Here is a 115,343-nt window from a genome sequence, read left to right as displayed (position 1 = left end):
GGCTTTTAATATAAGGCACAAAAATGATAGAAGCATCCAGGTGATCAACCGGAACATCAAAAAATCCCTGGATCTGCGCTGCGTGCAAATCCATGGTCATGATACGGTTAATGCCGGCTGCAACTAACAGGTTGGCTACCAGTTTTGCACCAATGGCAACACGTGGTTTATCTTTCCTGTCTTGCCGGGCCAAACCAAAATAAGGTATAACGGCGTTTACATAATGTGCTGAAGCGCGGCGGGCGGCATCAATCATCATGAGTAACTCCATTAAATTATCGGTAGGCTGGTGGGTTGACTGGATCAGGAAAACATCGCATCCCCTTACAGATTCATTAAAATGCGGCTGGTATTCGCCATCGCTGAAACGCGATATCACAACTTCACCTAACTCACGACCATAAGCATCAGCTATAAGATGCGCAAGTTCCTGCGAACCTGATCCTGAAAATAATTTAACCGGGTTAAATTGTAAGGGCATTTTGATTTTGAATTTGGGATGTTCGATTTCGGATTTTACCTGTCCTTCACCGTTGATCTTTTACAAATACAACCGTTATAAAACACAATTCGGATTTCAAGTTTTCCAATCAGAATAAATCCGAAATTGAAAATCCGAAATCCGAATTTTATTGTTGCCCGACCAGGATTCGAACCTAGACAAACGGTACCAAAAACCGTCGTACTACCATTATACTATCAGGCAATCTCCTTTGGTTTGTTTTACTCCCCGAAAAGGAATGCAAATATAGCGCGAATATTTGATTCTCAAAATAGAATTTTAAAAAAAGTCATTATTAACTCAAACACAGCAAAATAAAATACAAATACGCTTCAAAAGCCCGTTTTTGATGGCAACATCCCAATAGTTTTATTATTTTCGGCTGCATTAATCCTGTTTTTTTACATAGTGTTCGATCATGAATTATAAAAAACTCAACAATATATTTGGCTGGGTAGCCTTTATTATTGCCACAGTAACCTACATTTTAACCCTTGAGCCATCATCAAGCTTTTGGGATTGCGGCGAATTTATAGCCTGTATTTACCGCTTACAGGTAGCCCACCAGCCCGGCGCGCCCCTGTTTACCATCATTGGCAAGGTATTTACCCTGCTATCCATGGGCGATAACACTAAAGTAGCTTATTGGGCCAATATGGCATCGGCACTGGCCAGCGGTGCCACCATCATGTTCCTGTTTTGGACCATTACCGCCCTCGCCAAAAAACTATTGGTTAAAACAGAGGAGCAACTCAATTCAACAAACTTAATCCTGATCATTGGCTCTGGCCTTGTTGGCGCTTTAGCCTATGCATGGTCGGATACCTTCTGGTTTTCGGCTGTTGAATCAGAGGTTTACGCACAATCATCACTTTGTACTGCCGTAGTATTTTGGGCGATATTAAAATGGGATGCCCATGCCGAGGAGCCCCATGCCGACAGGTGGATAGTTTTTATTGCCTATGTGATGGGCCTTTCTATAGGGATCCACTTGTTAAACCTGCTGGTGATCCCGGCTATCGGTTTGGTGATCTACTTCCGCAGGGTAAAAAATGTTACTACTAAAGGCACACTGCTTACCTTTTTGGCAAGCGTTGTGGCTTTGGCATTTGTACTGTGGGGCGTTATACAATATACTGTAAAAGGCGCGGCTTTTTCCGACCTGCTTTTTGTAAACACCCTGGGCATGGGTTTTGGCAGCGGGGCAGTAGTGTTTTTTGTACTGCTCATTATTACCATTGTTGCAGGCATTTACTATACTATAAATCCTGTTAAACCTGCCATTATTTTAGCGGCCGTATGCTTTGTACTGATATTAGGCATAAGCGGCGGCATTATTGGCCTGATAGTAAGCGGAGCAGTTTTAGCCTTGTTAGAGTATGTGGTAAAGATCCGCGAAAAACGCTTCGCGCTCAACAGCTTTTTGATTTGCCTGCTGTTTATCCTGTTTGGCTACAGCTCGTTTGTGATGATTGTTGTAAGGGCAAAAGCTAACCCTAACCTGAATAACAGCGATCCCGAAAATGCCTTCGCCCTGAATAGCTACCTTAACCGCGATCAGTACGGCGATACCCCTTTATTATACGGCCAGTTTTTTGATTCGGAAGCCACGGCTCAAACCGAAGGCGCTAATATTTACCGCCGCGGCGCAACCAAATATGAAGTTGCCGGTAAAAAACTTAATACCGTTTATGACCGTAATACCATATTCCCGCGGATGTTTAGCGATAAACCTGGTCACCCGGAGTTTTACCGCGAGTGGACTGGTCTTGGCGAAAGCGAACACCCAACCTTTGGCTCAAACATTAGCTTTTTTGCCAAATGGCAGATCAACCAAATGTATACCCGCTATTTCCTGTGGAACTTTGCAGGCCGGTCTAACGATCTTGACGGCCAAAGTTTAAATTCGGGAGTCGATGGCGAATGGATCAGCGGATGGAATTTCAGTAAACCCCTGCCCTATTCGGTTACCCAAAGCAAAAGCTATAACCGCCTGTTCTTTTTACCGCTTATCATTGGCTTGTTTGGTGCTGTATTTCATTTTGCGCGCAACCAGCGCGAAGCCGGTGTTGTAGCGATCCTGTTTGTTTGTACCGGTTTAGCCATTGTGCTTTACCTAAACCAGGATCCGCTGCAACCCCGTGAGCGTGATTATGCTTATGCAGGCTCCTTTTATGCCTTTGCCATATGGATAGGTTTGGGCGTGATAGGCATTGCCGATGTTTTAAGCAAAAAGCTGAATGCAAAGGTTAGCGCCATTATCTCTACAGTGGTTTGCTTGTTAGCCGCTCCTTTATTAATGGCCAACCAGGAATGGGACGATCATGACCGCTCAACCAAGCTTACCCCGCATGATATGGCTTATAACTACCTGAACTCATGCGCACCAAATGCCATTTTGTTTACTTATGGCGATAATGATACCTACCCGCTCTGGTACATCCAGGAGGTGGAAAATGTACGCCCGGATGTGCGTATCGTGAACCTGAGCCTGCTGGGCACCGACTGGTACATCCGCGGAATGAAAAACAAGATGAACGAATCGGAACCGTTGCCGATCAGTATGCCGAATGATAAATTTAAACCGGGCGTACGTGATGTGATCTACTTTAGCGATCAGAAAATTGCGGGGGCTACCGAGCTGAAAGATGTTTTCGATTTCATTACCTCTGATAAAAAAGAAGCCATGGTTGAGTATAACAACGGAGACGTTGCCAATTACCTGCCAACCAATAAATTCAAATTGACAGTTAACCCCGACGAGGTAATTAAAACCGGCACTGTACCAACTGCCGATAAAGATAAAATAGCCCCGGAAATGGACTGGACATTTAACGGTCGTTACGTTACCAAGGATGTACTGGCGATGATGGATATCCTGAGCCATAACAACTGGAAGCGACCAATTTATTTTTCGGTTACTGTACCTAACAGTAATATGATCGGTTTGGACAAATACATGTACAACGAGGGCTTCGCTTACCGTTTACTGCCATTAAAACCGGATACAGCTGTCGGACCACTTGAAGCCAGCAACACCGGTAAGATGTACGAAAACATGATGACCAAATACAAATGGGGCAACATGAAAAACGCCAGCTATCTTGATCACGAATCAATGACCATGTTTTACCCGCTTATCACCAGGCTGTACTCAACCCTGGCCGATGACCTGGCCAAAGCAGGTAAACCTGATTCGGCCCGTAAGGTGCTTAAAAAATATGATGAGGTAATGCCGACAACTATTAACTCGTTAGAAATAGCGGTACGTAAATATTATATGATCGAGAACGCCTACCGCTTAAACGACATTCAATTAGGGAATAAACTGGCTAACCTGGTTGACGATTATGTAAATAATCAACTTGATTACAGCTACGCCCTATTCCAAAAAGGTGAAACCAACCTCGAAAATCGTGACCTGCAATATTCAATGCAGATTTTAGGAGGGCTGGTTGAGTTTAGCAAGCAATACAAGCAGCCGCAATTGTTTAATAAGTTCAGCGCACAGTTGAGCGGCTTTGAAAAGAAATTTGGGGTGACAGGGAAGAAGTAAATTAACCCTTAATATTTGCAAATGCCCGCCGTTGAGCGGGCATTTTTTGTTTTCAGTGGTCTTTACACAGGATCACTTATGCTTAGGTGTTCAGGAGGTTCGTTTTGATAATTCTTTATGTTATTCAAATAATGAAGTATATATATCTTCTTCTTTTTATTGAGCAACATCTTTTTTAATCTTTGATGATGGGTATTTATAAATAAAAGCTCATTATCTAACAGATAGTACGATAAAATTTGAGGTCGGCTTATTTTAGATGAGCTAAATTGAGCTTCCAGCTTTTTCGTTTTCGCATTCCACGTATATTTTACCAATGTTGAATCATTAACTATCATAGGCCCCCGTTTAGGATCGGCTTCGTAATGATCAAATTCGGCAGTATCCTGAAATTGCTGATGATAAACCACTTTCATAATTAAAGGGTTTGTACTTTGAATGGTCGATTCCAGCCATATCTCGCGTATCCCCCAGGGAGATGGCTGCAACAGGTTCGAGTTTTTTAATTCATTTAATACCGGTATTATCTTATCCCCGTCATATTTATAAAAGAAAGAATTAAACCACCAAATGCCCGAACCCTTGTTAAATTCCATTCGCCGGTAAACTATACTCTCACCGTCACTGTTTTTGAAATATTGTACATTATCAGTGTACCGGCTATAGCCGTCTTGTTTTGCTATTATTTTATTCCCCTTAAAAAAATAAAGCTCCGAGCTGTCGCAATGTCCGGCGTCGCCTATTAAAATCCCAAATTCGTCGAACTTGCTTTTATTACCACCGAAAGGATAATATCCTAAATAAACGTTGCCTTTTTTAACCGAATCCAACAACCCTTTCGCTGTACATGTACTATCAGTTTTTATTTCTCCAAATATGCGCCTCACATCTGCCGTTTTTATCATTCCTTTCCGTATGCAGCTTTTCAATACCGAAAAATCAGCGGCAGATAACTCTCGGCTCATTGGCACTGTAAAATTTTCAAAAACAGAATCAGCCCAAAAAGCAGCTTTATCGGCAAGCGGCTGTACCGGTAACCTCCCAACGCTATCAAAAAAGGCTAAAAGCTGAGGCTCCGTGTATATGATCTCCTTATATTCTTTCGGCTTTACTTTCTGCGTCTTTTTTACAACTTTTTTATCAGGTTCCTTGGTTACATGATGGCAGCCCAATACGCCTAAAAGTAGCATAAGGCAAGCTGCGTTACTGACTATTTTGAAAGGATTAGGCATAATCTGGCTTACTATTATTATTGCTTTAATTTACCAATATTCCGGATGAGTTTAACTAAAACATCGCCGTTATTTATTGTTTATACTAAGCGTAATATATATTTGCCATAATGAAGATCCTGCTCATAGAAGATGAACCCAAACTGGTATCCATCATCCAGCGCGACCTTACTGCCGAAGGTCACGAAATAAGTGTTGCCCTTGATGGTACAACCGGACTGGACATGGCCATGAAGATGGATTTTCAACTCATTATACTGGATATCATGTTGCCCGGCATTAACGGCATTGAAGTTTGCCGTCGTTTACGGCAGGCCAACCAAAACGCAGCCATATTAATGCTTACCGCACTCGGTACTACCGAAAACGTGGTAGTAGGGCTCGATAGCGGTGCCGACGACTACATGGTTAAACCTTTCAGTTTGGCCGAGCTTAACGCCCGCATCCGCACGCTGGCCCGTCGTAATTCAAATCTTACACAACCGGCAAACGTGATACAAATTGCCGATCTGGTAATTAACGGCGACGAAAAATCGGTTAAACGCGGTGGTAAAACCATCGACCTGACAGCTACGGAATATCGCCTGCTGGAGTTTCTGGCTAAAAATAAAAACCACATGCTCAGTCGCATTGAGATATTGGAGCACGTTTGGAACATTGATTTTAATATGGGCACCAACGTGGTTGATGTATACATTAACTACCTGCGCAAAAAGGTGGATAAAGATTTTGAGCCCAAGCTCATCCATACAGTTATTGGCATGGGCTATATTTTAAAAAACAACGCGGCATGAGCATCCAGAAAAAAGTAGCGCTGTTGTTCGTGGTGCTAACAGTGTCGGTAATATTGATATTCAGCAGCGCTATTTTTTATTTTGTACACCAGTTTACCTTCGATGATTTTTATAAACGGCTTGAGACCCGTGTAAACATCTCCTCCCAAATCCATCACCTTAATGATCGCGATAGCCTCGGCGTGTACCGGGAAATACGCCAGCGCTATCTGGAACGCCTCATAGCCGAAAAGCAATACATCATTAAACCTGATATTTACACAAAAGGCAAAACGGTGAAAGGCGTTCCGCGCCAGCTAATTAATAACATCATCGCCAACGGTAAATCGAGGTTTAAAGCCGATAATGTATTTTACGCCGGCAATATCTTCCACTTTCCGGAGGGGGATGCCATTATTGTAGTTTCGGCAACCAATCCATCGGGCCTTAGTGAACTTAATGATCTTGAGCAGGTGCTGATAATCAGTTTCCTGATCTCGATATTGATCGTGTATATTATTGGTCGCCGGTTTTCATACCATACCTTTAAGCCGGTACGCAGCATCATTAAAAAGGTAAATACCATTACCGCCAGCAACCTGCATTTGCGTTTGGAGGATTACAACGGGAAAGACGAAATAGCCGAACTTACCCAAACTTTCAACAACATGCTGGACAGGCTGGAAACAGCCTTTGAAACGCAGAACAACTTTATCAGTAACGCGTCGCACGAGTTACGCACCCCCCTGGCCATCATTAAAGGCGAAGCCGAACTTTCCCTCAAAAATCTGGATCAACCGGGGGCCGATCTGCATAAAAACCTTAAAGAGATCCTAACCGGTACACAAAGCCTGCAGGATATTATTACCAGCTTATTGGGACTGGCACAAAGCGGGTTCGACGGTAAAAAACAAAACTGGGAACAAATTAGGGCCGATGAGCTGGCGTTTATGGTTAAAGAAGCTGTTGATCATATTATCCCGACAAATAACCTCAGCATTGATTTTTCATCACTACCCGATGATGTGGATAGCCTGGTTACACAGGGCAACATCAACCTGCTCAAACTGGCCATAAGTAATATTGGCCTTAACGCCTGTAAATATTCCGAAAACAAGCCGGTAATTCTTAAAGTATATGCCGAAAATCACAGCGTCATTTTTAGTGTAAAGGACCAGGGGATAGGTATTCCGGAAAGTGATGTCCAACACATATTTGAGCCATTCTTCCGCGCTTCAAATACCGGCAAATATGAGGGGCACGGCGTAGGCCTCCCTCTTGCACTAAACATTGTAAGGCTGCATAAGGGCAATATCGGTATCGTTTCTAAAGAGGGCGAAGGTACCGAGATCAGGGTAATGCTGCCGGTTTATAAAACCCAATAACACGTTTTGCCACGAACGTACCCGTGAGGGTATTGTGTGTTTTATAGGCTTTGCAAAGCGAATTAAGCATGGCGTAGGAGATTTCTTTTTCCCGCCAGCTCTCAACCGTTTGTTTATCATTTATTTCAACATTGTATTTTATTAGCATTAATCCATCACTGGCACAGCTATTGTTTTAATCAACCTGCATCAAAACTAAACACCATGAAAGCATTTAAAATAAAACTGGCCATCATGTTACTGGGATTAACATTGGGCGCTACCGAGCCCTTGCTGGCACAATCATCTAAAGATACTTCATCATCAACTACCAAGGCTAATGGGGCGGGCGCCGGGAACGGGTCGAGCCAGGGTGCTCCGGGCACAGCTACCGTATCAGGTACCGGAACAGGTACTTTGCAGGACAGTGACAAAGCCAGCGTGCCCAGTGGCGATGCCGGTGTAAAGCAAAGCACCGATCAGAAAGCAGTAAACCCATCGCAGATAAACGGGTATTGGATCCTTGGGGTATTCAGCTTTATCGGTCTTATAGCGCTCATCCTTCTACGAAGAACCAGGAAGACCAATCATAATTAATTAACCTCAATAATCTTAACGGCCCATGGCTCCAGTTTTAAATCGCTGTTTTTACTGACATTATCGCCTGATAACAACTCTTTGCCGTTATTATAAGGATAAGTCAGGTTGGTTTCTTTTGCCGAATAATTAAAATAATAATGAACCGTTTTGCCGCCCTGATTTACACCTTGTTTGGTGATAACAGGCCAGGCTATCTGCTGATCGGTACCCCAGAGGCCAACTTTTTTTACGGCATCGGCCAATAATTTGTCGGTAACGGCGCTGGTGGTTAAGCTGCCTATGTATGTTGCCAGGCCCTTGCCGTAAGTGTTTTCGGTAATGGCGGCATACTTGCCCCAAACCGGGTGATCATAGTAAGCTAATACTTTAGCGGTAGTAGGAGTAATGAGCTCCATCCAGGTATTCAGCTTTTTATCTTCGGGTTTCAGGTTCCAGTCATCAGCTTTTAATGATACATTGCTGGGTTCGGTGAACTGGCTGTAGTAAATTCCGCAGGCTTGTTCAATAATTCCCGGCTGATGGGTAGTGCGTACTTTCACATTTTCGTCGGCGAAACCGCTTTTGAAAGTATAAATGATATGACCGCCGTTTTTAACATAAGTGTTTAAGCGCTTTAACAAACTATCCGGTGCCGCGTATAGCAGGGGAACTATCAGCAGTTTATAATCTTCAATATTCTTACTTGTCGGGTCAACAAAATCACAGCCTACGTTCATATGGTACAGCCCATCGTAAAACTGGCGCAATACATCATTATAGCCGGTACGCACACCCCAGCCAAAGCCAAAAGCTTTAAAGCCGGTAAGGGCTTCGTTACTGAATAGGATGGCTACGTCGTTTTTCTTTTTCAGGTTTATGAGCTTGCTGCTTAGCCTGTCGAAATCTTTGCCGATGGTTTTAGCCTCGTCATAAACCGGGTTGGGCTCAAAATCATGGCTTAACAAACCTTTCCAGTATGTTTCGGCCGAGTTATGGATGGAATGCCATGGCCAGTAGCTCACCATATTGGCACCCGATGCCAGGTGACTAAAAGCCTGCAACCTCAGCTGACCGGGATACGGTACCCATTGCGGAAAGCCCTGTGCTTCGGTTTCGATAGTAAGGTAGTTTTTGCCGCCTTTCATTGATCGGGCTACATCGCCCCCAAAGGAGATCTCCACGCCGGTAAGCTTGTCCTGGCTGGGGTGATAAATATCTATACCTGCAATGTCTAAAGCTTTGGCTGCTGCAAAATGATCAACATCAGGTTGGATACCGAATGAATAGCCGTGCCATTCCAGGTCGAAGTTTTGGGTAATGAACTGATCGGGACGTTTATATTCGCGCACTATGGCGGCCTGCCATGCTAAATAATCAGTAACCAGCTGCCGCTGAAATTTGGCAAAATCCGACGAAAGACTACCATTAATGGTATTCACCATCGACGGAAAATCGTCCCAGTTATTGATGCGGTTGCTCCAGTAATCGAGCCCGAAAATATGGTTGATGTTATCAAGTGTTTTATACTTAGCCTTCATGTAATTAACAAACAGCGCCTGCACGTTTGGCCCCGCCGTACCGTACGATTTGGTTTCGTTATCTACCTGGTAACCTATCACCGCCTTGTTATCTTTCACATGCTCCATTATTTTGCGGATCACACGCTCGGCATAAAAACGGTAATCTTTATTGGTGATATCCATGTTTTGTCGCGGCCCGTACTGGTTTTGGCCCGATGGGGTGATAGCTAAGATCTCGGGATGTTTTTTTACCATCCAGGTAGGCACAGCATAGGTTGGCGTGCCTATAATAACATGGATCCCCGCTTTTTGCATAGCGTTCAATACCCTGTCGATATGCGTAAAATCGAAAACGCCATCCTGTGGCTCTTCCGTACTCCAGGTTGATTCGGCAATGCGCACCACGTTAATGCCGCAGGCTTTCATCATTTGCACGTCCTTATCCAGCCTTTCATAAGGCATGTACTCGTCATAATAAGCTACGCCGTAAAGCAGTTTATCCATTTTAGGATATTGCGCGAAAGCAGATGCAATAAAAAGTAATTGCATGACGAAGAACAGCAGGAATTTCTTGTTCATAAAAGCGATATTTAGGACAACTGGCTTGTGCTGATGAAAGTACGAATTAATTGTGTTTTCAACACACAATAACAAAATATTTTATGATGTGAAACAGATGTAGTAGTACACAAAACTTTTATTGCCATTTAAAAACTGATATTAGCCCCCCGTTGTAATACCATTATAACCTGTTAGTATTTCCTTATGAAAACAGTTACCCGTTATCTGCTCATCCTGATATGTTGCTGCTCAATGAGCGCCCATGCGCAACAAAGACGCCTTACCTACTGTAACCCGCTTAACCTCGATTATGGTTACACCCCCTTCGAAACATTCGCGAGCTGGGGTAAACACCGCGCCACAGCCGACCCAACCATGACGTTGTTTAAAGGTAAGTATTATTTGTTCTCCACCAATCAGTTTGGCTACTGGTGGAGCGACGACATGCTGAACTGGAATTTTGTGTACCGCAAATTTGTCCGTCCGTACAATGAAGTTAAAGGCGATGAACTTTGTGCACCCGCTACATTGGTTTTGGGTGATACCCTGCTGGTGATCGGATCGACCTATAATAAGGATTTTACCCTGTGGATGAGCACCAACCCAACGCACGACGACTGGAAAGCCGCCAAAGACTATTTTAAAGTTGGCGCCTGGGACCCGGGTATGTTTGCTGACGATGACGGCCGGGTTTATATTTACCATGGCTCCAGCAATACACTGCCGCTTTACGGGCAGGAGATTGACAGGCATACCTTCGAACCCATCGGCCCAAAAAAAGAAATGGTTAAGCTTAACCCCGAAGAGCATGGCTGGGAACGTTTTGGCGAGCATAACGATAATGTGTTTCTGCTGCCATTTATAGAAGGTTCGTGGATGAACAAGTATAAAGGCAAATACTATTTGCAGTTCGGTGCGCCGGGTACCGAGCAAAGTGGCTATGGCGATGGTGTTTTTGTAGGCGATCACCCGCTGGGGCCTTTCACCTATCAAAAGCATAACCCTTTTTCATACAAGCCGGGAGGCTTTGCCAAAGGTGCAGGGCATGGCGCTACCTGGGCCGATAAATATGGCAATTACTGGCATATCAGCACGATGGGCATCTCGGTGAAAAACAACTTTGAACGCCGCATTGGCTTCTGGCCTGCCGGGTTTGATCAAGACGGGGTTCTGTACAGTAATACCGCTTATGGCGACTATCCGCATTATTTATCCAATGGCCCCGAAGACCATCTGAAAAGTAATTTTACCGGCTGGATGATCCTTAACTATAATAAGCCCGTCGAAGTTTCATCAACCCTCGGTGCTTATGCAGCCAACAACGCGGTTGATGAGGATATTAAAACTTACTGGAGCGCCAAAACAGCCAATAAAAGCGAATGGCTTAAAACTGATCTCGGCGGGGTCAGCACTGTAAATGCCATCCAAATTAACTATGCTGATCAGGATGCCACGTTTATGGGCAAATCATTAGGTGTGTATCATCAGTATATCGTTTATTCGTCGGTTAACGGCAAAACATGGCAGCCGCTTATCGACAAAAGCAAAAACCGTAAAGATGTGCCGCACGATTATATCGAGCTTAAAAACCCTGTCAAAGCGCGTTACATAAAAATGGTTAATCTGCACATGCCTACAGGCAAATTTGCAATATCTGGCTTAAGGGTATTTGGTAAAGGTGCAGGTGCAAAACCCGATACCGTGCAAAACCTGATTATACTGCGTGGCGACAGCGAACGCCGCAATGCCTGGCTTAAATGGAAGCCAAACGATAATGCCACCGGCTACACCATTTACTTCGGCATAGCGCCCGATAAATTGTACAACAACATGATGGTTTACGGCCGTAACGAATACTATTTTAATGGGATGGATAAAAGCCTGCCATACTATTTTCAAATAGAAGCGTTTAATGAAAATGGAATTTCGGCAAAAACCAAGGTTGTAAAGGTGGAATAATTATTGTATCTTTAATCAAATGAAAAATAAAGCAGATAAAAGCCCCAAGCAAAATAATGCATTGCGACAGGAAATTTTAAAATCGATGATAGCATCATTTAAAATTGAAGGGATAGATATATCTGCCGAAAAAGCTTCAACTACTTTAAAAAAAGTAGAGCTTAACCTGGAAAAATAAACCGGATAAGCTGCTCCATCTTTTGGTAATCTTTATTTGCCGCTGCTTGAACAGCCAAAACATATAATTCAAATTCCTTTTCGCCTATTTTGTCAAACATCAATGGCCCATAGCCTTGTTTTCTCGCCATTAAGTTTGCAAGAATACGGGCTGTGCGACCGTTGCCCTCTCTAAAAGGATGAATAAATAAAAGCTCGCCGTGTACAGTTGCGATATCCTTTATCAATTCATCCGTATTAGCATAATTATGAGGCAACTTTAAAAGTATCTCATTTTCAAATAAGGCCATAGTCGACGGCAGAAACCGGGCGGCAGCAAAAGGAAACCCACCCTTTGATAGATTAACATCCCTGTACTTTCCGGCAAATGAGTATAGATGGCTTAAAGCCAACTTGTGTATTTTGAGTATGTATTTTGCATTAAACTTAGTTCGTTTAGTTAAAGCTTCGGTTAATAAAATTTCGGTTTTTAGAAAGCCCTCGAATTCCGATATTGCAATATCTTCGAGGAATTTTAATTCTTGAATGTTAGGTAATACCTCATTTTGATTACCGGGTGTATTATATTTCATTTTGTGGTATGAATATGCAATTTAATTAACTAACGTTATAAACAGCAACGCGATATCATAATTCAAAAGCTTACCATAATTTATCTATGCTAAAAACCATCCTCCCCCTCCTTATAACCTTAATGCTCAGCATTGCTGCCAAAGCCCAGCAAACCGACAGTACGCTGAAAAAATCGCCCATAAAAACCCTGAGCGACAAAAAGTTCACCCAACTGATTACCGGTGAGTATTTGTTTGACGATATTGAGCAGGTCGCCCGGCTTAACCATTATCCCATGCCCGATGCAGCGCTGAAGTTTAAAAAAGAACTAAGCCTGAGCCCGGTTCAGCTGACCAAAATTACGGCCATTGCTGCCGAACTGCACCGCAAACGGGTGGAGATGGGCAATTTTATAGTTACCAACGAAACCACACTTGATAAACTGATGAGAAAAGGGACGGATAATGGCAGCATTATCTTTTACGCCAACCGCTCGGGTTTGTATTACGGAGAGCTCAGGAATGCCATTTTGCAGGCCTGTTTAAGCACCGGCAATGCATTGGCCCCTCAGCAAATCACGAAGTTGGAAACACTCACTGCTCATAATTGAAAATATCCCGTTTGATTTGCTTAATTTAGCGCCTCCAAATAAAGTGTATGAAGATTACGTTTGATTTTGAAAAACCACTGGCTGAGTTACAGCAGCAAATAGAGAAGGTAAAGCAGGTTGAGGAAAAAAACAAACTCGACATGTCGGCAACTGTTGCCGAGCTGGAAGGAAAGCTGGAAGAAGCCAAAAAAGATATATACAGCAACCTCACAGGCTGGCAAAAAGTACAAATTTCGCGTCATCCCGAAAGGCCTTACACCTTGCAGTACATTGAGCTGATGTGTGATGATTTTATTGAACTGCATGGCGACCGTACCGTAGGTGATGATAAAGCAATAATTGGTGGTTTTGGTACGCTGAATGGCCAAACAGTAATGTTTATCGGCCATCAAAAGGGCCGTAACACTAAAGAGCGCCAATACCGTAACTTCGGCATGGCTAATCCGGAAGGTTATCGTAAAGCCTTAAGGCTGATGAAAATGGCCGAAAAATTCAACAAGCCCGTTGTTACTTTAATTGATACTCCGGGAGCTTATCCGGGTTTAGAGGCCGAAGAGCGCGGACAAGGTGAAGCCATTGCCCGTAACCTGCTCGAAATGGCAGTGCTGAAAGTGCCGGTGATCTGTGTTATTATTGGCGAAGGCGCATCGGGCGGCGCATTGGGTATTGGTATTGGCGATAGGGTATTGATGCTGGATAACTCATGGTATTCAGTGATCTCTCCCGAAAACTGCTCAACCATTCTTTGGAAAACCTGGGAAAATAAAGAGCGTGCCGCTGAAGTACTTAAACTAACCTCGACAGAAATGTTTAAGAACAAGCTGATTGACGGGGTGATTAAAGAACCACTTGGTGGTGCCCATCAAGATCCGGTTGCTATGGCCGGTATTCTGAAAAAACAATTATTAAAAGACCTGAAAACTCTTAAAGAGCGCAATATTGATGAGCTTGTGGCCGAGCGTATTGATAAATTCTGCTCAATGGGTGTGGTTAATGAATAATATTCAATCCATTTGTTGATAGCAAGAGCTGCCCGAAAAGGCGGCTCTTGTTGTTTTACATCACCTCCATGTCATTGCGAGTAACCATCAGGGGAGCCCTGAAAAAAAATGAAATGACATGCATTGCGATGAGAAGTAAGATATTTGTCTTGAACATCGGGCAAACTACACACCCCGTATAACCCTTGGGGCCTTTAAGAGCCCGCTTGCGAGTTTGGGACTGTCGCTTTTTGCAAAAAACATTATAGGGAACCACCAGTTCTGACCAACTGGTGGTTTACCGCGCTTTTAAGCTTAGACTTTTTAAAGCGACAGAGTTTGCCCTGTTTTTTAAAAATATGGGCAAAGCTAAACAAAACAAAAAGAAGAAGGGGGCAGGAACTCCTGCAGGTTCAAAAAAGATGGAACGATTTGGGATTCTTTACCCCAGATCAGCCGGGATCGATGTAGGGAGTATGCTCATGGTCGTATCTTACACTGATTCCAGGGATCAGATCCACCTGAAACAGTTTGACAGTTTTACCTCCAGTCTTAATAAACTGGCCGACTTGCTACAGGGGGAAAAGGTGGAGATCGTAACGATGGAATCAACCGCCAACTATTGGATGCCCCTGCATAGTATCCTTGAGTCCCGGGGCATAAAGGTGGTGATGATCAACCCAAGCCATTATCGGAATGTATCGGCACGAAAAACGGATATTAATGATGCGCAGTGGTTGCATAAGCTGCTTACCCATGGCCTTTTACGCGAATCACATATTGCGCCGGCCTTTTACCAGGACCTGCGGCAATATATCCATGAAAGGCAGATCTGCCAGGACCAGAAAAGCGATACACTCAACCGTATCCAAAACACCCTGACCAAAATGAATATCAAGTTCCAGCACCTGATCAGCGATATTGAAGGTGTATGCGGTATGAAGCTTTTGCGGATGATCTGCTCAGGGATCTCAGATCCCGAAAAACTGCTTTGTAGCATCGATCATAAACGGCTAAAAGCAAGTCAGCAGGAATTGCTCCATTCTCTTGAAGGAGACTACCGGGACAGCCGGATCAATACACTCAGGGGCAGCCTAAAGGCATACGACTTTTTTAAAGAGCAGATGCTTTATTATGAGCAGCACATCGAACAAACGCTTAAACTATTGGCACCGGAGATAAAAAGCTCAAAGAAGCAGAGCATGGTCCGCAAGAATCAATATCATATCAACTTAAAAGATTACCTAATAGCCATATTAGGCGTAGACCTGACAGCAGTGGAAGGCCTGGATGAGATCGGCCTGCTAACGATACTGGCAGTAACAGGGCCCGATATGAGCAAATGGCCTACCGCAGGCCATTTTACAAGCTGGTTAAACCTGTCGCCCCGTCCTAAAATAACAGGAGGCAAGCTGGTAGGCTATGAAAAACGGATCACACACAACCCGGCTACCCAGGCTTTCAGGCTTGCGGCAAACTGCCTATGGCAAAGCAAGGGCCCGTTAGGACAGCAATACCGAAAATTAGCTGCAACCAAAGGAAAGGCTAAAGCTATTAAAGCAGTGGCCAGGAAAATAGCCGTGATATTCTATAATATGATACTCAAACAACAGGCTTACGATAGCAGTAAAGTTCAACAGGATATCGAATTACAAAAGGCAAGAAAGATCAGCCGTCTGCAAAAAGAAGCTCAAAAACTTGGTCTTACTCTCCAAAATGCAGCTTGATTATGAATGTCTTACAGGCACGTCATTATAAGGAGGAACGACGAAGCAATCGCATGCTATACAGGGCCGCTATGCTTCCGTGCGATTGCCGCGCTGCGCTCGCAATGACATGTTTTTCTCTGTTTTATAAAGTTGCAAACGAGCGCAAGGAATAAGCTTAAGAATCCCCCCTCAATAGTCGCAAATGCCCCGCACGCAAAAGGTAGTTTGATGTTAAATTTGATCATCAATTAAAGCATTCATTATGAAGACTGAAGAATCAAATAGTCCTTTTGGTAAACTGGGTAATCCTGCACGGCGAGCGCTGGCTAATGCCGGTATCACGTCATTGCTTGAATTATCAAAACTTACCGAGAAAGAGTTTTTGCATTTGCACGGTGTCGGCAAAAGTTCGGTGCCGATAGTGAAGGAGAAAATGAAAGAAGAAGGTTTAGGCTTTAGGGAATAAAATAAGTGAACCCCTGTGCCTTCCCGCACAGGGGTGTAAAGCTTACAGTATATAATATACGTTTGCTTTAGCGGCGGCAGTTTGCACCGGCGCCTTTTCACTCTCATGTTTATCGTTAAGCATCTGCTTTAAGTCGCGTTCAATGGTTTGCGATATAGCAGTTGTTGGGGTGTCTGTCGGTTTGTTCTCAAATGGGTCCTGCAGGTGGATGGCCATTTTCTCTACCAGTAAAAATGCTGCCGCTATAGCTATGATCAGCGGTACTTCAAACATACCGAAGAATTCGATGAGGCCAAATGGCAGCAATATGATAAACAGGTACAGGCAAAAATGGATGTATAAGCTGTATGTAACCGGAAATACCGTGTTCTTGATCCGCTCGCATTTGCCCATAGCATCGCAAAGGCGGTTAAGCGTGCCATCTATCTGCACTTGTTGGTAATCATTAAGCCACCCATTTTTATAAGCCAGTTTTAGGTCAAGCCCGTGCAGTTTTAACAAGCTGTTGGGCATGTTTGTAAAACGATGAGTAAATTTCACCTCTTCGTCAACCAGCAGGTGGGCGTTTTTAGCATAGGGATCTTGCTTACGTAATGATTGGCTTAAGCCATGGCACCATGCTATCTGCCTGTAAACAAACCGTTTTTTGAAACCTTCTATTTCTTCACATACAGCGTTATCGCCATCTAAAAACGTGATCAACTCGCGCACCAGCGATCTTGAATCGTTCACTATAGCTCCCCAAATGCTCCGGGCTTCCCACCAGCGGTCGTAGGCCTGGTTTGAGCGAAATGCCAGTAACAAGGATATGATGGTAGCCAATATTGCCGGCACAGCAATTGGGATTGAAATGCGGTACTCAGGCAAAAAACGATGGAATAAGGCTATAGCTACAGCATACACGGCAACCAGTAACAATTCATTCTTTATTTTGCCTACCACATATTTTACCGGGATATTTTCTTTTAGTAACATAGATAGTTGTTTTAAATGATTTTAGTAAATATTAAACCTCCAGCAGTTCATGTTCTGCTTCGGCATTAACTATGGTCAAAGGCTGTTTAACTTTAGCTTTAAGGGTAATTATTTTATACCCGCTCCGTTGCATCAATATGGTAGGGTCAAAACTGTTGGGTGTTAACCTTGCATAGCTGTGGTTTTCGGGCATGGCAATCAGGCCTGTCTCTTTTTCTTCGAGATAGTTTTTAAATACAGCCACCGTGTTGCCATAAAAAAAATCGGGGGTGATGTTTTCTATCCGGTCTGCATAGTCATTCTTCAGCATAGTACAACCGGCGTAAAATTCATCGCTGATGAGCTGGTATTCCCTGCTTCTGCGGGATAATAATAGCAGATCGGATATAGAGTCGGACAATTGGAGGAAATGAACGAGCGATATGTTGAGCTTTTGATCCGGATAGCGCTCTGCCAAAACAGGTATAATGTTTAATGATGATAAGGTGAAATCAGATGGGATGATAATGTTTAATGTTTTCATGATGATACCTCTTTGTGTTTACTACTGTTTGTTGATACAATAGTCGGTACCAGGCATTAAAACGGTTTAAGAAAGAAATTAGAATGTGATTAGAATTTTCAGGATATCATCGAAGGTGCACAGAATGATTGTGCGTTGGGGCCACAGAGAAGTCCTATACCCTGCCAAGGGCTATACGGGGCAGATAAGATTTCCTCCCCTTCATCGCCCGTTTCCGCCTTTCGAAGTATTTCGGATTTGACATCTTTATTTTAGGTAATAAAAAAGCCCTGGCCTTGCGTTGCAAAACCAGGGTTGGGATTTCTAAAAGTATCCCTTTAAGGGGTGGAGGGGTTTAAACCACCATATTCACAATCCTGCCTTTTACTACAATCAGTTTTTTAGGGGTTTTACCATCCAGGTATTTTTGTACATCGGCATTAGCCAAAACAAAGGCTTCTATTTCTTTAACATCAAGGCTTAACGAGATGCTTAGGTTCATTTTCATTTTACCGTTGATTGAGATTGGGTAAGCAAACTCATCTTCAACCAAATATTCCGCGTTAAATTTAGGGAATGGTGCGTATGATAAAGTACCATCAGCATTACCCAATAACGACCATAGCTCCTCGCAAATGTGCGGCGCATAAGGCGACAGGATGATCACCATATCCTGCAATATCGCACGGTTGTTGCATTTCAAATCGGTTAATTCATTAACAGCGATCATGAAGCTGGATACCGAAGTATTGAATGAGAAACGTTCGATATCTTCCTCAACCTTTTTAATGATCTTATGCAATGATTTCAACTCAGCTTTTGACGGAGCGGCATTGTTTACGCCAAACTCCCAGGCATCATTATGGAATAACCTCCAGAATTTACGCAGGAATTTGAAAACACCCTCAATACCATTGGTATTCCACGGTTTGCTTTGCTCCAGCGGACCTAAGAACATCTCATACATGCGCAAGGTATCGGCACCGAAGCGGCTGATGATATCATCCGGGTTCACCACATTGAACTTAGATTTCGACATCTTTTCAACTTCAACACCGCAGATATATTTGCCGCCTTCAAGTATAAATTCGGCATCAGCAAATTCCGGTCGCCATTGTTTGAATTTTTCGATGTTCAAAATGTCGTTTTCCACTATGTTTACATCAACATGTGTAGACTGATATTGGATAGTTGTACGAACTCCGCTTTCAGTTGGGACGCTATTTTCATCCCAAAGATTAATAATATCAAGGTCATATTCCAATCCAAGAGCTTGGAATGCTTTAATATTAAGTTCTTCCGATAGATCTGGATTGGGCTTTAAAATACCACCATATTTTTTCAGTTGTTGCAGTTTATTGTAAGAAATAAGTTTCCCAGACTTTATCAGCCTGTAAACAAAATTACTGCGGCCCTGGATCATGCCCTGGTTGATCAATTTCTTGAAGGGTTCTTCCTCAACAACCAGGTCAAGGTCTTTCAAAAACTTGTTCCAGAAACGGCTGTACAACAGGTGACCAGTCGCATGCTCACTGCCGCCGATGTACAAATCAACGTCTTTCCAGTATTCAATAGCCTCGCGCGATGCAAACTCCTTATCGTTTTGGGCATCCATATAACGGTACCAGTACCAGCTGGAACCGGCCCAGCCCGGCATGGTGCTTAGCTCGTAAGGCAAACCGCCTTCATATTTCCAATCCTCTGCACGACCTAACGGCGGTTCGCCGGTTTCGGTAGGGAGATATTTATCAATTTCGGGCAATAGTAATGGCAAGTGGCTTTCATTAATTAAATGAGGTAAACCCTCTTTAAAGTAAACCGGCACCGGCTCGCCCCAGTAACGTTGACGGCCGAAAATGGCGTCACGCATCCTGAAGTTAACTTTGGCTTTACCGGCATTGATCTCTTCCAGTTTGGCAACCACCGCGGCAGTTGCTTCTTTGTAAGCTAAGCCGTTGATAAAATCAGAGTTGATGTAGGTGCCTTCTTTAGTTGGGTCGGCTTCAGTTTCGATATTTTGAATATCGATGATCGGCACTATCGGCAAATTAAAATGCTTCGCGAAAAGGTAATCTCGCTGATCGCCTGATGGTACGGCCATAACCGCGCCGGTTCCGTATCCTGCCAAAACATAATCGGCAATCCAGATTGGGATCGGCTGCCCATTTAACGGGTTAAGCACATAGCTGCCGGTAAATGCACCTGATACAGTCTTGGCATCAGCCATCCTGTCAAGCTCCGATTTCTTTTTGGTTTGAGTAATGTAAGCTTCGATTTCTGCCTTTTGCTCAGGAGTAGTTAATGCAGAAACTAATTCATGCTCAGGAGCAATTACCAAGAAGGTAACACCGAAAATAGTATCAACCCTTGTGGTAAACACTTCGATAAAATCGGTACCCAAAGCTGCGTTATGACCTGATTTATCTATCGGGAATTTAACCGAAGCACCAGTACTTTTACCGATCCAGTTCCTTTGCATTTCTTTCAAAGGCTCTGGCCAGTCGATAGTATCAAGGCCTTGTAATAACCTTTCTGCGTATGCGGTAATGCGCATGCTCCATTGGGTCATTTTCTTTTGTTCAACGGGGTAGCCGCCGCGCTCGCTAAAGCCGTCTTTTACCTCATCATTGGCCAATACGGTACCAAGAGCGGGGCACCAGTTTACGGTACTTTCGCGCAGGTAGGTAAGGCGGTATTTTAACAGTTCGTCCTGCTGTTGCTGGTTGCTGAACGCTTTCCACTCATCGGCAGTAAAACTTAAAATTTCATCATCACAAACGGCATTAATACCGGCAGAACCTTTTGTTTCAAAATGTGCAACCAGCTGATCAATTGACTGGGCCTTGTCGGCATCTTTATTATACCAGCTGTTAAACAACTGCATGAAGATCCATTGGGTCCATTTATAATAATCGGGAGAGCTTGTACGCACCTCGCGGCTCCAGTCGAACGAAAAGCCGATCTGGTCCAACTGGCGACGATAGGTTGCAATATTATCTTCGGTAGTTATAGCGGGGTGCTGACCGGTTTGTATGGCGTATTGCTCGGCGGGTAAGCCAAAGCTATCATAGCCCATAGGGTGCAATACGTTAAAGCCTTTTAAGCGTTTGTAGCGTGCAAAAATATCAGAAGCGATATAGCCCAGCGGGTGCCCAACGTGCAGGCCGGCCCCAGACGGGTAAGGGAACATATCCAGCACATAATATTTGGGCTTACTGCTTTTGTCTTCGGCTTTGAAGGTTTGGTTTTGTGCCCAAAACTGCTGCCATTTTTGCTCTATCTCTTTAAATTGGTAGTCCATTTGATGTTTTACGCGTATGAGGTTGCGAAATTAAGCATTTCCCTATTAGTTTAGTAGTTATTAATGGATTAGTTGACGGTTAATGGTGTCTTTTTAAACAATTTGCTATGGAGTTTAACCTATCAGGAGCTTTTTGCAGATTTAGGTTAAGGCACAAATTAATCAATCTAAAATTTTAACAGGATGAATCTCCGGAGTTAAAACCGCTCTTTATGTCTCGTCCTAAAAAAGTTTACAGCTTTTAGTGTAGTGCTCTTAGATATTTACGGGGCTATAAATACGTAGTGCAGCTGGGGCTTACGTTGCTTTATATTATGATCAGTTATAGCTCCGCAGGTCCCTCCTACTCTGCAACCAGGCAATATCTCCCCACAAAAAAAGCCCGGTCGGGAATTAACCAAACCGGGCTTAAATATTATCGAAACAAAATTAATTATTTCACTTCTTCAAAATCAACATCTGTTACAGTGTCAGAGTTGTCTTGCGCGCCTGCGCCGTTATCACCGGCACCTGGTGCGCCTTGAGCACCTTCGGCAGAAGCTTTGTACATATCTTCAGATGCAGCAGTCCAGGCAGTGTTAAGCTCTGTTTGTGCAGCTTCGATAGCATCAAAGTTTTTAGCTGAATAAGCCTCTTTCAATTTAGCTAAACCAGCTTCGATAGGTGCTTTTTTATCAGCAGGGATCTTATCGCCGTACTCTTTCAGTTGTTTTTCTGTCGAGAAGATCAGGGCATCAGCAGCGTTCAGCTTTTCAACTTCCTCTTTTGCCTTTTTGTCAGCATCAGCATTAGCTTCAGCTTCATCCTTCATCTTTTTGATCTCGGCATCGGTTAAACCTGAAGAAGCTTCGATACGGATTTTTTGCTCTTTACCTGTAGCTTTATCTTTTGCAGATACGTGCAGGATACCGTTAGCATCAATATCGAAAGTAACTTCGATCTGTGGTACGCCACGAGGTGCTGGCGGAATGCCATCCAGGTGGAAACGACCGATAGTACGGTTACCCGCAGCCATTGGGCGCTCACCTTGTAATATGTGGATCTCAACTGAAGGCTGGCTGTCGCTGGCGGTTGAGAATGTTTCAGATTTTTTAGTAGGGATAGTAGTGTTCGACTCAATTAATTTGGTCATTACACCACCCATAGTTTCGATACCTAATGAAAGCGGGGTAACGTCAAGCAATAACACATCCTTAACCTCACCGGTTAATACACCACCCTGAATAGCAGCACCGATAGCAACAACTTCATCAGGGTTAACACCTTTTGAAGGAGCTTTACCAAAGAATTTTTGTACAGCTTCCTGGATAGCAGGGATACGAGTTGAACCACCTACCAAAATCACTTCGTCGATATCAGAAGTGCTTAAACCGGCATTTTTCAAAGCCGATTTACAAGGCTCAATAGTACGTTTGATCAGGCTATCAGCTAATTGCTCAAATTTAGCACGGGTTAATGTTTTAACTAAGTGCTTAGGCATACCGTCAACTGCAGTAATGTATGGCAGGTTAACTTCAGTTTGAGCAGAGCTTGATAACTCAATTTTAGCTTTCTCAGCCGATTCTTTTAAACGTTGTAAAGCCATTGGGTCTTTACGCAGGTCTAAACCTTCGTCGTTTTTAAACTCGTCAGCTAACCAGTCAATAATTACCTGATCAAAGTCGTCACCACCTAAGTGAGTATCACCATCGGTAGCTTTTACTTCAAATACACCGTCGCCCAATTCCAATACAGATACGTCATGAGTACCGCCACCGCAGTCAAACACAACAATCTTCATATCTTTATGAGCTTTATCAAAACCGTAAGCTAATGCAGCAGCAGTAGGTTCGTTAATGATACGGCGTACTTTTAAACCGGCAATTTCACCGGCTTCTTTAGTTGCCTGGCGTTGAGCGTCGTTAAAGTAAGCAGGAACGGTAATAACCGCTTCGGTTACTTCGGTACCTAAGAAATCTTCAGCAGTTTTCTTCATTTTCTGAAGAATCATTGCAGAAATTTCTTGCGGGGTATATTTACGGTCGCCAATTTCAACACGAGGAGTGTTATTGTCGCCTTTAACTACTTTATAAGGTACACGTGCCGCTTCACTTGTAACTTCGCTAAACTGGTTACCCATAAAGCGTTTAATTGACGAAATGGTTTTTGTAGGGTTTGTGATAGCCTGACGTTTTGCAGGATCACCAACTTTACGTTCGCCATTATCAATAAAAGCTACTACAGACGGCGTAGTACGTTTACCCTCGCTGTTAGCTATAACAACAGGCTCGTTACCTTCCATTACAGCAACGCAGGAGTTTGTTGTTCCTAAGTCGATTCCAATTATTTTAGACATATATGATTGTTTTTTCTTTTTGATTTATTGTTTACTTACCATTGCTGTTTATCAATGCCTGTGCCAATATGCCAATGGCAGTAAAAATTGCCTGTAATTGTCAGTTCATGAACAAGGCGGCAGAATAGCTTACTTTGTGATGACAGGTTGGCAGGACCGTTTGAGGTTAAAGGCGAAAGGTTAAAGGCAAAAGATTATTGTGTGGTTTGCTAATTGGCAGGAGATCGACTAACTTGAAACTTTAATTCACAGGTATCAATCATGAAATACATCAGGGAGGGCAATAATAAATTCGGTACCGTACTATACACTATCGATGGCAGCTATGTGCGAAAAGGTCAGGGCCGGTTTGGCGACATATTATATACCATAGATGGCAAAATTGTAAAAAAGGGGCAGGGAATGTTTGGCGATGTGGTTTGTAACCTTGACGATAACCTGATCAGGAAAGGCCGTAGCCTCTTTGGCGATGTGCTGTATAATATCGACGGAAATTTTGTGCGGGAAGGCCGCAGCCGGTTTGGTGATATCAAGTTTTATATTGATGAGTGATGGGAAAATTATTTGTCTGAATCAGAATTTATAGAATTAAAGAATTATCAGAATGACAGGCAAATTCTTAAAATTCGTTTAATTCGGGTTCAGACAAAATCACCTGCAAACTGCCTACTCAAAACTGCCAACTGATATGGGCGTTGCCTTCGGCCCTGGCTATATGCTCATACGCCTGCAGGCCTTACGCTCATGGCCGGTATCCGCTCCTATCCCTAACGCACTTTCGGTTTTTATAAAATGTCGTGGATTTCCAATTAAAATCCCTTATATTTATCCTAATCAAACAATCGCCTCTGTTACTTAACAAACCAAACAGGCTCACCACATTGCCTGGAATTGCATAACAAACAGCCTTATTTAACGGCTGTACCTTTACTTTAAAAAAGCGAACTGGTTTTTTATTGTTATTTAATTCCAACATTAAATGTTTTTTATCAAATCACAACGGTTAAAAATGATACCGTTAACACACGCGCAATTATTATTGCTTAAACAAAACCGTAAGCTGCTGGAGCTATCATTAGGCTTAACTCCTTCAGCTATGCTGATCGATCCGTTATATATCAAAGAAATTGATGATGCCTTCGATAGTTTCTGGCTGCCAAATACGCTCGCCTTCCCCGATAAATACCTATGGTATACCGGCTGGGAGATCGTTCTTAAAAGCACCAATACCGTCATCGGCGGCATGGGCTTTGCCGGTTATCCTAATGATGCCGGCGAAGCGGAGATTGGCTATATGATCGACGCCAACCAGCATAACAAAGGTTATGCTACAGAAGCTTTACAATTACTTTCGCAATGGGCATTTACACATGAATTTGTGAAAGCTATCATAGTGCATACTTATGCAGATAACCTGCCATCGCGAAGGATATTGGAAAAGTGCGGTTTCACTTTGATGAATGAAGTTGAATGCCTATTGACTTACAGCCTGAACCGCGAGTAAACAGATCAGGGAATCACCATGATTTTACCGAAAACCGGCAGTCAATTACATAAAAAACGGCCCACTCAAATGAGCGGGCCGTTTTTAGTATCTGTTAAACCGAATAATTAATTATTCGCCTTTTTCAGCGTTTTCTTCGTTTTCAGAAGGTGCAGGTGCTTCAGCAGCCGGCTCTTCTTTAACGTCTTCAACTACTACAGCTTCTTCTGCAGCTACAGGAACAGCAGTTTTAGCTTTTGCACCAGAACCACCACGACGACGGGTTGATTTCTTAGCAGGAGCAGCAGCGTCAGCACCGTAAACAGTGTTGTAATCAACAAGCTCGATGATTGCCATTTCAGCATTATCGCCTAAACGGTTTTCTAACTTGATGATACGGGTGTAACCACCCGGACGGTTAGCAATTTTTTCAGCGATTTCGCGGAAAACGATTGATGTAGCGTCTTTATCCTGCAGGTAGCTGAATACTGTACGACGTGAGTGCGTAGTATCGTTTTTTGATTTTGTTAAAAGTGGCTCAACATAACCGCGTAAAACTTTTGCTTTTGCTAATGTTGTAGTGATACGCTTGTGTAAAATAAGCGAAGATGCCATGTTAGCCAGCATCGCTTTGCGGTGGCTGGTAGTACGGCCTAAGTGATTGTTTTTGTTTCCGTGTCTCATTGTTTTATATATTTCACGTGCATACCGTTGGGCGATAGGCTCAAGCCCTCGGAATTATGCTTTCGCTTAATTAATATTCGTGCAAAAAAAGAGAGGTTTGAGCTAAGACTAATCTCTTATCTCAAACCTCTAATCTCTTATTATTCTTCGTCTAACTTAAATTTAGACAGGTTCATACCAAAAGACAAACCTTTTGATTTAACCAGGTCCTGGATTTCAGTTAACGATTTTTTACCAAAGTTCCTGAATTTCAACATGTCAGCAACATCGTACGATACCAGGTCGGCCAGGCTGCGGATATCAGCAGCTTTAAGGCAGTTAAGGGCACGTACAGAAAGGTCAAGATCAACCAGTTCGGTTTTAAGGATCTTGCGCATATGCAGGATCTCTTCATCCACTTCTTTGGTTTCTTCTTTAGCCTGTGCTTCAAGCATCATGTTTTCATCACTGAACAGCATAAAGTGCTGGATCAGGATTTTAGCTGCTTCTTTCAAAGCATCTTCAGGATGGATCGAACCATCGGTAGCAATATCCAATACTAATTTCTCATAGTCGGTTTTTTGCTCAACACGATAGTTTTCGATAGTATATTTTACGTTTTTGATCGGCGTATAGATCGAGTCGATAGCGATCACACCTACGTTAGCGTCAGGATTTTTATTTTCCTCGCTTGGTACATAACCACGGCCCTTGCCTACAGTAAGCTCAACTTCAAGCGTTACAGCCGGGTCCATATTGCAAAGTACCAAATCAGGATTTAATACAGTAAAGTTGTTAGAGAATTTGGTGATATCTCCTGCTTTAAATGCATCCTGGCCATTTACAATAACAAATATTTTCTCGCTGTCGCCAGATTCACCTGTTTTCTTAAAACGAACTTGTTTAAGGTTCAGGATGATCTCGGTTACGTCCTCAACAACACCTTTGATGGTTGAAAATTCATGAGTTACTCCCGAAAAACGAACAGAAGTAATTGCATAACCTTCAAGTGATGAAAGTAAGATACGACGCAGAGCATTACCAATGGTTACACCAAAACCTGGTTCTAACGGACGAAATTCAAACGTACCATCAAAATCATTTGCTTTTTGCATGATAACCTTGTCTGGTTTTTGAAATGCTAAAATTGCCATTTATATCCTTTATTTATTGTTTACTTGATAATTGATTTGAGATATGGGATTTGAGATGTGAGATTTACTCTGCTGTTCAAACGCTTATTCAAATCTTTTGTTTGTGATTTGCATATATACGAAAACCAGAAATGAGATTTGAAAAAACTCTCAAATCTCACATCTGATATCTCATATCTTATTTAGAGTACAACTCGACGATCAGGTTTTCCTTGATGTTTTCAGGGATCTCATCGCGGTTAGGATAGTTAAGGAATTTACCTGTAAGGTTGTTCGCATCCCACTCTAACCAGCTGTATTTGTTGATTCTTCTACCGGCTACTGAAGTAGTGATAGCCTCTAATGATTTAGATTTTTCACGTACTGCAACCACATCACCAGCTTTCAATGCATATGAAGCGATGTTTACAACAGCACCGTTAACTGTGATGTGTTTGTGGTTAACCAACTGACGTGCTGCCGAACGTGTAGGAGCAATACCTAAACGGAAAACAGCGTTATCTAAACGAGCTTCCAGGAATTTCAACAGGTTTTCGCCTGTGATACCTTCTTTAGCTGAAGCGCGGTGAAACAAGTTCTCGAACTGACGCTCTAATACACCATAAGTGTATTTAACTTTTTGTTTCTCTTGCAACTGAGTAGAGTACTCTGATTGCTTTCCACGGCGTTTTGAAGCACCGTGCATTCCCGGCGGGTAGTTTTTACGTTCTAACGCTTTGTCCGGACCGAAGATCGGCTCACGGAAACGACGGGCAATTTTGGATTTTGGTCCTGTATATCTGGCCATTTTTGTGTGTTCTTAAAGTATCATGCAGCCTGCAGCTGCCGAATCTTAGCTTTAAAAAATATGTTAATTAAACTCTTCTTCTTTTTGAAGGACGGCAACCGTTGTGTGGAAGCGGTGTAATATCTTTAATCGTAGTTACTTCGATACCTGCAGTTTGCAAAGTACGGATAGCTGACTCACGACCGGCACCTGGGCCTTTTACAAATACTTCAACTTTACGTAAACCTAAGTCATAAGCAACTTTACCGCAATCGGCAGCAGCTTGTGAGGCAGCGTAAGGAGTATTCTTTTTTGAACCTTTGAAACCCATTTTACCAGCTGATGACCAAGAAACTGCCTGGCCGGTTTTGTTGGTAAGGGTGATGATGATGTTGTTGAAAGTAGCATTGATGTGTGCTTCGCCAACCGGCTCAACAATCACAATGCGTTTCTTGGTTACTTTTTTAGCTTTAGCCATTTTTTTTAATTTTTGAATTAATGAATTACTGAATTAACGAATAATCCGGACCCATTAATTATACTGTCAAAATGAGGTATTCCTGATGATCTAAAGGTTATCAAGCGGCCACTGACCAATCTCTAACCTCTAAGCACCAATCACTATTTAGTAGCTTTTTTCTTGTTAGCAACTGTTTTACGTTTTCCTTTACGGGTACGTGAGTTGTTTTTAGTACGCTGACCACGTAATGGTAAACCTTTACGGTGACGTGTACCGCGGTAGCAACCGATATCCATCAAGCGTTTAATGTTAAGCTGCACTTCTGAACGTAATGCGCCTTCAACTTTAATTTGCTCGTTAATGATTCCACGTATAGCGGCTAATTGCTCATCGGTCCAGTCTTGTACTTTGATATTAAAATCAATACCAGCCTCAGTCAAAATTCTTTGAGCTGTTGAGCGGCCAATACCGAAAATGTAAGTAAGTCCGATTTCTCCTCTTTTATTCTTTGGTAAATCAATACCTGATATCCTTGCCATATTTCTTGTAATTTATTGAGTTATCGAATTATTGAATTATCGAATCGCTATCATCAGTAATTCAATCATTCTCCAATTCAGTAATTTTTTCTTAGCCCTGGCGTTGTTTAAACTTCGGGTTCTTTTTGTTAATAACGTAAAGTTTCCCGTTACGGCGAATGATCTTGCAATCAGCGCTGCGCTTTTTGATGGATGCTCTAACTTTCATCTTTTTATTTATATCTATAGGTTATTCTACCCTTTGTTAAATCATATGGACTCATTTCCAGTTTCACCCTGTCGCCAGGAAGAATTTTGATGTAGTGCATACGCATTTTGCCCGATATGTGCGCTATAATCTCATGACCATTTTCAAGTTCAACTCTGAACATTGCATTTGACAATGCCTCTCTAATTGTACCGTCTTGCTCAATCGAAGATTGTTTAGCCATATTTTGTTGATTATTACTTAATTATCCGCCCTAAAACCGGGATGCAAAATTAATAAAAAATTATTTAATTATTATTTTTTTCTTTTAAAACATTTTCTACGTAATCAAACGTCGATAAAATGTCTGGAGTACCTTTGCGTACCGCTACAGTATGCTCATAATGTGCCGAAGGTTTCTTGTCAGATGTTGAAACTGTCCAGCCATCATCCCAAAACTTAACACCGGCACGGCCGGCATTGATCATGGGCTCAATGGCTATCACCATGCCTTCTTCCAGTTTGATACCGGCACCGCGTTTGCCATAGTTAGGTACTTCGGGTTTTTCGTGCAGTTTTAATCCCACACCATGGCCAACAAGTTCCTTTACTACACCAAAGCCGTTCTTTTCGGCATGCTCCTGTACCGCGTATCCTATATCACCTATACGCATCCCTACAACCGCTTTTTCAACACCCAGCTTTAAGCATTCCTGCGTTACACGCATCAGCTTTTTAACCTGGTCGTTAACCTCACCAATGGCAAAGGTATAAGCCGAGTCGCCGTAGTATTTATTTAAAACAACGCCGCAATCAACTGATACCAGGTCGCCTTCAGTTAAAACATGCGATCCGGGGAAGCCGTGTACAACCTGGTCATTCAGGGAGATACACAGTGAATAAGGAAATCCGTGATAGTTTAAAAAGGCAGGAACACCGCCGTTGTCCCGTATAAAGGTTTCGGCAAGCTTATCCAGTTCAATTGTTTTAACACCCGGAGCAATAACCTTAGCTATTTCTCCGAGTGTTTTTGAAACAAGTAAAGAACTTTCTCTTATGAGTTCTATCTCTTCGACAGACTTATAATTGATTTTTGACATTGCTTATTAAATCGCTGTCGGACTGGTACCGGCAGCGGCAGGCATAGCTGTACGTCCCTTAATCCGTCCGGTTTTCATTAAACCATCATAATGGCGCATCAACAGGTGACTTTCTATTTGCTGCAATGTATCCAGCACAACACCCACCAGGATGATCAGCGATGTACCGCCGAAGAACCTTGCGAATATTGGAGATACACCAACCAAACTGGCCAATGCCGGGATGATTGCTATAATAGCCAGGAATACTGATCCTGGTAAAGTGATCTTTGAGATAACGCCATCAATAAACTCGGCAGTAGTACGGCCTGGTTTGATGCCCGGGATAAAGCCACCGTTCTTCTTCATATCATCGGCCATTTGGTTAGGGTTAACCGTAATGGCGGTATAGAAGTAAGTAAACAGGATGATCAGGATCCCAAACAACAGGTTATGCTCCCATGAGTTATAGTTAGCTAAAGCTATCAATATACCGTTTGATGATACGTTAGGGAAAAACTGCGATACAGTTTGCGGGATAAACATCAATGCCTGCGCAAATATGATTGGCATTACACCGGCAGCATTTACCTTTAAAGGTATATACTGGCGTACACCGCCATATTGTTTGTTCCCCACAATACGTTTAGCGTATTGTACCGAAATTTTACGTGTTCCCTGTACTATCAGTATAGTAAACATTACCACACCAATAAGACCTACAATCTCCACAATGAAAGCGATCAAACCACCGGCACCGCCATTACGCGAAATAAACTCGGTTGCAAAAGCGCCTGGTAATTGGGCTATGATACCCACCATGATGATGAGTGAGATACCATTACCGATACCTTTATCGGTGATCTTTTCGCCTAACCACATTACAAATAACGTACCTGCCGTTAATACAAAAGTATTAAGGAAGATGAAGGTAAAAGGATCGGCAATAGTCCTTGCATCGGCAGCAACCTGCGATTTAAGGTAACCTATAGCCTGTAAAAAGGTAATACCTATTGTCAGGTAACGGGTCCATTGGTTAAGCTTGTTGCGACCGCTTTCACCTTCTTTTTGCAATTTGGTAAAATACGGAACGGCAATACCCAGCAGTTGCACCACAATTGAAGCCGAAATGTAAGGCATAACACCTAACGCAAAAATAGAGGAACGTGAAAACGATCCTCCTGCAAACATATTCAGCAATCCTACTAATCCTTCTGCTTTTTGGGTTGATGCTACCGCGGCGTTAACGCCAGGTAAAACCACGAATGAGCCTACACGATATATTAAAAGAAATAAGAGTGTGTTAGTAATACGCACTCTCAAATCTTCGATTTTCCAGATATTGGATAATGTGGTGAAAAATTTCTTCATCGAAATTATAACTTAACTATGGTACCACCTGCAGCTTCAATAGCTTTTTGAGCTGTAGCAGTAAATGCATGTGCTTTAACTTCTAATTTGGCAGTAAGCTCACCACGGCCCAGGATCTTAACCAGGTCGTTACGTGATACCAAACCGTGCTCTTTCAAAGTATCAAAATCAACAGCAGTAAGCGAAAACTTTGTTACTAATTCCTGAAGTACGTCAAGGTTTACACCTGTGTACTCAACACGGTTAGGGTTTTTAAAGCCCACTTTAGGCACACGGCGCTGTAAAGGCATCTGACCGCCTTCAAAGCCTACCTTGGTGCTGGTACCTGAACGTGAACCGGCGCCTTTGTGGCCACGGGTTGACGTACCGCCACGGCCAGAACCTGTACCACGGCCAATTCTTTTTCTATTTTTGGTTGAACCTTCTGCAGGTTTTAAATTACTTAAATTCATGATATTAAATATTTTCAACCGCTACCAGGTGGTTCACTTTCCTAACCATCCCAACTATAGCAGGTGTAGCCTCAACTTCCACACTGTGGTTAATTTTACGCAAGCCTAAAGCCTCGATTGTTTTTTTCTGGCGTTCCGTTCTGTCGATCACGCTCTTAATCTGTGTTATTTTGATCTTAGCCATGACTGATTATCCGTTAAATACTTTACCTAAACTAATTCCGCGCTGTTGTGCTACTGTATTTGCATCACGTAATTGGGCTAATGCCGATACGGTTGCTTTTACCACGTTGTGCGGGTTTGATGAACCTTTTGATTTTGCCAATACGTTGTGTACACCTGCCGACTCTAATACGGCACGCATAGCACCACCTGCAATTACACCGGTACCGTTAGCAGCTGGTTTAATGAAAACAAAACCACCGCTAAATTTACCAATTTGCTCATGAGGTACAGTTCCGTTAATGATTGGAACTTTTACCAGGTTCTTTTTAGCATCATCAATGCCTTTAGCAATAGCCTCAGTTACCTCTTTAGCTTTACCTAAACCGTAACCTACAACACCGTTTTCATCACCTACTACTACAATAGCAGAGAAGCTGAAAGTACGGCCGCCTTTGGTTACTTTGGCAACACGCTGTATGCTTACCAAGCGGTCTTTTAATTCGATCTCGCTTGTTTTTACTCTTTTTATGTTGATTGTTGACATTTCTCTTTTCGATTAAAAGTTTAAACCACCTTCACGTGCACCTTCGGCCAATGACTTAACACGGCCATGGTACAGGTAACCGTTCCTGTCGAAAACCACATCTTTAATACCTGCAGCGATAGCTTTTGAAGCTACTAATTTACCAACAGCTACTGATTGATCTGATTTTGTACCTTCAGCGGCAAAATCTTTTGATAAAGATGATGCTGAAACTAAAGTTTTACCGGTTACATCGTCAATGATCTGCGCATAAATACCTTTATTACTTCTAAATACTGACAGGCGGGGACGTTCTGTTGACCCTGAAAGGCGTTTCCTGATGCCTTTTTTAATCCTGTCTCTTCTTGATAGTTTAGCTCCCATGACGATTATTTTTTAGATGCTGATTTACCTGCTTTTCTTCTCAAAATCTCGCCCTGGAACTTGATACCTTTACCTTTGTAAGGCTCTGGTGCACGTAATGAACGGATTTTAGCTGCTACCTGGCCAATTAACTGTTTGTCAATTGATTCAAGGATGATGGTTGGGTTTTTACCCTTATCAGCAGTGGTTGTAACTTTAATTTCTTGAGGTAATTCAAATACATAGTGGTGAGAGAAACCCAACACTAAATCTAATGTATTACCGGTATTGGTGGCACGGTAACCTACACCCACTAATTCCTGGGTTACTTTGTAACCTTCGGTTACACCAATTACCATGTTATTTAAAAGCGCGCGGTATAAACCATGTAACGCTTTATGACGTTTCTGATCAGACGGGCGTTGAACCAGTAACTGACCGTCTTCCTGTGCAATAGTGATATCGCTATCAATTGCCTGTTGCAACTGGCCTTTAGGACCTTTTACGGTAACAACATTATCTGCTGAAACTGTAACGGTTACTCCCTGTGGCAGTGCTATCGGTGCTTTTCCTACTCTTGACATTGCTTAAATTTCTTCTGTTAATAAACGTAGCATAAAACCTCACCACCAACATTTTGCTGACGAGCTTCTTTATCAGACATAACGCCTTTAGAAGTTGACAGGATGGCGATACCTAAACCATTTAATACACGTGGCATGTTTTCCATACCTGCGTATTTCCTCAAACCTGGTTTGCTGATGCGCGAAATGCTGCGGATAGCAGAAATTTTAGTTATCGGGTGGTATTTCAAAGCAACTTTGATAGTGCCCTGAGGACCATTATCCTCAAACTTATAATTTGCAATGTAACCTTTGTCGAAAAGCACCTTAGTGATTTCCTTCTTCAGATTTGATGCAGGAATTTCAACAACCCGGTGGTTGGCTTTAATAGCATTCCTTACTCTTGTAAGATAATCTGCGATTGGATCTGTATTCATTTTATTGTGTTATGACGGTGGTTTCCTTCCGGTAACATCCCGGGCGACCTTCCATCGGTTAATTCATTTATTTTAAGCTCAATGCATAAAGCAAAAAGCCTAAAGCTTTTATGCCTTACGCTTTTCGCCTTTTGCTTTCAGCTTTTGCTTACCAGCTTGCTTTTTTTACTCCCGGAATCTTGCCTTCAAGAGCCATTTCACGGAATGTAACACGTGAGATGCCAAACTGACGCATATAACCACGAGGGCGGCCGGTTAATTTGCAACGGTTGTGCAGTTTTACCGGTGATGATGCTTTTGGTAATTTATCTAAAGCAGCGTAATCGCCAGCTTCTTTTAAAGCAGCTCTTTTTTCAGCGTATTTAGCTACTAATTTTGCGCGCTTTACTTCACGTGCTTTTACACCTTCTTTAGCCATTGCTATTTTGATTTTTAAATGGTAAACCAAATTGTTTCAACAACTCCAATGCTTCAACATCGTTTGTTGCGGAGGTTACAAAGGTAATATCCATACCTTGGATTTTATTGATTTTGTCAATATTTATCTCAGGGAAGATAATTTGCTCAGTAATACCTAATGTATAGTTGCCGCGGCCATCAAAACCTTTATCGTTGATGCCTTTGAAGTCACGGATACGTGGCAGGGCTACAGCGATTAAACGATCCAAAAACTCGTACATTGTGTTGTCACGCAGGGTAACACGTACGCCAACCGGCATATTTTTACGCAATTTAAAGTTTGAGATATCTTTTTTAGATTTTGAAGATACTGCCTGCTGACCAGTGATGGTAGTTAACTCGGTGATGGTGTTTTCGATCAATTTCTTGTCGGTAGTTGCACCACCTACACCCTGGTTAATGGCAATTTTCTCCAATTTAGGAACCTGCATTACGCTTTTGTACTGAAATTTATCTTTCAGTGCGGTGCGGATTTCGTCCTTGTATTTTGATTTTAATCTTGGTACGTAAGTCATTACTTAATTTCCTCCCCTGATTTTTTTGCTACCCTTACTAATTTGCCGGCGTCATTTTTTTGACGGCCAACACGGGTTGTATTACCTGTTTTAGGATCAACCAGCATTAGGTTTGAAATATGTATAGCAGCTTCTTGTTTAACAATTCCGCCGTTAGGGTTAGCAGCATTAGGTTTAGTATGTTTTGATACCATATTGGCACCTTCAACAATAGCCCTGTTCTTATCTACCAAAACCTCAACGATTTTGCCTTGTGATCCTTTTGAATCGCCGGCGATAACTTTAACCAGGTCGCCTTTACGGATCTTTAATTTTACTTTCTTTTCCATGTTACAATACCTCCGGTGCTAATGATACAATTTTCATAAATTGTTTCTCGCGCAGTTCCCTTGCAACAGGGCCGAAGATACGTGTACCTCTCGGCTCATCCTGGTTGTTTAACAACACAGCTGCGTTATCGTCGAAACGGATATATGAACCGTCTTTTCTGCGGATCTCTTTTTTAGTACGCACAACTACGGCTTTTGATACGGTACCTTTTTTCACGTTACCTGATGGTAAAGCGCTTTTTACGGTAACCACAATTTTATCGCCGATTGATGCATACCTTTTACCGGTACCACCCAATACACGGATCACTAAAACTTCTTTAGCGCCGCTATTGTCGGCTACTGTTAATCTTGATTCCTGTTGTACCATCTTATTTAGCCCTTTCTAAAATTTCAACTAATCGCCAGTTTTTGGTTTTGCTCAGCGGGCGGGTTTCCATGATCAATACTGTATCGCCTACGCCACAGGTATTGTTTTCATCATGAGCCTTGAATTTGGTAGTTTTCTTTACGAATTTACCATAGATAGGGTGTTTCACCTTACGCTCAACGGCCACAACAATAGATTTTTCCATCTTATTGCTTACTACAAGGCCGGTACGTGTTTTTCTTAAATTTCTTTCCATTTTTACTAATGTTTAAAAAATTAATTCTTTTCAGAAGCGGCCGCCGCTTTACGTTTTGTTAATTCAGTATTTAACTGAGCAATTCCTTTGCGTACTTTGGTTATACGGGACGGGTTCTCAATAGCTGAAACTGCATGAGCGAATTTCAATTTGGTTAGGGTAGCCCTTTCCTCGCTGATCTTAGCAACAATCTCTTCAGTTGATAGGCCCAAAATTTCTGAGTTCTTCATTTTTCTTTGTTATTTGTTGTCTGTTGGTAAGTTTAAACGTTGTATTGTTTTTATTTGAATGGTGAAATTCGGCATCTAACTTCACAACATTAAAACTTTACAACTCTTCAACTAACTCCTCAATTTATGCTTCTACGTAATCCCTACGTACAATAAATTTAGTTTGCACCGGTAATTTCTGTGCTGCAAGGCGTAAAGCCTCTTTAGCAACTTCCAAAGGCACGCCTTCGGCTTCAAAAATGATCCTTCCGGGGCGTACTACCGCAACCCAGTATTCAGGAGCACCTTTACCTTTACCCATACGTACCTCTGCAGGTTTCTTGGTTACAGGTTTGTCAGGAAATATCCTGATCCAAACCTGTCCTTCACGTTTCATAAAACGTGTTACAGCGATACGTGCAGCCTCGATCTGACGGCTGGTGATCCATGCCGCTTCGAGTGATTTAACACCAAAAGATCCGAATGAAAGTTCAGCACCACGGGTGGCTAAACCTTTCATCCTGCCTTTTTGCATCTTTCTGAACTTCGTTCTTTTTGGCTGTAGCATTTTCTTAAGCTTTTATATCGTTATTCGATATTTGTCTTGTACTTTAATTATTATCTCTTACCTGGGCCACCCGGACGGTTTCCACCTTGTCCACCCGGACGGTTTCCACCTTGTCCGCCCGGACGGTTACCACCGCCACGACGATCGCCACCTGGTTTCCTGTCGCCACGACGCTCACCGCCGCGCTCGCCGCCTCTTTCGTTACCACGGCCACCAAAGCCTGGTGCACCGCCCTCTGGCCTGCCACCTTTGCCGCTTGCGCTGCTGGTACCGCCAATGTTTGGAGAAAGATCGCGTTTGCCATAAACCTCGCCTTTACAGATCCAAACTTTAACACCTATTTTACCATAGGTAGTTAATGCTTCTGCCAATGCGTAGTCAATGTCAGCACGGAAAGTGTGCAAAGGAATCCTGCCTTCTTTATATTGCTCGCTACGTGCCATCTCAGCGCCACCTAAACGGCCTGAAGTCATTACCTTGATACCTTCGGCACCCATACGCATGGTTGCAGCGATTGTGGTTTTCATGGCACGACGGAAAGAGATACGTGCTTCTAATTGTTTTGCAATGCCTTCTGCTACTAATTGTGCATCAAGCTCAGGACGTTTGATCTCGAAAATATTGATCTGAACTTCTTTTTTAGTAAGTTTTTTCAACTCTTCTTTGATCTTGTCAACTTCCTGACCGCCTTTACCGATCACAATACCCGGACGGGCAGTGTGGATAGTTACGGTAATGCGTTTTAAAGTACGCTCGATAACTACTTTAGATACACCACCTTTAGCAATACGAGCTGAAAGGTATTTGCGGATTTTTTCGTCTTCAACTAATTTATCGGAGTAGTTGTTGCCACCGAACCAGTTAGAATCCCAACCTCTGATGATTCCTAACCTGTTACCTATTGGATGTGCTTTCTGTCCCATTTCAAATTAATTGTTTTCGTTTTTACTATCCACAACAAGTGTTACGTGGTTTGAGCGTTTGCGGATACGGTATCCCCTTCCTTGCGGAGCAGGACGTAACCTTTTTAACTGACGGCCACCGCCTACAGATACTTCCTTAACAAAAAGGTTGCTGTCTTCAACACGTTTGCCTTCGTTTTTTGCTTCCCAGTTTTTGATAGCTGATAACAAAAGTTTCTCTACACGAATAGCAGCTTCTTTGTTAGTAAATTTCAATATGTATAACGCTTTCTCAACGTTTTCACCGCGGATCAAGTCAACCACCAAACGCATTTTGCGTGGTGAAGTTGGGCAGTCCTGTAACTTAGCAACAGAAGCGCCGCCTACAAGAGCTTTCGCAGCTTCTTTTTGTTGCCTGATCAGTACAGACTTTTTAATTTTTGTTGTTGCTTCCATTGCCTGTTATTTTTTCTTTTCTGCGTGTCCGCGGAATGTACGGGTTGGGGCAAACTCTCCCAGCTTGTGTCCAACCATGTTTTCTGTTACGTACACAGGGATAAACTTGTTACCGTTGTGTACTGCGAATGTATGACCAACGAAATCAGGAGAGATCATGGAACGACGTGACCATGTTTTTACAACTGATTTTTTATTTGCATCATTCAGTACCATAACTTTCTTATCTAAGTTATGATCGATGTAAGGTCCTTTTTTTATTGAACGAGCCATTATTTCTTCCTTCTTTCAATGATGTAACGATCCGATGTTTTCTTCTTGTCACGGGTTTTGTAGCCTTTAGCCAATAAACCTTTACGTGAACGTGGGTGACCACCTGAGGCACGGCCTTCACCACCACCCATAGGGTGATCTACCGGGTTCATAGCTACACCACGTACCCTTGGCCTGCGGCCTAACCAGCGTTTGCGGCCGGCTTTACCCAACACAGCGTTTGCTCTTTCGCCATTTGAAACGGTACCGATAGTTGCCAAACAAGTTGACAGGATCATGCGGGTTTCGCCTGAAGGCAATTTGATGATAGCATATTTGCCATCACGTGCTGATAATTGAGCGTAAGTACCGGCGCTGCGGGCAATTACACCACCCTGGCCAGGGTTTAACTCAATGTTGTGAATGATCGAACCAAGAGGGATATTCTTTAATGGTAAGGTATTACCTACTTCGGGAGCTGCTGTTTCGCCTGCTGTTACAATTGTACCAACTGTTAAGCCTTCCGGAGCAATCATGTACCTTTTCTCGCCATCAGCAAAGTGTAGCAGGGCTATACGTGCCGAACGGTTAGGATCGTACTCGATAGTTGCAACTTTTGCCGGGATATCAAACTTATTACGTTTAAAATCAATTAACCTGTATGCTTGTTTATGACCACCACCTAAGTAGCGCATAGTCATTTTACCGCTGTTGTTACGACCGCCCGATCTTTTGTTTGATGCTACAACCAACGATTTTTCAGGAACGTTTGTTGTGATATCTGAATTAGATACATCAACTCTGAAGCGGGTACCCGGGGTAACCGGTTTAAATCTCTTTACTGCCATTTCTATAATTATATATTGCTGTAAAAATCAATTACTTCTCCGTCCTTCAACGTAATGATCGCTTTTTTGTAAGTAGCTGAACGGCCCTGAACGGCGCCTGCCTTAGTATTGCGAGTTTTAAGTTTGCCGACGTATTTCATGGTGTTTACCGCCGTAACGTTTACACCGTACATTGCCTCAATGGCACTCTTGATCTGAATTTTGTTAGCCCTGTGATCAACTTTGAAAGCATAACGGTTAAGCTTGTCAGTTAACTGAGTAACTTTTTCAGTAAGTAGGGGTTGTTTTAAAATTTCCATAATTACTTAGCTAATGCTTCCTCCAAAGTTTTAACAGCACCTGTAGTTAACAACAGCTTGCCTGCGTTTAACACATCATAAGTGTTAAGCTGCTCAACTGAAATTACTTTGCTTTTCTTCAGGTTCCTGCTTGATAAATACACATTGTTATTTTCGGCAGATGCTACTACTAATAATGTTTTTTCATTAGTAACATTCAGATCGGCCTCAAGCTTAATGTAGTTTTTAGTTTTGATGCTATCAAAGCTAAAATCCTCTAACACTAAAATATTGTTATCTTTTGCTTTGTATGATAAAGCTGATTTACGGGCCAGTGATTTAAGCTTTTTGTTTAATTTGAAGCTATAATCGCGTGGCTGCGGGCCGAATACACGGCCACCACCGTTAAATAATGGTGATTTAATACCACCGGCACGGGCACCGCCTGTACCTTTTTGTTTGTATAATTTGCGGGTTGAACCTGCAATTTCATTACGCTGTTTTGATTTGTGTGTACCCTGACGCTGGTTAGCAAGAAATTGCTTAACATCAAGATAGATAGCGTGATCATTTGGCTCAATACCGAAAACCGACTCAGGAAGCTGCACCTTGGCACCTGTTTCTTTACCTGATACGTTTAATACGTTAACTTCCATCTTATTTATCCACTATTACGAATGAACCCTTAGCTCCGGGGATGGAACCTTTAACTACTAACAGATTCTGCTCCGCGAAAACCTTAACTACTTCAAGGTTTTGTATTTTAACACGGGCGTTTCCGGTTTGACCTGCCATGCGCATACCTTTAAATACACGTGATGGCCATGATGACGCACCCAAAGAACCTGGCGCACGTAAACGGTTGTGCTGACCGTGAGTTTGCATACCCACGCCGCCAAAACCATGACGTTTTACCACACCCTGAAAACCCTTACCTTTTGAGGTACCTACCACGTCAACAAAATCTCCCGCAGCAAAAATGTCGACAGTAACGGTGTCGCCTAATGCTTTTTGATCTTCGAAAGTTTTGAATTCAACCAGTTTACGCTTTGGAGCGCTACCGGCTTTCTGGAAGTGTCCTTTTAGAGGGGCAGAAGTGTTTTTTTCCTTTTTGTCGCCATACGCTAACTGAACAGCAGCGTATCCGTCTGTATCCACAGACTTAACTTGTGTTACCACGCAAGGGCCAGCTTCGATTACTGTGCAGGGAATGTTTTTCCCTGTTTCGTCGAAAATGCTGGTCATTCCTACTTTTTTACCAATAATTCCTGACATTTTTTTAATTGTTTTTGTGCCCATCGAAGCAGTAGGGCTTCGTTCAAGGCATATTTCTCCCCCGAAAGGGACGGCAAAGATAGAAACTTTGTATTAATTATCAAATAGTTAGTAAGTTATTTTTTTATAATTTTTGCATCCGCGTTTTAACATATGTTTGAAAGGTATTTGGCTAAGCATTAGCCGGTTTGATTTTTTGACTTTTCGCAGCCATTTTGGAAGGTATGTTACAACATCACCCGGTTGACGGCGTAAAACTGAAGATGGGCCGGGGAAATTTTTAAAGATTGGGGGGATTAAGGGGAAGGTTACTATAGCCCATAGCCGCTATGCCAACTACAATAATTGCCACCCTAATGATCAGGGCTTAAATTTAATGATTGGAATTTCATAAATTTGAATTTAAACTTCAGATAATGGATACTTTACTTATAGAAGTAACTAATCAAAACGCATATAACCTGCTCAGGGAGCTTGAAAAGTTGCATTTGATCAAAGTTCTCAAAAACACTTCCTCTCCTAAAATAAAGTTATCAGATAAATTTGCTGGCAAATTACCAATCGCTGATGCTGAGAAACTCCAGGAACACATTAAACAAAGCCGTAAAAAATGGGATATTTGATTAATAGCAACGCTATAATTGATTATCTGAGCAGCAATATTAAATGCAAACAAGTCAACAGGCGGACACTTGAACCATAAGCCAGCATTCCGAAAAATGAAATCTTCCTGCTGTCTCTATTAAAGCTTTTATAAATATTCAGTTCTATTTTATCGCAACTGTTTTTTTTGAACAAGTGCATTACCTTGCGAAAACAAGCTAAAGCGTACGCCGCCCCGGGTTTCAAAACTGTCTTTTTTTATTAATTGCCTGCTTTTCAATAGTTCAGAAAGTTCCTGGGGTTGATCTTCAACGGAATATGTAAGTACCCACAAACGCTTAACGGCATTGGGACAGCTCGTATTTAAAAGGCTATCCTTATAGATTACATCGAACCGCCCATCTATAACACCTAAATCTTTATAGTATTTTACCGGCAAGCCTGTTAAGTTGCCGGTATAAAGGGCATCGCCTTTTTCAAATTTTTTATTGATGGTTTCAATCCCCCTTTTAATATCATCATGCTGCGTGTAAGGCGGTTGGTGTATAAGTACAACCCTTGCCATTAATGCAGGAAGCAGTAAAAAGATAAAACCGATAACTTTTCCAAATCTCAGATGAGATAGCCCGGTGGTTAAAAACTCATAGCTAAATACGCACGTAATGACCAGGCCGGGGGTTAAGTACAAATATAAGCGGGTTTCGAATGGGTATAATTTAAGCCCGGATAAAGCAAGATGGACGCAAACCGGCAGTAATGTTAATATCATGAGATCGTATCTTCTGTACCTAACCAACAGTATGACACCCAGACCGAATAGTGCCATAATACAGCTCCCGATAAGTTGCCCGAAGTAAAAAAGAAAATAAAAAATGCCGTGAAAACGACCTGCTATCCAGCCCCAAAACGACGAATCAAAGGGCATAAAAGCACCCGCGTTTGACCAGTACCCAACCATTTTATGTTGTGTTGGATGGCTGTAGATAAACACAAAATAATATAAAGCAAAGAAAACACCCCAACACAAATTGGTGATTATAAAATGCCTGCCCAGGGGCCTATTTTCCGATCTTGATTTATAAAACAGGTATACATCAACCGTAAGCAGGATAATTGGTGTGATGTTGGAGAGATATATGCAGATTAAGCCCAGTACCAAAAGCTTATAGTAAAACCCCTTTAATGCCTTCTCTTGAATCAACAGATAATAGAATATGGTAATTACCAGAAGATCGACAATATACTGCTTGGCCTCGCTTGAGTAATAAATTATAGTTTGATTAAAAACAACCAAGCTCAATCCTAAAATAATGCTGTAAATGCTTTTGAAAAGCCTGCTTAGTATCCGGGCAAACAGGGGCAGGAACGCCAAATAGCAAATAAGCGGAAATACCTTAAGCGCATAATCTGATTTGGGCACCAGCGATATAAATGCTTTTTGAATAAGCAGGAACAACACAGGCGCAACCCCATTATAATCAAGAGGCCGGAACAGACCAACAGTATTACGGTGTATTAAATTAAGGGTTAATACAGCTTCATCAAGCCATACGCCCCGGTCGCTTAAAAATTGAATCCCCGCTAATACTATTGCAATTATAAAAAGGGCGTATAAAACAAATCTTTGGGTTAGGTATCTGTTCACTTACATTCCGGGTTAAGGCTTTTAGATTTGAGCCTAAACTACAAAAGTATTTAGATTTTTCCCCGAAAGCTAACCAACAAAAACCGGCACCGCACCTGTCGCCCCGAACATTGCCCTAATTCATAACCACCGAACTTACGGGCACCTCATCAGCATGCGAAAACGAGCGCGTGAAGCCCGCCTTGTAATAAGGCAACTTTTCGGTACGGTTTTGCGCCTTTAAACTTTGGTACATGCCCAGCATCGACCAGCCGTTACCCGGGTTACGTTCCAGGTCTTCGCGGAAAACTTTTTCGGCCTGCGGGTTATAATCGGTTTTGAGCAGGTAAGCCCCCAGAAACTGCCTTGCCGGGATAGGCCACTCGGCCGGTTCTGAATAAATCATGTTATCTTCTGTCTGCACTGCTTTTTTTAATGCCGCCATACCATCATCAAACTTATTGCGGCCAAGCAAAATAGCACCATCCAATATATTTTCAGCAACGGTGGCGCCATCCAGCGCGATATTAAAAGGAATATGCCGCTGTTTTAAAGACGCGTCATCAAGCCTGCCACGCAATAAAGCAAGCTGGGCCACGGCCGAATCCTGCCCGCCCGTATATAGAAATGCCATTCCGCGGGCAAAATGGTATAACACCCGCGCATAGGCCCAGTCGCCATTGGGGCCAACGCTGTCTTTCAGCAGTTCGTGCCATTTGCCAAGGCGCATCATGGTAAATACGGGCATCATGTACAGGTATTGCGAATAAGTATCACCTGCCGAAGGTTTTACCGCATTGCGGCAGCGTTGGGCCGCTTCCATCCCCCGCTCGTACATTGCCCCGTTAAAGGCACAAAGTGTTTCGACAGCGTAAAAATGAGAGTTTATTTTTGTGAGCTTTAAATTGGGCGCCAGGGCGGCATAAGTAACAATACATTTTGCTGCTTTTTCATTAACGTCAACGCCCTGAAAATATAAACCATTGCGCTGATAAACATGACTGGCCATATGTACCATATGCCCGATACCGGGGAACAACCTTTTTAAAGCCCCGGCATTGGCCAGCGCGGCGCCGGGGTTACGCGAAGCCTCGGTTAAGTGGATATAATAATGCAGCGCCGCCGGGTGCTCCGGATTGGTATTTAAAACGCCTTTGCACAAGGTAACCAGTTCGGCTGTCCAGGGTTTATCGGTACCGTCGGGCGCCCAAAAATCCCAGGGGTGAATGAGCATTACCGCGTCGATATACAGCATTTTAAGGTCGGCATCGGTTGGGTAGGCGAGCATCAGCTTCTTCAGATCCTGTGCATAAGCTTCATTATCGCTTGCGTTGGTGCCCCCCTGCGGGTAACGAAGGTTCATCGCCGCTATCAAGGCTTTTTCCTTTTCGGGGGCGCTGCCGGCAACGGCGTTCATTTGTTTCAAAACAGCAGGCAAACCGGCAGGAGCAACATAAGGTCCGCCGGCGTTATAGTAAGGGCCCAGGCTTAAAGCCTGCCCCCAGTAAGTCATAGCGGCCGAGGGGTCAAAACGCGACGCTTCTTTAAACGACGCGAATGCTTCCTTCATGTGATAGCTGTAATACATGGTTAAGCCCTGGTTAAAGTAAAACCGGGCGCTGTCATTACGGGCAGCAATGGCATAGCTGTGATGCCCCCAGCCGGGTAAGCGCTGTATAAATTTGCCATTCCCCGCTGTATCTGCATCCTGAACTACACCCGATCCGCACATTACCGGAACTACCGGTTTTGTTTTGCCCGATACTTTAAATTTTTTTCCCTGGAACGCAAACAAATAGGTAGCAAACAACACCACAGGGAACACAAATAACAGCGATGCCTTTTTCATGTTCGACTTTTTTAAATGAGGACTATAATTGGCAGGTATGAAAACCTATACTAATATAAGGTATTATAGGCAGGAATGGATGAGGGAATTGAATTGGGTTGGGTAGTCTATTTTGTTGAGCCGAAAGCAGATAAATGTAAATTAAGAAGTAGCGGTGAAATTTGTATTATTCCTAATCTCAATCAGTGAAGGGTATTAAAAATGACGGCATCCATCATAAAAACAAAGGACCGGCTTCACCGGTCCTCTGAATAGCATACCCAAGCAAAATTTACTTAAGCGTAAATTACATCCAGTGAAATAGGCACATTCAAAGCTTTGGAGATGATGCAATTTGCTTTTGCACCTTCAGCAATTTCTCTAAACCGTTGCTCACTGACACCTTCAATAGCGGTGGCTTTCAGGTTTAAAGCTATAGCTGTTATACTTAATGCCTGCATATCCAGGTCAAGAATGGCGTCGGTAGTCAGATCGCCAGGGGTATAACCGGCCTGTGTTAATGCTGCGCCCGTCGCCATGGTAAAACAACCGGCGTGGGCCGCTGCAATCAGTTCTTCAGGATTGGTACCTACGCCCTCGGCAAAACGGGTTTTGAAAGAATATTGTGTTTTATTTAATACGGTGCTTTGAGTAGTGATCTCGCCCTTACCATCCTGTAAGGTGCCGTTCCAATGTGCATTTGCTGTACGTTTCATGATTTTGTTTTTTGTTGTTGTGTCTTCCGACAGAACAAAAGTACCGTTGTCAATCGCATGAAATTTTAACCTGGGTTAAAATTGTAATGGAGGATTATCAGGAGATTGTCAAGTGTTTTGAAGTGGCTTGTTGTTCAATTTATCATACTAAATCACAGTGCTGGTAACAAACCATTACCTCCGTCGAAATTCAGCTCTATAAACTCAACGCCTATTTATCACATCTTTCTCCCATTTTTCAAACATCCTCTTCTCAAAATTATCCAAACCTTTAATTCTGAATAACCCAAGCAGGAGTAAAAACAGCGTTGCTCCGATGGTAAATGATCCGCCAATCCATGCAAGCTTATTGCCATTCCGTTTTTCAAACGACTCATAAACCGGCGAAAGCATTGTTTGCTCTCCTTCAGCAACATCATCGCGCGAGTTTATGGCCGCCTCGTAGTTGGCTACCTCATCATCATTAGGTAAGCGGGCCAGGTATATAAATTTGTTTAACGGTTTGTATTTGAAAGCTGTGTCGCAATCTTTTGCAAACTGACTGAAATAGAAATTCTTTTCACTCGTGGATAAACTATTGCTGATGGTTTTGTGGTATTTAAAAACAAACCACGCGGCGGGCTCTATTTTGGGGATTATAGGCTTTATCTTAAATTTATAACTCCGGGTTACAACCGCTAGCGCGCCGTACTTACCGGCCTCCCCGTATTTAGGCATCACCATAGTAGGATTGACATAACGCATCATCATTATCGAGTCGGCAGGTAATTTTTTTAAAAACAACATATTGCGCAGCGTATCATTAATGATCACCAGTGTTTTAGGGTTTACCCTATTTCGCATGACAGCTATCTTGCTGGTATCGGGGAAAACATGGTCAAAAACCGGAACCGCGGCATAAGCATCCATATTAAAATCTACATTATTTTTACCACTAACAGAAAATATCACCTTAAAGTGGGCCATATGCTTGTTAGGATACTTCTGTTTAACGGTATAATACTTAGTCGCCGGCACATAATGAACCTCGCTTATGCTATCCAGACGGGTTAGCTTACCGGTAGCTGATTCCAAATAATTTTGTGCGATACAGATAGGTACAGCAAATGTAAAACCGCCTACCATTAACAAAATAGTTATTGGATCACGACTGGTTGCTTTATATGCCTTTAATTGCCTCAACTTAGGAAAAAGCAAAAGCTGTGGCAAAACAAGACCTACAATACCGGGGATAAGAAAATCGGCATCTTTATCTTTCAGCGTAAAAACATTAAACCTGATAAGCAGCAGCCAATGCAAAAAGGTATAAATAATTATGGTGCAAAGGCCTATAAAAACAAAGGGTAAAAAAATATACTTAAACTTGGCTTTGAACTGGCGCATGTAAAGTTCAGGTTGTGATCAATAAGTTTTAAATATACTGAACGAAAAATTACAGGCAAAAAATTGTTCTGATTTATGAAACGCTCGCGGTAGCGTAGCCGCGGCACACGCCTATCCCTTTAAAATAAGGCAATAAAAAATTTTCAGAAAAAATTGCGTAACTCAGAAGTTACCCATACATTTACGTAACTTTAAAGTTACACATTTTAACAAGGCCTGTTAAATAATGAATTATTCAACTTAAAGATCAAAAAAATGACAACTACAGATTTCACAACAACCTTATTGGTAAACCAAAGCCCTGAAGAAGTTTTTGATGCGTTAAAAAATGTCCGGGGATGGTGGTCAGGCTTGCATTCGGAAATATTTGAAGGCGAGTCGGAAAAACCTGGCGACGAGTTTTCATTCTTTGCCGGCGACGGGGCGCACTACACCAAACAAAAACTTGTTGAATTGGTCCCCAACAAGAAAATAGCCTGGTTGATTACCGATAGCAAGCTAACTTTTACACAAAACCAAACCGAGTGGACCGGCACCAAACTTTGCTTTGACATTTCTGCCGAGGGCGATGCCACAAAAATTGTATTTACCCACGTTGGACTGGTACCAGAATTTGAATGTTATCACGCCTGCGCACCGGCATGGACACAATACATACAGGAGCGGTTGTTAAACTGGATAAATACAGCTACGGCAAGCAAAACAATGTCAGCGGCGCAGTAATGCGTGATTTGGTATATCTGTTTTCATATCATTGGCTCGCACATGTGGCAAGCCAATGATATGTTTTTTTATACAGTGAGTAAATTTATACTTCTGTATTATCCACTGGTCGAAGTTTAGAGACAGCGCAACTTCGTCTTAAAAGGAGTTAAGCTTTTAGTTTAACCCAGCTTGCTGATTCATTCGTATGATGGGCATTGTGCGTAATAACAATCAATATCGATGGAAAAAGCTATACCCGTTTATATATCTTTGAGAAACAAATAACCTTATGACAATAAAGTTGGGCAACTTCTTCCCCAAAAAATCAGTAGATGAACCACTATTGGAACTTGACGACCCAAGATGGTCGACGTTAGAAGGCGGTTACAGAGGAACATTATATGATGCTTCAAGAGCTTTGAAGCAACTTGAACTTGCAGACAATAAACAAACTGTAAACCTTATTTATCAGGAATTGTGGAACGAATTACATCACCAAGGAGATGTCGGCTTGGCATCATATTATTCGGTTCCTCATTTGGTTCGGATATCGCTGCAAAAACAAATTGTAGACTATAATATACTTGGGCTGGTTTCGGTTATCGAAATACAAAGGCACAAGAACAATCCACAAATACCAAACTCGCTAAAACCAAACTACAACAAAGCGATTGAAGATTTAGCAGATCTTGCGAAGCTTGCTATGAATCAATATTGGGATTTGGATTTAGCAGCAACGGCGTTAACAGCTATTGCATTAGCTAAGGGGCAAGTAAAGTTGGCAAATGCTATTCTGAATATGGATAGTGAAGATACCATAGATGAGTTTCTCGAATCCTATAGTTAGCCATTGGCGATATATTCCTTGATACAATGAAGAAAAAACTTTGTGGCTTAGAATTTAATATAGAGAATATAGAGCAGATCATTAACATGGGCGGCCCATGGATTTGCTCTATATACCTCGAAAACCATTTAATTTCAGACCATTGTGTTATCGACAATATTTTGGAAGATACTTATCACCAAAGAGTATATTTCATTAAATATCATCGTATCTCAAAATGGAAAGCGGATAACTTCTTTACTTTGAATTACTTTTCGGTTAATGATAATGAGATCCATCAATCAAAACGAAGGTTTGAAATGCTCTATCTTAAAAAATTTTGAATCCTGAAAGCATCGAGATATTCTATGCATTCCATGACAAAAATCAAGATAGAAGAGATGTCTTCGCAGTCTCTGAAAAATTTGATATAATATCAGAATATTTGAAATGACCCTAACTTTTCTGAAAGCTCACAACCAATGTCAGTGTTCAATTTTTGAAAAACAGGGTGTTCAACATTTTACGAGCCAAAATTACAACTAACTGACTATCAATACCAACCTGTTCAAAACAGCGAATAGATGATTTTACGGATTTTATAAACAACTGATTATCAACAATAATCAAATTACAAAAAACAACAAGTGTTCACACCTTAAAAAATTGAACACCTGCCAATCAATCTCCAACCTCTAATCACTAATACCAAACTACTCCATCATCAACCTGCGGATCAGCTCCGCGCTTTGGGCTTTGCCCTCTTCAAGCCGGTGGCTAAAGAATGCCTGTGTATCGTTAAAGTGTTTCTTATAACCCTCCATATCCCCATATCCGATAATAGCCGACCATTCCCTCACCGCCGAGTGAAACTCCAGGTCGTCGCCGCGGATGGTTTTATCGTACAGCGCTGTTTCCAATGATTCTTCCAGCAGCTCTTCGTTCTTGAAAAGGTATTCGGCAATGCCCAAACGCAGGCGGAAAGGCGGGGTTTGGCAAATAAGGTTATCATACGGGTTAACGCCGAGGTGGTACCAGGCATCAACCATGCTCAGGATACTGAGGTGCGAGTTTGGCTTTTGATGATCGGCATGCTGTGACAGCGAAAACTCCTTCATCACGGTATCATTAAGCATAATAGGCTTGCGGCTTTCGTGAAAAACAAAGTCGCGTGCGCGATAAAGGCGTTGCTTAAATGCATCGGCCTCTTCCTTGATCATCAGCTTAAACAACTCCGACTCCGATTCGGCATATCGCTTCACCTGTTGCCGGGCATACGGGTTGAGGATAGCCAGCCCGGCATAAACGTGGGCCTTGTAACTGAAGATCCGGAGCGTGGTCAGGATCTTCACATTATCTATCCCCCCAATATATGAGGCGTTTTCCCAGGGGAAAAACCCGGCCGATTTCCAGGCGGTGCCCATGCTCTCAAAACCAACGTGGGTAACGGCCTGGGTATCGGCTACAATACGGTCGTGCTCGTGGTAGTCGGCAATTTCAACTATATTGCTGCCAATGGCTGTAAACAGGTCATACATGCGCTGGTAGGCATCGGGCGTTGAGCGGTGCGGGATCAGGATGAGCGTTTGCCCGGCGGGTTCAAACCCCGGGCCGTGCATCCCATGAAAGGTAACTATCTGGGCATCGGCAGGCAGGTGCTTTTCAAAGGTGGCAATCTCCGGGGACTTAACCGAAGTTTGCCCGGCCACAATGGCACCGTACTTGGTTGAAGGGCCATACTCGGCAACCACACGCTCCATGCTATCGGCCTCAACCGAATAGATGATCAGGTCGTTGATGCGGGCAACGTCGCTGCCGTGATCCATAACGGTGATGCCGTGGGGCGTAAGCTCTTCTTCAAGCTTTTCACGGTTGGCCGGCAGGTCGCAGCCCGAAACGGTGTAACCAGCCTTTGCGAAAGCCTTTGCGTACAGGCGGCCCATGTCGCCTAACCCAATAATACCTATATTCATGCCGCTAATATAACTATGAGTAGGTTAATTACGTACGAAAGCTTATTTTAGCCTCAAAAACGCAGGGTGCATATAATAAAAACCGTAAACATCCTGTTTTGTTAATAGCATATACCTAATTTTACATTTGATGAACAAGCATTTACTACTTACGATAACGGTTTTAATAGCGATGATAACGGGGAGTGTTGCGGCAACTTTTGCACAGGACAGCACCAGGAAAAAAACCGCTACCTTAAAACCCAATGCTATTCCGCCCATTGTAAGATCGAGCCCGGCAGCGCTTAAAAATCCGGCTGCAACGCCGCAACAACCGGCTAAATCTGCTTATACCCTGCCCAAAATCAGTGCTGCTGCCGATTCGGCCCTGCAAAAAGATAAAAGCCTTAATGGCCAGTACAAATACCTGCTCAGCAAACTATACCACTATCAGCAGCCGCTGGTTGCCGCCCTGTGGAAAAACATGAAGGATACCCTCAACACCGAGCGCCGCCAGCTTAAAGAGGCCAGGGCCAAACTTGCCGAACAGGGTAAAAATGTTGAAAGCCTTAAATCTGACGCAAGCAGTAAGGAGCAAGCCCTTAATGAATCAAATGCCAAACGCGATGAGATAAGCCTATTAGGCATTCCGTTTACTAAAGCAACATACAACCTGGTAATGTGGGGCTTGGTTATTGTTTTTGGAGTGGTTGCCGTTATCGTGATAGCCCGCTCGGGCGCACACAGCCGCGAAGCCAAATACCGCATCAAGCTTTACGAAGAGCTTGACGAAGAATACAAAGCCTATAAAGCTAAAGCCAACGAAAAAGAGAAGAAACTTGCGCGCGAACTTCAAACCGAACGCAATAAGCTTGATGAGCTGTTAGGCAGAGGGTAATTTTTTTTGATTTCGGAATTACACACACTTCATGTCATTGCGAGCGAAGCGTGGCAATCGCATACTATACAGGGGCTGATATGCCTTGCTACGAGATTGCCGCGTCGCGCCATACACACAGGCAGCCCCGCTCCTCGCAATGACATAATTTTATAAACATCATGCCCAACACCAATCTCCTTTCCCTTATAACCCAACTGCGTTCCATTGCCGATACAGGTCTGCTATACGCCAAAAACGAATACGATATTGAACGTTACCAGGAACTGCAACAACTGAGCACTAAAATGTTTGATAAGGTAAGCGGCTATGGTGCGGAGACCATCAACCTGCTATTTCCACAGGCAACGGATTACCCTACTGCCAAAGTTGATTTACGCGGCATCCTGATATCGCCGGATAACAAGATCCTGCTGGCCAGGGAGAGCGGGGATGGAAAATGGTCGTTACCCGGTGGATGGGGCGATATAGGCTATACACCTAAGGAAACCATAGTAAAAGAGTTTTGGGAGGAAACCGGCTTGCAGGTTACTGCCGACAGGCTGCTGGCCGTATTTGATAAAAAAATGCACCCACACCCGCCACAGCCTTTTTATGTGTATAAAATGGTTTTCTACTGTAAAGCCATAACCACAGAATTTAATAAAGGCTTTGATGTGCTGGACGTGCAGTATTTTGACATCAACAATCTGCCCCCACTATCGGAAGACCGGATCCTGAAAAGCCAAATCGAACTGCTCTATCAAAAGATCATTACTAACGATATCAGCGTTTGGGCAGATTGATTAATGCTAACTGCGCCAACTCATATCTAACCCAAACTGTTACTGCAACTGTCGCTGCTACTAAAAAAACTACTCCTTCAAATCAGGCAGCGTACGTTTATCAGCCGGTAGTGCCAGATACTTCTTGTACGAATCATTGATATAAACCGCCATGGAAGGGCCGTTGTTATTTTTGACAAACTCGTATGAAGGCCTGTAAATAGTCATGAAGTTCTCCAGCTCCTGTCCGCGCAGCGGGATAATGCTTTGTACGTAATTCATGGTAAACACTTCGTCAACATGGCGTTCTTCTTCCTCGTGTTTAAAGTACTTTTTAAGGCGGCGGGCATCTTTTGCCTCCTTGCTAAACCACGATGTAGGTGATAGCGGATAAACTTTAGCGCGGGTATACACTTCCGGATATTCTTTGTGAGCGTCAAATGTTTGGCGTTTGGCGCTGATATTAACCTGCCTCAGGGCTATGGTTTGGGCAACCATCTCTATTTTCTTGTTGGTAAAATCGGTTACATATAAGGTATCTGACACATAACCCGGAGAGCTAAAAATCAGGGTGTGCCCTGTTTCTGTACGGATACTGAAATTACCTTTACTATCGGTAAGTGTCATTTGCCTGTTTTGGTTGTCTCGCACAAAAACATCGCTCATTTTATTGTTTTTGCCCGACTCAACAACAGTCCCTTTTACAGTGGTTTGAGCATTTACGGTATAAGCCCAAAATAGAAATGCAGATAATATAAGGTATGGGTATTTCATAGCAGATTATTTGTGCTGTAAATTAAACTTATTTTTTGTTCCAAAGGTTTTCATTTTAACACTTTTTCACCGCTGCGTTAACTTAAATGACAAAACACTGAATCAGCTTATAATATAGTGCAAAAAAAACGCCCCATCAAATTGATGGAGCGGATGGCAAGTCATTATTGTTGTATATGTCCCGGTATCGTTTTACTCAGGATTTAGGTTAATATCGGTTAACTTTAAAATCAGAGATCCCACCACTCATATGGATCAGGATCCTGTTTTTTGCGGCATCAAAGCCATCGGTTTCGTAGTCGTTATCACTCTTTTTACTAAAGCCCTCAAACTCGTTTGATGAGAGGCCGGTATTGGAGGTGATACGGCATGCAGCACCTTTTGGTACCCTTATAGTAACCTCAGACGCGCCGGTTGAAACCTCTATATTAGTATTGGCAAGAGGGGCTCCAAGCTTCACATCAAACGATGCTGCACCGCCCTTTAAAGATAAGCTTTTTATTTTAAATTTTGAAAGATCAAAATTTAAATCTGTTGCACCTGTAGTTACGTCAATATCCCAAACCGGATTGGTGTTTAATTTGATGTCGGCCTTATTGTTTTTGCGGTCGTCGGAGTCAAAATGAAAACCTTTATTATTTTTCAAATTAAGGTTAAGCACATATACCGAATCATCCTTACTATGGTTAAAGGTATACTTACCGTAAAGTTCCTGCGTTTGGGCATTGAACAAATCGGCAGTGCTATCGCTTAAATTATAAATGGTACCGCCGCCGCTGATGTTAAGGCGGGCATGTTTAATATCCGCAGTATACTCCTGTTTAAAAGTTTTATCGCCGCCTATTTTAACCACACCCTGATCGGTGTTGGTAGTATCGCTATCATCGTCATCGTCGTTGTTATAATCATCGCTGTGGAAGGTCCATGCATTTGGCCAAAAATGGTAGCGTTTGCCAAAGTTGCCAAATACCAGCAATGCAAAGCAGCCTACTACAACCGCCAGCTTCAGGATAGTAGCTAATGGCGACCGGTTGCCTGCAAATACCAGGCTGATACCCCCCATTATTAAAAATATAGGCCATAGGTACAGGAGGTTCATCCAGTCGAAATTTATTACGTGGAAGTTATCCAGCAGGAATACCACTCCCAACAACACCAGGATCGCGCCCGGAACAAGTTTATCGCTTCTCATAATATTATATAGTTGGAGGTGTATCTTTTGTTTCTGTTTCTTCTTTAGCAAGCTCTGTTTCGGGGGCATTGGTTACCTCGTTAGCATGCCAGCTTTGTTTTTCCCATGGCTGTTTTTTTACTCCTGAAATTATCAGGGCAATACCGGCGCCTACCAGCATTACGGGCCAAAGGCTTTCAAAATCCCAGTCGGGCATCAGGTCAAGCTCGTTAAGCAGGAATATCGAACCCAAAAAGATCATCGCCACGCCAAATATTAACCCAACTGTTGAAGCCTGCTTTTTAGGAGGATTTACAAATGGCGGAGGATTAAAAGGCCGGTTGGCAAATTTCGGGTCGTAAAATGGCCCCGATTGCGATGCATTTGTAAAAGGATTATCCTGCGGAGGCACCCTGTAATCAACGCCGGGGGTAAAGTCAAAGCCTTTCTTGGGCAATACTATCCATAGTACTATATATATAGGTAAGCTAAAGCCTTTTAAAATAAGGGTTACCAAAAATATCGCCCTGATAACTGCCACGTCCGTGCCAAAATGCTCGGCAAGGCCCGCGCAAACACCGCCTATTACCTTTCGGTGTTCATCGCGATGAAGTTTCTTTTCCATAATTTATGTTCGTTTATGTTTTAAGTTGATTTATCATAACTGGCCCGGCGCAGGTTTGATGATGATTTCGTCGACATTGGCACCTGTGCTCATCCTGTAAATATTGATGATTGCCGATGCTATGTCTTCGGGCAGCACCATAGTATTTGGGTCAACCACCGCGTCTTTCCATGAATCCGTTAACGTTGATCCCGGAATTACGGCGGTAACTTTTACACCATGCTCCTGCATCTCGAGCCTCATTACTCTTGTTAGACCTAACAACGCATACTTTGTTACACTGTAACTCCCCGCTTGTGGTACAGGGTTTATTGCGGCTACCGAACATATATTAAAAAAGTGTCCGTTACGTGCCTTTGCCATGGTTTTACCAAAATAACGGTACAACTCATAGGTCGGCATCAGGTTGGTATTCATCTGAATTGGAAGGGTATCCTCGTTATCATCCAATATACTTGCGGGGATGAACGTGCCTAAATTATTTACTACAACATCAATAAAGCCAAATTCTGCTTCTGCTGCAGCTGCAAATTTCAGGAGTTCGGCTTTATTGCTGCCATCGGCCTTCATAGCAAAAACCTTTACCCCGGCATCAAATTGTTCAAGCTCATCTTTAAAATTCAATAATTCCTGCTCGTTCCGCGAACAAATTGCCACGTTCAATCCTTCATTAGCAAAAGCAATTGCAATTGAGCGGCCCATGCCTTTAGTTGAACCGGTGATGAGTACGTTTTTCATATTGTTTAAATTAATTTTTATAGTTAGTGAAGCTTTATGCCCGCAATTTACGTAAGCAGAGTAATTGAAACGCTTATAAAATTGAATTTAAATGACTGGTTTTAACACCTGACCATTTAGGCTTAAAGGTAAAAAGCGTATTTTTAACCGATTTTTTATGCATCTACATGTTTCATAGCTTAGGAAAATATATACTCTTACTGCGTTTAAGTTTCAGGAAACCCGAAAAATTCAGTGTATACTGGGCCGAAATCATGCGTGAGATGGTTTCGGTGGGTATTGGCTCTTTGGGCATTGTTGCTATTATTTCGCTTTTTATTGGCGCGGTAGCTACCATCCAAACGGCTTTCCAGCTTATAAGCGATTTTATCCCCAAAACAGTGGTAGGCGGTATTACCCGCGATTCAACTATCCTGGAGTTTAGCCCAACCATATCGGCACTGGTTTTGGCCGGCCGTGTAGGCTCGGCCATGGCATCGCAAATTGGCACGATGCGCGTTACCGAACAGATAGACGCCCTGGAGATTATGGGTGTAAATGCCCCTGGTTATTTGATATCGCCCAAAATCATTTCCGGTGTTACCATGATCCCCTTATTGGTTATTGTTTCTGTAGGTTTAGGATTAACCGGCGGCTATATTGCCTGCTGGGCATCAAATGATGTATCAACCAACGATTATTTGAGAGGCCTGACCGACGGATTTAACCCGGTTATTGTCACCGTTTGCGCCGTTAAAGCGATATCATTCGGCTTCGTAATTACCTCCATATGTTCATACCAGGGCTTTTATGTTAACGGCGGATCACTTGAGGTTGGCCAATCTGCAACACGCGGAGTGGTGTGGAGCTGTATCATGATCCTGTTTTGTGACCTTATCATTTCACGCCTGTTACTATGATCGAAATACAAGACGTATATAAAAGCTTCGGCGAAAACGAAGTACTGAAGGGCATCACCGCAATTTTCCATCCCGGAAAAAACAACCTGATCATCGGTGGGTCTGGTTCTGGTAAAACCACTTTGCTTAAATGCATTGTTGGGCTGCATGAACCTACTAAGGGCGATGTGATTTTTGATGGCGAGAATTTTACCAATATGAATTTTGAGCAACGCGTGCCCATCCGTACTCAAATAGGGATGCTTTTTCAGAACTCGGCCCTTTTTGACTCCATGACGGTTGAGCAAAATATCATGTTTCCGCTTAACCTGTTCACCGATCAATCAAAAAGCGAAAAACTTGACCGCGCCAACTTTTGTCTCGAAAGGGTTAACCTTGCCGGCAAAAACAAATTATATCCATCCGAACTATCAGGAGGTATGAAAAAACGTGTGGGTATCGCCCGCGCCATTTCCATGCAACCTAAATATCTGTTTGTTGACGAACCTAACTCGGGTCTTGACCCGGTAACATCTATCCTGATAGATGAACTGATTGCCGAACTTACAGCAGAGTACAGCATTACTACCGTAGTGGTAACCCACGATATGAACTCGGTAATGGGGATTGGCGATCACATCATTTTCCTTCACCAGGGTAAAAAATGGTGGGAAGGATCGAATAAGGAAATAGCCAAAACCGACAACAAAGAGCTCAACGAATTTGTATTTGCCAGTCCGTTTATGCGGGCAGCGAAGGCTACTTTGTAGTTGGCCGTTTTCAGTGGCAGTAAGCAGTGTGTGCAGAGTTATCTGCATGTATTTTTATAATAACTATATTTGCAACCAATTTATTGACTGGGGCATGCAAACTGCCAACAGCATACTGCAAACTGAATAAGAATGATCCAATTACTTACCCCAACGCACTGGAAAGATTACGAACTGATTGATTGCGGCGACTTTGAAAAGCTGGAACGTTTTGGGAATATCATACTCATCCGCCCCGAGCCTCAGGCGGTTTGGAACAAAACCCTGCCCGCTTCAGAGTGGCAGCGTTTACACCATATTAAATTTAAAGGCCGTTCGGCAACATCAGGCGAGTGGTTGAAAAAAGATCCTAAAACTCCCGACCGCTGGCATATCGAATATAAAAACAAGGAAGCCGCCATTAAATTCAGGCTGGGCCTTACCTCGTTTAAACATGTTGGTATCTTCCCGGAACAGGCTGTAAACTGGGATTACATTAGCCAAAACATTAAACGCTTTAAAACGCCAGATCCTAAAGTACTTAACCTGTTTGCCTATACCGGTGGTGCTTCATTAATTGCCCGCGCCGCAGGTGCCGATACCACTCACGTTGACTCTATTAAACAAGTAGTTACATGGGCCAATGAAAACCAGGAAATTTCAGGACTCAAAGATATACGCTGGGTTGTTGAGGATGCCCTGAAGTTTGTTAAACGTGAATTGAAACGCGGTAAAAAATATAACGGCATCATTCTCGATCCGCCGGCATACGGCAATGGCCCTAACGGCGAGAAATGGAAACTGGAAGATAATATCACCGAAATGATGCGTGATGTAACCCAACTGCTCGAACCTGAAGAGCACTTCCTGATCCTGAACACTTACTCCCTTGGATTTTCATCTGTAATAGTCGAAAACCTCATTAAAAGTTCGTTCCCGCAGGTGCAAAACCTCGAAATTGGCGAGCTTTACCTGCAGGCAACAGCCGGGCCAAAACTACCTTTAGGGGTTTTTGGAAAGTTTCATAAAATTAAAAGTAATTAATTTCCAATATCTATCTTTGGCGGCGACCGAACCAACACAATTGCCGCTATATAAGTGGCTGGAGATTAAATTAACTAAATACGCCTTACATACACCTGCATTATATTGAACGTTAAAACAATGAAATTAAAAACGCTTGTACTATCCGCTACATTTGTGGCATCGGCAGCTTTGCTTTTAAACAGCTGCTCTCAAAATGGCAACAGTGCCAAAATCGACGGTAAAAAAACCGCCGCTGCAGTTAAAGGTGATTCGGCCCAGGCTGAAACAGCAGATACCTTAAGCGTTAAAAAATCTACCTACCCTCCTATCGATAAAAAGCTGTACGATTCGTTGATGAAATTCAATGCGCATGGTGATACTACAGGCAGGTGGCCAGTAAAAAATACGCCTTATCCAATTGGTGGAGCTATTTTACCGTTCAAACGTGTAGTTGCTTATTACGGTAACTTATACTCAAAAAGAATGGGCATTTTGGGCGAATTACCGCCAAACGAAATGCTTGCCAAATTAAAAGGCGAAGTAAAACATTGGGAAAAGGCAGATCCTAAAACTCCTGTTCAACCCGCGTTGCATTACATTGCCGTTGTAGCCCAGGGCGATGGTGGTAAAGACGGCAAATTCCGTTACCGTATGCCATTTAAACAGATCGACAGCGTATTGGTACTGGCTAAAAAAGCCCATGCTATTGTATTTTTAGATGTACAGGTAGCTTTAAGCAACATCCGCGCAGAATTACCACTACTTGAAAAATACCTGGAATTGCCACAAGTACATTTTGGTATGGACCCTGAGTTTTCAATGAAAGACGGAACTCATCCGGGTAAAAAGATTGGCACTTATGATGCCGATGACATCAACTACGTATCAGACTATCTTGCCAAAATTGTTAAGAAAAATGGACTGCCGCCAAAAATCCTGATAGTTCACCGCTTTACTAAAAAGATGGTGACCAATTATAAGAGTATCAAATTGCACCCGGAAATTCAACTGGTAATGAACATGGATGGCTGGGGCGAACCTGACCTAAAAACCGGCACTTACCGCTACTTCATTAACCAGGAGCCGGTACAGTTTACAGGCTTTAAATTGTTTTACAAAAACGACATCAAAAAACCACCTCACCACATGTTAACCCCTGAGGAGGTTTTATCAAGATACAAACCATACCCGATTTATATCCAGTATCAATAAGTCGAGAGTCTTAAGTTCTAAGTCAGAAGTCCTGGGTAAGTAATAAAATTTATTTACCCGGGACTTTTGCATTTAAAGCTATATACTTGAAAAATCAATTTTGACTTAGAACTCCGAACTTAAGACTTCAGACTAAGAACTATGATAAAATGGGGCATTATTGGATGCGGGCGTATTGCACACAGGTTTATGCAGGGCTTTGCTGCCGTTCCGGGTATCAAACTTGTAGCTTCGTACTCGCGCAGGCCCGAAACTGTTAACGCTTTTGTTGCGCGATACGGCGGTATTGCTTGCCAAAGTATTAATGAATTGCTTGCGAGCGATATTGATGCAGTTTATATAGCTACCTTGCCTGATAGCCATGCCGCTTACAGCATTGCCGCACTTAAAGCGGGCAAGCATGTGCTTTGTGAAAAACCGGTCACTGTTAATCTTGCCGAACTGGAGGAGGTACTTGTTGTTGCCAAACAAACCGGCTTGCTTTTCATGGAAGGCATGAAACCACCCTTCTACCCTTTATACAGCAAATTAAAAGAACATATTGCTAATGATCCTATAGGCCCTGTTGGCTATATACGCGCCGGATCGGCCGTGGCCGATTGTCCGCCCGATCATCCAAATTACAATCTTGAACTTGTCGGCGGTAGCCTCATGGGGATTGCTATTTATGAAGCTTTTTTAGCACTCGACTGGCTCGGCCCCATGCAGGACATCCAAACCATGGGCAGGTTTGGTGAAACCGGGATTGATATGTTTGCCATTTTTCAAACTTTGCATCAAAATGGATATGCCCAATTGTATTGCGGTTTTGATATGCACGGCAAAGGCGATGCGCTGATAGTAGGAACATTAGGCCACATAACCATCCACAAAAACTGGTGGAACCCGGCAAAGGCAACTATCAGCTACCTTGATGGCCGTACCATAGAACTGGATGAACCATTTACCGCCGGAGGGTTAAATTATGAGATCATCCATTTTTGCGAGCTTATAAGGCAAAGCCAAACAGAAAGCCCGGTACTACCACATGAACTATCCAGGCAGATGATTGCTATGATAGATCAGGCGAGGGAGCAAATAGGGTTAAAATTTCCGGTGGAAAAGTAGAATCTATAATAAACTTTGCTGGCGCAAGTTTTGTGCGATAGCCTGAGCACGGCTAACTTGTGCCTTCTACGTCATGCAAAGGGACAAAGCAGGAAAAGCACAAGTCAGCCACCCACATACCCAGGGCTCAAGACTTGCGCTAAAAATACTCCATAATAAAATCCGAAATTCTATTTACAGTTTCGCTGAGTTTAGCACCGGATTCTGGCTCGCGTTTACCTGGTAAGTATAAATAGCATTCTGCTCATCAACTTCAACAATACGATACCCTTTGTAATCGGTTCCCCAATCACCGCCTATATGCGAGTCGAAAAAATGAGGAAGTTTATCAGTATAACGTACGCCATCCAGCAGGTGATCATGACCATGAAAAACGGCTTTTACCTTAGGATAAGCATGCAGCAATTGGATAGTTTCGGGACAGTCGACAAATACATCATTCTTAACCCATTTGGTAGGCGGGATGTGCAGTATCACAAAAACTATCTTTTTATCTGCAAATTTGTCTAATGATGCTTTCAGAAAAGCATTATTGGGGCAGGTATAAACGCCTTTGGTATCGGCAGTGTGGGCCAGTACGAGGCCTATATCGCCAAACTCTACCGTGTATTTATCTTCATAACCAAAAGCATTCTTCCAAACTGTGGCATCAGCAAAATCATGATTGCCGGGGATGGTATGGTAGGGGACATTTAATTTATCAAGGTATTTTGTTTTGATCTCCGGGAGCAGGTCCGGGCGATTGTGTACCAGGTCGCCGTTCACGATAACAAAATCAAGGTGGTTTTTGCTATGATCCTCGTTTAGCCATTTAACCATGTTGCCGGTGTGTAAAGCAAAGTCAGTTTCCGGCTGCCCGTAGTGAATATCAGATGCTAAAGCAAACCTTAATTTTAGTTTGGCTTTAGTGGCACGGCTATACCGGTTATTTTCGGCAGCAAAACTGTTAACAGCAGGTAAAAGACTTAAAGCGGCAACACCTGTTAAGGCAGTGCCAAAAAATTCGCGGCGCGAAGTCATAGGTTATTATTTTACGGCAAAGGTAGGCTTGGGGTGTTAAATGAAAGTTAAGAAAACATCGAATTTGAAGTGTATTGTAATATACCGTAAGAAGTTTACTCCAGTTTTAACGGCGGACCCACTATTTGCATATCATGGTCGTTAAAAATTTTGGCGAGTTCCTGTTTTGTTGGTTCATGATCCAATGCTTGCATTGTTACAAAAAAATCTTCAAGCTTACCAGCAGGTTGAAACGTAACCGTCATTTTTCCTTTTTCAGATACTTGCGTCCATGCATGTGGTACATTTCGGGGTAAAAAAACACTATCGCCTGTACTTAAATGGAACTTATCTTCACCAACCTGGAAGTAGTAGGCGCCATCTAAAACATAAAATATCTCGTCTTGCAAGGGATGCACATGCAATGGAGTACCCCGGCCTTGCGATAAACTTGTTTGTTCAAAAATAGCCAGGTCGCCGTCGGTATCACTGCCAGATACTTTCACATCCATTATATTTGAATTGACCCCTTTTAATTTAATATGCCCATGTATACGACCTTCTCCCGCACTTATTTTAAATCCTTTGTTTACCCGCATAAATCTCTTTACACCTGTAGAAAAGGATGTTAAAGGCATTGCAGCAAAAGCTAACATGGCAGTAATGAAATTATTTCTTTTCATGGCGAAGCGCTTTTATATCGGTTTATAAAAAGAAACTCGTTAATATCTTACCTTATTGATATAAAAGTAGTTATAATTATTCAGTTACGCTAATCCCTAAGTATTCTTACGTAATTGGAGTGCCGTTTTAGTTGATATATATTTGAGGGCTTTAATATTGCCCGCAAACATTCACTGGTTAGATGGGCATATACCGAAAAGCTCGGGGGCCGAGGTCATAGGATATTATTTTATTTATAAACGTTGCCTTGTGATGTTAAATAAAAGTTAAGAAACTATTTGAATCAGAATTTCAGAATGCTTGAATTTTCAGAATTAAACATATCACATTCCGGACATTCTGAAAATTCTGATTCAGACAATTTACCTCAACCCCTTTTCTTTTAAAAACTTCACCAGTGCCGCAGGATGATCAGTTTGCAAACCTTTCAGGCCCACTGCAAGAGCTTTATTCCAATCCGCAGGGCCTTCACCTGCACTTTGGATATCAGGCCAAACCGGGATGTGATATTCTCCGGCCAAGGCTACCATATCAGTAGTGTATTGATTATAAGACCCGTCAAGAATATCGGGATGATACTGATCAATGAATTTTTTCATATCTCCGGTATTTTTAACACTATCGGGCAGGCTCAGCATTAGCGGCATTTTGGGGGCAGCTTTTCGCCAACCTGTAAATTGAGCGGCGCTGTTGATATAAACCAATACCTGTTTTTCCATACCATACTCTTTGATCATCTGATAGGCCTGTTCGGGATCGGCGGCTTTAAAATCAAGGTAGATGCCTATCCGGTTTTTACACAATTGCAGGATCTGCTTAAAGGTTGGGATCCGGAATGCCTGTTTACTTGCTGTATCTTTGCTTTCAACCTTTAACTGCAGCAACTCGGCAAGAGTAAAATCCTTCAGTTGCCCTTTACCATCAGTCATGCGGTTAATACTGCCGTCATGCATACTTACCAGTTCACCATCTTTGGTAGTACGCAGGTCTATCTCTACATAATCAGCCTCATTTTTTATTGCCTCCTTATACGCTTCAAGTGTGTTCTCCGGATAAACGACATGATCGCCGCGGTGGGCAGCGACTATAAACTTATGCCTTGAAACGGGAGCCGGGTTGGCCTGCCACCCATCACCGGGCAACAGCCATAGTAACCCTAAAATTGTTAATAATTGAAAACGCATCGTTATTTATTTTTTACCTGTAACACTATTTATCGCCTCCCCCACTTCATGACTTGCCGCGGCTTTAAAATCAAAGCCCAATAAATTGGCTATGGTTTGAGCCAGTTGCTTATGATAAGTTGTTTCACCTTGTTTCATTTCTCCTGATGCCGGGGTATCCGGGCCAATAACGGCAAACCAGGTTTGCTCTGAATGCAACACGTCCGACCCATGGTCATGCCATTTTTTCATTGGCTCATCCCCCCTGCCGTGGTCGCAGGTGATGATCAGGATAGTTTTGTTTTTATAAGCAGGCTCTGACTGGATATAATCCCAAAGTTGTTTTATAAAGCCATCATCCTGTTTAATACGATCAAGGTAAAACTTATAATTGCCTGCATGGGCCATATCATCCGGTTCATCAAATGAAATATACAATGCACGCGGCTTGTACTGCATCATATAGTTTTTGGCAAACTCAAATGTCAGGAAGTCGATCCGCGTTGAATCGCTGATATAACGGGGTGCTTCCAATTGCAGTTCATTCAGGTGTTTCAGGCGGTCATTCATCCCCGCAATTTCTAAAGGCATAAAACCCGCGTTAACTAAAATACCGGCACGCTGAGGGCTCAGGATCTGTGAAAAGCGTTCCCATGATGCAAATGCAGCCACCTTGTTTTCAAAACCTTTTTGTTTGTTCAAAAACTCAAGCACATTCATGTTTGGGTTATAGATACCATCGTTGGTGTTCATCCGCTTATCGGGGAAACCGGTAAATATTTCATTGTATCCCGGGTATGAAAAATGATACGGGTTGGCTATTTCATCCTTGCTGCCCAGATCACGGTTTCCATACAGTTGTCCTTTTTCAACTACCGTGCTCCAAAAGAAAGGCATCAGCAGTTTTCGACGATCGGCTGCGGCCTCCGTCCAGAAATTCTTACGCACATCATTCTTATCATGCGTATCATTTGAGTTGATAATGGCCGAATCGGCACCACGGAAAACTTCCTGCCAGCGTAAACCATCGATAGTGACGATAACTACGTTTTGGGTTTTATGCTGGGCGCTTAAGGCCGAAAACGACAAAGCGAATAATGCAAATAAGATAACTTTTTTCATGGCTTTTGTATTTAATGATAAAGGCCCCTGATTAGCGGGGCCTTTATGCAGATTAATTAAAACGTATAAGCTGAGGTTATTTAAGCAACCACATAACACCGTTAATATCATCGCTGCCACCAAACTGAGCGGTTAATGCAGCGTTGTAATTAGTAGCGTTAACAGTACGCTCTGATTGAGGATATTCAAAACGTTTAGGGATACGGCTACTGTTACCTGTACCCGGACCGGTCGTAAAGGTTGGTACACCCGTACGGCGATAGTTAAAATAAGCCTCTAAACCAGAGTGACGGAACATAGCAAGATATTTTTGTTGCAGGATCTGGGTTAAACCAGTGGCTCCGGTTGCGTATTTTACACTGGCTTGAGCGTAATAAGCATCCCAGTCAACGTTAATAGTATAAGTTTCGTAGTTAGTTGGTTTAGCAGGGCTTGCATCAGAACCGGTTGGCTTATAGAAATAAGCAGTAAATGCTGCTTTACCAACCGGGATTGAATATGCCTGAAATGACGCCTGGATACCTTTAATGTAATAGGTTTCTGCATTACCGGTTGCCCAGCCAAGGTTCAAGCCTTCGGCTATATTGAACATCAGTTCGGGATAACCAATCTGGATGCTTGGTTCACCAACATAGGTTGAATAATAACGTTTCCTATTCAAGAATGAATATTTCTGCAGTGTAGCATTATTGTACATCACACCAAGGTCTAAACCAGGATCGGCACCTATGAATGAGGAAAATGCAGTTGGGCTTTGTTTCAATCCATCAACATTATAACGGGCCGGCTCAGCAGTTACGAATACACGTGGGTCTTGCAACTGTGTAAGCAAGCTGATATAAGTTGCCGAAGTATTTTGCCTCGAACCGTTTTGACCAAAGTTGTCAGGGTTTTGAGGGTAATAGTTACTTGGAGCAACAAAAGTATATTGCAGGTTATCATCATTACTGGCCATCAGCGGATATTTGGCAGGATTACCAATGATGTTTGCAAACTGAGCTTTAACATCAATATCAGCCGTTTTTTTGCTTAATTCAATAAGCAACCTTACCCTGAAAGTATTTACAACTTTTTGCCACCTTGCAAGGTCGTTGCCTAAATAGATGTCATTTGATAGAGCAGCGCCAACACCTGTACCGCCAACCGAGGGATTGGCGATCAAAGTGCTCATATCAGCATTTGCCGACTCAAGCCATGCTAAACACTGTACCATCACATCTTTCTGTGCATCATATTTTGGAGTAAGATTATCCAAACCTTTTAATGCATCGGTCATTGGGATATCACCTTCTTCAAGGCTCATCTTGCTAAAGAAATATGCTCTGAAAAATTTACCTACGGCTTCGTAAGGGTTTACAGCTGCGCCACCAGTTGCTGCGGCACGCTGCTCCATCACGATAACGTTTTTTAATGCGTTGTAATAATTGTCGCCACCACTTGCAAAACCGTCATAGCGATTGTTGCCGTAGTAGTCATAGTTATAAAGGTAGTACTGGCCGTAAATCTCGTTTTCTGACTGCGGCAGATCTGCCATTTTATTCAATATACCATTGAATAACAGCGAAGCTGGTACTGTACTTGGTACATTTGTGTTTTTTGTAAGATCCTCGAAACTTTTCTTACAGCCTGTAGTGGTTGCAAGTGCAAGTGCGGGTAATACAAGAGCTTTTAATATCTTTTTCATGATCGTCTTTCGGTTTGGTTAGAATGATACATTTAAGTTAAAACCATAGCTACGTACTGTAGGCGACTGCAATACTGTTGAAGAAGTAGCATAGTTATACTGATCTAAATCCACATCCTTGAAGCGTTTGTCTCCGTAGAAGTATAGCAGGTTACGGCCATAAACCGATACCGATGCCTTTTTGATGAATGATTTATCAAGCCATGCTTTAGGGAAATCATACCCAACTGTTACTTCACGAAGTTTTGAGAAGGTTTTGCTCATCAGGTTTGACTCATCAACATTGTAATATTTACTTACATAATCCTGAACCAATACTGTTTTGCCGTTAGGGGCATATTGCAAAGCACCGTAGTTAATAATTTTACCGGTAGCAGGGTCATAGTTTATAGCGGCACCGTTTGATACAGTTACGCCCTGGCCTACATAGCTGCCGTTATAGCCTGCTTTACCAAAGTTTTGCCAGTCTTTATAACGGGCATCACCCAAAGCACCAGTAGCTGTTTCAATGTTTGCACCGCCACGCATGGTTTTATTGTGCATGTAGTCGATGATCACGCCACCAACCGAACCGTCAAACTGGAAACCGAAATTGATATTTTTGTAGTGCAGTTTGTTGGCAAAGCTCCACTGGTATTTAGCATTTTCGTTACCTAAGTACTGGGCAACAGGTAATGCTAATGGTTTACCCGCAGCATCATTGATGATTTGGCCCTGAGGAGTTCTTGCAAAAGCGGTACCATATAGTTTATCGGTACGGTCTCCTTTTTTGAAGAAGGTTTTGTAACTCTGTTGACCCGGAGGCAATTCTTCGTAAACATCTTTAAAGGTGGCTACGTTAAGCAACACATTCCAGCCAAAACCACCAAGGTTTTTAATAGGGGTGCCTTCCAATGAAAACTCGTAACCGGTCTTCTTGGTTTTTAAAGCATTAAGATATAAAGTAGTGTAACCGGTAGCAGTTGAAATAGAGTTAGCCAAAATCTGCGGACCATCAATATATTGGAAAGTGGTGGCCGATAAACCTAAGCGGTTTTGTAAGAACTTGATATCGAAACCTTCTTCGTAGTTAACACGGGTTGAGGTTTTAATGTTGGGCTGATACAAAAAGTCAGAAGCAGAAGCTGCCGGCTGGCTGTTATATGGCTTGCTGGTTAAGTAAAACGGATTAAGCTGATAGCTCGGGCCATTATAAGGTGAGTTATAAGTACTGCCGTAACCAAGCGGGTTTAAGAATAACGGATTTGAATTAGGGCTGCTGGTAGTTGTTGAGCCACCGTAAACCGAAATAGCGTTAAAAGGAGCCGGACCAATTGTTGCGCTTGAAGCATCAGCTTTTACAGTTGAGTATGATGCCCTTGCTTTTAAGAATGAGATAACCTCGGGCAGTTTAACATAATCAGAGATCACGGTTGCTGCCGATATACTTGGATAATAGTAAGTGGTTACGTTTTGGAAAGCCGATGATTTATCGATACGGCCGGTGCTTGATAAGGTAGCATATTTACCAAATGTTGCGTCGATTGAGTAGTAACCGCTTAATACACGCTCCTGTGATGAGAAGTTAGTTGACTGTACAGCATTTTTTGAGTTGCTGAAAGCGTACACTTCAGGTACGTTCAAATAATCTGTTGATGTCCAGCTTGAGTTGTAGTTAAAGCTGCGCAGGTTTGAACCAACTAAACCCGATAAGTTAACGAAGTTTTTGATAGTATAGTTATAGTTAACAAATAACTCAGTGTTGTTATCAAACAGGTTACGACGGTCTTCCCGGTAATCGCCCTGGTTACCTTCACGACCATAAGGGTGAGCCGAGAATGGCAGGTCTTCGGTACGAAGGATGTTATACGTATCAATTTGTGAACGTAAAGTAACGTTTAAGTTATCGTTGATTTTGAAGTTACCTGACAAGTAACCGTAAACGTCGTTTTTGTAATGGCCGCGGGTCCATTTTTGAGTTAACAGGTAAGGGTTATGGTAACGGGTATACTCGGCAAATACCGATTGTACGCCTTCTTTACCTGGCTGCCAAATGGCTTTGATATCCGGTGCGTTGATATTCCAGTCGGCGCCGGTCCATACAGAAATGTTGTAGATGATACTGTTAGGGCCGTACTGTACATCTGGGAAGTTATCAGTTGATTGCCTGTTGAAATCAACGTTTGCTTCAAATCTCCAACGTTTTGACGGAGTGAACTGACCGTAGAAGTTAGCGTTGGCTATATCAAGATATTGAGAAGGGATATAGCTTGTTTGATGTTGTTGTGAAACCGAAAAACGGGTTACATAAGTTTCGCCAACAGAACCTAATGAAACGTTATTGTTGGTTTGGTAACCGGTTTTCAAAAAGTTTTTCAGGTTGTCTTTACCACGCGCAACCCATGGAGTACCCTGGCGAACGCCGTTAACAACAGGGCTGTCATATTGAGGGATCAGTTGGCCTGCAAAGTAGGGTCCCCAAACGTCATAATCGCTATCCACGCCACCCGGTGCACCACCTTTACCATCTACGAAGGTATAAAAAGTGTTTTCGCCCGGGCCAAATGTGTTTTGAGTACGAGGGAATGCAAGGAAACCCGTATTCATAACCGTGCTGCTGTTTATGTCCACAGTCAGGCCCCTTTTATTTTTTTCGCCTTTTTTGGTTGTGATCAAAATCGCACCGTTTTGTGCGCGGCTACCGTATAGTGCAGCTGCCGACGGGCCTTTTAACACGGTATAAGTTTCGATGTCATCAGGGCTGATGTTATAGGTATCAGTATTAATAGGAAAACCGTCAACTACGTATAATGTAACTGAGTTACCCCTGATCAATACAGATGGATTACCCAATAACTCGGCCGATGGGCCTACAGATAAACCGGCTACCTTACCTGTTAAACCTGTAATAGGGTTAGGGTCACGGGCCAGGGTAACATCGGCACCATTTACTGATTGGGTTGAGTAGCCAATGCGGCGGGTTTCTTTCTTAACGCCTAACGCGGTTACAACAACCTCGTTTAGTGCTTTACTATCACCAATCAGGCTTACGTTTATAGTTGTTTTGTTATCAACTACCACATAAACCGGGGCGTAACCTACAAATGAGTAAACAAGTGTTTGACCTCCATTTGCAGTAATACTATAACGGCCATCAATATCGGTAACAGTGCCTTTATTCTGGTCTTTAATTCTCACACTTACACCCGGCAGGGGCAAGTGTTTGTCATCGGTAACAGTACCGTTTATTTTGGTTTGTCCGAATAAAATAGATGGAGCTACGCAAAATAACAAAACCGTTATTACGGTTTTTAATCTCTGGTAAATCTTGTTCATCTGCTAAAGTTTAAGGGTGAAACAGTCAAATTTTTCATACAGCAATACTAAACTTTGTTTATTATTAGTAAACTAATTTAGTATTAAGCTATACTTAACTTGATGTTCACCCTGTGTTAAGCAGGTGATTTTTGTAACAGGCAGATTATATATTAATCACAAAAACTTAATATTATATTATTCATTTACCACTTGCAGATGCGCCAGGGCAATAGCTTTTAAATGATCAAGGTTATTTACGGGTACATGCATTTCCTTGGCCATGTCGTCCCAGTACCGCAACCTGATGATAAGTTCAGCATCCTGGTTTAATTCAAATTCTGCAGCCTCGGCCTCAGTCATCACGCCTCCCTGAAATTCGAGGGTAGCTTTACTGGCATCCGATAAACGGTTATAATATTCGGGGTATTTATAGGTAAGATATCTTTTGGCAATTACATGGCCCTGCACCAGATTGGCAACCCTTTCAGAAAACCCACGCTCCAACAGGTAATCGGCACCCAGGCGCTCATGGTCAACATTGCCCATGCCATCCATACTTCCTGCTTCTTCAGCATCAGCACAAAGATGCCCTATATCATGAAAAAACGCAGCAAGTACAACCTCATCGTCATAGCCCTCAGCCTCAGCAAGCGAAGCTGCCTGCGACATATGCTCCAGTTGAGAAACAGGCTCCCCTATATAATCTGCATCGCCAAATTTTTCGTATAAAGAAAACACTTCAGCAACTACAGCTTTCGGATTATAATGAGATGGTACCATGTTATTAAAATTTTTAGTTGCAAATAAACAGCATACAGGTTAGGTAATTATTAAATATTCATGAAATATATTATCAGAACCCATATTTAACATTAATTTCTTACAGAACGCTTCCACAGATAATTTCAAAGCTCACTTACTGTTTATTGAAACTTAACTAATACAACAATATTACATAGATATCCGTTAACATTTACACTATGCTGTTCAAAGCGTAACAAAAAAATCATTTTGGATAATAGCCTGATTAATTACTTTGCGCACCAAATAACCAGTTTTAAATGGAAGAAGACATACTGATACAGATCAGTAACCGCATAAAAGAACGCCGCCGGGAAAAAAATATAACCGTACAGGAACTTGCCATGAGGGCTAACGTTAGCAAAGGCCTGATATCCCAAATTGAAAATAGCCGCACTATCCCATCGCTTATCGTACTGATAGATATTATTAAAGCACTGGAGATAGACCTGAACGAGTTTTTTAAAGATATGCGTTCAAAAAGCGATCATCTCCCAGTTTTGGTAAAGCGCAAACACGAATACGATCATTTTGAAAAAGAATATGCCGATGGCTTTCATTACCAGCGCATCTTTACGCAATCGATAAGTCAAAGTACTGTTGATATTGTGATATTGGAGCTTGAGCCCGATGCAACCCGTCCGCTTGTTGAAACCGAAGCGTTTGAATATAAGTATATCCTATCCGGGCAGGTTGCTTACCAGTTTAATGAGGATACCGTAACTCTTAACCAAGGCGATAGCATGCTCTTTGACGGGCGCATCCCCCATACCCCAAAAAACATGGGCGATACCACGGCCAGTATGCTGGTGGTATACTTTTTTGAAGAGAAGAAGTAGTTTGATTGGGTTGATTAAATGAATGGTTAATTGAGTGGAGGGTGCCACTTTTGTTTCAGAGGCTATAACAAATCCAATCCTTATCAACAAAAAAACTCCGGTTAAAGCGCCCACTCTGTAGGTGCTTTGCCAAATTCCTTTTTAAACGAATGGGAAAAATGGGCCAGGCTTTCAAACCCTAAATCGAGGTAAATTTCAGATGGTTTACGGTTTTTGTTTTCGATGAGATGGCGCGCCTCTGCAAGCCGCCTGGTTTGCAGCCAATGCCGGGGCGAAGTATCAAAAGTTTTTTGAAAATCGCGTTTAAACCCCGCAAGGCTCCGGCCGGTAAGTTGCGCGAATTTCTCGACAGGTACGTTGAAATGAAAATTGCTAAGCATAAATTTTTCAAGGTCGATTTTATGAGGCTCCGAAAAATCGAACAGGAAATCTTTAAGCTCGGGCATAGTATGTAGTAATAAGTGTACGGCTTCCCTTACTTTCAGCATGCCCAGTTGTTTGGTTATTTTTTCGTTGGGATGGTGCACATAAGGAATCACCGATTGAAAAAAGCCCCGCAGAAATTCACTTTCGGGGATTTTGATATTGGGCTGACCAGTGTATTTCCGTCCTGGCTCTATCTGTTCTTCCAGGGCAAGCTGCCGCAGCATATCTTCTTTCAGGCAAATGATGATGGTTTGATAGTCACCGCCATCAACGGGCATTTTGACGAGTTCGCCCAATTGATTTTTGCGGATCAACATCATTTCGCCGCCTTTCATCGAAATTTTTTGATTAGCGGTTTCGATGCTGAATTGTCCTGAAACCTGTAATACCAGGGTGCTATGCTCAAAAAAACCTACCTTTTCCTTTCTCATCCTTGAGAAAAAAGAATAAAAGATTACGCCTGGAATTATTTCGGTTGGATTGGTCACTATGTAAATATATAAAATAAGAGGGGCTTATGCAGCCCCGTCCATTTATCGTTGAAGATATGTACCACCTAATATTGCCCCCTGGGCAAAAGCAGTTTTAAGTGTATTCATTTCATCGGCACTAAATTCAATTTGCATCGCCTGTATATTTTCAGGCAGGCGCGATCTGCGGCTCATGCTCACCAGTGGCATAATGTTATCGCCCTGGGCGTTTACCCATGCAATAGCAAGTTGGGTAGGCGTATAGCCTTTGTCGCTGGCCATTTGCTTTAATACTTCAACTTTTTCAAGGTTCTTTACCAGGTTGTCTCCCTGAAAACGTGAAAAGTGATTATGATAGCTATCTGCCGGAAGCGGCGCTTTCATATCGCCCGTAAGTAAACCTTCGGCGGTATTGGCAAATGCTACTACGCCAATGCCCAGTTTATTAGCAGCAGGCAGCAGATCGTTTTCAATTTGCCTGTCGGCTAATGAGTAGCCAATTTCCAACGCGGTTACCGGGTGTATGCTGTTGGCTTTACGCAATTGCTCCGCAGTAATTTCAGAAACACCAAGGTGGCGTACTTTTCCTTCCTTAATCAGGTCGGCAACGGTACCTATTACATCTTCTACAGGTACGCTATTATCCAGGCGGCAAGGCTGATACAGGTCGATAGTGTCGATACCTAATCGCACTAACGAATAATTGATGAAGTTTTTAATGGCTATAGGGCGAAGGTCTAAGCCAAGCCATTGACCATTATAAAAAATAGCGCCAAATTTTACGCTGATAAACGCGTCATCCCGGCGGCCTTTAATGGCCTTGCCTACTAACAATTCATTATGACCGGCGCCATAAAAATCGCCGGTGTTTAAAAAGTTGATACCATTATCTAAAGCCGCCTGTATGGTAGCGATACTTTCGTTTTCATCATTGGCTTTGCTGCCCCAAACTGATGACATGCGCATACAGCCCAGGCCCAGTTTTGAAACCAGCGGGCCTTTTTTGCCCAAATTTATTTTCGTTATGTTCCCCATAGTTGATATTTAATTTAAAACAAATATCAGGTATCTTGTTCATGACGGAATTTCTTGCATGGCTCAATTTACTTGTCTGTATGGCTCAAATTTTCACAATAGTTCTTTTGTAGAAACGCCGTACATACGTTTCCCGTTTGAAAATTAAGGAAACAAAACCAACCACAAATTCCCTTAACCAAACTTTAACACTAATTTAGTTTAATTTTAATAAAAAAAGTTTAGTATTGCTAAACAATTATATTTGTTATTATGAGCATAAAATTAGTGGTATTTGATATAGCCGGCACTACGGTTAAAGATGATCATGAAGTTAGCAAGGCTTTCAGGGCTGCCATGCAAAAGTCTGGTTACGAGGTTGAACTGGAGAAAATAGATCCTTTGATGGGCTATGAAAAAACCCTGGCCATTCGTAAAATGCTTGTTGAACATGAAGCCGACCAATCATTGATTACCGATGAGCTTGTAACCACTATCCATAAAGAATTTGTACAGCAAATGATTAACTTTTACCAGTTTGAGCCGGGTATTGAACCCCTGCCAAACGTAGAGGAAACGTTTGCTAAACTGCATGAGCAGGGCGTTAAAGTTGGTATCAATACCGGCTTCTCGCGCGATATTGCCGATACTATTGTAAACCGCCTGCAATGGCACGAGAAAGGGCTGATCGATTACGTTGTTGGATCAGACGAGGTAGAACTTGGTCGTCCGCACCCCTTTATGATCCAAAAAATGATGCTTGAGGCCGGCATAACTGATGCTTTGGAAGTTGCTAAAGTGGGGGATACCGAGGTTGATGTACGCGAAGGGCAAAACACCGGCTGCAAATACACCATAGGTGTAACCACTGGTATTTTTACCCGTGCCGAGCTGGAAACCTATAATCCTACCCATATTATTGACGATATTGCACAAGTAGTTGAGATCATAAACCAATAGTATAATGAGGCTGATTGAAAGTTTACGTGCAAAAGTAGCCCAATTGCCTTATGCGCTGATTTCAGTTTTGGCGGCGGTTTCGGCTTTTGGAACGTATACATCCATGTATGCTTTCCGTAAGGCATTTGCAGCGGCAACTTTCACTGGTCACGAGTACTTTCATGTTGATTATAAGGTTTGGCTGGTTATAGCGCAGGTTATCGGCTATATGAGCAGCAAGTTTTACGGCATAAAATTTATAGCCGAAGTAAACGGCAAAACCCGTGCACGATATATTTTAACCCTTATCGGCATTGCCTGGGCGGCGCTGCTGGCCTTTGCTTTTGTACCGGCCCCGTGGAATATTGCGTTTCTTTTCATCAACGGTTTCCCGCTTGGCCTTATCTGGGGACTGGTTTTTGGTTATTTGGAAGGCCGCCGCTCAACAGAGTTCATGGCCTCGGTATTATCCATCAGCCTCATTTTTGCCTCGGGTTTTGTAAAAACCACAGGGCGCACGCTTATAAGCAGTTTTCATGTAAACGAATACTACATGCCTTTTTTAACGGGGGCTGTATTTGCACTGCCGTTGTTATTTTTTGTAGGTTGTATGGAGCTTATCCCCGCCCCTACCGCCGAAGATAAACGTCTGCGTTCGGAACGTACACCGATGAATGCAGCAGAGCGTAAACTATTCGTCATCCGTTTCTTGCCGGGTATTATCCTCACGCTTATTGTTTATGTATTACTCACCATTATGCGCGACGTGCGCGACAATTTTGAAGTAGAGATCTGGGCCAGCCTGGGCATTAAGGATAACAGCATTTTTACTACTACCGATATTAAAATTTCGCTGGTGGTTTTAGTCGCCATGAGTTTACTGATCCTTGTACGAAAAAACCTTCGTGCTTTTAGTATCATCCATTTAATGATCATTGCCGGTTGCGCGCTGGTAGGTATATCAACCATCCTGTTTACCCTTAAAATGGTAAGCCCAACCTTATGGATGACCCTGGTAGGCCTTGGCTTATACATGGGCTACGTTCCCTACAATGCTATATTTTTTGAGCGGATGATAGCCTCGTTCCACTATAAAAGCAACGTGGGCTTTATCATGTACATTGCTGATTCGATGGGCTACCTTGGCAGTGTTAGTGTTTTGCTGGTAAAAGAACTTGGTCGCCCCTCAATAAGCTGGGGAACCTTTTTTCAGGAAAATGTAATGACTGTAGCCATTGTTGGCGGAATTTGCGGCGCATTATCGCTCATTTACTTTTTGCAAAGCGCTGCCCGTGATAAAAAAAAGATAATTGCAGATGAAACTGATGAGCAACAAACTCTAACTTTCAATCCAGCCAATTAAATCAATTGAGGTTTGAACAATTCAAACCGATGAACCAATGAACTATTGAACCAATGAACAATAACAAAAGTGCAATAATCATAGGCGCAGGCATTGTAGGTTTGGCTACAGCCCGCGCTTTGGCCGTTCGCGGCTATCAGGTAACCGTATTTGAACGTAACGAACGCGCGGTGGGTGCTTCCATCCGGAACTTTGGTATGGTATGGCCTATAGGACAGGCTACCGGACCGATGTTTGAGCGCGCCATGCTATCAAAAAGCATTTGGAAAACAGTTTGTACCGAGGCTAAGATCTGGCATAATGAGGTTGGCTCGCTACACCTTGTTTATCACGATGATGAACTACAGGTAATTGAAGAGTATGTAGATGTAAACAAGCAATACCGTGATTGCGCTGTGCTAACTCCGGGCGAAGCTGTTTCAAAATCGCCGGCAATTAATACCGATGGCTTGAAAGGCGCCCTGTGGAGCGGCGAGGAAATGATTGTTGAATCGCGGGTAGCCATCGAGCAGGTGGCAGCTTATCTTGCCGAAAAATTTGGTGTCGAATTTCACTGGAACACTGCTATCAGCCGCATTGAACATCCAAAGGTAAGTTCAGGCACCCAAAGCTGGGAAGCCGACGAGATCTATGTTTGCAGCGGTGCCGATTTTGAAACTTTATATCCCGAGCTATTCGCGCAAACGCAGATCACCAAATGTAAGCTCCAAATGATGCGTTTAGTTACCCAGCCCGATGAATGGCGCATAGGTCCGTCGCTATGTGGTGGCTTGTCTATGATTCATTACCCGGGGTTCCAGGCCGCAGCTTCATTGCCAGCTTTGCGCAAACGCTATGAAGAACAATATGCCACACATTTGAAATGGGGCATCCACGTAATGGTATCCCAAAATGGCAGCGGCGAGCTTACCATAGGCGATTCGCACGAATACGGTTTGGTTCATGACCCGTTTGATAAGGAATTTATTAATAATTTGATAATTGAGTACTTACATACATTCGCCAATTTTAAAGACTGGAAAATGCTGCAGTCATGGCACGGCATCTACCCCAAAATGACCAATGGCGCGTATGAGCTTATTGTTGATATTGAGCCCGGGGTAACCCTCATCAATGGCCTCGGCGGTAACGGCATGACCCTGTCATTTGGCCTATGCGAGCAGGAGATTGCCAAGCGGAAAGACGGGGGGCATAGTTGATGGTTCATAGATCATAGACTTTTAAAAATCAAGCATAAATCCTGATATTGCCCACTTACTAACATCAACCATGATCTATCATCATAGGCCATGAACTAAACTGAAATACACATGTCTGATTCAAGGAGAGATTTTCTTAAAAAAGCAGCCCTATTAACCGGTGCAGCCGGCCTCGCCAGTATTTTACCCGAATCTATTCAAAAAGCAATGGCCATTAACCCGGCACCGGGCAGCACCTACCTGGATGCTGAGCACATCGTGATCCTGATGCAGGAAAACCGCTCGTTTGACCATACTTACGGGATGCTTAAGGGAGTACGCGGCTACAACGACCCGCGCGCTATCGACCTACCGAACAAAAACAAGGTTTGGCTGCAATCAAATAAAAAAGGCGAAACTTATGCACCCTTCCACCTTGATATAAAAAACACCAAAGCAACCTGGATGAGCTCTTTGCCGCATTCATGGAGCAACCAGGTTAATGCCCGTAACGACGGCAAGTTTGACCAATGGCTTAACGTTAAGCGTAACGGCATTAAGGAATACTCCAACATGCCTTTAACCATGGGTTTCCATAACCGCGAGGATATCCCGTTTTACTATGCCCTGGCCGATGCCTTTACCGTTTGCGATCAGAACTTTTGCTCATCCCTGACAGGCACCAACCCCAACAGGCTATATTTTTGGAGCGGTACTATCCGTGCCAAACAGCATGAAAACTCTCTTGCACACGTATGGAACGATGATATGGATTATGGTACCCTGAACTGGGCTACCTTCCCCGAGCGTTTGGAAGATCATAATATATCATGGAAACATTACCAAAACGAAATTGCCATTGATACCGGTTTACAGGGTGAAGAAAATCCGTGGTTATCAAATTTCCAGGATAACCCGCTGGAATTTTTTGGCCAGTACAATATTAAATTGTACGATAAGCACATCGCCCATTTGCAAAAAAGATCAACAGCTTTACCTGATGAGATAACTGCCCTTGAAAAACAAATTGCTGCTTTGCCTGCCGGCGATGCACATATAGATCATTTACAAAAGCAGCTTAAACAAAAACAACGCGACCAGGACAACATCAAAAAGGATATGGCAAACCTTGATCCTGGGAAATTTGCAAGCCTGTCGCAGCGCGAAAAAAGCCTTCACCAGAAAGGTTTCGTAACCAATAGCAATGATCCGCACTATCGCACTTTAAGTCCGCTGAAATATAATGACGAAGGCACCGAACGCGAAGTTTTAGTACCTAAAGGAGATGTATTACACCAGTTCCGTGCCGATGTAAAAGGAGGTCAATTACCAACTGTAAGCTGGCTATCGGCGCCCGAGCATTTTTCTGACCATCCAAGCTCGGCCTGGTACGGTGCATGGTACGTATCTGAAGTGCTGGACATCCTTACCCAAAACCCCGAAGTTTGGAAAAAGACTGTTTTCATTTTAGCTTATGATGAAAATGATGGCTACTTTGACCACGTCCCTCCTTTCACCGCGCCAAACCCACATAAACCAGGCACCGGTAAAGTATCAGCAGGTATAGACCCAAGCGTTGAATTCGTTACTTTAGAACAGGAAAAAGCACGCAACAACTTCCCGGAAGTATTTGATCGTGAAAGCCCGATCGGTTTAGGCTTCCGTGTGCCGTTGGTAATTGCTTCACCATGGAGCCGCGGCGGCTGGGTAAATTCAGAAGTGTTTGACCATACTTCAACCCTGCAATTTTTAGAGAACTTTTTAAGCCACAAAACCGGTAAAAAAGTAACCGAAACTAATATCAGCCAATGGCGCCGTACAGTTTGCGGTGATCTTTCGAGCGTTTTCCGCCCATATAACGGCGAGAAGATCGAGAATCCTGAGTTTGTTGCAAGGGAAGCATTTTTGGAGAGTATTCATAAAGCTCAATTCAAAAAACTCCCTTCGGACTATAAGTTGCTGACTGCCGATGAAATTGCGCAGATCAATAAAGATCCGCACTTGTCACCGCACATGCCGCAACAGGAAAAAGGGATCAAACCATCATCAGCCCTGCCCTACCAGTTGTATGTCGATGGCAAACTAAGCGCCGATAAAAAATCGTTCGAAATTAAATTTACTGCCAGCAATAAGGCGTTTGGCGCTAAGGCATTAGGTTCACCATTTAACGTGTATGCTCCCGGCAAATACGCAACGATGAATGATCCGCAAAAAATGGAAGACCTACGTACCTGGGCCTATACCGTTAAAGCCGGTGATTCCCTGGCGGATGTTTGGCCTTTACATGAGTTTGAAAACAGCGAATACCATTTGCGCATCTATGGCCCTAACGGCTTCTTCCGAGAGTACCGGGGTAACGTAACCGATCCGTTAGTTGATATTATTTGCGAATATGAGCAGCTTGCCGGTAAGCTGACAGGTAATATCGCGCTGAAAATAACAAACCATACCAATAAAGCCCAAACCATTGCAGTAACAGATAACGGTTATAAAACCGGTGACCATAAAGTTGCTGTAAAAGCAGGAGCCAGCACAACCATTGCATTAAACTTAAGCAAAAGCCATAACTGGTATGATTTCAGTACAAAAGTTGACGGTTTTAATAAATTCGGTAAACGCTTTGCAGGTCGGGTTGAAACAGGTAAATCAAGCTTCAGCGATCCGTTAATGGGAAAAGCATTAGCATAATATTTAAACTTACTAAAATACAAAAAATGTAGAGGCGCATAATTGCGTCACCCGGAGGACAAGTCGATTTAAAAGTGCCCCAATCGCCGTAAATTGCAAGCGGGAGACGCAATTATGCGTCTCTACATTCGAAAAAAATTTAAGCAATCTTTCAGAAACGGTTCAGATAAAACTTCTTTTAATCGCCAGCAGCTCCGGTTTTATGAATTGCCGATGACATTGATTTTGTAACCCACTATTGCACTTATTAAAACAACACTATACATTTGTGTAATCAGTTACATAATTAATTACTTATTAATATGGAATTTTTTAATAAAGTAGGTAAGATGGCCATAGGTAGCAGATTAAGGATGCTAACCGAAGCTATCAGCGAAGACGCGGCACGCATTTACAAGTTATATGATATCGACTTTCAGCCTAAATGGTTCCCGGTTTTTTATGTATTACAGAATGGTGGCGAATTTACCATCACTGCTATCGCCAGAGAGATCGGCCACTCGCACCCTTCTGTAAGTAAGATCACTGCCGAAATGGTGAAGAACGGTTTTGTTATTGAGAAAAAGGATAAGGCTGATGGCAGGCGCAACATGGTAAGCCTGTCGGCTAAAGGGGTTGAGGTTGGAAAAAAAATCCAGGATCAGTATGCAGATGTGACTAACGCCGTTGAAGAACTTTTAGCACAGGCGAATCATGACCTATGGAAGGCTATTGAAGAATGGGAATACCTGCTGGAACAAAAATCATTGTTGCGCCGGGTACAGGCACATCAAAAAATAAGGGAGAGCAATAAAGTACACATCGTGCCTTATGAACCTAAATATGCCCGGGCTTTTAAAGCATTGAATGAAGAATGGATCTCCAAATACTTCGTAATGGAAGATGCCGATTATAAGGCCCTTGATAACGCCAACAGTTACATTATCAACAACGGCGGCCATATCCTGGTCGCGCTTTATAATAACGAACCCGTTGGTGTATGTGCCCTACTGAAAATGGACGATCCTGATTATGACTATGAGCTTGCTAAAATGGCCGTTTCGCCAAAGGCGCAGGGAAAAAATATAGGCTTTTTGCTCGGACAGGCTATTATCGAAAAGGCCAAAGCCCTTGGCAGCCATAAACTTTACCTGGAGAGTAACACCATTTTAAAACCGGCCATCAGCCTGTATCATAAATTGGGCTTTGTTAAGGTAGCAGGCAGGCCTTCACCATACGAACGTGCTAATATCCAAATGGAGCTTGAGTTGAAATAAATAGCCAGTTAACGGGTTTATTGCTTCCATCAATAGATATATTAACTATTGTATAACAATTGTGAATAAAATCAACAAACAGTTTATAGTATTTTTTGTTTATTGCAATTGAAACTTAAACACTATATCTATATGAAACATAATAAACTCCTGCTCCCTACACTAATATACCTATTATCTTTAAAAAACTTCAAAAAACATCTTATCATTTGTCTGGGTATCTGCCTATTTTGCAGCACTGCTGTACAAGCCCAGTTTGGCGGTTTTGGGAAAGCCATATTGGATAAAGGAGCCGATATGGTATCGGGCGGCAGCCTTAATAAATTGCTGAAACAGCCGCAGGCCATTACCACCAGTTTTAATGACGTTAACAAGACAGGCTCCAAACCACCATCGTTTATGGAAGGTCAGGTAGCCGAGCCTTTATACCTTTTGCCCAAAGCACCCGGGGGCGGTTTTAAGCTTTGCGCCGGTTTTTATGAAATGACCAGCAAAAGCTATTGTCTTCATGCTGGTACCCGCGGCCCCAGTACAGGCGATGGGTATATGCTTGCCCCGGTGCTTGGGCCAAAGCGCGATGTGGTGATACTGATATTAAAACATGCTGAAACTCATCCCGAGGTTGACCAGCATAGCATCCAGATATTATTATGGTCGATTATTGCACGCACCAGGTTTGTTGATATGGGGTCCGATATTAAGCTTACCGCGACCAGGCTGCTATCAGCTAATGAACTGTTAATGCTGGAAGGCGGTGCCCTGGGTGTATTGCCCGCCAGTGTAATGGATAAAGCTAAAAGCCAATTGCCGCCTGCGGTTCAAAGCGTTTTTGAGGCTGAAAACAATATCCGCCGATTAGCAGCCTCTGGTAATTCATCTTACGAAGAGATGGAAAAGTATGCCATGTTAGCCGGTTTGGCTCCAGCGCCTGATCCGGCGGTACCGTCAGGCATATGGTCATTACACCCTGATGGATATTACATCAGGTTTTATCCGCATAGCTATTCAAAAACCACGGTACAGATCTACGTACCGAAAGAACTCCTCAGCACAAAACCCGATTTGGTTTATGACGGACCTAATGGCATTGCCTGTCCGGCCAATGTAGGTTCGCAGCGCCTGGCTCAAACCAATGAACCGCTAAATCCTGATTATAATCAAAAATTAAAAACGATCTGTAATCAATAGATAGGGGAAAGGTTAAAGGGAAAAGGCGAAAAGTAACAAAACCTTTCGCCTTTTTTTTGCTGGTGACCAATGCTTTATTCTTAAACAACCGGCGGATGAAAAGACTTCCCTGATGATTACTCGCAACAACGTGGTGTAGAGACAACCGAACAGTCAAATACAACATTCACCCTTAATTCAGATCTTTATGCTGAAACTCTGGCTTAAGCAAGCTATTCATTGCTTTACGCAGTTTCAATACTTTAGGTACCGAAACATGGGTGATATATGGGTTATCCATATGCAGCCTGTAATATCCCTGGTGATAATTTTCAGCTGGATACAATACTTTAAACGGAACAACCTGTGTAACAATAGGGCTGCTGTAATGATGTGTAGCGTTAACTTTAGCTATTACACTTTCTAAAGTTTTCTTTTCTTCGGGCGTACGGTAAAAGGCTACTGAGCGGTAGTCGTCGCCCACATCCGGGCCCTGCCTGTCTACAGTAGTGGGGTCGTGTGCATAAAAGAAAGCTTCGGCTAAAGCAGCGTAACTTATTTCGGCCGGGTTATAGTAAACCTGTACCGATTCGGCGTGGCCGGTATTTTTACCGCAAACATCTTCGTACGATGGATTTTTAGTTGTACCGCCGGCATATCCGGCTACCACTTTATTAACGCCCTTCAATTCATACAAACCTTCCGAAAGACTCCAGAAGCACCCCCCCGCAAAAGTAGCAACCTTTTCGCCGTTTTTTGGGGCAGGCAGGCTTGCAAAACCATTTCCGCCAGTTTGCGCATTGGCACAACCAGATAATATCAGCAGGCCAAGCAGGCATATATTTAACTTTTTTGTTAACATGATCTTTTTAATTTAATGGTTTATTATTTAGCCGGAACAAACTTGAAAGCGTATGAATCCATACAATAACGTTTACCGGTAGGTGCCGGACCATCATTAAAAACGTGGCCAAGATGTAAACCCGTGCTGGCTTCAACAACCTCTTCACGTACCATTCCGTACGATGTATCTTTAACAATTTTAATCGCTTTTGGATCGATAGGTTTAAAAAAACTTGGCCAGCCTGTGCCCGATTCAAATTTAGAATCCGAACTAAATAATGGCTTACCGGTAGCTGCACTTACATATATCCCTTTTTCGTGGTTATTCCAATAAGGGTTATGATAGGGTTGTTCCGTGCCCTTATTTACCAGTATCTCGTAAGCTTCGGGCGTTAATACCTGTTTCCAGTAGCTCGCCGGCTTAGCTTGCGGATATGTTTTGGTATCAACGGTTTTATCGGCATGCGGAGTACTTTGACTGCAGGCATTAAAGGCCAATAATATCAATGGTATAATAAACAGATTTATCTTTTTCATACCCCTTTGTCGTAGATATACGAAGAACCTTACAGTCGATAGCCGATTATTCTGTCATTTATTTGTCTGCATTTAGTTTGAACCGGAATATTAGATATTAACGACTCTTCCAAAACATCCCATTTCATTAAGCCCTGGTTTCAGAAAAAATAAAAAAATCTTGTAAGGATTCCTTCTCCTACCCGACGAATGCACAAATCAAAACATTAATACGATAAGGGCTATAAACTTTTACACAAACCATTACCACTACATTGATTTTATGCAAAGCCAAAACAGCACCAATCTTAGCCTTGATAACAGCACCGAACCCCGTGCCTGGGTAACGCGCCATGCCGACTATCTTTACAGGTATGCCCTTACCCGCATTAACGACGAAGAATTAGCCCACGATCTTGTACAGGAAACTTTTTTGGCTGCACTCGAGCGCTTGCAAAAATTTGAGGGCAAAAGCACCGAACGTACATGGCTTACCGCCATACTAAAAAACAAGATTATTGATATTTACCGCAAAAAAGCATCCGCTTTTGTTAAGGAACCTGCGGTAACATTTGCCGAATATGAAACAGACGATTTTTTTGAACCTGATGCCCATAACTGGAAAACCGATCACAGGCCAGCGGAGTTTGGCATTGAACAACCCGATCCCCTCGAAAGCAAAGAATTTGAGTTGATACTGCAAAGATGCATGAGAAAATTGCCCTCATTATGGCTCTCGGTTTTTACTATGAAACACCTTGATGATGAAACCACCGACACCATTTGCGGCGATTTGAGAATATCATCATCCAACTTTTGGGTAATTATTCACCGCGCCAAGCTAAGCCTAAGAGAGTGCCTTCAAAAAAACTGGATTTAAACTAATGGATTATGGACGAATTAACTAAAATAGCCTACAACTGCAAAAAGGCTACTTACCTGATTGAAAAGCAGGAAATAGGAAAGATCTCCCTGCGAGAAAAACTGGAATTAAAGATCCACCTGGCGGGATGCCACGTTTGCAGGGTATTTCAGCAACAAAGTACCGCTATTAACCGCATGATCAAAAATATGTTCCATCAGCCTGTTGCCGAAAACATCAAGCTTGATGACAAATTCAAGGATGAACTACAGCACCTGATTAATGAACAACTGGAAAAGTAAGCGCTATAGATAAAACTATACTTAGCAACCTCTTTTATAACAAACATTCAATAGTTAAATAATTATCGACTTGGCTTTAAGCTTTTAGCATTCCGCTTTTAGCTTTTATGTAAAACATTATACTAAAACAAAAACACAAACGTATTTATGCTAATCACACCGGGGTTAAAATTTTTAATCCAAAGTAGCGTAATGCCTGCTGGTTACGTAAAGTTAAAATATCAGTTTACTACCAATATTTTATTTTATGAAAACAGTTCAGCAAAAATTAACAAGGCGGGCAGGCATTATCGGGATGGTGTGTTTGCTGGCAGCAACACTCAGCTCGTGTTTAAAAGATCACAACAACTACGTTCAGCCGCCGGTGGCACTTGTTTCAGTCATCAATGCCTCACCCGATTCTGATCCGGTTGATTTTTATCTTGAGCCCAACAGGGCGAACAATTTTCCAATTCGTTACGGTCATGGCATAGATTACATTAATGCTTATCCCGGTAAAAGAACAGCGACCTTTTATATTTCGGGCACCAAGCAAAAAGTTGCAGACGATACCATCACCCTCGTAGCTAAAAAACTTTACTCGGTCTACCTTGCCAACACAGCAAGTAAACGCGATGTAATTTTTGTTGCCGATTCTATCGTTCAGCCGGCCGCCGGGATGGCCAGTATCCGTTTGGCAAACCTCAGCGCTGACGCCGGTACGGTTGACCTGGTTACTTCAAAAGATTCGGTTCTGGCATCAAACAAAGCTTACAAACAAGTATCTGATTTTGTGACTATTAAAGGCAATGTTACCTACACACTTAACATTCGCCAAAAAGGCACCACTACGGTATTAGCCAGCCTTACTAATGTTAACCTTCGGGCTGGTTCAGTATATACCGTGTGGCTGCAAGGTATTAAAGCAGCAACCGACGACAAAAAACTAAGTGCAGATATTCAAACCAACGTTTACTATTATTAAATAACCTATACCTGTGTTGTAAGGCCCGGCCATTGTGCCGGGTTTTATTTTTTGCAGATCAACCATCAGGTTAACAATTTGATAATATAAACTTCGCCATATTTAAACCTTACCATTCTACATTTAACCCGGTTAATGTTTTTTGATAAACCTCAAATTTCCGGAAAAGATGGATGAGCGTGTAGTGATCATTGTGCCGGCCCGCATGGCATCAAGTCGTTTATATGGCAAGGTAATACTGCCAATATTGGGTAAAAGTTTGTTAGCACGCATGGTGGAGCGGATAGGTATGATCCAGCACCAGGCCAATATTGTTATTGCCACTTCCGAAGGCGCTGAAGATGATGTTATTGCAAAGGAGGCCGAAAATCTTAACGTTCAATGTTACCGGGGCAGCCTTGGCAACCTGCTTGACAGGCATTACCAGGCAGCAAAACTATTCAATGCCGATGTGGTTGTCAAAATTCCGGTCGACTGCCCGCTAATCGATCCGCGGATCATTGATAAAGTGCTTGAATACTTTTTCAGCAACAGGCAAAAGTTTGATTATGTAAGCAACCTGTACCCGGCCACCTATCCCGACGGCAACGATGTAGAGGTAATGACCACGGCCTGCCTCAAACAAGCCTGGGAAAATGCCGGCCGCCCCCATGATCTGGAGCATACCTCGCCCTACATCTATGAAAATCCGCTTATTTTTAACATCGGCAACGTAACCTGGGAAACTGGCCTGGATTATTCCATGTCGCACCGTTTTGCGCTTGATCACCCCGAGGATTTTTATTTCATCGAGCGTGTATTTAAAGAGCTGTACCCGGTTTGTAACCGTTTTTCATGCCAGGATATCCTTAACCTGCTGAAACTAAAACCCGAAATCTACGAAATAAACGCCCGCTATAACAGTACCAACTGGTATAACAAACACCTGAGCGAAGTAAAGCCCGAGTTTGCGATGGCTTGAGGGTAGAGATTAGAGGTTGGTGATTGGAGATTAGAAGAAGTTCGTTTCATATCTTTCTTTTGGCGCAAGTGTTGCTTGGCTGCCTATGGGATATGGCTCACTTGTGCCTAACTCAAAAGGTTTTTTTACTAATTAGGCGTTACCTTCGGCCCGGGCTATCCGCTCATACTACACAGGGCCTTAGCCACTTGGCCGGTATCCGCTTCTATCCCTAACGCAAATTTAACAGCAGATATTACCATTAGGAAACCGATATCAGGCAATACTCAAATCAAGTGCATAAAGGTACCTTATCAGCGAAATCAACGTAATCATTTTAAAAATCAACGGTTATCTTTGCCGTATGCTGATATCGCCATCCACTCTACGCACATTTACCGAAAATATATTCAAAGCTATTGGCTGCAGCCATGAACATGCGGTTTTAGCAGCCGACGTATTGCTTAAATCCGATCTCCGTGGTATCGACTCGCATGGCGTGGCCCGCCTGAGCGGGTACGTACGCTTGTGGGAGAAGAAACGCATTAATCCCACGCCCAACATCCGGATAGTGCATGAAACACCAACAACTGCCACTGTAGATGGCGATGCAGGCCTTGGTTTAGTAGTAGCTCCGTTTGCCATGGAGGTAGCCATTAAAAAAGCTGAGCTATACGGCTCGGGTTGGATATCGGTACGCAACTCCAACCATTTTGGCATTGCCGGGTATCACGCATTAATGGCTGTGGAGAAAGATATGATCGGCTTTGCCATGACCAATGCCAGTCCGCTGGTTGCGCCCACATTTTCCAGTGAACGGCTTTTGGGTACCAACCCTATGTGTTACGCTTTTCCGGCTGGTAAATATCCACCGGTAATAGTTGATATTGCCACTTCAGCTGCTGCTAACGGAAAACTGGAAATAGCTCAGCGCTTAGGCATGCAGGTTCCCGAAGGCTGGATCCAGGATAAAGAAGGCAACTATACTACAGATCCTCACGCGCTAAAGACCGGGGGCTCTCTCCTCCCCCTTGGCAGCGACCGCGACCATGGCAGTCATAAAGGCTTTGGTTTGAGTGCTACCGTTGATATTTTATCCGCAGTATTATCAGGTGCCAATTACGGCCCCTGGGTACCGCCCTTTGTAGCTTTTCTTGATCCGCCGAATGATCCCGTTGGCGCGGGTATAGGGCATTTTTTAGGCGCAATGCGCGTGGATGGGTTCCGGCCGGTAAATGAGTTTAAAAATCATTTAGATAATTGGATAGAGCGTTTTAAATCATCGGCTACAGTTGATCCTGATCAAAAAGTAATTATTCCAGGTGAGCCAGAACTGGAAGCAGAAGCTGACAGGATAGCCAACGGCATACCATTAGTTGATGCCGTTGTAGAAGATTTGAATAAATTGGCGGAGCGGTTTGAAATCTCAGAACTGCCGCGGGTTTAGCGCAGCGTAACCCGTGGCAACCACAAAGTAAGCTTCAGCTTACCGAGCTTCAGCTGAAAGCTGAAACCATACTAAACCACGGGCTGAAAGCCCGCGGCAGTGAGAGCAGAATAAAAAAAGCGCAAGGCCTGTTTTGCTCCGCAAAACAGGCCTTGCGCTAAAGTTCCCCCTTTAGGGGGTTAGGGGGCTAATGGATCAGATTAAACAGCCTGCTCCAGCGGATCTTGTGGATGAACGATGCATTGTCGTCAACACTCATCCAAATGAACAGTGCTTTACCCACAATATGATCTTCAGGAACAAAGCCCCAAAAACGTGAATCTTCTGAGTTATGACGGTTATCGCCCATCATAAAATAGTAGTTGAGTTTAAAGGTATAGCTATCAGCTTTTTTGCCATTGATCAGGATGTCTTTACCGTTCACTTCAACCTTGTTGCCTTCATATACGGCTATCGCACGACCGTAGATTGGGAAGGTTAAACTATCCAGCTTTACTGTCCAGCCCTCTTTAGGTACAATGACAGGCCCGAAATTGTCTACATTCCATTTATAGTCGGGAGTGTTAGCTCCTATTTTGTAGTTGGAGAAAATGGCAGGGTAAACCGGGTTCATCGGATCAGACGCCCCCGGCGAAGTTAACCGCGGTGTAACTGACTTGATGTTTGAATATCCCCTCAGTGCCTTTGCCGATTCCTCGGTGGTATTGGTAATAAACTCAGTATTATTTACCGATGAAATATCCGACAAATGCAAATCTGTAGCTATCTGCGGGTTAAGCTCATTCCCATCTGTTTTAACATCATAAGTAATCTCGCCTTTTGGTGGTGTAATAGCAGCTTTCCCATTTATAAATACCTGGGCCTTAACTACGCTCAGCGTATCGCCCGGGGTACCCTGACAGCGTTTGATATAGTTTTCGCGTTTATCAACCGGCCTGAAATAAGGCGAATCGGCATCCATAGGATAATTGAACACTACCACATCGCCTTTTTTAATATCACTTAAACCAGGCAAGCGGTAGTATGGTAATTCCAAACCGTCCCAATAGGCTTTGGTATTGATAAGCGGCATGGTATGGTGTGCGAAAGGAAATGCAACGGGGGTCATAGGTAAACGCGCTCCATAGTTCACTTTGCTTACAAACAGGTAATCGCCAATAAGCAATGAACTTTCCATGGAAGCACTGGGGATCACATAAGCCTCGATAAATAGCGTGCGGATCAGTGTGGCAGCAATTACCGCAAAAATGATGGCATCAGCCCACTCACGTGCCTGGGTTTTCTTTAGGGCAATCTTATACTTAGTCCTGAACTCGGGGCTCGCCGACTGGCCTAAATATTTGGTATCCTTATCACCGCCCCATTTAGGGAAATATATAAACGGAAGGATCACACCCTGCACATGTTCAACAAAAGTGAACTTTCCGTACGATTTTAAAAAATCAACAATCAAGCCCAGCGCTATCAAAAAGTTTAAGCCGGGTATTAGCAGCATAATAAACCACCACGCCGGCCTACCGGTTAACTTAATGATGATGAAAAAGTTGTAGAGTGGCACAATGCCTTCCCACCCTGGCCGCCCTGCCTTTTCAAACAGTTTCCATAAACCTGCAAATGGCAGTACTATAAAAAGAACAAATACTATTATTAATCCTATTCCGTTCACTTTGGTGTTTTTATATTTTCAATTAATGTATGCCCCTGAACAACCGGTTCCACCTTATTTTATTAAAGAAGCTGGCTGTACTGTCAATACTCATCCAGGTAAATAAAGCTTTGCCTACTACGTGATCTTCCGGAACAAAACCCCAAAAGCGCGAATCTTCCGAATTATGACGATTATCACCCATCATAAAATAGTAGTTAAGCTTAAAGGTATAAGTATCGGCTTTTTTTCCGTTAATCATGATATCCTTACCCACAACATTTACTTTATTATTTTCATAAATCTCGATAGCGCGGCCATAAACCGGGAAAGTCAGGCTATCCAATTTAACTGTCCAGCCTTTTTTAGGGATAATGATTGGGCCGTAGTTGTCAACATTCCATTTAAAGTCAGGAAAATTAGGTGTGATCTTATAACGCGGGTACTTGGCAGGGTAAACCGGGTTCAGCGGGTCGCTGGTGCCTCTTAGTGTTACCGCCGGCACAATTGATTTTACATTTGAATAAGTTTTCAAAGTAGCTGCGGATTCCTTAGACATCATCATTTCATAACGGTTGCCGGTATTGCCCCTGATCTCTATCTTAAGCTCGTTCAAAATAGCCGGGTTAAATTCCTGCCCGTTGGTCTCAACAAAATAACCTTCCTTTCCCCTTTCAGGGTTGGGGGCAGCCTTCCTGTTTATGTAAACCTGCGCGTTAACTACACTCAAAGTATCCCCGGGAGTACCCTGGCAGCGTTTGATAATGTTTTCGCGCTTATCCACCGGCCTGAAATAAGGAGAATCGGCCTCTATCGGCGCGTTAAAAACCACGATGTCCTGCTTTTTTATATCACTCAAGCCCGGCAAACGGTAATACGGCAATTTTACACCATCCCAATATGCTTTGGTACCAAAAGGAGTGGTATGGTGCATAAAAGGAAACGAAACAGGCGTTATAGGCATCCTTGCGCCATAGTTAACCTTGCTTACAAACAGGTAGTCGCCAATTAAAAGTGAGTTTTCCATCGAGCCGCTGGGGATAACGTAGGCTTCGATAAACAGCGTACGGATAAGGGTAGCGGCTATTACTGCAAATATGATAGCGTCGCCCCATTCACGAAGCGCACTTTTTTTCTTTTTTACTTTAGTTGAATCTTTCCTTTTCCAGAATTTCCAGTTCATATGATGTATCGAATGTGCAAATTTCAGATGTGCAAATGTGCAGATTTTTTAATGTTTATATTTTATGTATAAGATATATGTTACACGTTATATGTTACGCTCCCTCATATTAAATTATAGATTCCTATTATTAGGGCACAAATTGATAATTATTTAATCTCTCATCTGCACATCCGGAATTTGCACATCTGCATATTTCTCTAATTAATCCTTCTAAATACCCTGTCCCATCTTATTTTACAAAATGAAGGCGAATTGGCATCCCAGCTCATCCATACCAATACGGCTTTACCTACAATATGGTCTTCGGGCACAAAGCCCCAAAAACGCGAATCTTCAGAGTTATGGCGGTTATCGCCCATCATCCAATAGTAATCCATTTTAAAAGTATAACTATCGGCCTTGCTCCCATTAATAAAAACTGCGTTCCCTTTAACCTGCACTTTATTATTTTCATACACCTCAATGGCCCGGCGATAAAAAGGCATGGTCATGCTATCCAGCTTTACGGTCCAGCCTCTTCGCGGAATAATAATTGGCCCCAGGTTATCCTCGTTCCACCTAAAGCGCGGATCATGCGGAAAAACCTCATGATCATACACCCCTCTTAACTTAACATCGGGCTTCACCGCCTTGATATAGGGATATGTTTTTAGCTTTTCGGCCGATTGTGCAGTCATATTCGCTGTAAAATCAACCCAGGTAAACTGTTGAATATCCGACAGATGAAGGTTATATCGCGTATGGGGGCCAAAACCCCTTCCCGAACCATTTGTACGTACCCGGTATTCCATTTCTCCGTTGGGTGGGGTGGCTATCAAACGGTTATTTACGTATACCTGGCCGTACTCCAGCTTTATGGTATCGCCAGGCGTGCCCTGGCACCGTTTGATATAATTTTCCTGCTTATCTACAGGGCGGTAAAACGGCGAATCGGCATCCATTGGATAGTTAAATACTACTGCATCACCCTTTTTCACTTCGCTGAAACCCGGCAGCCGATAGTAGGGCAGCTTAATACCATCCCAATAGGCTTTAGTACCGGTGAGCGGCATAGTGTGGTGTGCAAATGGAAATGCTATGGGGGTAATGGGCAGGCGTGCACCGTAATTGATCTTGCTCACAAATAAAAAATCGCCTACCATTAGTGAGCTCTCCATAGATGACGAAGGGATGGTGAAAGCCTCGAGGAAAAGCCCGCGAATAACCGTTGCCGCTATTATAGCGAAAAGAATAGCTTCCGTCCATTCCCTTAGTGGGGATTTATCAAGGTCACGGTATTTTTCCCTGAAATCGTCACTTGCCGACGGGCCAACATAACGGGTGTTTTTATCAAAGCCCCATTTGGGGATAAAAATAAAAGGCAACAACACCGACATGGTGATTTGCCCTATGCCCACCTTGCCAAACGATTTAATAAAATCAATGAGGATGCCGATGCTTATAATAAAGTTTACGCCCGGTATTAAAAGCAACAAAAGGAGCCACAACGGCCGTTGGCTCAACTTAAGCATAATGTAAAGATGGTAAACCGGGATCAGTGCTTCCCACCCCCGGCGACCAGCTTTTTCAAAAAGTTTCCAGTATCCGGCCAGTATTAAAATCAATAGCGGGCCTGTAATGATATAAAACCCTATATAGCCCGCTATTGCCATTTATATTAAAAAGCTATTAGCTGTTAAAATCAAACATGGCTTCAACAGAGTAAAAACCCTTTTTATCGTGCAGCCACTCGGCAGCCAGTACGGCGCCTAAAGCAAACCCATTACGGTTATGGGCAGTATGCTTAAATTCGATGCTATCCACTTCCGAATCATAAATAACGGTATGAGTGCCCGGTACGCTGTCTATCCTTAATGACTCTATAAGCAATTGGTTAGGTGCAACATTCGCATCGTCATCGCTGTCGTCGGTAGTTAATACGTTAACCCACTCGTTTTTGGTATCGGTATTATTAATGATCCCTTCGGCGATGGTTATTGCCGTACCGCTTGGCGAATCCATTTTTTGGGTATGATGGATCTCTTCAACCTGTACTTCGTAATAAGGGTACTTGTTCATGACTTTAGCCAACAGCTTATTTACGTAAAAAAACACGTTAACGCCAACGCTAAAGTTTGAAGCCCACAATAATGATTTATTCCCCTCAATACATTGCTGTTTTACCTCCGGTAATTTCTCGTACCAGCCTGTAGTACCAATAACAACAGGTACATTGGCATTAAAGCAATGCTCGATATTTGATAATACGGATGCCGGGGTAGTAAATTCAATTACCACATCTGCTTTTTGCAGGTTTTCGGTTGTAAGGTCATGAAGGGTTTCATGATCAATGGTAAGTACAATTTCATGCTTGCGGCTAAGGGCTATCTTTTCGATGATTTTGCCCATTTTTCCGTAGCCAAGTAACGCTATCTTCATTTCAGGTATTATGGTTTTCCTTATTAAAACGTAAAGGTAACTTTTATGCCCGGAATATAAGCATTATTAGCGCCCTGCGCATAAACCGGCTGATTAATTATACCCGGAGCTACTTTGAACGACAAATTATTATCCACCGTGTATGAGTGGATGAACTTGGCATCGATATAAGCATCAATAGCCTGGATACCCCATACAGCTAAAAAGCCCAGTATGCTCAAATCACGGTTACGCCTTGAATTTTCACGGGCATCACTCAGGTTGGCATCGGGTACGTCTTTATAAAGGTTATATTCTGTATAATAAGGATCGCCGGGATTAGGAGGAGTGCCCTGGCGGTATCTTGATAATGTTAAATATTCTTTGTAATAATGCTGGTTATATATAATGGCCGAGGTTAGCAAACCTAAACCTCCGTAAATTAACGGCACTTTCCACCACCTGTGGTTGTACACCTGGCCCCAACCAGGTATGATCAATGAATGCATTACTGCTTTATGCGGGATATGGGTACTATCGGGATGATAGATTTTTTCTTTGGCAGGATCAATTTTGGGAGCAAATGAGCCTGACGGGGTTTTGACAGGATGCTTTACTTTCAGCGTATCACTTTTTTTACTCCCCGTACTATCAATCACCTGACCTTGCGCGGCAGAAATAAAAAAAGCTGATACGGCTAAAAAAAACAGGAATTTATACATTTTTTAAATTAACAATTACCAATCAAGCATTTCAAGGATGCGGCCAAGGTCATCTTCCGAAAGGAAAGGGATCTCGATAACACCGCTTCCACGGCTGCCGACTTTTAGCTTTACCCTTGTACTAAATTTTGAAGCCAGGTCATCCTGGATCTTCTGCAACTGGTATGATACCGGCTCGGGCTGTTTGCCTTCCTTTTTTACCGGCGACTTTTGCATCTCTCTTACCAGTTCTTCAACCTTACGAACGGATAAACCTTCCTTTATAATATGCTGATGTATAAATAATTGTTTGGCAGGATCGGTTAGCGTTAAAATAGCTTTTGCATGCCCCATTGAAAGCTCGCCATCACGAATGGAGGCCTGGATAATCGGCGGCAACCTTAACAAACGAAGGTAGTTGGTCACCGTCGAGCGGTTTTTGCTTACTCTATCACCCAGTTCTTCCTGCTTCAGGTTACATTCCTCAATCATGCGCTGAAAACTCAGGGCAACCTCAATAGCATTCAGGTTTTCGCGCTGAATGTTTTCGATAAGTGCCATCTCCAGCATTTGCTGATCATTGGCGGTGCGTACATAAGCCGGGATCTGGGTTAGGCCGGCCAGCTTTGATGCCCGAAAACGACGCTCGCCTGATATCAGCTGATATTTATGTGCCCCAATTTTCCTGAGCGTTATCGGCTGAATTAAACCTTGCAGCTTGATCGATTCTGAAAGCTCGGCCAGTGCCTGCTCATCAAAATCGGTACGGGGCTGAAACGGGTTAACCTCAATTTCGGCCAGTTTTATTTCATTAACCGAGCCAAGGTCATTTACCTCGGCAGGGCTTGCTGTTTCTCTACTTCTGTTTTGGTATGGTTGTACGTTAGGCGTGTCGTTCAATAGCGCACTCAGTCCCTTTCCCAGGGCATTTCTCTTTTCACCACTCATTTACTATACTGTTGCTGTAGCTGTTGCCTGTTCACCCTTAACCAACCCGTTTTTCTCCAGAATTTCGCGGGCAAGGTTTAAATAATTTATTGCACCCTTACAGGTAGCATCATGCATAATTACCGATACGCCAAAGCTTGGGGCCTCGCTTAAACGGGTATTACGCTGTATAATGGTATCAAAAACCATGTCTTCAAAATGGGTCCTAACTTCATCAACCACCTGATTGCTCAAACGCAAACGCACATCGTACATGGTTAACAAAATCCCCTCAATTTCAAGTTGGGGGTTAAGGCGCGACTGAACAATTTTGATGGTATTTAACAATTTGCCCAAACCCTCTAATGCGAAATACTCGCACTGTACCGGTACAATTACCGAATCGGCAGCGGTTAAAGCGTTAATGGTGATCAAACCTAATGACGGCGAACAATCGATAATAATAAAATCATATTCATCCCTCACTTTTTCAAATACCTGTTTCATTTTAAACTCGCGGCCGGTTAAATTGATCATTTCAATTTCGGCACCTACCAGATCAATATGTGCGGGTAATAAATCAAGATTAGGAGTTTCAGTTTTCTGAATGGCCTCATGAGGATCAACCTCATTGATGATACATTCATAGATACTGTTTTTTATATTGCGGGGATCGAAACCAATACCCGAAGTTGAATTAGCCTGCGGGTCGGCGTCAACCAACAAGGTTTTATAATCTAATACAGCTAAACTTGCAGCCAGATTTATAGATGATGTAGTTTTCCCTACGCCGCCTTTCTGGTTGGCTAAAGCAATAATTTTACTCATTCTATAGTTTAAAAAAATTTATAGTTCTGTGATTTATAACAACGTTAAATAGAAACAGAAATTTCTACTTTCGTAAAGTTTTTATCCGGTGATAAAGATACGGAATTAAATAATGCAGAATTCCACAGCTTTTGCCTATTTACAAACAAAATTGATCAATTAGTGAATTATCATCGCGGCAACTAATAAATATTATTACTTAATCATATTTATTATTAAAGCATTCATTAACAAAATATTACAAATTACTCAACAACAATATTACTAATCAGATCAGTCAGAAATTTACAAATAATAAATGATAACCATAATATCGTCAACCAACAGACCGGGAAGCTCAACGCTCAAACTTGCTAAGGTTTATCAGCAAAAACTGCAGGAAAAGGGCGTTGAAGCAGGTATCTTATCACTTGCTCAGCTGCCTCCAAACGTTATTGAAACCGACCTCTACAACAAACGCAGCGCAGCATTTGAGCCTATCCAGCAAATAGTTACCAATACAGATAAATTCATATTCCTTATCCCCGAATATAACGGCAGCTTTCCGGGTGTACTTAAGGTTTTCATTGATGCCTGTAGTTTCCCCGAAAGTTTTTATGATAAAAAAGCGGCATTGGTAGGCTTATCATCGGGCAAATATGGTAATATCCGCGGGGTTGACCATTTTACAGGCGTTTGCCATTACCTGCACCTCAACATTATGGCGCTTAAATTACACATAGCGGCCATACACAAAGAGTTTGATGAAGAAGGGAACCTATTTAAGCCCGATACCATAAAGTTTGTAAACGAGCAGATAGAAAAGATCATTAAGTTTTGATTTTTGCTTGAGCTACCTGTTGGATTAATTCCGGGCACAAGCACCGCAGTTAATGATAACATAAAAAGAAGCAATTATATGAAGCCTAAAAATTAGCTTCAGCAATAACTTAAACCTATGTAATCAATTTTGTTTTAGGCTTTGCGCACTCTGCTTTTAGCTTTATGTAATCAGCGCACTATAAGCACCCAGCCCGATAATAGCGGCGCCCCACTTTTAAGATCAATCACATAGTAGTAAGTCCCGGGTGGTAAAGCATATCCTTTATAAGCGCCGTTCCACGGTTTATCATAACCTGTAGAGGCATATACTTTTTGCCCGTTTCGGTTAAAAACATTCAGTGAACATTGCGGATAGGTTGATAAAGCCTCAATATCCCAGTTATCATTTAAACCATCTCCATTGGGCGAAAACGTTGATGAAATAACGATCTTTTTATAAACCCGTACAAAAACTGAGGCATTAACATATCCTCAACCAATACCTGATGAGGCTTTCAGGGTATAAGTAACATCATCGGTAGGGCTGGCAACAGGGTTCAATTTGGTAGGATCGTCGAGTCCATCCGCGGGGCTCCATAAATAAGTATCTGCATATTTTGCCTCGGCATCCAGTACTACCGATTGCCCTTCAAAGATTTTTTTCTGTGGACTTATACTTGCTTCGGGTGCAGGCATAACTGTTACAGTTACTGTTTGGGTTGCAGTACAATCCCCATTGCTTGTTACTGTTACTATATAAGTGGTTGTTTCGGTTGGCATGACAGTAGGGTTTGCCGCAGTTGGATCGGATAATCCTGTAACCGGCGACCAGCTATAGCTTTTGGCGTTGGGCGTAGTTTCATTGAGAATGATTAGGTCGCCCTTACAAATTGGAGCTGGGGTGAGAACAGGTATAACGGGTTTTAAGTTAACAGTTACTGTAACTTTATCTGATAAAGTAGGACAATCACCAGCCGAGAACACAGTAACCTGATAATCGCCATTAGCAGCAACAGTGGCATTGTCAATTACCAGAGGATTTTGAGCTTTATTATTAGCGGTAACGCCCGGCCCGGTCCATTCGTACCTGATTGCTCCCGGCGCATTTGCAGTAAGTGTAAGCGCATCCCCTTCGCATACAGCCGGTGCGGTAATAGAAGGTTTGGCCAGGTAAGCATTAACCGTTATGGTGCGCACGTCTGAGTAAACGCGGCAAGTTGGCGAATTGATATTATCTCCTTCAGCTGCAGCCATCCTGTATTGGTAGGTACCTACCGGTTTATCCGCAGCAAATTGAAAAGCATAGCTAAGATCAGTAGCACCCGGAATGTTAGTCCAGCTACCGCTACCATCAGTACTGCTTTGCCATTGTACTTTAGGGTTGCTATAGCCGTTATTCAGATCGGCAATAAGTTTATAGTTTTGCACCTGCCCCTTGCAGACATTTTGCGGTTCGGTGTTGTCAACATTTGTAAATCCAACTTTAATGTTAGGTCCGCAAGCCCTGAATTCAATATCATCAAGCAGCAAATCGTTTCCATTACCTCCCGGCCCACTATTGCTGATTTCCAATACAATTTGCGTAACGCCCGCCCCTGTTGAAAATGGCACACTATATTTATTCCACTGAGGATCTGCGGTGGGCTGTATGGTATTGGTATCGTACTGGGTTAAGATTGTGCCATCGGGCTTTTTTATGGTAAATAATAAATCAGGCTGTTTAGTACTGGCATCACTTGATGAAAGTTTCATGAGATTGAGTACATAAGCTGAAAACTCGTAGGTTGTGTTTTCGCAAAGATTAAGCTCCTTCGTTTCGGTAAAAAAAACACTTGGTTCGTACGATGCATTCACGAGCATCATATAACCACCAGAATTTCCTGTATGATCATGAAGTACAGTATGCCAGGTATCATGACACGAAGTTTGACTGCTTACAATTGAATAATACCTATCATCCGGGCAATCAGGAGCATAGAACATGGTTGTAATACCTGTAGCCAGTGGAGGACCAGTATGACTAACTCCCGATCCAAAATCAAGTTTTACTACCGGGTCGCCGTAACTGCCATTACAAACAGCCGTTTTCACTTTAACTTTTGGAAAAGTAAAAGCAAACAAGATCAATAGAAATAATTTAATGAAATTAAAAGGCATTAACCGGTTGAAGGATATAAACATCGAACCATCAAAAATATATTTTTTTGGTTACCCCGGCGTATAAAAGCAATTAAATCATGAATATATTAATCACTGCAAAACAGCCACTTATACTAAACAATCTTTATTCACCAAAAGTTAACTATTAGTATACAAAAGCCTGATAATATGAAAAACAAGCTAATCATATTTCTTTGTGTTGCAGATGTCATGCTTATGGTCTGCAAGCACAAAAAAGGCTGCTACGCCCGGCTCCGGTTGAGCGCTGGCTAAGGGCTTTTTCTTAATGCCCCTTTCAGGTGGTTAAGAGTTTCTACTCTTTCTCATAATCCTTATGTACAATCAAGAAACTCGCACGCTCTTCCTTATGAAAAGGAATATTCCAATTACCCTGGTAGGTAATTTTTGCAGGTAGCGGTTCGCCCTGGAAATTATTAAGCTCGATGTCCATCTGCACATTAAAATCAAAGAACATGTTGCTGAATTTCATATCGATATAGCGGCCAAGGATCTGAAAGGTACGCTCATCAAAAATGGTGGTCATTTCCTTAATCATGGTATCGCTGTTGGATGTGCTCGGCTTGCACCTCACCTTAAAGCGATAAACAGGGATGGTGTCGAGGTATTTACCGCGCGCAAATTCGTAATAATAATACTGGCGCATATCGTCAGAGAAAATTTCCGTTTTGCTGCTAATGAAAGGGATTCCGCTTACTTTGCGGCCCGGCGTAAAGATCAGCGTTTTGAGTTTGCTTTTGTACGATTCATTTTTACCTCCCGATCCCGGCAGGGCATCACCCTTGGTAAAATCGGAATTATACGCGTTCATGAAAATAAAGTCGAACATCTCAACCGTGTACAGTTGGTACTTGCCGTTTTTTTTGTAAACATCGCCACTGTCCTTTTTAGCAACATATTCTATTTTATGTTTACCGGCTGCGTTGCTGTGGAGTATTTTACGGTAGATCCGCCCGTTTACCCGGTTCTTGCTGTCGTAAGTAAAAATTCGGTTTTCGGCAGTAAAGCCAAAGCCTTTCATATTCTGGAAGGCCTTATAAAAGCCTGTATCGGCCAATACGGCATCTATGAAATCCTGCGCGTTGAGTTTATGTGAGCGGATATCAACCAGTGAATCGATAACGATGGTACGGATAGTATCCGGGTTAAAGCGATTGATTTGCTGAGCTTTGGTTAGCAGGCCGGCAGTAGTAAGGATAAGGATCAGGAAGATTTTTTTCATTGATTGCTTTTTACAGCATGTCATTGCGAGCGTAGCGCGGCAATCGCATGCAATACAGAGCGGATCTGCAGAGTTCGCGATTGCTTCGTACCTCGCAATGACATGGTTTTTAGTTACCTAACTGTTTAACCGCCAAATAAGCCATCAAACCGGTACTTATTTTAAATGCATCTTCTTCCACATCAAAAGTAGGTGTGTGCACAGATGAAGTTATTCCCCGGGCTTCGTTACGGGTACCGAGGCGGTAGAAACAGCTGCTGGCAGCCTGCGAGTAATAAGCAAAATCTTCGGCAGCCATCCAAATATCCAGGTCGAGCACGTTTTCTTTCCCCAGGTAAGCTTCGGCATGGCCACGGGTGGCATGGGTTAATTTTTCTTCGTTAATCAGGAATGGATAACCGCGCATGATATTGAAATCGCAGCTTCCGCCCATGCTTTCGGCAATGCCTTCGGCCATTTTTTTCATGCGTTTGTGAGCTTCCTCGCGCCATTTCTCATCCATGGTGCGGAAAGTACCTTCCAGGTAAACCTCGTTCGGGATCACGTTGGTAGCCCCATTGGCTATTACCTTACCAAATGATAATACCGACGGACTTTTAGGATCGGCAAAGCGGCTCACCACCTGCTGTAGCGCGGTTAATATATGTGCGGTGATGATAACCGGATCGATATTTTGCTGCGGCTGAGCACCGTGACCGCCTTTACCTTTAACAGTAACATAAAGTTCATCAGTTGAGGCCATATATTTACCTGCACGGAAACCAACTTTACCGGCATCAATCAAAGGCATTACATGCTGGCCCAATACGGCAGCCGGTTTTGGGTTTTCCAAAACGCCCTCTTTAATCATGAGGCTGGCACCGCCGGGCAGTTTTTCTTCGGCCGGCTGAAAGATCAACTTAACGGTGCCAGCAAACTGGCTTTTCAATTCGGTTAATATTTTAGCTGTACCTAATAATGATGATGTGTGCGCATCGTGGCCACAGGCATGCATTACGCCCGGGTTTTGCGATTTATACGGAACATCATTGGCTTCCAATATCGGAAGCGCATCCATATCGGCACGCAATGCAACAACATTGCCGGCGTCAGATGGTTTTTCGCCTTTAATGAGAGCTACCAAGCCTGTATCAGCCATTTTATGGTATTCCAAACCAAGTTCTTCAAGCTTGTTGGCTACAAAAACCGAGGTTTGCAGTTCATGAAATGAAAGCTCGGGGTTGGCATGCAGGTGACGACGGTTAGCCACTACCTCATTGAATATTTTTGCGGATAACTCCTGTATTTGCTCTTTAATCATTATTAGGATCCGTTTTAGGAAGATTTATTTTTTCGGAAATGATGAATATGCTCGAAAACAACGAGCGCAGCTCTTGTACCAGTTTTTCGGCTTCAAGCCGGCTACGGAAATCGCCTGCTTTTACTTTAAAGTTGGGCTCGCGGTAGCTGATATAAGTACGCAGTTCGGGGTATTGCTGCTGCAACCGGTTTTGCGCATTGTAGGCATCCTTTCGGTTTGAGCCACTGAAGAATTGCACCCGGTAACCGTAGGATGAATAACCGGCGGCATCGGTACCCGCTGTACTGTTCAGCGTAAATCTTTTAGCTATCAGGCTGTCAACCAGCGGGTCTTTGATCACTTCAACCTTGCCGCGTGTTTGGGCAAAGGATTGGGTTGATGCAAGCAGTAATAAAACAAGAAAGCAGTATCTGATAATGGCTGATTTAGCTTGATGATCAAATACTGCTTTTTTCATTCTTTTTATTTTTTAATAAATGTTGTCATGCCGAACTTGTTTCGGCACCCCACGAGCATGGTTGGCATCATGCTGGCAACTTATCCTATGGGATCCCGAAACAAGTTCGGGATGACATTTTCAAAGGCTTAATTCTGCCCTACGCCGTGGCAGTTTTTGTATTTTTTACCGCTACCGCAAGGGCAAGGGTCATTACGGCCAATTTTGTTTTCAACCCTTACCGGGGTGATCTTTTGCTGCTCCTGCGGAAAATCATCCATAGGCACGCCGTTGCTTTCGCTCACCACTTCGGCCTTGGTTGTTTTCATCTTGCGCAGGTCAAGCTTCGGCTCGGGCCTCGCTTCCCTTACCTCTTCGGCCTGTTGCTGAACCGGGATGCCACCGCGGAACAGGAAGCTTACAATTTCCTTGTTCACATTGGCCAGCATGCCGCGGAATAATTCAAAGGCCTCAAACTTGTAAACCAACAGCGGGTCCTTTTGTTCGTAAACCGCGTTTTGTACCGATTGTTTTAACTCGTCCATTTCGCGCAGGTGCTCTTTCCATGCATCGTCGATCAGGTACAGGGTAACGTTTTTCTCGAAAGATTTAAATACCTCATGACCGTGGTTTTCAACCGCTTTTTTAAGCGGAACGGCTACCTGGATACCGTGGATCCCGTCGCTGAACGGAACAACAATGTTTTCAACATACTGGCCGCGGGTTTCATAAACGTCTTTAATAACCGGGTAAGCCTGTTGTGCAACTGCTTCCTGTTTACGTTTATAAAAGTCCATTACCGTTTGGAAGGTCAGATCAGTTAACGCCGGAATTGTTTTTGCAGTAAATTCGTCAGCGCTAAGCTCAATATCAACCGAGAACAAACGAATCACTTCTAAGGTAAAGCCTTCGTAGTTGGCACTTTCTTTATATTCGGTAACAATGTCCTCAACCACATCAAAAATGGTGTTGCTCAGGTCAACGTCCAAACGCTCACCAAACAGGGCGTTTTTACGTTTGGTGTAGATAACCGTACGCTGTGAGTTCATCACGTCGTCATATTCCAGCAAACGTTTACGAATGCCGAAGTTGTTTTCTTCCACTTTTTTCTGTGCACGCTCAATTGATTTGGAGATCATGGAGTGTTGGATCACTTCTCCTTCTTCAATACCCATACGTACCATCAGGCTGGAAATCCGCTCTGATCCGAATAAACGCATCAGGTTATCTTCTAACGATACAAAGAATTGTGAAGAACCCGGGTCACCCTGACGACCAGAACGACCGCGCAACTGCCTGTCAACACGGCGCGATTCGTGACGCTCGGTACCCACAATGGCTAAACCACCGGCTTCTTTAACGCCCGGGCCCAATTTAATATCCGTACCACGACCAGCCATGTTGGTAGCAATAGTCACAGTGCCGGCTTTACCAGCTTCGGCCACAATATCGGCCTCTTTCTGGTGCATTTTGGCATTCAGTACGTTATGTTTGATACCGCGCAGTTTAAGCATACGGCTCAATAACTCCGAGATCTCAACCGACGTTGTACCAACCAGTACCGGGCGACCAGCCTGAGTAAGACTAACAATTTCCTCGGCCACCGCATTGTATTTTTCACGTACAGTACGGTAAACAAGGTCTTGCTTGTCATCACGGGTAATTGGGGTGTTGGTTGGTATTTCAACCACATCCAGTTTGTAGATCTCCCAAAACTCGCCTGCTTCGGTAACAGCGGTACCAGTCATGCCGCAAAGCTTATGGTACATCCTGAAGTAGTTTTGCAGGGTAATGGTTGCAAAAGTTTGGGTAGCATCCTCAACTTTTACGTTTTCTTTAGCCTCAATAGCCTGGTGTAAGCCATCAGAGTAACGGCGGCCGTCCAATACACGACCGGTTTGTTCGTCAACTATCTTTACCTTGCCTTCGTCAAGAATGTATTCAGTGTCTTTTTCAAACAGGGTATAAGCTTTCAGTAACTGGTTAACCGAATGGATACGTTCAGATTTGATCGAGAAATCGCGCATCAACTCGTCCTTACGGGCAATCTTTTCTTCGGTGCTTAAGGCTGATTTTTCAATTTCAGCTATTTCGGTACCTACGTCAGGCATTACAAAGAAATGTGGATCTTCGCCGGATGCGGTGATCAGCTCGATGCCTTTTTCAGAAAGTTCAACCTGGTTATTTTTCTCGTCAATAACAAAGAATAATTCAGAGTCAACCTTTGGCATTTCTTTTCCCTGATCCTGCATGTAGTGATTTTCTACTTTTTGCAGGATGGTACGGTTACCACCTTCGCTCAAAAATTTAATTAATGCTTTGCTTTTGGGCAAACCACGGAAAGCCCGTAACAAAGCTAAGCCACCACCATCAACATCGGTATTACCGTCGTTAATCGCTTTCTTAGCTTCGTTCAATACGCTGTTGACATAGTTTTTCTGCGCATTAACCAAACGCTCGATGCGTGGTTTAAGCTCATAAAACTCATGCTCATCGCCACGTGGTATAGGGCCTGATATAATTAAAGGTGTACGGGCATCGTCAATTAAAACGGAGTCAACCTCATCCACCATGGCATAGTGCAATTTGCGTTGTACCAGCTCTTCCGGGCTGCGTGTCATATTGTCACGCAGGTAATCAAAACCAAATTCGTTGTTGGTACCAAAAGTAATATCAGCCAAATAAGCGGCACGGCGCTGCTCAGAGTTCGGCTCATGCTTATCGATACAATCAACAGATAAACCGTGGAATTCATACAACGGGCCCATCCACTCACTATCTCGTCGGGCCAGGTAATCGTTCACCGTTACGATGTGAACGCCTTGTCCGGCTAAAGCGTTAAGATATGCAGGCAGCGTGGCTACCAGCGTTTTACCTTCGCCCGTTGCCATCTCCGATATTTTACCCTGGTGCAATACGGTACCACCGATAAGCTGCACATCATAATGAACCATGTTCCAGGTAACCTCGTTACCCGCTGCTATCCATGTGCTACTGTGAAAAGCTTTATCGCCTTTAATAGTAACGTTTGGTTTGCGGGCAGCCAGCGTGCGGTCAAACTCGGTAGCGGTAACTTCTAATGAACTATTGGCAGCCAGGCGGCTTGCTGTTTCTTTAACTACAGCAAATGCCTCGGGCAATATATTCATCAATATATCTTCAAGCTCTTTATTACGGTCTTTTTCAAGCTTATCAAGCTGAGTATAAAGCTCAACTTTTTCGGCTACATCCATATCAAGCTCGTTTTCTGTACGATCTTTAATGGCTTGTATTTCACTGTCGATACCAGAAAGGCCTTCGGCAATGGTTTCTTTAAAATATATGGTCTTAGCCCTAAGCTCATCATTACTCAGGGAGCCAAGCTTAGCATATTCAGCCTTAATTTTCTCAACTATAGGCTGTATACTTTTTACATCCCGTTCTGATTTGCTTCCGAAAAGCTTACTGATAAAATTTAACATATTATTTTATTATGATACAACCTGGCTCAACAATTGCGCCATAGCAGCCGTTAGAGCCAAATTGACAGGCAAATGTAAGGTTTTGTGCCGAATGACGAAAGGATAATGCTTTAAAGCGTTATGCAGGGATGTAAGATTGACATTACGGTGTTTGTATTTGTTGTTGCCTGACTCAGAATGTCTGAACTCGAATTAAACGAATTAAAGAATTTTTGGAATTTGCCTGGCATCCGGTTAATTCATTAAATTCTATAAATTTAGGTTCAGAAAACTCCCACCCCACTGTCGTGAGGGCACGACAACGGGGGTAAAACTGATCTTTAATTTTTAATCACTAACCTCTCTATTCCGTTTTCAAACTTTTTACCGGGTTCATTGAAGCTGCTTTTATACTTTGATAACTTACCGTGAGCAGCGTTATGGCGATAGCTCCTACTGCGGTGAGGCCAAATATCCACCAGGATAAATCGGCCCGGTATTTATAATCCTGCAGCCAGCCCTGCATAAAGTAATAAGCCGTTGGTATGGCTATCAATAATGATACAGATACAAGGACCACAAATTCTTTCGACATTAATTGCCATAGGCTGAATATTGAAGCACCCAGCACTTTGCGTACACCAATCTCCTTAGTACGTTGTTCGGCCATGAACGATGCCATACCGAATAAGCCCATACAGCTGATAAAGATGGCCAGCAAAGTAAAGAAGCCGGCCAGTTTGCCTATGCGCTCTTCGTTGGTGAATTTACGGGCATACTCTTCGTCGGTAAACTTATATTCGAACGGGCTGCCGGGGGCATATTGTTTAAAAATTAACTCAATTTTGGCAATAGCATCATGGGCGCTCATTTTGGGGTTTAAGCGGATATCGACAAGGCCACCCGGGTCATTATCCAGTATAAATATTGACGATTTAACCGGTTCATACGGCGACGACATCACCATATCCTTTACCACGCCTATGATCTTGAATTTTTTACCCCAGTCGATTATTTCACCTACCGCGTGCTTAAAGTTCATGAAACGGGCGGCAGTTTCGTTCACGATCATGCTTGACGAATCGCCTGCATTGTTGCGTTCAAAATCGCGGCCTTCAATTAACTTCCACTGGGCAACCTTGCCAAACTCCGGACTAAGGGTTATCGTGGCGAAGTCATCCTGTAAACCTGCAGGTTTTCCCCGCCAGTTTAAGCCACTGTTATTGGAGTACACAGCAGTAAGCGGGCTACCAGACTCGGCAATTTCAATAATGGCCCCCGATTTAAGCAGATCGTTCCTTACGGCTTCAAAATGCTTATGAATTTCATCGGTACGCATATCTATCTGTACCAACCCCGTACGCTCATAACCGATAGGCCTGTTTTTGGTGAACTGCACCTGCCTGAACACGATGATGGTGCCGATGATTAGCGTAACCGACACAGCAAACTGCAGTACCACCAGTATTTTACGCGGCACTGCTGCATAGCGGCCGGCCTTGAATGTACCCTTCAAAACCCTAACCGGTTGAAAGGACGACAGATAAAATGCCGGGTAACTACCGGCAATTAGCCCTGTGATAATGCTGAAACTTAAACCCAGCAGCCAGAAAACCGCGTTGCCCCAAAGGATGTGCATGGTTTTATCGGCCACGCCATTGAACCACGATAGCGTGAGCTGCGCCAGTAAAACCGAAATTAAAAATGCGAACAACGCTAATATTACCGACTCGATAAAGAACTGGCTGATCAGCTGGCTCCTTAACGAGCCTACCGTTTTACGAATCCCCACTTCCTTGGCACGTTTCTCACTGCGGGCGGTACTCAGGTTCATGAAATTGATACAGGCCAGCATCAGCACAAACACGCCGATAATACCAAACATCCACACAAATTTGATATCGCCGCCAACATTAAAGCCATCTTTAAAGCTCGAGTAAAGGTGCCATTTACTCATTGGATGCAAAAACACTACCGGTTTAAAGCTGGCGCCAACATCGTCGCCCTGCGCTTTAATCGCATGCAGTTTAAGATCTTTGATCTCGGCAGATACTTTTTGGGCGTTGATGCCAGGCTTCAGTTGCGCAAAAATTTGCCAGGAGTTGTTACCCCAGCGGGTTTCGGCCCGTTTTAACCAGGCGGCGGTAGTCATATATAAATCCCATGGCGCTATGAAACCCAGCTCGCGAAACTCGGAATTATGCGGCATGTCTTCATAAACGCCGGTCACTTTAACATTCCATACATTATCTATTTTGATGGTTTTAAGCATCGGATCGGTATCACCAAACAAGGCCTTGGCCAGTGTTGCCGAAAGTAAAACTGATGATGGATCTTTCAAACCATCACGTGTACCCTTCAGCATTCTCAACGTAAGCAGATCAGGCGCTTCGGCCTGCATGTAACTTCCCTCCTTCGTGAGTTTTTTATCGCCATAGGCCATAATATGTCCATAGTTCCAGGAAGAAAGCACCACGTATTTAAAATCGTGCTTGTAGTCATTCCGCAATTTATAACCTAAAGGTATAGGCATAGCCGTTTGCGAACCTGTTACACCATTAAAAGTTTGATTTTGCCAAACCTGAACTATCCGGTCATAATTATCGAAGTTTTTATTGTAAGATAACTCGTCCCAGATCCACAGGCCAATAAGCATAGCTACCGCCATACCTACCGACAGGCCTGTAATATTGATAAGCGTATGCGCCTTGTTCTTAACAAGGTTTCGCCACGCAACGGTTAAATAGTTTTTAAACATGGTTCATTGGTTCACTTGTTCATTAGTTCATTGGTGTCTCGCTTCTCCTAACCTCTAATCTCCAACCTCTAACCACTTATTCCGATCGCAAATTCTTCACCGGGTTAGCCAGTGCCGCTTTTATGGCATGATAGCTTACCGTTAGCAAAGTGATTACCACAGCGCCAACTCCTGATGCCGCAAAGATCCACCAGGTTATGGTCGACCGGTATTCATACTTATGCAGCCAGTTGTTCATATAATAGTATGTTGCCGGAATAGCTATAAAGAGTGATATGGTAACTAAAACCACAAACTCGGTGGAGAGCAACCGCCACAAATTGGCTACCGATGCTCCCAATACTTTGCGCACCCCTATCTCCTTGATACGTTGTTCGGCAACAAATGAAGCCAGGCCGAATAAGCCAAGGCACGATATAAATATAGCCAGCACCGCAAATATGGTAGCGAGGTTGCCGATCCGCTGTTCGTCCGAAAACTTGCTCGCGTACTCATCATCATTAAACTTAAAATCAAACGGACTTCCGGGTTATATTTTTTGAACACGGGTTCTATCTTTTTTAAGGCTTCCTGCATGGGCATGGTTGGTTTAACCCTCAACGTTATGAAATTAACCCAGCCGGGCAACATCATAAATACAGTAGCTACAGGTTTTTGTAAGGCGATTCCATCACCATATCCTTCACCACGCCCGTAACAACATGATTCTGTTTGTTCCACCTGATCACTTTGCCCACCGGGTTTTTAATGCCGCTCATTTTCACTGCCGATTCGTTGAGGATAAAGGCACCGGTATCCGTTGGGAAGTTTCTTGAAAAATCGCGGCCCTGGATAATTTTCCAGCCTACGGTATGCCCAAAATCATAGGTTGTAGCAACGGTACCAAAAGTTGGATCGAAGCCTGCGGGCTTGCCCTCCCAATCGAAGCCTCCGTTATTTGCCCAAATCTCTGTGGTGGTACTGTTTGATTCGGCCATATCCTCAACCGCGCCGGTTTGGATCAGGTCGTTACGCATGGTTTCATAATGTCCGTAAATTTCAGGAGTCTTCATCTCGAAAGAAAGTAAGCCCGCACGCGAATAACCGACCGGCCTGTCTTTAGCATACTGGATTTGCCTGAATACGATAATGGTACCTATAATCAGCGCTATGGATACCGTAAACTGCACAACAACCAAAACCTTACGCGGCAGAGACGCAAAACGGCCGACCTTGAAAGTGCCCTTTAAAACCTTCACCGGCTCAAATGATGAAAGGTAAAATGCCGGATAACTGCCTGCTATGACGCCTGTAAATAAAGTAAAACCCAAAGCCAGGAGCCAAAACCAAACATTGCCAAATGGCATACCTATTTGTTTATCAGCAATATGATTAAATGATGGCAGCGCAATCAAAACTATACCCACCGTAACCACCAGCGCCAAACAGGCAAATATTACCGATTCGCTTAAAAACTGGTTAATGAGCTGTGAGCGCATAGAGCCGATAGACTTTCTGATCCCCACTTCCTTAGCACGTTTCTCACTTCGGGCGGTACTCAGGTTCATGAAATTGATACAGGCCAGCAACAACACAAATACCCCAATAATACCAAACAGCCAAACCATTTCAATAAGTCCGCCAACAGGTTTGCTGTTTTTAAAATCGCTGTACAGGTGCCATTTGCTCATGGGGTGCACCTGTATACTTTCATCATTCATCTTGAAATGTGGCTTGGTAATGTTTCTGATCTTAGCCGATACTTTATCAAAATCCACGTTATCGGCCAGCTGAACAAACAATGAGCAGCCATGATTATCCCATGCTCCCGTTTGCGTGCCCCACCAGTTGTTTTTATTAAAAAAAGGCATCAGGAACTTTGTTTCATAAAATGAAGTATTGCGTGGCAGGTCTTCATATACGCCGATAACTTTTAAGCTTGTTTTATTATCAGCTTTGATAGTTTTATTGACCGGATCGGCATTGCCAAACAGCGCTTTGGCAATTGATTGAGATATAACTATTGATGAAGGATCCCTAAACTCGGTATAACTGCCTCTTACCATATTCAATGCAAGCATGGCCGGCAAATCACCCTCGGCCCAGGCCCCAATTTGTGAGATCTTTTTATCACCTACCGAAAGAATATGCGCCCACCCCAAAAGAGCGAAGTATGTTTAAAATCGCTGGCATACTTAGTGCGCAATTCGGCACTCAGCGGCACCACGGTCGATCGAAAAGTAGGCGTTTCTCCATTTGCCGTTTGTGTAACCATAATCTGCCCCATGCGGTTGTAGGTGCTATGGTACTTATCAAACGACAACTCGTCCCAGATCCAAAGACCGATAAGCATGGCCACCGCCATCCCTACTGATAAGCCCGCAATGTTAATAAAGGCATGTACCTTGTTTTTAACAATGTTGCGAAACGCGATTTTGATGTAATTCTTTAACATGACTTAGTTCATTGGTTCACTTGTTCATTGCTATTTGCAATCATGTCATTGCAGCGTAGCAACCTCGTCGTACTTAACTCGACCGCGTTGCATGGCGTTTATGCATTTGTTACGAGATTGCCGCGTCGCGCCTACTCGTTACCCAGCCTGCTCTTCGCAATGACATAGATTATATTATTTCTTTAATTCCGAAATCGAACATCCGAATTCCGAAATCTTCCTAACCTCTAATCTCCAACCTCTAACCACTCTATTCCGCCTTCAAACTCTTCACCGGATTCATCCGTGCAGCCTTTATAGCTTGAGTGCTTACCGTTAGCAGTGCTATAACCATGGCCAGCACACCGGCCAGGGCAAACATCCACCAGCTTATAGTTACCCGGTATTCAAATGCCTGCAGCCATTTGCTCATGCCCCACCATGCTATTGGCGTGGATATTACAAGGGCTATCAGCACCAGTTGTATAAAATCTTTCGACAGTAACTGCACAATACCCGTTACACTGGCGCCGAGCACCTTACGTACACCTATTTCCTTACTGCGTTGTTCGGCACTGAAAGCTGCCAGGCCAAACAGGCCAAGGCAGGATATCACTATCGCCATCAGCGTAAAGGCATTAATAATTTGCGACAAGGTAACTTCAGTTTCATACTGCTTTTGCACCTCGGTATCTAAGAAAGAATATTCAAACGGTGCATCAGCAATGTCCTTGCGCCATAGAGCTTCCATTTTGCTCAGTAACGATTTATAGTTTTTGCTATCTGTTGATACCACCATCACATTAAACTGCCGCGGATCATTACGGTAAACCAGCATAAACGGCTTTACTTCCATATGCAGGGAGTTGTAATTAAAGTCCTTCATTACCCCGGCCACTTCAACAAAGGTTACCGGGTCCGGATCATATTGGGTATATAATCGTGTACCCGGAGCAGTCTGCGGGTTTAGTCCCAGTCGCTTACATAAGGTTTCATTAATGAGTACCCGGGTGGTATCCCCTATCCGGAAGTCCCGGCCGGCAATTATTTTAATACCGTTGGCTTTGGCAAAAAACTCATCGGTATTAATATTTTGTGCGTCGATAGCGGTAGTCATGTTGCCACCGGCTGGGTAAACCCCATGATCATGTGGTACAAACTGGCTCAGGTAATTATCAGCGTTGCTTACGGTTTTAACCTCGGCCAGTTGCCTTAAATCATTTGCAAAATTTTTCATTTTGCCTTGAGTAGTACCGGTATAAAAATTAAAGATGAGCTTTTGATTTTGGTCGAAGCCAAGGTCTTTATTCTTTACGAAATTGAGCTGACTGTAAATAACAATAATACCTGTTATAAGTACTATCGACAGCACAAACTGAAACACTACCAATGATTTACGGATCCCTGCTGCCGAAATATGACTGGTAAAATTCCCTTTGATCACCTTGATAGCCTTAAACGCCGATAAATAAAAAGCCGGATAGCTCCCTGCCACAAAACCGGTAACCACAACTATACACACCAGCATTAGCCAAAGCTTATAATTGCTAAAAAACGATAAATGAATATCTGTATGCGTTACCTGGTTTAAATAAGGCAGCAGAATTATAAGCATTGGTAAGGCTATTGCCACACCAATGAGCGTGAGCATAAATGATTCGCCTAAAAACTGTTTCATCAAATCACCCTGGCCGGCACCTATCACTTTACGTACACCAACTTCTTTGGCACGATTGGATGCCCGCGCCGTTGAAAGGTTCATAAAGTTAATACAAGCCACTACCTGTATCAACACAGCCACCAGTATCATAATGTATAGGAATGCAGGGTCGAGCGTTTTGGTTAGCTCATGCTCATGTCCTGGCGTTGTATGAATGGTAGTTACAGGCTGCAGGTGCAGCGCCTTTTTCATGCCGATGGCCTTCAGTTGGTCGGCACCATATTTATTTAAAAAGTCAGGAAGCTTTTTTTCAAGGGCTGCCGCACTGGCATTAGGGCGCAGCTTTACATAGGCATATAAAAAGTTATTACCGGCCCAGGCGGTATTCCGCCTTACATACTCGCCCAAGCCACCGCTGTTCATGGCCATAAACATGCTGGCATGAATGTGCGACCGGCCGGCACTTTCGTCAACAACCCCCATAACCTTAAAATCATGCTTGCCGAATGAATTATCGATAGAGATCATCCTCCCTATTGGATCCTCAGTACCGAAAAGTTTATCAGCAACCGGCTTCATTAATACAAGGCTGTAAGGCTCAGCCAGCACTTTACTAACGTTGCCGCTAACAAAATGAAAGTTAAACACATCAAAAAAGGTAGAATCGACATAAGCAGCATCCTGCTGATAAAATGATTTTTCTTTGTAGCGTAACAGGTGCTGCTTGGCCCCAAAACCCTCGGTAGTAACCAACCGGGTAAACTGCAAAACTTCGCCGAAATCGTTTTTCATAGCCGGCGCAATAGGCGGCGAACTTGCAGCGCCGTCATGTTTATCGCCGGTTAGCTCGAGCGTAGTTGTGATACGATAAATATCCTTAACATCTTTATGCTGCTTATCATAGCTATACTGATCCTGCACATACAGCAAAATATAAAGGCAGCACAGTGTGCCTGTAGCCAATCCCACTATATTAATTAAACTAAAGGTTTTGTTTTTCAACAAAAACCGCCATGCTGTTTTTAAATAACTTTTTAACATTTTAGTTGGTTCAATGGTTCATTCAAATATGTCATTGCGAGCGATAGCGTGGCAATCGCACGGAAGCAGAGCAGCTCTGTATAGCATGCGATTGCTTCGTGCCTCGCAATGACATGAATTATTATTTTCTTAATTCCGAAATCGAACATCTGACATCCGAAATCAAAACTACTCCGCTTTCAAACTCTTTACCGGGTTCATCAACGCGGCTTTAATGCTTTGATAGCTTACTGTAACCAGTGCTATCATAATTGCTGCCACACCTGCAAGGGCAAACATCCACCAGCTAAGCTGTACGCGATAGGTAAAATCCTGCAGCCATTGGGTCATTGCATAATAGGCTATCGGTGTTGCAACCACGATGGCAACAAACACCAGCTTTACAAAATTCACAGATAGCATAGTGGTGATATTACCAACGGTTGCGCCCAGTACCTTGCGAATCCCTATTTCCTTGCTGCGCTGCTCGGCCATAAAGGCGGCTAAAGCAAACAGGCCAAGACAGGCTATAATAATGGCCAATACCGCGAAACTTGTGAAAATACGCCCCATCCGTTGCACATCGGCATACATACTGGCAAAACGCTCGTCCATAAAAGTATAGCGGATGGGCTGGTTTGGTGCAAACTGTTTCCAGGTCGCAGTGATTTGGTCGAGCGCTTTTTTTACATCACCGGCTTTTATTTTCACGGATACTATCGATTCGCTTGGGCTTAAGTGCATCACCAATGGTTCAATGCCATCGCGCATCGAGTTAAAATTAAAATCCTGCACCACTCCGATAATGGTTTTACCCGGACCATAGTTAACTATCTTTTTCCCTATCGGATTTTTAAGTCCGAGTTTGTTGGCCATCATTTGGTTAATGATCACCGCCTGTGAGTCGGTTTTCATATCGGGGATAAAATCGCGGCCGGCTACCAGTTTAATGCCCAGTGTTTTGAGATAATCATGATCCACATCCCAAAACTGACCACCTACAGTAGGATCAATCTTTTCTCTTCCCTCAATAACAAATTGGTTGCCATTACGCTTAGTGCCCGAAACCGGTAAAAAATCGCTGATAGATGCACTTTTAACTGTGGATAGTTTCAACAAGTCGCTTTTAAATGGTTTCACCTGGTTATCAAGCGTATTGGTACCCTGTATCATCACCACCTGGTCTTTCTCAAAACCTACTTTTTTGTTAAGCAGGTATTGCATCTGGTTATAAATAACTACCGTACTGATGATGAGGATAATAGATGTAGCAAACTGGAAAACCACCAGCACATTACGCAATACCGAACTTTTACTTCCGGTACTTAAATTGCCTTTAAGCACTTCGGCTGGTTTAAAGCCCGAGAGGTAAAACGCAGGATAAATGCCCGCCACAATGCCAATTAAGAATGCCGCTGCCAACACTACCGGCACTAACCACCAAACCGCCCACGGCATAATAAGCGATTTGGACGCCAGCGTATTAAAATATGGCAGTAGTATCCAGGCCAGGATCAGGCCTAATACAAACGAGAAAAAGCTATACAATAATGATTCGGCCAAAAACTGCCTGATCAAACCACTTCGCTGCGAGCCAACTACTTTACGTAACCCAACCTCTTTGGCCCTGTTAGCCGATTTGGCTGTAGAAAGGTTAATAAAATTGATACAGGCAATCACCAAAATAAAACCGGCCACCGCCCCAAACAACCACACGAAACGGATATCCCCGTGCGACATGCCATCATGAATATCGTACGAGCGTAAATTGATGTCCTGTACATTCTGTACCATCAAGTTAAACATACTCATTACCCTGCTGGCCCGTTTATCGCCATTGCGTGTCATGCTGGGGATGTAATAATTTTTCAGGATGCCATCATTTACCTTTTTATTAAACTGTGCTATGTTGGTGCCGGGTTTCAGCGCCATATATATATGATAATTATTGGCATCCCAGGTTGCCTGTTCGCCATTCCAGAACTCGACACCGGCAAGGGTGATGAAAAACTTAAAATCGTGCAAATGCGAATTATTGGGGATATCCTGCATTACTGCGGCTATTTTAAAAGGTTTGGTTTTGTTATTGTTTAGGTACATTACCTTACCTACCGGGTTTTGACCGGGAAAGTATTTATCGGCCTTGCTTTTTGAGATCACCATACTCAAGGGCTCGCTTAAGGCACGTTTTGGGTCGCCGTAAACCATGGGCAGGTTTAAAATATCAATCAGCCCCTGATCTGCATAGGCAAACCCTTCTTCGTGGGTATTATCGGCCTGGTCGGCACGCTTTAACTCATTTGCACCGGCACCCCAAAACAGCGAGTTTGGCATTAAACGCCCTGATTTCTCTACTTCCGGATAGTCCTGTTTGGTCACCTTAGCCATCACCGAAGGCCAATCAACACCTTTTTCATCTACCGAGCCATCGTGGTAGTGCCCAAGCAAGCGATAAATATTAGCGGCATTAGGGTAACTTTTATCAAAACTCAACTCATCGCGAATGTAGAGGGCAATTAGCAAACAGGCCGCAATACTAAACGCAAAGCCACCAATTTTAATAGCAGTATACATTTTTTGCTTGCGCAACTGTCTTAAGGCAACCTTCAGGTAATTTTTGATCATGGCTATGCTGTTTAAAAATGGCTTATGTTGTTGTAGTTTTTCAGTCTTATAATTACGCTGTAGTACTTTCACTTGCTTAGCCGGGCCCTCCGCTGCAAGTTCCGGTGCCTTTACACCTTCAATATCTTTAATTTTTGCCTGGATTTTACTGAACAAGGCCGAACCATTGTCTGCCGGCTTTTCTTCTCCATCATCCCACCATTTCGACATGAGCTTTAGCTGGCTATGCAATTCAGGATGTTGAGCCAGCAACGCATTTAGCTCAGCCAACTCCCTTTCCGAAGCTTCGCGGGCTAACTTCTTTGAAGCCAGGTTCCAAACGTGGTCATCTAAGTTCATATCTCACAGGTTGTCAGTTTATTGATAGGCAGTACACTACTGTTTTGGTAGATAAAAGCCATGCCATTTATATAAATAACTAAAAATCAATAATTTATATAAAAATCGTCGTTATTACTGTACGATAGCGTACATCTGGTGTTCGGTTTTAAGCAGAGTCATTTCCTTCCTGAACAAGTATGATAACACCAGCTGCAAACAGAACGTCTTTAACCAATCATTGGCGTAACCCCTGTTTTTTTCAACAACTTGAAATCCAGTAATTTATTTAACAAAATTCAAATTTATGTTAACCCTGTTAACCCCCTACCCTCGGCTGGCGCAAGTATTGTGCGGCGACCAGTGCCGG

General features: G+C 43.0%; 111 protein-coding genes and 1 tRNA gene (1 of these 112 cut by a window edge). 35 read left to right on the top strand and 77 right to left on the bottom strand.

Going from position 1 to position 115,343, the window contains the following annotated elements:
- Both DIU38_RS32245 and DIU38_RS32240 read right to left on the bottom strand, forming a co-directional pair.
- Positions 1-481, bottom strand: partial view of a ribose-phosphate pyrophosphokinase gene (locus DIU38_RS32245; protein ID WP_091166935.1) — the 5' portion only. The gene continues 464 nt to the left of window position 1, outside the view; only the first 481 of its 945 coding nucleotides appear in the window; it begins with the start codon at positions 479-481; its stop codon lies off the left edge, out of view.
- A 154-nt stretch (positions 482-635) separates the two neighbouring features.
- Positions 636-706, bottom strand: a tRNA-Gln gene (locus DIU38_RS32240).
- Positions 707-920: 214 nt separating this feature from the next.
- Here DIU38_RS32240 and DIU38_RS32235 point away from each other — a divergent pair.
- Positions 921-4,058 (top strand): glycosyltransferase family 117 protein, encoded by a 3,138-nt coding sequence (locus tag DIU38_RS32235; RefSeq protein WP_112658994.1) that lies wholly within the window; start codon positions 921-923, stop codon positions 4,056-4,058.
- 62 nt (positions 4,059-4,120) lie between these two features.
- On the opposite strand, the gene DIU38_RS32230 is transcribed toward DIU38_RS32235, so the two are convergent.
- On the bottom strand, positions 4,121-5,248 hold the full coding sequence (locus DIU38_RS32230) for a hypothetical protein (protein WP_146750471.1): 1,128 nt from the start codon (positions 5,246-5,248) through the stop codon (positions 4,121-4,123).
- Positions 5,249-5,400: 152 nt separating this feature from the next.
- Here DIU38_RS32230 and DIU38_RS32225 point away from each other — a divergent pair, with 152 nt between their 5' ends.
- The 3 genes from DIU38_RS32225 (at position 5,401) to DIU38_RS32215 (ending at position 8,024) form a co-directional block, all read left to right on the top strand.
- Positions 5,401-6,084 (top strand): response regulator transcription factor, encoded by a 684-nt coding sequence (locus DIU38_RS32225; RefSeq protein WP_112658990.1) that lies wholly within the window; start codon positions 5,401-5,403, stop codon positions 6,082-6,084.
- Positions 6,081-7,448, top strand: a complete 1,368-nt coding sequence (locus tag DIU38_RS32220) for a HAMP domain-containing sensor histidine kinase (protein ID WP_112658988.1) — start codon at positions 6,081-6,083, stop codon at positions 7,446-7,448. Before DIU38_RS32225 ends, DIU38_RS32220 begins: the two co-directional genes overlap by 4 nt.
- Positions 7,449-7,652: 204 nt before the next feature.
- Complete coding sequence (locus DIU38_RS32215) at positions 7,653-8,024, top strand: hypothetical protein (RefSeq protein ID WP_112658984.1); 372 nt, start codon at positions 7,653-7,655, stop codon at positions 8,022-8,024.
- On the opposite strand, the gene DIU38_RS32210 is transcribed toward DIU38_RS32215, so the two are convergent.
- Positions 8,021-10,105 carry a beta-galactosidase gene (locus tag DIU38_RS32210; RefSeq protein WP_208057642.1) on the bottom strand — a complete coding sequence of 695 codons (2,085 nt, stop codon included), beginning with the start codon at positions 10,103-10,105 and terminating at the stop codon, positions 8,021-8,023. The two genes, DIU38_RS32215 and DIU38_RS32210, sit on opposite strands and share 4 nt — an antisense overlap.
- Positions 10,106-10,291: 186 nt before the next feature.
- Here DIU38_RS32210 and DIU38_RS32205 point away from each other — a divergent pair, with 186 nt between their 5' ends.
- Positions 10,292-12,046, top strand: a complete 1,755-nt coding sequence (locus tag DIU38_RS32205; RefSeq protein WP_112658982.1) for a family 43 glycosylhydrolase — start codon at positions 10,292-10,294, stop codon at positions 12,044-12,046.
- Positions 12,047-12,065: 19 nt separating this feature from the next.
- On the top strand, positions 12,066-12,224 hold the full coding sequence (locus DIU38_RS33320) for a hypothetical protein (RefSeq protein ID WP_167516331.1): 159 nt from the start codon (positions 12,066-12,068) through the stop codon (positions 12,222-12,224).
- On the opposite strand, the gene DIU38_RS32200 is transcribed toward DIU38_RS33320, so the two are convergent.
- Positions 12,208-12,795 (bottom strand): Fic/DOC family protein, encoded by a 588-nt coding sequence (locus tag DIU38_RS32200; RefSeq protein WP_112658980.1) that lies wholly within the window; start codon positions 12,793-12,795, stop codon positions 12,208-12,210. The genes DIU38_RS33320 and DIU38_RS32200 overlap by 17 nt on opposite strands.
- Positions 12,796-12,881: 86 nt before the next feature.
- Between DIU38_RS32200 and DIU38_RS32195 the strand changes: the two genes are divergently transcribed.
- The 4 genes from DIU38_RS32195 (at position 12,882) to DIU38_RS32180 (ending at position 16,540) form a co-directional block, all read left to right on the top strand.
- Positions 12,882-13,385, top strand: coding sequence for a hypothetical protein (locus DIU38_RS32195; RefSeq protein WP_112658978.1), 504 nt, complete (start codon positions 12,882-12,884; stop codon positions 13,383-13,385).
- Between the two features lie 47 nt (positions 13,386-13,432).
- Entirely contained in the window at positions 13,433-14,386 is a 954-nt protein-coding gene (locus tag DIU38_RS32190) for an acetyl-CoA carboxylase carboxyltransferase subunit alpha (protein WP_090529188.1), read from the top strand.
- Between the two features lie 338 nt (positions 14,387-14,724).
- Entirely contained in the window at positions 14,725-16,092 is a 1,368-nt protein-coding gene (locus DIU38_RS32185) for an IS110 family RNA-guided transposase (RefSeq protein WP_243770601.1), read from the top strand.
- Between the two features lie 244 nt (positions 16,093-16,336).
- Positions 16,337-16,540, top strand: coding sequence for a helix-hairpin-helix domain-containing protein (locus DIU38_RS32180; RefSeq protein ID WP_112653541.1), 204 nt, complete (start codon positions 16,337-16,339; stop codon positions 16,538-16,540).
- A 42-nt stretch (positions 16,541-16,582) separates the two neighbouring features.
- Here the strand turns inward: DIU38_RS32180 and DIU38_RS32175 are convergent, their stop codons facing one another.
- From DIU38_RS32175 to dnaK, 4 genes are all read right to left on the bottom strand, one after another.
- Positions 16,583-17,515, bottom strand: a complete 933-nt coding sequence (locus DIU38_RS32175) for a bestrophin family protein (protein WP_112653540.1) — start codon at positions 17,513-17,515, stop codon at positions 16,583-16,585.
- A gap of 31 nt (positions 17,516-17,546) precedes the next feature.
- Entirely contained in the window at positions 17,547-18,038 is a 492-nt protein-coding gene (locus DIU38_RS32170; RefSeq protein ID WP_112653539.1) for a hypothetical protein, read from the bottom strand.
- Positions 18,039-18,372: 334 nt separating this feature from the next.
- Complete coding sequence (locus tag DIU38_RS32165) at positions 18,373-21,318, bottom strand: leucine--tRNA ligase (protein WP_112653538.1); 2,946 nt, start codon at positions 21,316-21,318, stop codon at positions 18,373-18,375.
- A gap of 433 nt (positions 21,319-21,751) precedes the next feature.
- Entirely contained in the window at positions 21,752-23,653 is a 1,902-nt protein-coding gene (dnaK, locus tag DIU38_RS32160; protein WP_112653537.1) for a molecular chaperone DnaK, read from the bottom strand.
- Positions 23,654-23,914: 261 nt separating this feature from the next.
- Here dnaK and DIU38_RS32155 point away from each other — a divergent pair, with 261 nt between their 5' ends.
- Together DIU38_RS32155 and DIU38_RS32150 are read left to right on the top strand one after the other, a co-directional pair.
- Positions 23,915-24,205 (top strand): hypothetical protein, encoded by a 291-nt coding sequence (locus DIU38_RS32155; RefSeq protein ID WP_112653536.1) that lies wholly within the window; start codon positions 23,915-23,917, stop codon positions 24,203-24,205.
- Positions 24,206-24,662: 457 nt separating this feature from the next.
- Positions 24,663-25,157: a GNAT family N-acetyltransferase gene (locus DIU38_RS32150; RefSeq protein WP_167516330.1), complete on the top strand. Its 495-nt coding sequence runs from the start codon at positions 24,663-24,665 to the stop codon at positions 25,155-25,157.
- Positions 25,158-25,268: 111 nt separating this feature from the next.
- Here DIU38_RS32150 and rplQ read toward each other — a convergent pair whose 3' ends face one another.
- The 29 genes from rplQ to rplC all read right to left on the bottom strand — a co-directional run bounded on the left by rplQ (position 25,269) and on the right by rplC (position 40,575).
- On the bottom strand, positions 25,269-25,820 hold the full coding sequence (gene rplQ, locus DIU38_RS32145) for a 50S ribosomal protein L17 (protein WP_112653533.1): 552 nt from the start codon (positions 25,818-25,820) through the stop codon (positions 25,269-25,271).
- A 140-nt stretch (positions 25,821-25,960) separates the two neighbouring features.
- The gene (locus DIU38_RS32140) at positions 25,961-26,953 is read right to left on the bottom strand and encodes a DNA-directed RNA polymerase subunit alpha (RefSeq protein WP_090529218.1); all 993 of its coding nucleotides are present in this window, start codon (positions 26,951-26,953) and stop codon (positions 25,961-25,963) included.
- A 178-nt stretch (positions 26,954-27,131) separates the two neighbouring features.
- Positions 27,132-27,740, bottom strand: coding sequence for a 30S ribosomal protein S4 (gene rpsD, locus DIU38_RS32135; RefSeq protein ID WP_090529221.1), 609 nt, complete (start codon positions 27,738-27,740; stop codon positions 27,132-27,134).
- Between the two features lie 67 nt (positions 27,741-27,807).
- Positions 27,808-28,197: a 30S ribosomal protein S11 gene (gene rpsK, locus DIU38_RS32130; RefSeq protein WP_090529224.1), complete on the bottom strand. Its 390-nt coding sequence runs from the start codon at positions 28,195-28,197 to the stop codon at positions 27,808-27,810.
- A gap of 143 nt (positions 28,198-28,340) precedes the next feature.
- On the bottom strand, positions 28,341-28,718 hold the full coding sequence (rpsM, locus tag DIU38_RS32125) for a 30S ribosomal protein S13 (protein ID WP_112653532.1): 378 nt from the start codon (positions 28,716-28,718) through the stop codon (positions 28,341-28,343).
- Between the two features lie 91 nt (positions 28,719-28,809).
- Entirely contained in the window at positions 28,810-28,926 is a 117-nt protein-coding gene (gene ykgO / locus DIU38_RS32120) for a type B 50S ribosomal protein L36 (RefSeq protein WP_022833269.1), read from the bottom strand.
- Between the two features lie 4 nt (positions 28,927-28,930).
- Entirely contained in the window at positions 28,931-29,149 is a 219-nt protein-coding gene (infA, locus tag DIU38_RS32115; protein WP_022833270.1) for a translation initiation factor IF-1, read from the bottom strand.
- A 64-nt stretch (positions 29,150-29,213) separates the two neighbouring features.
- Positions 29,214-30,005, bottom strand: a complete 792-nt coding sequence (map, locus tag DIU38_RS32110) for a type I methionyl aminopeptidase (RefSeq protein WP_112653531.1) — start codon at positions 30,003-30,005, stop codon at positions 29,214-29,216.
- A 6-nt stretch (positions 30,006-30,011) separates the two neighbouring features.
- The gene (secY, locus tag DIU38_RS32105) at positions 30,012-31,355 is read right to left on the bottom strand and encodes a preprotein translocase subunit SecY (RefSeq protein ID WP_112653530.1); all 1,344 of its coding nucleotides are present in this window, start codon (positions 31,353-31,355) and stop codon (positions 30,012-30,014) included.
- Positions 31,356-31,360: 5 nt separating this feature from the next.
- On the bottom strand, positions 31,361-31,807 hold the full coding sequence (gene rplO / locus DIU38_RS32100; protein ID WP_090529235.1) for a 50S ribosomal protein L15: 447 nt from the start codon (positions 31,805-31,807) through the stop codon (positions 31,361-31,363).
- Positions 31,808-31,811: 4 nt separating this feature from the next.
- The gene (rpmD, locus tag DIU38_RS32095) at positions 31,812-31,991 is read right to left on the bottom strand and encodes a 50S ribosomal protein L30 (RefSeq protein ID WP_022833274.1); all 180 of its coding nucleotides are present in this window, start codon (positions 31,989-31,991) and stop codon (positions 31,812-31,814) included.
- 6 nt (positions 31,992-31,997) lie between these two features.
- Positions 31,998-32,516 carry a 30S ribosomal protein S5 gene (gene rpsE, locus DIU38_RS32090; protein WP_090529238.1) on the bottom strand — a complete coding sequence of 173 codons (519 nt, stop codon included), beginning with the start codon at positions 32,514-32,516 and terminating at the stop codon, positions 31,998-32,000.
- Positions 32,517-32,528: 12 nt separating this feature from the next.
- Positions 32,529-32,879: a 50S ribosomal protein L18 gene (gene rplR / locus DIU38_RS32085; RefSeq protein WP_090529241.1), complete on the bottom strand. Its 351-nt coding sequence runs from the start codon at positions 32,877-32,879 to the stop codon at positions 32,529-32,531.
- A 5-nt stretch (positions 32,880-32,884) separates the two neighbouring features.
- Entirely contained in the window at positions 32,885-33,442 is a 558-nt protein-coding gene (gene rplF, locus DIU38_RS32080; protein ID WP_112653529.1) for a 50S ribosomal protein L6, read from the bottom strand.
- Positions 33,443-33,459: 17 nt separating this feature from the next.
- On the bottom strand, positions 33,460-33,858 hold the full coding sequence (gene rpsH, locus DIU38_RS32075; protein WP_090529247.1) for a 30S ribosomal protein S8: 399 nt from the start codon (positions 33,856-33,858) through the stop codon (positions 33,460-33,462).
- A 148-nt stretch (positions 33,859-34,006) separates the two neighbouring features.
- Complete coding sequence (rpsN, locus tag DIU38_RS32070) at positions 34,007-34,276, bottom strand: 30S ribosomal protein S14 (protein WP_090529250.1); 270 nt, start codon at positions 34,274-34,276, stop codon at positions 34,007-34,009.
- Positions 34,269-34,832 carry a 50S ribosomal protein L5 gene (rplE, locus tag DIU38_RS32065; RefSeq protein ID WP_090529254.1) on the bottom strand — a complete coding sequence of 188 codons (564 nt, stop codon included), beginning with the start codon at positions 34,830-34,832 and terminating at the stop codon, positions 34,269-34,271. The genes rpsN and rplE overlap by 8 nt, the downstream gene beginning before the upstream one ends.
- On the bottom strand, positions 34,832-35,161 hold the full coding sequence (gene rplX, locus DIU38_RS32060) for a 50S ribosomal protein L24 (RefSeq protein ID WP_090529257.1): 330 nt from the start codon (positions 35,159-35,161) through the stop codon (positions 34,832-34,834). The genes rplE and rplX overlap by 1 nt, the downstream gene beginning before the upstream one ends.
- A gap of 1 nt (position 35,162) precedes the next feature.
- On the bottom strand, positions 35,163-35,531 hold the full coding sequence (gene rplN / locus DIU38_RS32055) for a 50S ribosomal protein L14 (protein ID WP_090529260.1): 369 nt from the start codon (positions 35,529-35,531) through the stop codon (positions 35,163-35,165).
- A gap of 1 nt (position 35,532) precedes the next feature.
- Entirely contained in the window at positions 35,533-35,787 is a 255-nt protein-coding gene (gene rpsQ / locus DIU38_RS32050; protein WP_090529263.1) for a 30S ribosomal protein S17, read from the bottom strand.
- 20 nt (positions 35,788-35,807) lie between these two features.
- Entirely contained in the window at positions 35,808-36,017 is a 210-nt protein-coding gene (gene rpmC / locus DIU38_RS32045) for a 50S ribosomal protein L29 (RefSeq protein ID WP_090529266.1), read from the bottom strand.
- A 124-nt stretch (positions 36,018-36,141) separates the two neighbouring features.
- Positions 36,142-36,564, bottom strand: coding sequence for a 50S ribosomal protein L16 (rplP, locus tag DIU38_RS32040; protein ID WP_090529269.1), 423 nt, complete (start codon positions 36,562-36,564; stop codon positions 36,142-36,144).
- Between the two features lie 50 nt (positions 36,565-36,614).
- On the bottom strand, positions 36,615-37,487 hold the full coding sequence (gene rpsC / locus DIU38_RS32035; RefSeq protein ID WP_090529273.1) for a 30S ribosomal protein S3: 873 nt from the start codon (positions 37,485-37,487) through the stop codon (positions 36,615-36,617).
- A 6-nt stretch (positions 37,488-37,493) separates the two neighbouring features.
- Entirely contained in the window at positions 37,494-37,922 is a 429-nt protein-coding gene (rplV, locus tag DIU38_RS32030) for a 50S ribosomal protein L22 (RefSeq protein WP_091165379.1), read from the bottom strand.
- 6 nt (positions 37,923-37,928) lie between these two features.
- Entirely contained in the window at positions 37,929-38,195 is a 267-nt protein-coding gene (gene rpsS, locus DIU38_RS32025) for a 30S ribosomal protein S19 (RefSeq protein WP_022832979.1), read from the bottom strand.
- On the bottom strand, positions 38,195-39,022 hold the full coding sequence (rplB, locus tag DIU38_RS32020; protein ID WP_090529279.1) for a 50S ribosomal protein L2: 828 nt from the start codon (positions 39,020-39,022) through the stop codon (positions 38,195-38,197). The genes rpsS and rplB overlap by 1 nt, the downstream gene beginning before the upstream one ends.
- A gap of 8 nt (positions 39,023-39,030) precedes the next feature.
- Positions 39,031-39,321 (bottom strand): 50S ribosomal protein L23, encoded by a 291-nt coding sequence (gene rplW / locus DIU38_RS32015; RefSeq protein WP_090529282.1) that lies wholly within the window; start codon positions 39,319-39,321, stop codon positions 39,031-39,033.
- A gap of 2 nt (positions 39,322-39,323) precedes the next feature.
- Complete coding sequence (gene rplD, locus DIU38_RS32010; RefSeq protein WP_090529285.1) at positions 39,324-39,956, bottom strand: 50S ribosomal protein L4; 633 nt, start codon at positions 39,954-39,956, stop codon at positions 39,324-39,326.
- 1 nt (position 39,957) lies between these two features.
- The gene (rplC, locus tag DIU38_RS32005; RefSeq protein ID WP_090529696.1) at positions 39,958-40,575 is read right to left on the bottom strand and encodes a 50S ribosomal protein L3; all 618 of its coding nucleotides are present in this window, start codon (positions 40,573-40,575) and stop codon (positions 39,958-39,960) included.
- A gap of 416 nt (positions 40,576-40,991) precedes the next feature.
- On the opposite strand from rplC, the gene DIU38_RS32000 reads away from it, so the two are divergent.
- The gene (locus DIU38_RS32000; RefSeq protein WP_129569165.1) at positions 40,992-41,198 is read left to right on the top strand and encodes a hypothetical protein; all 207 of its coding nucleotides are present in this window, start codon (positions 40,992-40,994) and stop codon (positions 41,196-41,198) included.
- A gap of 149 nt (positions 41,199-41,347) precedes the next feature.
- Here DIU38_RS32000 and DIU38_RS31995 read toward each other — a convergent pair whose 3' ends face one another.
- The 4 genes from DIU38_RS31995 to DIU38_RS31980 form a co-directional block, all read right to left on the bottom strand.
- Positions 41,348-42,823 carry a hypothetical protein gene (locus DIU38_RS31995; RefSeq protein ID WP_112653527.1) on the bottom strand — a complete coding sequence of 492 codons (1,476 nt, stop codon included), beginning with the start codon at positions 42,821-42,823 and terminating at the stop codon, positions 41,348-41,350.
- A gap of 115 nt (positions 42,824-42,938) precedes the next feature.
- The gene (locus tag DIU38_RS31990; RefSeq protein WP_112653526.1) at positions 42,939-44,651 is read right to left on the bottom strand and encodes a hypothetical protein; all 1,713 of its coding nucleotides are present in this window, start codon (positions 44,649-44,651) and stop codon (positions 42,939-42,941) included.
- Positions 44,652-44,926: 275 nt separating this feature from the next.
- Positions 44,927-45,346 (bottom strand): OsmC family protein, encoded by a 420-nt coding sequence (locus tag DIU38_RS31985; RefSeq protein ID WP_112653525.1) that lies wholly within the window; start codon positions 45,344-45,346, stop codon positions 44,927-44,929.
- Between the two features lie 204 nt (positions 45,347-45,550).
- Complete coding sequence (locus tag DIU38_RS31980; protein WP_112653524.1) at positions 45,551-46,729, bottom strand: hypothetical protein; 1,179 nt, start codon at positions 46,727-46,729, stop codon at positions 45,551-45,553.
- 255 nt (positions 46,730-46,984) lie between these two features.
- Between DIU38_RS31980 and DIU38_RS31975 the strand changes: the two genes are divergently transcribed.
- The gene (locus tag DIU38_RS31975; protein ID WP_112653523.1) at positions 46,985-47,452 is read left to right on the top strand and encodes an SRPBCC family protein; all 468 of its coding nucleotides are present in this window, start codon (positions 46,985-46,987) and stop codon (positions 47,450-47,452) included.
- Between the two features lie 271 nt (positions 47,453-47,723).
- Positions 47,724-48,281, top strand: a complete 558-nt coding sequence (locus tag DIU38_RS31970) for a hypothetical protein (RefSeq protein WP_112653522.1) — start codon at positions 47,724-47,726, stop codon at positions 48,279-48,281.
- Positions 48,282-48,973: 692 nt separating this feature from the next.
- Here DIU38_RS31970 and DIU38_RS31965 read toward each other — a convergent pair.
- Positions 48,974-50,233, bottom strand: a complete 1,260-nt coding sequence (locus DIU38_RS31965; RefSeq protein ID WP_091165348.1) for a prephenate dehydrogenase — start codon at positions 50,231-50,233, stop codon at positions 48,974-48,976.
- Positions 50,234-50,363: 130 nt separating this feature from the next.
- On the opposite strand from DIU38_RS31965, the gene DIU38_RS31960 reads away from it, so the two are divergent.
- Both DIU38_RS31960 and DIU38_RS31955 read left to right on the top strand, forming a co-directional pair.
- The gene (locus tag DIU38_RS31960) at positions 50,364-51,110 is read left to right on the top strand and encodes a hypothetical protein (RefSeq protein ID WP_129569176.1); all 747 of its coding nucleotides are present in this window, start codon (positions 50,364-50,366) and stop codon (positions 51,108-51,110) included.
- A gap of 161 nt (positions 51,111-51,271) precedes the next feature.
- Positions 51,272-51,895 (top strand): NUDIX hydrolase, encoded by a 624-nt coding sequence (locus DIU38_RS31955; RefSeq protein ID WP_112653519.1) that lies wholly within the window; start codon positions 51,272-51,274, stop codon positions 51,893-51,895.
- A gap of 69 nt (positions 51,896-51,964) precedes the next feature.
- Here DIU38_RS31955 and DIU38_RS31950 read toward each other — a convergent pair whose 3' ends face one another.
- From DIU38_RS31950 to DIU38_RS31935, 4 genes are all read right to left on the bottom strand, one after another.
- A complete protein-coding gene (locus DIU38_RS31950) occupies positions 51,965-52,648 on the bottom strand; it encodes a carboxypeptidase-like regulatory domain-containing protein (protein WP_112653518.1) in 684 nt (227 codons plus the stop codon).
- 208 nt (positions 52,649-52,856) lie between these two features.
- Complete coding sequence (locus DIU38_RS31945) at positions 52,857-53,840, bottom strand: LiaI-LiaF-like domain-containing protein (protein ID WP_112653517.1); 984 nt, start codon at positions 53,838-53,840, stop codon at positions 52,857-52,859.
- Positions 53,841-53,844: 4 nt separating this feature from the next.
- Entirely contained in the window at positions 53,845-54,444 is a 600-nt protein-coding gene (locus DIU38_RS31940; RefSeq protein WP_112653516.1) for a PspC domain-containing protein, read from the bottom strand.
- Positions 54,445-54,477: 33 nt separating this feature from the next.
- Entirely contained in the window at positions 54,478-55,182 is a 705-nt protein-coding gene (locus DIU38_RS31935; protein ID WP_112653515.1) for an SDR family oxidoreductase, read from the bottom strand.
- 167 nt (positions 55,183-55,349) lie between these two features.
- On the opposite strand from DIU38_RS31935, the gene DIU38_RS31930 reads away from it, so the two are divergent.
- The 5 genes from DIU38_RS31930 to DIU38_RS31910 all read left to right on the top strand — a co-directional run bounded on the left by DIU38_RS31930 (position 55,350) and on the right by DIU38_RS31910 (position 60,154).
- On the top strand, positions 55,350-56,081 hold the full coding sequence (locus DIU38_RS31930) for an MlaE family ABC transporter permease (RefSeq protein WP_090529338.1): 732 nt from the start codon (positions 55,350-55,352) through the stop codon (positions 56,079-56,081).
- Positions 56,078-56,830: an ABC transporter ATP-binding protein gene (locus DIU38_RS31925; protein ID WP_090529341.1), complete on the top strand. Its 753-nt coding sequence runs from the start codon at positions 56,078-56,080 to the stop codon at positions 56,828-56,830. The genes DIU38_RS31930 and DIU38_RS31925 overlap by 4 nt, the downstream gene beginning before the upstream one ends.
- 132 nt (positions 56,831-56,962) lie before the next feature.
- Entirely contained in the window at positions 56,963-57,853 is an 891-nt protein-coding gene (locus DIU38_RS31920) for a class I SAM-dependent methyltransferase (RefSeq protein WP_112653514.1), read from the top strand.
- A 120-nt stretch (positions 57,854-57,973) separates the two neighbouring features.
- Positions 57,974-59,047, top strand: a complete 1,074-nt coding sequence (locus tag DIU38_RS31915; protein WP_112653513.1) for a hypothetical protein — start codon at positions 57,974-57,976, stop codon at positions 59,045-59,047.
- Positions 59,048-59,188: 141 nt separating this feature from the next.
- Positions 59,189-60,154: a Gfo/Idh/MocA family protein gene (locus DIU38_RS31910; protein WP_112653512.1), complete on the top strand. Its 966-nt coding sequence runs from the start codon at positions 59,189-59,191 to the stop codon at positions 60,152-60,154.
- A 174-nt stretch (positions 60,155-60,328) separates the two neighbouring features.
- On the opposite strand, the gene DIU38_RS31905 is transcribed toward DIU38_RS31910, so the two are convergent.
- From DIU38_RS31905 to DIU38_RS31875, 7 genes are all read right to left on the bottom strand, one after another.
- Positions 60,329-61,174, bottom strand: coding sequence for a metallophosphoesterase family protein (locus tag DIU38_RS31905; RefSeq protein ID WP_112653511.1), 846 nt, complete (start codon positions 61,172-61,174; stop codon positions 60,329-60,331).
- Positions 61,175-61,269: 95 nt separating this feature from the next.
- Positions 61,270-61,836, bottom strand: coding sequence for a cupin domain-containing protein (locus DIU38_RS31900; RefSeq protein WP_112653510.1), 567 nt, complete (start codon positions 61,834-61,836; stop codon positions 61,270-61,272).
- Positions 61,837-62,199: 363 nt separating this feature from the next.
- Positions 62,200-63,021 (bottom strand): glycerophosphodiester phosphodiesterase, encoded by an 822-nt coding sequence (locus tag DIU38_RS31895; protein WP_112653509.1) that lies wholly within the window; start codon positions 63,019-63,021, stop codon positions 62,200-62,202.
- Positions 63,022-63,027: 6 nt separating this feature from the next.
- Entirely contained in the window at positions 63,028-64,122 is a 1,095-nt protein-coding gene (locus DIU38_RS31890; RefSeq protein ID WP_167516329.1) for an alkaline phosphatase family protein, read from the bottom strand.
- A 76-nt stretch (positions 64,123-64,198) separates the two neighbouring features.
- Positions 64,199-65,806, bottom strand: a complete 1,608-nt coding sequence (locus tag DIU38_RS31885; RefSeq protein WP_112653507.1) for a SusD/RagB family nutrient-binding outer membrane lipoprotein — start codon at positions 65,804-65,806, stop codon at positions 64,199-64,201.
- Between the two features lie 18 nt (positions 65,807-65,824).
- Positions 65,825-69,121 (bottom strand): SusC/RagA family TonB-linked outer membrane protein, encoded by a 3,297-nt coding sequence (locus tag DIU38_RS31880; protein ID WP_112653506.1) that lies wholly within the window; start codon positions 69,119-69,121, stop codon positions 65,825-65,827.
- A 177-nt stretch (positions 69,122-69,298) separates the two neighbouring features.
- On the bottom strand, positions 69,299-69,883 hold the full coding sequence (locus tag DIU38_RS31875; RefSeq protein WP_091165304.1) for a phosphonate degradation HD-domain oxygenase: 585 nt from the start codon (positions 69,881-69,883) through the stop codon (positions 69,299-69,301).
- A 281-nt stretch (positions 69,884-70,164) separates the two neighbouring features.
- On the opposite strand from DIU38_RS31875, the gene DIU38_RS31870 reads away from it, so the two are divergent.
- Positions 70,165-70,743, top strand: a complete 579-nt coding sequence (locus DIU38_RS31870) for a helix-turn-helix domain-containing protein (protein WP_112653505.1) — start codon at positions 70,165-70,167, stop codon at positions 70,741-70,743.
- Positions 70,744-70,844: 101 nt separating this feature from the next.
- On the opposite strand, the gene DIU38_RS31865 is transcribed toward DIU38_RS31870, so the two are convergent.
- On the bottom strand, positions 70,845-71,600 hold the full coding sequence (locus tag DIU38_RS31865) for a helix-turn-helix domain-containing protein (protein ID WP_243770604.1): 756 nt from the start codon (positions 71,598-71,600) through the stop codon (positions 70,845-70,847).
- Positions 71,601-71,702: 102 nt separating this feature from the next.
- Positions 71,703-72,674 carry an aldo/keto reductase gene (locus tag DIU38_RS31860; protein WP_112653503.1) on the bottom strand — a complete coding sequence of 324 codons (972 nt, stop codon included), beginning with the start codon at positions 72,672-72,674 and terminating at the stop codon, positions 71,703-71,705.
- A 252-nt stretch (positions 72,675-72,926) separates the two neighbouring features.
- Between DIU38_RS31860 and DIU38_RS31855 the strand changes: the two genes are divergently transcribed.
- The 6 genes from DIU38_RS31855 (at position 72,927) to DIU38_RS31830 (ending at position 81,265) form a co-directional block, all read left to right on the top strand.
- Positions 72,927-73,613 (top strand): HAD hydrolase-like protein, encoded by a 687-nt coding sequence (locus tag DIU38_RS31855; RefSeq protein ID WP_112653502.1) that lies wholly within the window; start codon positions 72,927-72,929, stop codon positions 73,611-73,613.
- 4 nt (positions 73,614-73,617) lie between these two features.
- Positions 73,618-74,955 (top strand): DUF5690 family protein, encoded by a 1,338-nt coding sequence (locus tag DIU38_RS31850; RefSeq protein WP_208057643.1) that lies wholly within the window; start codon positions 73,618-73,620, stop codon positions 74,953-74,955.
- 53 nt (positions 74,956-75,008) lie between these two features.
- Complete coding sequence (locus tag DIU38_RS31845) at positions 75,009-76,154, top strand: TIGR03364 family FAD-dependent oxidoreductase (RefSeq protein WP_112653501.1); 1,146 nt, start codon at positions 75,009-75,011, stop codon at positions 76,152-76,154.
- Positions 76,155-76,265: 111 nt separating this feature from the next.
- Positions 76,266-78,821, top strand: coding sequence for a phosphocholine-specific phospholipase C (locus DIU38_RS31840; protein WP_112653500.1), 2,556 nt, complete (start codon positions 76,266-76,268; stop codon positions 78,819-78,821).
- Between the two features lie 302 nt (positions 78,822-79,123).
- A complete protein-coding gene (locus tag DIU38_RS31835) occupies positions 79,124-80,077 on the top strand; it encodes a bifunctional helix-turn-helix transcriptional regulator/GNAT family N-acetyltransferase (RefSeq protein ID WP_112653499.1) in 954 nt (317 codons plus the stop codon).
- Positions 80,078-80,209: 132 nt separating this feature from the next.
- Positions 80,210-81,265 (top strand): hypothetical protein, encoded by a 1,056-nt coding sequence (locus DIU38_RS31830; protein ID WP_112653498.1) that lies wholly within the window; start codon positions 80,210-80,212, stop codon positions 81,263-81,265.
- A 172-nt stretch (positions 81,266-81,437) separates the two neighbouring features.
- Here the strand turns inward: DIU38_RS31830 and msrA are convergent, their stop codons facing one another.
- Positions 81,438-82,106 (bottom strand): peptide-methionine (S)-S-oxide reductase MsrA, encoded by a 669-nt coding sequence (msrA, locus tag DIU38_RS31825; RefSeq protein WP_112653497.1) that lies wholly within the window; start codon positions 82,104-82,106, stop codon positions 81,438-81,440.
- Between the two features lie 23 nt (positions 82,107-82,129).
- On the bottom strand, positions 82,130-82,624 hold the full coding sequence (msrB, locus tag DIU38_RS31820) for a peptide-methionine (R)-S-oxide reductase MsrB (protein ID WP_112653496.1): 495 nt from the start codon (positions 82,622-82,624) through the stop codon (positions 82,130-82,132).
- 262 nt (positions 82,625-82,886) lie between these two features.
- Between msrB and DIU38_RS31815 the strand changes: the two genes are divergently transcribed.
- From DIU38_RS31815 to DIU38_RS31795, 5 genes are all read left to right on the top strand, one after another.
- Positions 82,887-83,483: a sigma-70 family RNA polymerase sigma factor gene (locus tag DIU38_RS31815; protein ID WP_112653495.1), complete on the top strand. Its 597-nt coding sequence runs from the start codon at positions 82,887-82,889 to the stop codon at positions 83,481-83,483.
- Between the two features lie 11 nt (positions 83,484-83,494).
- Positions 83,495-83,767 carry a hypothetical protein gene (locus DIU38_RS31810; protein ID WP_112653494.1) on the top strand — a complete coding sequence of 91 codons (273 nt, stop codon included), beginning with the start codon at positions 83,495-83,497 and terminating at the stop codon, positions 83,765-83,767.
- A 247-nt stretch (positions 83,768-84,014) separates the two neighbouring features.
- Positions 84,015-84,731 carry a DUF4397 domain-containing protein gene (locus DIU38_RS31805; protein WP_112653493.1) on the top strand — a complete coding sequence of 239 codons (717 nt, stop codon included), beginning with the start codon at positions 84,015-84,017 and terminating at the stop codon, positions 84,729-84,731.
- 142 nt (positions 84,732-84,873) lie between these two features.
- Positions 84,874-85,692: a glycosyltransferase family protein gene (locus DIU38_RS31800; RefSeq protein WP_243770605.1), complete on the top strand. Its 819-nt coding sequence runs from the start codon at positions 84,874-84,876 to the stop codon at positions 85,690-85,692.
- A 343-nt stretch (positions 85,693-86,035) separates the two neighbouring features.
- A complete protein-coding gene (locus tag DIU38_RS31795) occupies positions 86,036-87,118 on the top strand; it encodes an Ldh family oxidoreductase (protein ID WP_112653491.1) in 1,083 nt (360 codons plus the stop codon).
- A 187-nt stretch (positions 87,119-87,305) separates the two neighbouring features.
- Here the strand turns inward: DIU38_RS31795 and lepB (DIU38_RS31790) are convergent, their stop codons facing one another.
- The 7 genes from lepB (DIU38_RS31790) to DIU38_RS31760 all read right to left on the bottom strand — a co-directional run bounded on the left by lepB (DIU38_RS31790) (position 87,306) and on the right by DIU38_RS31760 (position 94,802).
- Positions 87,306-88,784 (bottom strand): signal peptidase I, encoded by a 1,479-nt coding sequence (gene lepB / locus DIU38_RS31790; RefSeq protein ID WP_208057644.1) that lies wholly within the window; start codon positions 88,782-88,784, stop codon positions 87,306-87,308.
- Positions 88,785-88,806: 22 nt separating this feature from the next.
- A complete protein-coding gene (gene lepB / locus DIU38_RS31785; RefSeq protein ID WP_112653490.1) occupies positions 88,807-89,946 on the bottom strand; it encodes a signal peptidase I in 1,140 nt (379 codons plus the stop codon).
- 200 nt (positions 89,947-90,146) lie between these two features.
- On the bottom strand, positions 90,147-91,601 hold the full coding sequence (gene lepB / locus DIU38_RS31780) for a signal peptidase I (RefSeq protein WP_112653489.1): 1,455 nt from the start codon (positions 91,599-91,601) through the stop codon (positions 90,147-90,149).
- A 16-nt stretch (positions 91,602-91,617) separates the two neighbouring features.
- A complete protein-coding gene (gene dapB, locus DIU38_RS31775; protein ID WP_112653488.1) occupies positions 91,618-92,367 on the bottom strand; it encodes a 4-hydroxy-tetrahydrodipicolinate reductase in 750 nt (249 codons plus the stop codon).
- A 23-nt stretch (positions 92,368-92,390) separates the two neighbouring features.
- Positions 92,391-93,068, bottom strand: a complete 678-nt coding sequence (locus DIU38_RS31770) for a DUF5683 domain-containing protein (RefSeq protein ID WP_112653487.1) — start codon at positions 93,066-93,068, stop codon at positions 92,391-92,393.
- A gap of 15 nt (positions 93,069-93,083) precedes the next feature.
- Positions 93,084-93,995: a ParB/RepB/Spo0J family partition protein gene (locus tag DIU38_RS31765; protein WP_112653486.1), complete on the bottom strand. Its 912-nt coding sequence runs from the start codon at positions 93,993-93,995 to the stop codon at positions 93,084-93,086.
- Between the two features lie 3 nt (positions 93,996-93,998).
- On the bottom strand, positions 93,999-94,802 hold the full coding sequence (locus tag DIU38_RS31760; RefSeq protein WP_090529444.1) for a ParA family protein: 804 nt from the start codon (positions 94,800-94,802) through the stop codon (positions 93,999-94,001).
- A gap of 298 nt (positions 94,803-95,100) precedes the next feature.
- Here DIU38_RS31760 and DIU38_RS31755 point away from each other — a divergent pair, with 298 nt between their 5' ends.
- Entirely contained in the window at positions 95,101-95,622 is a 522-nt protein-coding gene (locus tag DIU38_RS31755) for an NADPH-dependent FMN reductase (protein ID WP_112653485.1), read from the top strand.
- A gap of 170 nt (positions 95,623-95,792) precedes the next feature.
- Here DIU38_RS31755 and DIU38_RS35025 read toward each other — a convergent pair whose 3' ends face one another.
- From DIU38_RS35025 to DIU38_RS31705, 12 genes are all read right to left on the bottom strand, one after another.
- Positions 95,793-95,996: a T9SS type B sorting domain-containing protein gene (locus DIU38_RS35025; protein ID WP_407716490.1), complete on the bottom strand. Its 204-nt coding sequence runs from the start codon at positions 95,994-95,996 to the stop codon at positions 95,793-95,795.
- A gap of 99 nt (positions 95,997-96,095) precedes the next feature.
- Positions 96,096-97,694, bottom strand: coding sequence for a hypothetical protein (locus tag DIU38_RS31745; protein WP_146750417.1), 1,599 nt, complete (start codon positions 97,692-97,694; stop codon positions 96,096-96,098).
- Between the two features lie 382 nt (positions 97,695-98,076).
- Complete coding sequence (locus tag DIU38_RS31740) at positions 98,077-99,003, bottom strand: hypothetical protein (RefSeq protein WP_112653544.1); 927 nt, start codon at positions 99,001-99,003, stop codon at positions 98,077-98,079.
- Positions 99,004-99,112: 109 nt separating this feature from the next.
- A complete protein-coding gene (locus tag DIU38_RS31735; RefSeq protein WP_090529452.1) occupies positions 99,113-100,303 on the bottom strand; it encodes a M20 metallopeptidase family protein in 1,191 nt (396 codons plus the stop codon).
- Positions 100,296-100,760: an SPOR domain-containing protein gene (locus DIU38_RS31730; protein ID WP_112653483.1), complete on the bottom strand. Its 465-nt coding sequence runs from the start codon at positions 100,758-100,760 to the stop codon at positions 100,296-100,298. Before DIU38_RS31730 ends, DIU38_RS31735 begins: the two co-directional genes overlap by 8 nt.
- 128 nt (positions 100,761-100,888) lie before the next feature.
- Positions 100,889-104,200, bottom strand: coding sequence for a preprotein translocase subunit SecA (gene secA, locus DIU38_RS31725; protein WP_112653482.1), 3,312 nt, complete (start codon positions 104,198-104,200; stop codon positions 100,889-100,891).
- A 343-nt stretch (positions 104,201-104,543) separates the two neighbouring features.
- On the bottom strand, positions 104,544-106,937 hold the full coding sequence (locus tag DIU38_RS31720) for an ABC transporter permease (protein WP_112653481.1): 2,394 nt from the start codon (positions 106,935-106,937) through the stop codon (positions 104,544-104,546).
- A gap of 76 nt (positions 106,938-107,013) precedes the next feature.
- A complete protein-coding gene (locus DIU38_RS34315; RefSeq protein ID WP_244311246.1) occupies positions 107,014-107,370 on the bottom strand; it encodes an ABC transporter permease in 357 nt (118 codons plus the stop codon).
- 211 nt (positions 107,371-107,581) lie between these two features.
- On the bottom strand, positions 107,582-109,078 hold the full coding sequence (locus DIU38_RS33685) for an ABC transporter permease (protein WP_208809209.1): 1,497 nt from the start codon (positions 109,076-109,078) through the stop codon (positions 107,582-107,584).
- A complete protein-coding gene (locus DIU38_RS33680; RefSeq protein ID WP_208809208.1) occupies positions 109,051-109,371 on the bottom strand; it encodes an ABC transporter permease in 321 nt (106 codons plus the stop codon). Before DIU38_RS33680 ends, DIU38_RS33685 begins: the two co-directional genes overlap by 28 nt.
- A gap of 250 nt (positions 109,372-109,621) precedes the next feature.
- A complete protein-coding gene (locus DIU38_RS31710; protein ID WP_112653479.1) occupies positions 109,622-112,051 on the bottom strand; it encodes an ABC transporter permease in 2,430 nt (809 codons plus the stop codon).
- A gap of 168 nt (positions 112,052-112,219) precedes the next feature.
- The gene (locus DIU38_RS31705) at positions 112,220-114,994 is read right to left on the bottom strand and encodes an ABC transporter permease (protein ID WP_243770606.1); all 2,775 of its coding nucleotides are present in this window, start codon (positions 114,992-114,994) and stop codon (positions 112,220-112,222) included.
- Positions 114,995-115,343: the final 349 nt, after the last annotated feature.

It is taken from the genome of Mucilaginibacter metallidurans (assembly GCF_003286435.2).
GTDB classification, from domain to species: domain Bacteria; phylum Bacteroidota; class Bacteroidia; order Sphingobacteriales; family Sphingobacteriaceae; genus Mucilaginibacter; species Mucilaginibacter gossypii.
This window is presented reverse-complemented; position numbering and strand designations above follow the sequence as displayed.

What these genes read in the sequence shown, in the direction of transcription:
- DIU38_RS32235 (WP_112658994.1), top strand. Translation starts at nt 921, where the DNA reads ATGAATTATAAAAAACTCAACAATATATTTGGCTGGGTAGCCTTTATT.
- DIU38_RS32230 (WP_146750471.1), bottom strand. Translation starts at nt 5,248, where the DNA reads ATGCTACTTTTAGGCGTATTGGGCTGCCATCATGTAACCAAGGAACCT.
- DIU38_RS32225 (WP_112658990.1), top strand. Translation starts at nt 5,401, where the DNA reads ATGAAGATCCTGCTCATAGAAGATGAACCCAAACTGGTATCCATCATC.
- DIU38_RS32220 (WP_112658988.1), top strand. Translation starts at nt 6,081, where the DNA reads ATGAGCATCCAGAAAAAAGTAGCGCTGTTGTTCGTGGTGCTAACAGTG.
- DIU38_RS32215 (WP_112658984.1), top strand. Translation starts at nt 7,653, where the DNA reads ATGAAAGCATTTAAAATAAAACTGGCCATCATGTTACTGGGATTAACA.
- DIU38_RS32210 (WP_208057642.1), bottom strand. Translation starts at nt 10,105, where the DNA reads ATGAACAAGAAATTCCTGCTGTTCTTCGTCATGCAATTACTTTTTATT.
- DIU38_RS32205 (WP_112658982.1), top strand. Translation starts at nt 10,292, where the DNA reads ATGAAAACAGTTACCCGTTATCTGCTCATCCTGATATGTTGCTGCTCA.
- DIU38_RS33320 (WP_167516331.1), top strand. Translation starts at nt 12,066, where the DNA reads ATGAAAAATAAAGCAGATAAAAGCCCCAAGCAAAATAATGCATTGCGA.
- DIU38_RS32200 (WP_112658980.1), bottom strand. Translation starts at nt 12,795, where the DNA reads ATGAAATATAATACACCCGGTAATCAAAATGAGGTATTACCTAACATT.
- DIU38_RS32195 (WP_112658978.1), top strand. Translation starts at nt 12,882, where the DNA reads ATGCTAAAAACCATCCTCCCCCTCCTTATAACCTTAATGCTCAGCATT.
- DIU38_RS32190 (WP_090529188.1), top strand. Translation starts at nt 13,433, where the DNA reads ATGAAGATTACGTTTGATTTTGAAAAACCACTGGCTGAGTTACAGCAG.
- DIU38_RS32185 (WP_243770601.1), top strand. Translation starts at nt 14,725, where the DNA reads ATGGGCAAAGCTAAACAAAACAAAAAGAAGAAGGGGGCAGGAACTCCT.
- DIU38_RS32180 (WP_112653541.1), top strand. Translation starts at nt 16,337, where the DNA reads ATGAAGACTGAAGAATCAAATAGTCCTTTTGGTAAACTGGGTAATCCT.
- DIU38_RS32175 (WP_112653540.1), bottom strand. Translation starts at nt 17,515, where the DNA reads ATGTTACTAAAAGAAAATATCCCGGTAAAATATGTGGTAGGCAAAATA.
- DIU38_RS32170 (WP_112653539.1), bottom strand. Translation starts at nt 18,038, where the DNA reads ATGAAAACATTAAACATTATCATCCCATCTGATTTCACCTTATCATCA.
- DIU38_RS32165 (WP_112653538.1), bottom strand. Translation starts at nt 21,318, where the DNA reads ATGGACTACCAATTTAAAGAGATAGAGCAAAAATGGCAGCAGTTTTGG.
- dnaK (WP_112653537.1), bottom strand. Translation starts at nt 23,653, where the DNA reads ATGTCTAAAATAATTGGAATCGACTTAGGAACAACAAACTCCTGCGTT.
- DIU38_RS32155 (WP_112653536.1), top strand. Translation starts at nt 23,915, where the DNA reads ATGAAATACATCAGGGAGGGCAATAATAAATTCGGTACCGTACTATAC.
- DIU38_RS32150 (WP_167516330.1), top strand. Translation starts at nt 24,663, where the DNA reads ATGATACCGTTAACACACGCGCAATTATTATTGCTTAAACAAAACCGT.
- rplQ (WP_112653533.1), bottom strand. Translation starts at nt 25,820, where the DNA reads ATGAGACACGGAAACAAAAACAATCACTTAGGCCGTACTACCAGCCAC.
- DIU38_RS32140 (WP_090529218.1), bottom strand. Translation starts at nt 26,953, where the DNA reads ATGGCAATTTTAGCATTTCAAAAACCAGACAAGGTTATCATGCAAAAA.
- rpsD (WP_090529221.1), bottom strand. Translation starts at nt 27,740, where the DNA reads ATGGCCAGATATACAGGACCAAAATCCAAAATTGCCCGTCGTTTCCGT.
- rpsK (WP_090529224.1), bottom strand. Translation starts at nt 28,197, where the DNA reads ATGGCTAAAGCTAAAAAAGTAACCAAGAAACGCATTGTGATTGTTGAG.
- rpsM (WP_112653532.1), bottom strand. Translation starts at nt 28,718, where the DNA reads ATGGCAAGGATATCAGGTATTGATTTACCAAAGAATAAAAGAGGAGAA.
- ykgO (WP_022833269.1), bottom strand. Translation starts at nt 28,926, where the DNA reads ATGAAAGTTAGAGCATCCATCAAAAAGCGCAGCGCTGATTGCAAGATC.
- infA (WP_022833270.1), bottom strand. Translation starts at nt 29,149, where the DNA reads ATGGCTAAACAATCTTCGATTGAGCAAGACGGTACAATTAGAGAGGCA.
- map (WP_112653531.1), bottom strand. Translation starts at nt 30,005, where the DNA reads ATGTCAAAAATCAATTATAAGTCTGTCGAAGAGATAGAACTCATAAGA.
- secY (WP_112653530.1), bottom strand. Translation starts at nt 31,355, where the DNA reads ATGAAGAAATTTTTCACCACATTATCCAATATCTGGAAAATCGAAGAT.
- rplO (WP_090529235.1), bottom strand. Translation starts at nt 31,807, where the DNA reads ATGAATTTAAGTAATTTAAAACCTGCAGAAGGTTCAACCAAAAATAGA.
- rpmD (WP_022833274.1), bottom strand. Translation starts at nt 31,991, where the DNA reads ATGGCTAAGATCAAAATAACACAGATTAAGAGCGTGATCGACAGAACG.
- rpsE (WP_090529238.1), bottom strand. Translation starts at nt 32,516, where the DNA reads ATGTCAACAATCAACATAAAAAGAGTAAAAACAAGCGAGATCGAATTA.
- rplR (WP_090529241.1), bottom strand. Translation starts at nt 32,879, where the DNA reads ATGGGAGCTAAACTATCAAGAAGAGACAGGATTAAAAAAGGCATCAGG.
- rplF (WP_112653529.1), bottom strand. Translation starts at nt 33,442, where the DNA reads ATGTCAAGAGTAGGAAAAGCACCGATAGCACTGCCACAGGGAGTAACC.
- rpsH (WP_090529247.1), bottom strand. Translation starts at nt 33,858, where the DNA reads ATGAATACAGATCCAATCGCAGATTATCTTACAAGAGTAAGGAATGCT.
- rpsN (WP_090529250.1), bottom strand. Translation starts at nt 34,276, where the DNA reads ATGGCTAAAGAAGGTGTAAAAGCACGTGAAGTAAAGCGCGCAAAATTA.
- rplE (WP_090529254.1), bottom strand. Translation starts at nt 34,832, where the DNA reads ATGACTTACGTACCAAGATTAAAATCAAAATACAAGGACGAAATCCGC.
- rplX (WP_090529257.1), bottom strand. Translation starts at nt 35,161, where the DNA reads ATGGAAAAGAAAGTAAAATTAAAGATCCGTAAAGGCGACCTGGTTAAA.
- rplN (WP_090529260.1), bottom strand. Translation starts at nt 35,531, where the DNA reads ATGGTACAACAGGAATCAAGATTAACAGTAGCCGACAATAGCGGCGCT.
- rpsQ (WP_090529263.1), bottom strand. Translation starts at nt 35,787, where the DNA reads ATGGAAAGAAATTTAAGAAAAACACGTACCGGCCTTGTAGTAAGCAAT.
- rpmC (WP_090529266.1), bottom strand. Translation starts at nt 36,017, where the DNA reads ATGAAGAACTCAGAAATTTTGGGCCTATCAACTGAAGAGATTGTTGCT.
- rplP (WP_090529269.1), bottom strand. Translation starts at nt 36,564, where the DNA reads ATGCTACAGCCAAAAAGAACGAAGTTCAGAAAGATGCAAAAAGGCAGG.
- rpsC (WP_090529273.1), bottom strand. Translation starts at nt 37,487, where the DNA reads ATGGGACAGAAAGCACATCCAATAGGTAACAGGTTAGGAATCATCAGA.
- rplV (WP_091165379.1), bottom strand. Translation starts at nt 37,922, where the DNA reads ATGGAAGCAACAACAAAAATTAAAAAGTCTGTACTGATCAGGCAACAA.
- rpsS (WP_022832979.1), bottom strand. Translation starts at nt 38,195, where the DNA reads ATGGCTCGTTCAATAAAAAAAGGACCTTACATCGATCATAACTTAGAT.
- rplB (WP_090529279.1), bottom strand. Translation starts at nt 39,022, where the DNA reads ATGGCAGTAAAGAGATTTAAACCGGTTACCCCGGGTACCCGCTTCAGA.
- rplW (WP_090529282.1), bottom strand. Translation starts at nt 39,321, where the DNA reads ATGGAAATTTTAAAACAACCCCTACTTACTGAAAAAGTTACTCAGTTA.
- rplD (WP_090529285.1), bottom strand. Translation starts at nt 39,956, where the DNA reads ATGGAAGTTAACGTATTAAACGTATCAGGTAAAGAAACAGGTGCCAAG.
- rplC (WP_090529696.1), bottom strand. Translation starts at nt 40,575, where the DNA reads ATGTCAGGAATTATTGGTAAAAAAGTAGGAATGACCAGCATTTTCGAC.
- DIU38_RS32000 (WP_129569165.1), top strand. Translation starts at nt 40,992, where the DNA reads ATGGATACTTTACTTATAGAAGTAACTAATCAAAACGCATATAACCTG.
- DIU38_RS31990 (WP_112653526.1), bottom strand. Translation starts at nt 44,651, where the DNA reads ATGAAAAAGGCATCGCTGTTATTTGTGTTCCCTGTGGTGTTGTTTGCT.
- DIU38_RS31985 (WP_112653525.1), bottom strand. Translation starts at nt 45,346, where the DNA reads ATGAAACGTACAGCAAATGCACATTGGAACGGCACCTTACAGGATGGT.
- DIU38_RS31980 (WP_112653524.1), bottom strand. Translation starts at nt 46,729, where the DNA reads ATGCGCCAGTTCAAAGCCAAGTTTAAGTATATTTTTTTACCCTTTGTT.
- DIU38_RS31975 (WP_112653523.1), top strand. Translation starts at nt 46,985, where the DNA reads ATGACAACTACAGATTTCACAACAACCTTATTGGTAAACCAAAGCCCT.
- DIU38_RS31970 (WP_112653522.1), top strand. Translation starts at nt 47,724, where the DNA reads ATGACAATAAAGTTGGGCAACTTCTTCCCCAAAAAATCAGTAGATGAA.
- DIU38_RS31965 (WP_091165348.1), bottom strand. Translation starts at nt 50,233, where the DNA reads ATGAATATAGGTATTATTGGGTTAGGCGACATGGGCCGCCTGTACGCA.
- DIU38_RS31960 (WP_129569176.1), top strand. Translation starts at nt 50,364, where the DNA reads ATGAACAAGCATTTACTACTTACGATAACGGTTTTAATAGCGATGATA.
- DIU38_RS31955 (WP_112653519.1), top strand. Translation starts at nt 51,272, where the DNA reads ATGCCCAACACCAATCTCCTTTCCCTTATAACCCAACTGCGTTCCATT.
- DIU38_RS31950 (WP_112653518.1), bottom strand. Translation starts at nt 52,648, where the DNA reads ATGAAATACCCATACCTTATATTATCTGCATTTCTATTTTGGGCTTAT.
- DIU38_RS31945 (WP_112653517.1), bottom strand. Translation starts at nt 53,840, where the DNA reads ATGAGAAGCGATAAACTTGTTCCGGGCGCGATCCTGGTGTTGTTGGGA.
- DIU38_RS31940 (WP_112653516.1), bottom strand. Translation starts at nt 54,444, where the DNA reads ATGGAAAAGAAACTTCATCGCGATGAACACCGAAAGGTAATAGGCGGT.
- DIU38_RS31935 (WP_112653515.1), bottom strand. Translation starts at nt 55,182, where the DNA reads ATGAAAAACGTACTCATCACCGGTTCAACTAAAGGCATGGGCCGCTCA.
- DIU38_RS31930 (WP_090529338.1), top strand. Translation starts at nt 55,350, where the DNA reads ATGTTTCATAGCTTAGGAAAATATATACTCTTACTGCGTTTAAGTTTC.
- DIU38_RS31925 (WP_090529341.1), top strand. Translation starts at nt 56,078, where the DNA reads ATGATCGAAATACAAGACGTATATAAAAGCTTCGGCGAAAACGAAGTA.
- DIU38_RS31920 (WP_112653514.1), top strand. Translation starts at nt 56,963, where the DNA reads ATGATCCAATTACTTACCCCAACGCACTGGAAAGATTACGAACTGATT.
- DIU38_RS31915 (WP_112653513.1), top strand. Translation starts at nt 57,974, where the DNA reads ATGAAATTAAAAACGCTTGTACTATCCGCTACATTTGTGGCATCGGCA.
- DIU38_RS31910 (WP_112653512.1), top strand. Translation starts at nt 59,189, where the DNA reads ATGATAAAATGGGGCATTATTGGATGCGGGCGTATTGCACACAGGTTT.
- DIU38_RS31905 (WP_112653511.1), bottom strand. Translation starts at nt 61,174, where the DNA reads ATGACTTCGCGCCGCGAATTTTTTGGCACTGCCTTAACAGGTGTTGCC.
- DIU38_RS31900 (WP_112653510.1), bottom strand. Translation starts at nt 61,836, where the DNA reads ATGAAAAGAAATAATTTCATTACTGCCATGTTAGCTTTTGCTGCAATG.
- DIU38_RS31895 (WP_112653509.1), bottom strand. Translation starts at nt 63,021, where the DNA reads ATGCGTTTTCAATTATTAACAATTTTAGGGTTACTATGGCTGTTGCCC.
- DIU38_RS31890 (WP_167516329.1), bottom strand. Translation starts at nt 64,122, where the DNA reads ATGAAAAAAGTTATCTTATTTGCATTATTCGCTTTGTCGTTTTCGGCC.
- DIU38_RS31885 (WP_112653507.1), bottom strand. Translation starts at nt 65,806, where the DNA reads ATGAAAAAGATATTAAAAGCTCTTGTATTACCCGCACTTGCACTTGCA.
- DIU38_RS31880 (WP_112653506.1), bottom strand. Translation starts at nt 69,121, where the DNA reads ATGAACAAGATTTACCAGAGATTAAAAACCGTAATAACGGTTTTGTTA.
- DIU38_RS31875 (WP_091165304.1), bottom strand. Translation starts at nt 69,883, where the DNA reads ATGGTACCATCTCATTATAATCCGAAAGCTGTAGTTGCTGAAGTGTTT.
- DIU38_RS31870 (WP_112653505.1), top strand. Translation starts at nt 70,165, where the DNA reads ATGGAAGAAGACATACTGATACAGATCAGTAACCGCATAAAAGAACGC.
- DIU38_RS31865 (WP_243770604.1), bottom strand. Translation starts at nt 71,600, where the DNA reads ATGAGAAAGGAAAAGGTAGGTTTTTTTGAGCATAGCACCCTGGTATTA.
- DIU38_RS31860 (WP_112653503.1), bottom strand. Translation starts at nt 72,674, where the DNA reads ATGGGGAACATAACGAAAATAAATTTGGGCAAAAAAGGCCCGCTGGTT.
- DIU38_RS31855 (WP_112653502.1), top strand. Translation starts at nt 72,927, where the DNA reads ATGAGCATAAAATTAGTGGTATTTGATATAGCCGGCACTACGGTTAAA.
- DIU38_RS31850 (WP_208057643.1), top strand. Translation starts at nt 73,618, where the DNA reads ATGAGGCTGATTGAAAGTTTACGTGCAAAAGTAGCCCAATTGCCTTAT.
- DIU38_RS31845 (WP_112653501.1), top strand. Translation starts at nt 75,009, where the DNA reads ATGAACAATAACAAAAGTGCAATAATCATAGGCGCAGGCATTGTAGGT.
- DIU38_RS31840 (WP_112653500.1), top strand. Translation starts at nt 76,266, where the DNA reads ATGTCTGATTCAAGGAGAGATTTTCTTAAAAAAGCAGCCCTATTAACC.
- DIU38_RS31835 (WP_112653499.1), top strand. Translation starts at nt 79,124, where the DNA reads ATGGAATTTTTTAATAAAGTAGGTAAGATGGCCATAGGTAGCAGATTA.
- DIU38_RS31830 (WP_112653498.1), top strand. Translation starts at nt 80,210, where the DNA reads ATGAAACATAATAAACTCCTGCTCCCTACACTAATATACCTATTATCT.
- msrA (WP_112653497.1), bottom strand. Translation starts at nt 82,106, where the DNA reads ATGTTAACAAAAAAGTTAAATATATGCCTGCTTGGCCTGCTGATATTA.
- msrB (WP_112653496.1), bottom strand. Translation starts at nt 82,624, where the DNA reads ATGAAAAAGATAAATCTGTTTATTATACCATTGATATTATTGGCCTTT.
- DIU38_RS31815 (WP_112653495.1), top strand. Translation starts at nt 82,887, where the DNA reads ATGCAAAGCCAAAACAGCACCAATCTTAGCCTTGATAACAGCACCGAA.
- DIU38_RS31810 (WP_112653494.1), top strand. Translation starts at nt 83,495, where the DNA reads ATGGACGAATTAACTAAAATAGCCTACAACTGCAAAAAGGCTACTTAC.
- DIU38_RS31805 (WP_112653493.1), top strand. Translation starts at nt 84,015, where the DNA reads ATGAAAACAGTTCAGCAAAAATTAACAAGGCGGGCAGGCATTATCGGG.
- DIU38_RS31795 (WP_112653491.1), top strand. Translation starts at nt 86,036, where the DNA reads ATGCTGATATCGCCATCCACTCTACGCACATTTACCGAAAATATATTC.
- lepB (WP_112653490.1), bottom strand. Translation starts at nt 89,946, where the DNA reads ATGAACTGGAAATTCTGGAAAAGGAAAGATTCAACTAAAGTAAAAAAG.
- lepB (WP_112653489.1), bottom strand. Translation starts at nt 91,601, where the DNA reads ATGGCAATAGCGGGCTATATAGGGTTTTATATCATTACAGGCCCGCTA.
- dapB (WP_112653488.1), bottom strand. Translation starts at nt 92,367, where the DNA reads ATGAAGATAGCGTTACTTGGCTACGGAAAAATGGGCAAAATCATCGAA.
- DIU38_RS31770 (WP_112653487.1), bottom strand. Translation starts at nt 93,068, where the DNA reads ATGTATAAATTCCTGTTTTTTTTAGCCGTATCAGCTTTTTTTATTTCT.
- DIU38_RS31765 (WP_112653486.1), bottom strand. Translation starts at nt 93,995, where the DNA reads ATGAGTGGTGAAAAGAGAAATGCCCTGGGAAAGGGACTGAGTGCGCTA.
- DIU38_RS31760 (WP_090529444.1), bottom strand. Translation starts at nt 94,802, where the DNA reads ATGAGTAAAATTATTGCTTTAGCCAACCAGAAAGGCGGCGTAGGGAAA.
- DIU38_RS31755 (WP_112653485.1), top strand. Translation starts at nt 95,101, where the DNA reads ATGATAACCATAATATCGTCAACCAACAGACCGGGAAGCTCAACGCTC.
- DIU38_RS31740 (WP_112653544.1), bottom strand. Translation starts at nt 99,003, where the DNA reads ATGAAAAAAATCTTCCTGATCCTTATCCTTACTACTGCCGGCCTGCTA.
- DIU38_RS31735 (WP_090529452.1), bottom strand. Translation starts at nt 100,303, where the DNA reads ATGATTAAAGAGCAAATACAGGAGTTATCCGCAAAAATATTCAATGAG.
- DIU38_RS31730 (WP_112653483.1), bottom strand. Translation starts at nt 100,760, where the DNA reads ATGAAAAAAGCAGTATTTGATCATCAAGCTAAATCAGCCATTATCAGA.
- secA (WP_112653482.1), bottom strand. Translation starts at nt 104,200, where the DNA reads ATGTTAAATTTTATCAGTAAGCTTTTCGGAAGCAAATCAGAACGGGAT.
- DIU38_RS31720 (WP_112653481.1), bottom strand. Translation starts at nt 106,937, where the DNA reads ATGTTTAAAAACTATTTAACCGTTGCGTGGCGAAACCTTGTTAAGAAC.
- DIU38_RS33680 (WP_208809208.1), bottom strand. Translation starts at nt 109,371, where the DNA reads ATGTTAAAGAATTACATCAAAATCGCGTTTCGCAACATTGTTAAAAAC.
- DIU38_RS31710 (WP_112653479.1), bottom strand. Translation starts at nt 112,051, where the DNA reads ATGTTAAAAAGTTATTTAAAAACAGCATGGCGGTTTTTGTTGAAAAAC.
- DIU38_RS31705 (WP_243770606.1), bottom strand. Translation starts at nt 114,994, where the DNA reads ATGAACTTAGATGACCACGTTTGGAACCTGGCTTCAAAGAAGTTAGCC.